The 111,110-nt window shown below is 64.9% G+C and carries 114 protein-coding genes and 1 riboswitch (1 of these 115 running past the window's edge); of the genes, 42 read left to right on the forward strand and 72 right to left on the reverse strand.

From position 1 onward, the window contains the following. Window positions 1-300: 300 nt before the first annotated feature. Both JQ616_RS03270 and JQ616_RS03275 read left to right on the forward strand, forming a co-directional pair. The gene (locus JQ616_RS03270; RefSeq protein ID WP_249136360.1) at window positions 301-684 is read left to right on the forward strand and encodes a hypothetical protein; all 384 of its coding nucleotides are present in this window, start codon (window positions 301-303) and stop codon (window positions 682-684) included. 165 nt (window positions 685-849) lie between these two features. Continuing rightward, window positions 850-1,074 carry a hypothetical protein gene (locus JQ616_RS03275; protein WP_212012192.1) on the forward strand — a complete coding sequence of 75 codons (225 nt, stop codon included), beginning with the start codon at window positions 850-852 and terminating at the stop codon, window positions 1,072-1,074. A gap of 3 nt (window positions 1,075-1,077) precedes the next feature. Here the strand turns inward: JQ616_RS03275 and JQ616_RS03280 are convergent, their stop codons facing one another. Further along, window positions 1,078-1,710 carry a TetR family transcriptional regulator gene (locus JQ616_RS03280; RefSeq protein ID WP_212012194.1) on the reverse strand — a complete coding sequence of 211 codons (633 nt, stop codon included), beginning with the start codon at window positions 1,708-1,710 and terminating at the stop codon, window positions 1,078-1,080. A gap of 103 nt (window positions 1,711-1,813) precedes the next feature. Between JQ616_RS03280 and JQ616_RS03285 the strand changes: the two genes are divergently transcribed. Further along, window positions 1,814-2,479: an O-methyltransferase gene (locus tag JQ616_RS03285; RefSeq protein WP_212012196.1), complete on the forward strand. Its 666-nt coding sequence runs from the start codon at window positions 1,814-1,816 to the stop codon at window positions 2,477-2,479. Between the two features lie 22 nt (window positions 2,480-2,501). Here the strand turns inward: JQ616_RS03285 and JQ616_RS03290 are convergent, their stop codons facing one another. The 3 genes from JQ616_RS03290 to JQ616_RS03300 form a co-directional block, all read right to left on the reverse strand. Further along, a complete protein-coding gene (locus JQ616_RS03290) occupies window positions 2,502-3,842 on the reverse strand; it encodes a TRAFs-binding domain-containing protein (RefSeq protein ID WP_212012198.1) in 1,341 nt (446 codons plus the stop codon). A gap of 12 nt (window positions 3,843-3,854) precedes the next feature. Then, the gene (locus JQ616_RS03295; RefSeq protein WP_212012200.1) at window positions 3,855-4,439 is read right to left on the reverse strand and encodes a hypothetical protein; all 585 of its coding nucleotides are present in this window, start codon (window positions 4,437-4,439) and stop codon (window positions 3,855-3,857) included. A 112-nt stretch (window positions 4,440-4,551) separates the two neighbouring features. Further along, entirely contained in the window at window positions 4,552-5,691 is a 1,140-nt protein-coding gene (locus tag JQ616_RS03300; protein ID WP_212012202.1) for a patatin-like phospholipase family protein, read from the reverse strand. Between the two features lie 382 nt (window positions 5,692-6,073). Between JQ616_RS03300 and JQ616_RS03305 the strand changes: the two genes are divergently transcribed. After that, window positions 6,074-7,498 (forward strand): toll/interleukin-1 receptor domain-containing protein, encoded by a 1,425-nt coding sequence (locus JQ616_RS03305; protein ID WP_212012204.1) that lies wholly within the window; start codon window positions 6,074-6,076, stop codon window positions 7,496-7,498. Window positions 7,499-7,534: 36 nt separating this feature from the next. Here JQ616_RS03305 and JQ616_RS03310 read toward each other — a convergent pair whose 3' ends face one another. The 3 genes from JQ616_RS03310 to JQ616_RS03320 all read right to left on the reverse strand — a co-directional run bounded on the left by JQ616_RS03310 (window position 7,535) and on the right by JQ616_RS03320 (window position 9,716). Next, window positions 7,535-8,272, reverse strand: coding sequence for a hypothetical protein (locus tag JQ616_RS03310; protein WP_212012206.1), 738 nt, complete (start codon window positions 8,270-8,272; stop codon window positions 7,535-7,537). Between the two features lie 109 nt (window positions 8,273-8,381). Further along, a complete protein-coding gene (locus JQ616_RS03315) occupies window positions 8,382-8,624 on the reverse strand; it encodes a hypothetical protein (RefSeq protein ID WP_212012207.1) in 243 nt (80 codons plus the stop codon). A 114-nt stretch (window positions 8,625-8,738) separates the two neighbouring features. Then, the gene (locus tag JQ616_RS03320; protein ID WP_212012209.1) at window positions 8,739-9,716 is read right to left on the reverse strand and encodes an NAD(P)H-dependent flavin oxidoreductase; all 978 of its coding nucleotides are present in this window, start codon (window positions 9,714-9,716) and stop codon (window positions 8,739-8,741) included. 85 nt (window positions 9,717-9,801) lie between these two features. Here JQ616_RS03320 and JQ616_RS03325 point away from each other — a divergent pair, with 85 nt between their 5' ends. Then, on the forward strand, window positions 9,802-11,364 hold the full coding sequence (locus tag JQ616_RS03325) for an AMP-binding protein (protein ID WP_212012211.1): 1,563 nt from the start codon (window positions 9,802-9,804) through the stop codon (window positions 11,362-11,364). 147 nt (window positions 11,365-11,511) lie between these two features. Here the strand turns inward: JQ616_RS03325 and JQ616_RS03330 are convergent, their stop codons facing one another. The 7 genes from JQ616_RS03330 to JQ616_RS03360 form a co-directional block, all read right to left on the reverse strand. Beyond that, on the reverse strand, window positions 11,512-13,638 hold the full coding sequence (locus JQ616_RS03330) for an ATP-binding protein (RefSeq protein ID WP_212012212.1): 2,127 nt from the start codon (window positions 13,636-13,638) through the stop codon (window positions 11,512-11,514). Window positions 13,639-13,929: 291 nt separating this feature from the next. Beyond that, on the reverse strand, window positions 13,930-14,703 hold the full coding sequence (locus JQ616_RS03335) for a thioesterase family protein (RefSeq protein ID WP_212012214.1): 774 nt from the start codon (window positions 14,701-14,703) through the stop codon (window positions 13,930-13,932). Then, on the reverse strand, window positions 14,703-15,671 hold the full coding sequence (locus JQ616_RS03340) for an NAD(P)H-dependent flavin oxidoreductase (protein ID WP_212012215.1): 969 nt from the start codon (window positions 15,669-15,671) through the stop codon (window positions 14,703-14,705). The genes JQ616_RS03335 and JQ616_RS03340 overlap by 1 nt, the downstream gene beginning before the upstream one ends. A 177-nt stretch (window positions 15,672-15,848) precedes the next feature. Further along, the gene (locus tag JQ616_RS03345; protein WP_249136487.1) at window positions 15,849-16,346 is read right to left on the reverse strand and encodes a hypothetical protein; all 498 of its coding nucleotides are present in this window, start codon (window positions 16,344-16,346) and stop codon (window positions 15,849-15,851) included. 124 nt (window positions 16,347-16,470) lie between these two features. Next, window positions 16,471-17,052, reverse strand: a complete 582-nt coding sequence (locus tag JQ616_RS03350) for a YqaA family protein (RefSeq protein WP_212012216.1) — start codon at window positions 17,050-17,052, stop codon at window positions 16,471-16,473. Window positions 17,053-17,115: 63 nt separating this feature from the next. After that, on the reverse strand, window positions 17,116-17,529 hold the full coding sequence (gene hisE, locus JQ616_RS03355; protein WP_212012217.1) for a phosphoribosyl-ATP diphosphatase: 414 nt from the start codon (window positions 17,527-17,529) through the stop codon (window positions 17,116-17,118). Between the two features lie 117 nt (window positions 17,530-17,646). Further along, window positions 17,647-18,087 carry a hypothetical protein gene (locus JQ616_RS03360; RefSeq protein ID WP_212012218.1) on the reverse strand — a complete coding sequence of 147 codons (441 nt, stop codon included), beginning with the start codon at window positions 18,085-18,087 and terminating at the stop codon, window positions 17,647-17,649. Between the two features lie 275 nt (window positions 18,088-18,362). Between JQ616_RS03360 and JQ616_RS03365 the strand changes: the two genes are divergently transcribed. From JQ616_RS03365 to JQ616_RS03390, 6 genes are all read left to right on the forward strand, one after another. Further along, window positions 18,363-19,418, forward strand: a complete 1,056-nt coding sequence (locus tag JQ616_RS03365) for an ABC transporter substrate-binding protein (RefSeq protein ID WP_212012219.1) — start codon at window positions 18,363-18,365, stop codon at window positions 19,416-19,418. A 203-nt stretch (window positions 19,419-19,621) separates the two neighbouring features. After that, window positions 19,622-21,400, forward strand: a complete 1,779-nt coding sequence (locus JQ616_RS03370; protein WP_212012220.1) for a glucan ABC transporter ATP-binding protein/ permease — start codon at window positions 19,622-19,624, stop codon at window positions 21,398-21,400. Between the two features lie 204 nt (window positions 21,401-21,604). Further along, on the forward strand, window positions 21,605-23,038 hold the full coding sequence (locus JQ616_RS03375; RefSeq protein WP_212012221.1) for a D-alanyl-D-alanine carboxypeptidase family protein: 1,434 nt from the start codon (window positions 21,605-21,607) through the stop codon (window positions 23,036-23,038). 180 nt (window positions 23,039-23,218) lie between these two features. Further along, entirely contained in the window at window positions 23,219-24,901 is a 1,683-nt protein-coding gene (locus tag JQ616_RS03380; RefSeq protein WP_212012223.1) for a long-chain fatty acid--CoA ligase, read from the forward strand. An 84-nt stretch (window positions 24,902-24,985) separates the two neighbouring features. Further along, on the forward strand, window positions 24,986-25,543 hold the full coding sequence (locus JQ616_RS03385; protein WP_212012225.1) for a DUF924 family protein: 558 nt from the start codon (window positions 24,986-24,988) through the stop codon (window positions 25,541-25,543). 209 nt (window positions 25,544-25,752) lie between these two features. After that, window positions 25,753-26,238, forward strand: coding sequence for a peroxiredoxin (locus JQ616_RS03390; RefSeq protein ID WP_024579081.1), 486 nt, complete (start codon window positions 25,753-25,755; stop codon window positions 26,236-26,238). Window positions 26,239-26,395: 157 nt separating this feature from the next. On the opposite strand, the gene rnhA is transcribed toward JQ616_RS03390, so the two are convergent. The 3 genes from rnhA to ispH are packed head-to-tail and all read right to left on the reverse strand — an operon-like array spanning window position 26,396 to window position 28,805. Beyond that, window positions 26,396-26,857 (reverse strand): ribonuclease HI, encoded by a 462-nt coding sequence (rnhA, locus tag JQ616_RS03395; protein WP_249136361.1) that lies wholly within the window; start codon window positions 26,855-26,857, stop codon window positions 26,396-26,398. After that, window positions 26,845-27,825 carry a homoserine kinase gene (locus JQ616_RS03400; protein WP_212012229.1) on the reverse strand — a complete coding sequence of 327 codons (981 nt, stop codon included), beginning with the start codon at window positions 27,823-27,825 and terminating at the stop codon, window positions 26,845-26,847. Before JQ616_RS03400 ends, rnhA begins: the two co-directional genes overlap by 13 nt. A gap of 5 nt (window positions 27,826-27,830) precedes the next feature. Continuing rightward, entirely contained in the window at window positions 27,831-28,805 is a 975-nt protein-coding gene (gene ispH / locus JQ616_RS03405) for a 4-hydroxy-3-methylbut-2-enyl diphosphate reductase (RefSeq protein WP_212012230.1), read from the reverse strand. Window positions 28,806-29,069: 264 nt separating this feature from the next. Here ispH and JQ616_RS03410 point away from each other — a divergent pair, with 264 nt between their 5' ends. Then, on the forward strand, window positions 29,070-29,765 hold the full coding sequence (locus tag JQ616_RS03410; protein ID WP_212012232.1) for a DUF1013 domain-containing protein: 696 nt from the start codon (window positions 29,070-29,072) through the stop codon (window positions 29,763-29,765). A 171-nt stretch (window positions 29,766-29,936) separates the two neighbouring features. Here JQ616_RS03410 and JQ616_RS03415 read toward each other — a convergent pair whose 3' ends face one another. The 4 genes from JQ616_RS03415 to JQ616_RS03430 all read right to left on the reverse strand — a co-directional run bounded on the left by JQ616_RS03415 (window position 29,937) and on the right by JQ616_RS03430 (window position 34,559). After that, on the reverse strand, window positions 29,937-31,052 hold the full coding sequence (locus JQ616_RS03415) for an acyltransferase family protein (RefSeq protein ID WP_212012234.1): 1,116 nt from the start codon (window positions 31,050-31,052) through the stop codon (window positions 29,937-29,939). Between the two features lie 65 nt (window positions 31,053-31,117). Then, window positions 31,118-31,390, reverse strand: a complete 273-nt coding sequence (locus tag JQ616_RS03420; RefSeq protein ID WP_097673725.1) for a hypothetical protein — start codon at window positions 31,388-31,390, stop codon at window positions 31,118-31,120. A gap of 371 nt (window positions 31,391-31,761) precedes the next feature. Next, window positions 31,762-33,669, reverse strand: coding sequence for a propionyl-CoA synthetase (locus JQ616_RS03425; RefSeq protein WP_212012236.1), 1,908 nt, complete (start codon window positions 33,667-33,669; stop codon window positions 31,762-31,764). A 119-nt stretch (window positions 33,670-33,788) separates the two neighbouring features. Further along, the gene (locus JQ616_RS03430) at window positions 33,789-34,559 is read right to left on the reverse strand and encodes a tetratricopeptide repeat protein (protein WP_212012238.1); all 771 of its coding nucleotides are present in this window, start codon (window positions 34,557-34,559) and stop codon (window positions 33,789-33,791) included. Between the two features lie 147 nt (window positions 34,560-34,706). Between JQ616_RS03430 and JQ616_RS03435 the strand changes: the two genes are divergently transcribed. Further along, entirely contained in the window at window positions 34,707-36,251 is a 1,545-nt protein-coding gene (locus tag JQ616_RS03435) for a cation:proton antiporter (protein WP_212012240.1), read from the forward strand. Window positions 36,252-36,281: 30 nt separating this feature from the next. On the opposite strand, the gene JQ616_RS03440 is transcribed toward JQ616_RS03435, so the two are convergent. The 4 genes from JQ616_RS03440 to JQ616_RS03455 all read right to left on the reverse strand — a co-directional run bounded on the left by JQ616_RS03440 (window position 36,282) and on the right by JQ616_RS03455 (window position 40,712). Then, entirely contained in the window at window positions 36,282-37,088 is an 807-nt protein-coding gene (locus tag JQ616_RS03440) for an SDR family NAD(P)-dependent oxidoreductase (RefSeq protein ID WP_212012242.1), read from the reverse strand. Window positions 37,089-37,111: 23 nt separating this feature from the next. Continuing rightward, complete coding sequence (locus JQ616_RS03445) at window positions 37,112-37,486, reverse strand: DUF1850 domain-containing protein (protein WP_249136364.1); 375 nt, start codon at window positions 37,484-37,486, stop codon at window positions 37,112-37,114. Next, window positions 37,483-39,591, reverse strand: coding sequence for a TRAP transporter permease (locus tag JQ616_RS03450; protein ID WP_212012246.1), 2,109 nt, complete (start codon window positions 39,589-39,591; stop codon window positions 37,483-37,485). The genes JQ616_RS03445 and JQ616_RS03450 overlap by 4 nt, the downstream gene beginning before the upstream one ends. 173 nt (window positions 39,592-39,764) lie before the next feature. Continuing rightward, window positions 39,765-40,712: a TAXI family TRAP transporter solute-binding subunit gene (locus JQ616_RS03455; protein ID WP_212012248.1), complete on the reverse strand. Its 948-nt coding sequence runs from the start codon at window positions 40,710-40,712 to the stop codon at window positions 39,765-39,767. A gap of 147 nt (window positions 40,713-40,859) precedes the next feature. Here JQ616_RS03455 and JQ616_RS03460 point away from each other — a divergent pair, with 147 nt between their 5' ends. Both JQ616_RS03460 and JQ616_RS03465 read left to right on the forward strand, forming a co-directional pair. Continuing rightward, window positions 40,860-42,146, forward strand: coding sequence for an MFS transporter (locus tag JQ616_RS03460; protein WP_212012250.1), 1,287 nt, complete (start codon window positions 40,860-40,862; stop codon window positions 42,144-42,146). A 364-nt stretch (window positions 42,147-42,510) separates the two neighbouring features. After that, a complete protein-coding gene (locus JQ616_RS03465; protein ID WP_212012252.1) occupies window positions 42,511-43,725 on the forward strand; it encodes an EAL domain-containing response regulator in 1,215 nt (404 codons plus the stop codon). Between the two features lie 14 nt (window positions 43,726-43,739). Here JQ616_RS03465 and JQ616_RS03470 read toward each other — a convergent pair whose 3' ends face one another. Beyond that, on the reverse strand, window positions 43,740-44,642 hold the full coding sequence (locus tag JQ616_RS03470) for an HpcH/HpaI aldolase/citrate lyase family protein (RefSeq protein WP_249136366.1): 903 nt from the start codon (window positions 44,640-44,642) through the stop codon (window positions 43,740-43,742). A 7-nt stretch (window positions 44,643-44,649) separates the two neighbouring features. Further along, window positions 44,650-45,129: a hypothetical protein gene (locus JQ616_RS03475; RefSeq protein WP_212012256.1), complete on the reverse strand. Its 480-nt coding sequence runs from the start codon at window positions 45,127-45,129 to the stop codon at window positions 44,650-44,652. A gap of 204 nt (window positions 45,130-45,333) precedes the next feature. Here JQ616_RS03475 and JQ616_RS03480 point away from each other — a divergent pair, with 204 nt between their 5' ends. Then, window positions 45,334-45,633 carry a hypothetical protein gene (locus JQ616_RS03480; protein ID WP_212012257.1) on the forward strand — a complete coding sequence of 100 codons (300 nt, stop codon included), beginning with the start codon at window positions 45,334-45,336 and terminating at the stop codon, window positions 45,631-45,633. 87 nt (window positions 45,634-45,720) lie between these two features. Here the strand turns inward: JQ616_RS03480 and JQ616_RS03485 are convergent, their stop codons facing one another. Next, a complete protein-coding gene (locus tag JQ616_RS03485; protein WP_212012258.1) occupies window positions 45,721-46,917 on the reverse strand; it encodes a hypothetical protein in 1,197 nt (398 codons plus the stop codon). A gap of 143 nt (window positions 46,918-47,060) precedes the next feature. Then, window positions 47,061-47,690, reverse strand: a complete 630-nt coding sequence (locus tag JQ616_RS03490; RefSeq protein WP_212012259.1) for an NUDIX hydrolase — start codon at window positions 47,688-47,690, stop codon at window positions 47,061-47,063. 92 nt (window positions 47,691-47,782) lie between these two features. Here JQ616_RS03490 and JQ616_RS03495 point away from each other — a divergent pair, with 92 nt between their 5' ends. From JQ616_RS03495 to JQ616_RS03505, 3 genes are all read left to right on the forward strand, one after another. Continuing rightward, window positions 47,783-48,208 carry a PaaI family thioesterase gene (locus JQ616_RS03495; RefSeq protein WP_212012260.1) on the forward strand — a complete coding sequence of 142 codons (426 nt, stop codon included), beginning with the start codon at window positions 47,783-47,785 and terminating at the stop codon, window positions 48,206-48,208. 26 nt (window positions 48,209-48,234) lie between these two features. Then, window positions 48,235-49,245: an aldo/keto reductase gene (locus JQ616_RS03500; protein ID WP_212012261.1), complete on the forward strand. Its 1,011-nt coding sequence runs from the start codon at window positions 48,235-48,237 to the stop codon at window positions 49,243-49,245. 117 nt (window positions 49,246-49,362) lie between these two features. Next, entirely contained in the window at window positions 49,363-49,563 is a 201-nt protein-coding gene (locus tag JQ616_RS03505; protein WP_212012262.1) for a hypothetical protein, read from the forward strand. Window positions 49,564-49,655: 92 nt separating this feature from the next. Here the strand turns inward: JQ616_RS03505 and katG are convergent, their stop codons facing one another. Continuing rightward, window positions 49,656-51,842 (reverse strand): catalase/peroxidase HPI, encoded by a 2,187-nt coding sequence (katG, locus tag JQ616_RS03510; protein WP_212012263.1) that lies wholly within the window; start codon window positions 51,840-51,842, stop codon window positions 49,656-49,658. A gap of 111 nt (window positions 51,843-51,953) precedes the next feature. Between katG and JQ616_RS03515 the strand changes: the two genes are divergently transcribed. Further along, window positions 51,954-52,910, forward strand: a complete 957-nt coding sequence (locus tag JQ616_RS03515) for a LysR substrate-binding domain-containing protein (protein WP_212012265.1) — start codon at window positions 51,954-51,956, stop codon at window positions 52,908-52,910. Window positions 52,911-53,205: 295 nt separating this feature from the next. Here the strand turns inward: JQ616_RS03515 and galU are convergent, their stop codons facing one another. Both galU and JQ616_RS03525 read right to left on the reverse strand, forming a co-directional pair. Continuing rightward, the gene (gene galU, locus JQ616_RS03520) at window positions 53,206-54,081 is read right to left on the reverse strand and encodes a UTP--glucose-1-phosphate uridylyltransferase GalU (protein WP_212012267.1); all 876 of its coding nucleotides are present in this window, start codon (window positions 54,079-54,081) and stop codon (window positions 53,206-53,208) included. Window positions 54,082-54,216: 135 nt separating this feature from the next. Further along, on the reverse strand, window positions 54,217-55,518 hold the full coding sequence (locus tag JQ616_RS03525) for an NADH:flavin oxidoreductase/NADH oxidase family protein (RefSeq protein ID WP_212012269.1): 1,302 nt from the start codon (window positions 55,516-55,518) through the stop codon (window positions 54,217-54,219). A 92-nt stretch (window positions 55,519-55,610) separates the two neighbouring features. Between JQ616_RS03525 and JQ616_RS03530 the strand changes: the two genes are divergently transcribed. The 3 genes from JQ616_RS03530 (at window position 55,611) to JQ616_RS03540 (ending at window position 59,588) form a co-directional block, all read left to right on the forward strand. Beyond that, a complete protein-coding gene (locus JQ616_RS03530; RefSeq protein WP_212012271.1) occupies window positions 55,611-56,030 on the forward strand; it encodes a MerR family transcriptional regulator in 420 nt (139 codons plus the stop codon). Between the two features lie 134 nt (window positions 56,031-56,164). Next, window positions 56,165-57,541, forward strand: coding sequence for a lytic murein transglycosylase (locus JQ616_RS03535; RefSeq protein ID WP_212012273.1), 1,377 nt, complete (start codon window positions 56,165-56,167; stop codon window positions 57,539-57,541). A 325-nt stretch (window positions 57,542-57,866) separates the two neighbouring features. Beyond that, a complete protein-coding gene (locus JQ616_RS03540) occupies window positions 57,867-59,588 on the forward strand; it encodes an SGNH/GDSL hydrolase family protein (RefSeq protein ID WP_212012275.1) in 1,722 nt (573 codons plus the stop codon). A 126-nt stretch (window positions 59,589-59,714) separates the two neighbouring features. Here the strand turns inward: JQ616_RS03540 and JQ616_RS03545 are convergent, their stop codons facing one another. Together JQ616_RS03545 and JQ616_RS03550 are read right to left on the reverse strand one after the other, a co-directional pair. Next, window positions 59,715-60,104 (reverse strand): CsbD family protein, encoded by a 390-nt coding sequence (locus JQ616_RS03545; RefSeq protein ID WP_212012277.1) that lies wholly within the window; start codon window positions 60,102-60,104, stop codon window positions 59,715-59,717. A 59-nt stretch (window positions 60,105-60,163) separates the two neighbouring features. Continuing rightward, window positions 60,164-60,898 (reverse strand): SDR family NAD(P)-dependent oxidoreductase, encoded by a 735-nt coding sequence (locus JQ616_RS03550; protein WP_212012279.1) that lies wholly within the window; start codon window positions 60,896-60,898, stop codon window positions 60,164-60,166. Between the two features lie 180 nt (window positions 60,899-61,078). On the opposite strand from JQ616_RS03550, the gene JQ616_RS03555 reads away from it, so the two are divergent. Both JQ616_RS03555 and JQ616_RS03560 read left to right on the forward strand, forming a co-directional pair. Beyond that, window positions 61,079-61,858 carry an SDR family NAD(P)-dependent oxidoreductase gene (locus JQ616_RS03555; protein ID WP_212012281.1) on the forward strand — a complete coding sequence of 260 codons (780 nt, stop codon included), beginning with the start codon at window positions 61,079-61,081 and terminating at the stop codon, window positions 61,856-61,858. Window positions 61,859-61,961: 103 nt separating this feature from the next. Continuing rightward, window positions 61,962-62,849: a TauD/TfdA dioxygenase family protein gene (locus JQ616_RS03560; protein ID WP_212012283.1), complete on the forward strand. Its 888-nt coding sequence runs from the start codon at window positions 61,962-61,964 to the stop codon at window positions 62,847-62,849. 153 nt (window positions 62,850-63,002) lie between these two features. Here the strand turns inward: JQ616_RS03560 and JQ616_RS03565 are convergent, their stop codons facing one another. Continuing rightward, window positions 63,003-63,674, reverse strand: coding sequence for a YqgE/AlgH family protein (locus JQ616_RS03565; RefSeq protein ID WP_212012285.1), 672 nt, complete (start codon window positions 63,672-63,674; stop codon window positions 63,003-63,005). 136 nt (window positions 63,675-63,810) lie between these two features. Between JQ616_RS03565 and JQ616_RS03570 the strand changes: the two genes are divergently transcribed. From JQ616_RS03570 to JQ616_RS03580, 3 genes are all read left to right on the forward strand, one after another. Next, window positions 63,811-64,647 carry a protein-disulfide reductase DsbD domain-containing protein gene (locus tag JQ616_RS03570; RefSeq protein WP_212012287.1) on the forward strand — a complete coding sequence of 279 codons (837 nt, stop codon included), beginning with the start codon at window positions 63,811-63,813 and terminating at the stop codon, window positions 64,645-64,647. A gap of 253 nt (window positions 64,648-64,900) precedes the next feature. Beyond that, a complete protein-coding gene (locus tag JQ616_RS03575; protein WP_212012289.1) occupies window positions 64,901-66,283 on the forward strand; it encodes an oligosaccharide flippase family protein in 1,383 nt (460 codons plus the stop codon). 32 nt (window positions 66,284-66,315) lie between these two features. Further along, window positions 66,316-66,600: a hypothetical protein gene (locus JQ616_RS03580; protein WP_212012290.1), complete on the forward strand. Its 285-nt coding sequence runs from the start codon at window positions 66,316-66,318 to the stop codon at window positions 66,598-66,600. 94 nt (window positions 66,601-66,694) lie between these two features. On the opposite strand, the gene JQ616_RS03585 is transcribed toward JQ616_RS03580, so the two are convergent. The 12 genes from JQ616_RS03585 to cysG all read right to left on the reverse strand — a co-directional run bounded on the left by JQ616_RS03585 (window position 66,695) and on the right by cysG (window position 78,204). Then, window positions 66,695-67,483: a 3-hydroxybutyrate dehydrogenase gene (locus JQ616_RS03585; RefSeq protein WP_092118875.1), complete on the reverse strand. Its 789-nt coding sequence runs from the start codon at window positions 67,481-67,483 to the stop codon at window positions 66,695-66,697. Then, complete coding sequence (locus JQ616_RS03590; RefSeq protein ID WP_212012291.1) at window positions 67,483-68,664, reverse strand: DUF3734 domain-containing protein; 1,182 nt, start codon at window positions 68,662-68,664, stop codon at window positions 67,483-67,485. Before JQ616_RS03590 ends, JQ616_RS03585 begins: the two co-directional genes overlap by 1 nt. A gap of 105 nt (window positions 68,665-68,769) precedes the next feature. Further along, the gene (locus JQ616_RS03595) at window positions 68,770-69,267 is read right to left on the reverse strand and encodes a CAP domain-containing protein (RefSeq protein ID WP_212012292.1); all 498 of its coding nucleotides are present in this window, start codon (window positions 69,265-69,267) and stop codon (window positions 68,770-68,772) included. A gap of 210 nt (window positions 69,268-69,477) precedes the next feature. After that, window positions 69,478-70,524, reverse strand: a complete 1,047-nt coding sequence (locus tag JQ616_RS03600) for a sulfate/molybdate ABC transporter ATP-binding protein (protein ID WP_212012293.1) — start codon at window positions 70,522-70,524, stop codon at window positions 69,478-69,480. Then, window positions 70,514-71,476: a sulfate ABC transporter permease subunit CysW gene (cysW, locus tag JQ616_RS03605; protein ID WP_212012294.1), complete on the reverse strand. Its 963-nt coding sequence runs from the start codon at window positions 71,474-71,476 to the stop codon at window positions 70,514-70,516. The genes JQ616_RS03600 and cysW overlap by 11 nt, the downstream gene beginning before the upstream one ends. A gap of 9 nt (window positions 71,477-71,485) precedes the next feature. Beyond that, a complete protein-coding gene (cysT, locus tag JQ616_RS03610) occupies window positions 71,486-72,325 on the reverse strand; it encodes a sulfate ABC transporter permease subunit CysT (RefSeq protein WP_212012295.1) in 840 nt (279 codons plus the stop codon). A 12-nt stretch (window positions 72,326-72,337) separates the two neighbouring features. Beyond that, entirely contained in the window at window positions 72,338-73,339 is a 1,002-nt protein-coding gene (locus JQ616_RS03615; protein ID WP_212012296.1) for a sulfate ABC transporter substrate-binding protein, read from the reverse strand. A gap of 186 nt (window positions 73,340-73,525) precedes the next feature. Beyond that, a complete protein-coding gene (locus JQ616_RS03620) occupies window positions 73,526-74,257 on the reverse strand; it encodes a phosphoadenylyl-sulfate reductase (protein WP_212012298.1) in 732 nt (243 codons plus the stop codon). Continuing rightward, complete coding sequence (locus tag JQ616_RS03625) at window positions 74,254-74,769, reverse strand: DUF934 domain-containing protein (RefSeq protein ID WP_212012300.1); 516 nt, start codon at window positions 74,767-74,769, stop codon at window positions 74,254-74,256. Before JQ616_RS03625 ends, JQ616_RS03620 begins: the two co-directional genes overlap by 4 nt. Next, on the reverse strand, window positions 74,756-76,411 hold the full coding sequence (locus tag JQ616_RS03630) for a nitrite/sulfite reductase (protein WP_212012302.1): 1,656 nt from the start codon (window positions 76,409-76,411) through the stop codon (window positions 74,756-74,758). Before JQ616_RS03630 ends, JQ616_RS03625 begins: the two co-directional genes overlap by 14 nt. A 27-nt stretch (window positions 76,412-76,438) precedes the next feature. After that, window positions 76,439-76,756: a DUF2849 domain-containing protein gene (locus tag JQ616_RS03635; RefSeq protein WP_194458265.1), complete on the reverse strand. Its 318-nt coding sequence runs from the start codon at window positions 76,754-76,756 to the stop codon at window positions 76,439-76,441. Continuing rightward, window positions 76,753-78,204, reverse strand: coding sequence for a siroheme synthase CysG (gene cysG, locus JQ616_RS03640; RefSeq protein ID WP_212012304.1), 1,452 nt, complete (start codon window positions 78,202-78,204; stop codon window positions 76,753-76,755). The genes JQ616_RS03635 and cysG overlap by 4 nt, the downstream gene beginning before the upstream one ends. A 247-nt stretch (window positions 78,205-78,451) precedes the next feature. On the opposite strand from cysG, the gene cysD reads away from it, so the two are divergent. After that, complete coding sequence (cysD, locus tag JQ616_RS03645; RefSeq protein WP_212013131.1) at window positions 78,452-79,246, forward strand: sulfate adenylyltransferase subunit CysD; 795 nt, start codon at window positions 78,452-78,454, stop codon at window positions 79,244-79,246. Between the two features lie 49 nt (window positions 79,247-79,295). After that, on the forward strand, window positions 79,296-81,215 hold the full coding sequence (gene cysC / locus JQ616_RS03650) for an adenylyl-sulfate kinase (protein WP_212012306.1): 1,920 nt from the start codon (window positions 79,296-79,298) through the stop codon (window positions 81,213-81,215). A gap of 145 nt (window positions 81,216-81,360) precedes the next feature. Here the strand turns inward: cysC and JQ616_RS03655 are convergent, their stop codons facing one another. After that, window positions 81,361-82,476 (reverse strand): AraC family transcriptional regulator, encoded by a 1,116-nt coding sequence (locus JQ616_RS03655; RefSeq protein ID WP_349629943.1) that lies wholly within the window; start codon window positions 82,474-82,476, stop codon window positions 81,361-81,363. Between JQ616_RS03655 and JQ616_RS03660 the strand changes: the two genes are divergently transcribed. Together JQ616_RS03660 and JQ616_RS03665 are read left to right on the forward strand one after the other, a co-directional pair. Then, window positions 82,456-83,679, forward strand: coding sequence for an MFS transporter (locus tag JQ616_RS03660; RefSeq protein ID WP_349629944.1), 1,224 nt, complete (start codon window positions 82,456-82,458; stop codon window positions 83,677-83,679). The genes JQ616_RS03655 and JQ616_RS03660 overlap by 21 nt on opposite strands. Before the next feature lie 148 nt (window positions 83,680-83,827). Then, entirely contained in the window at window positions 83,828-85,990 is a 2,163-nt protein-coding gene (locus JQ616_RS03665) for a malate synthase G (RefSeq protein WP_212012309.1), read from the forward strand. 205 nt (window positions 85,991-86,195) lie between these two features. Here the strand turns inward: JQ616_RS03665 and JQ616_RS03670 are convergent, their stop codons facing one another. From JQ616_RS03670 to JQ616_RS03680, 3 genes are all read right to left on the reverse strand, one after another. Continuing rightward, the gene (locus tag JQ616_RS03670; RefSeq protein ID WP_021076357.1) at window positions 86,196-86,351 is read right to left on the reverse strand and encodes a Thivi_2564 family membrane protein; all 156 of its coding nucleotides are present in this window, start codon (window positions 86,349-86,351) and stop codon (window positions 86,196-86,198) included. Between the two features lie 113 nt (window positions 86,352-86,464). Further along, entirely contained in the window at window positions 86,465-87,094 is a 630-nt protein-coding gene (locus JQ616_RS03675) for a DUF2865 domain-containing protein (RefSeq protein WP_212012310.1), read from the reverse strand. Between the two features lie 27 nt (window positions 87,095-87,121). After that, window positions 87,122-87,952 carry a L,D-transpeptidase gene (locus JQ616_RS03680; RefSeq protein ID WP_212012311.1) on the reverse strand — a complete coding sequence of 277 codons (831 nt, stop codon included), beginning with the start codon at window positions 87,950-87,952 and terminating at the stop codon, window positions 87,122-87,124. 210 nt (window positions 87,953-88,162) lie between these two features. On the opposite strand from JQ616_RS03680, the gene JQ616_RS03685 reads away from it, so the two are divergent. The 3 genes from JQ616_RS03685 to JQ616_RS03695 all read left to right on the forward strand — a co-directional run bounded on the left by JQ616_RS03685 (window position 88,163) and on the right by JQ616_RS03695 (window position 90,320). Further along, window positions 88,163-89,275, forward strand: coding sequence for an AI-2E family transporter (locus JQ616_RS03685; RefSeq protein ID WP_212012312.1), 1,113 nt, complete (start codon window positions 88,163-88,165; stop codon window positions 89,273-89,275). 76 nt (window positions 89,276-89,351) lie between these two features. After that, window positions 89,352-89,723 carry a DUF883 family protein gene (locus JQ616_RS03690; RefSeq protein ID WP_212012313.1) on the forward strand — a complete coding sequence of 124 codons (372 nt, stop codon included), beginning with the start codon at window positions 89,352-89,354 and terminating at the stop codon, window positions 89,721-89,723. A gap of 150 nt (window positions 89,724-89,873) precedes the next feature. Beyond that, on the forward strand, window positions 89,874-90,320 hold the full coding sequence (locus JQ616_RS03695) for a hypothetical protein (RefSeq protein WP_212012314.1): 447 nt from the start codon (window positions 89,874-89,876) through the stop codon (window positions 90,318-90,320). 133 nt (window positions 90,321-90,453) lie between these two features. Here JQ616_RS03695 and JQ616_RS03700 read toward each other — a convergent pair whose 3' ends face one another. From JQ616_RS03700 to JQ616_RS03725, 6 genes are all read right to left on the reverse strand, one after another. Then, on the reverse strand, window positions 90,454-90,846 hold the full coding sequence (locus JQ616_RS03700; protein ID WP_212012316.1) for a hypothetical protein: 393 nt from the start codon (window positions 90,844-90,846) through the stop codon (window positions 90,454-90,456). Window positions 90,847-91,197: 351 nt separating this feature from the next. Next, entirely contained in the window at window positions 91,198-91,371 is a 174-nt protein-coding gene (locus JQ616_RS03705) for a hypothetical protein (RefSeq protein WP_212012318.1), read from the reverse strand. 136 nt (window positions 91,372-91,507) lie between these two features. Next, complete coding sequence (locus tag JQ616_RS03710) at window positions 91,508-91,684, reverse strand: hypothetical protein (RefSeq protein WP_212012319.1); 177 nt, start codon at window positions 91,682-91,684, stop codon at window positions 91,508-91,510. Between the two features lie 104 nt (window positions 91,685-91,788). Next, window positions 91,789-92,715: a DMT family transporter gene (locus JQ616_RS03715; protein WP_212012320.1), complete on the reverse strand. Its 927-nt coding sequence runs from the start codon at window positions 92,713-92,715 to the stop codon at window positions 91,789-91,791. A 40-nt stretch (window positions 92,716-92,755) separates the two neighbouring features. Next, window positions 92,756-93,436 carry a transglutaminase-like domain-containing protein gene (locus tag JQ616_RS03720; protein WP_212012321.1) on the reverse strand — a complete coding sequence of 227 codons (681 nt, stop codon included), beginning with the start codon at window positions 93,434-93,436 and terminating at the stop codon, window positions 92,756-92,758. A 68-nt stretch (window positions 93,437-93,504) separates the two neighbouring features. Continuing rightward, entirely contained in the window at window positions 93,505-93,726 is a 222-nt protein-coding gene (locus JQ616_RS03725; RefSeq protein ID WP_050628302.1) for a hypothetical protein, read from the reverse strand. 159 nt (window positions 93,727-93,885) lie between these two features. On the opposite strand from JQ616_RS03725, the gene JQ616_RS03730 reads away from it, so the two are divergent. Continuing rightward, on the forward strand, window positions 93,886-94,140 hold the full coding sequence (locus tag JQ616_RS03730) for a hypothetical protein (RefSeq protein ID WP_212012322.1): 255 nt from the start codon (window positions 93,886-93,888) through the stop codon (window positions 94,138-94,140). Between the two features lie 145 nt (window positions 94,141-94,285). Here the strand turns inward: JQ616_RS03730 and crcB are convergent, their stop codons facing one another. The 4 genes from crcB to JQ616_RS03750 form a co-directional block, all read right to left on the reverse strand. Further along, a complete protein-coding gene (gene crcB, locus JQ616_RS03735) occupies window positions 94,286-94,672 on the reverse strand; it encodes a fluoride efflux transporter CrcB (protein ID WP_212012323.1) in 387 nt (128 codons plus the stop codon). After that, a complete protein-coding gene (locus JQ616_RS03740; protein WP_212013172.1) occupies window positions 94,669-94,842 on the reverse strand; it encodes a hypothetical protein in 174 nt (57 codons plus the stop codon). The genes crcB and JQ616_RS03740 overlap by 4 nt, the downstream gene beginning before the upstream one ends. A gap of 73 nt (window positions 94,843-94,915) precedes the next feature. Next, window positions 94,916-94,976: riboswitch (Fluoride riboswitch) on the reverse strand. Window positions 94,977-95,036: 60 nt separating this feature from the next. Then, on the reverse strand, window positions 95,037-95,159 hold the full coding sequence (locus JQ616_RS39615) for a hypothetical protein (RefSeq protein WP_283812601.1): 123 nt from the start codon (window positions 95,157-95,159) through the stop codon (window positions 95,037-95,039). Window positions 95,160-95,196: 37 nt separating this feature from the next. Next, the gene (locus tag JQ616_RS03750; RefSeq protein WP_212012326.1) at window positions 95,197-95,373 is read right to left on the reverse strand and encodes a hypothetical protein; all 177 of its coding nucleotides are present in this window, start codon (window positions 95,371-95,373) and stop codon (window positions 95,197-95,199) included. Window positions 95,374-95,550: 177 nt separating this feature from the next. Between JQ616_RS03750 and JQ616_RS03755 the strand changes: the two genes are divergently transcribed. Beyond that, window positions 95,551-95,796, forward strand: a complete 246-nt coding sequence (locus JQ616_RS03755; protein WP_212012328.1) for a hypothetical protein — start codon at window positions 95,551-95,553, stop codon at window positions 95,794-95,796. A 24-nt stretch (window positions 95,797-95,820) separates the two neighbouring features. On the opposite strand, the gene JQ616_RS03760 is transcribed toward JQ616_RS03755, so the two are convergent. The 3 genes from JQ616_RS03760 to JQ616_RS03770 all read right to left on the reverse strand — a co-directional run bounded on the left by JQ616_RS03760 (window position 95,821) and on the right by JQ616_RS03770 (window position 97,695). Further along, window positions 95,821-95,961 carry a hypothetical protein gene (locus tag JQ616_RS03760; RefSeq protein WP_173643732.1) on the reverse strand — a complete coding sequence of 47 codons (141 nt, stop codon included), beginning with the start codon at window positions 95,959-95,961 and terminating at the stop codon, window positions 95,821-95,823. A gap of 60 nt (window positions 95,962-96,021) precedes the next feature. After that, window positions 96,022-96,903 (reverse strand): DMT family transporter, encoded by an 882-nt coding sequence (locus tag JQ616_RS03765; protein WP_212012330.1) that lies wholly within the window; start codon window positions 96,901-96,903, stop codon window positions 96,022-96,024. 63 nt (window positions 96,904-96,966) lie between these two features. Next, window positions 96,967-97,695: a TetR/AcrR family transcriptional regulator gene (locus JQ616_RS03770; RefSeq protein WP_212012332.1), complete on the reverse strand. Its 729-nt coding sequence runs from the start codon at window positions 97,693-97,695 to the stop codon at window positions 96,967-96,969. 241 nt (window positions 97,696-97,936) lie between these two features. On the opposite strand from JQ616_RS03770, the gene JQ616_RS03775 reads away from it, so the two are divergent. After that, window positions 97,937-99,148 (forward strand): cytochrome P450, encoded by a 1,212-nt coding sequence (locus JQ616_RS03775; RefSeq protein ID WP_212012334.1) that lies wholly within the window; start codon window positions 97,937-97,939, stop codon window positions 99,146-99,148. A 77-nt stretch (window positions 99,149-99,225) separates the two neighbouring features. On the opposite strand, the gene JQ616_RS03780 is transcribed toward JQ616_RS03775, so the two are convergent. Continuing rightward, on the reverse strand, window positions 99,226-100,038 hold the full coding sequence (locus tag JQ616_RS03780) for a response regulator (protein WP_212012335.1): 813 nt from the start codon (window positions 100,036-100,038) through the stop codon (window positions 99,226-99,228). A 266-nt stretch (window positions 100,039-100,304) separates the two neighbouring features. Between JQ616_RS03780 and JQ616_RS03785 the strand changes: the two genes are divergently transcribed. Beyond that, complete coding sequence (locus tag JQ616_RS03785; RefSeq protein ID WP_018269610.1) at window positions 100,305-100,508, forward strand: NepR family anti-sigma factor; 204 nt, start codon at window positions 100,305-100,307, stop codon at window positions 100,506-100,508. After that, window positions 100,508-101,056, forward strand: a complete 549-nt coding sequence (locus JQ616_RS03790; protein ID WP_024581885.1) for a sigma-70 family RNA polymerase sigma factor — start codon at window positions 100,508-100,510, stop codon at window positions 101,054-101,056. Before JQ616_RS03785 ends, JQ616_RS03790 begins: the two co-directional genes overlap by 1 nt. Before the next feature lie 212 nt (window positions 101,057-101,268). On the opposite strand, the gene JQ616_RS03795 is transcribed toward JQ616_RS03790, so the two are convergent. Continuing rightward, window positions 101,269-104,172 carry an EAL domain-containing protein gene (locus tag JQ616_RS03795; protein WP_212012336.1) on the reverse strand — a complete coding sequence of 968 codons (2,904 nt, stop codon included), beginning with the start codon at window positions 104,170-104,172 and terminating at the stop codon, window positions 101,269-101,271. Between the two features lie 213 nt (window positions 104,173-104,385). On the opposite strand from JQ616_RS03795, the gene JQ616_RS03800 reads away from it, so the two are divergent. Beyond that, a complete protein-coding gene (locus JQ616_RS03800; protein WP_212012337.1) occupies window positions 104,386-104,751 on the forward strand; it encodes a methylamine utilization protein in 366 nt (121 codons plus the stop codon). A 14-nt stretch (window positions 104,752-104,765) separates the two neighbouring features. On the opposite strand, the gene JQ616_RS03805 is transcribed toward JQ616_RS03800, so the two are convergent. Next, on the reverse strand, window positions 104,766-105,749 hold the full coding sequence (locus tag JQ616_RS03805; protein WP_212012338.1) for a hypothetical protein: 984 nt from the start codon (window positions 105,747-105,749) through the stop codon (window positions 104,766-104,768). Window positions 105,750-106,059: 310 nt separating this feature from the next. On the opposite strand from JQ616_RS03805, the gene JQ616_RS03810 reads away from it, so the two are divergent. After that, complete coding sequence (locus tag JQ616_RS03810) at window positions 106,060-106,221, forward strand: hypothetical protein (protein ID WP_212012339.1); 162 nt, start codon at window positions 106,060-106,062, stop codon at window positions 106,219-106,221. Window positions 106,222-106,251: 30 nt separating this feature from the next. Here the strand turns inward: JQ616_RS03810 and JQ616_RS03815 are convergent, their stop codons facing one another. The 5 genes from JQ616_RS03815 to JQ616_RS03835 all read right to left on the reverse strand — a co-directional run. Further along, window positions 106,252-107,280, reverse strand: a complete 1,029-nt coding sequence (locus JQ616_RS03815) for a cytochrome-c peroxidase (protein WP_212012340.1) — start codon at window positions 107,278-107,280, stop codon at window positions 106,252-106,254. A 187-nt stretch (window positions 107,281-107,467) separates the two neighbouring features. Next, window positions 107,468-109,129 (reverse strand): CHASE domain-containing protein, encoded by a 1,662-nt coding sequence (locus tag JQ616_RS03820; protein ID WP_212012341.1) that lies wholly within the window; start codon window positions 109,127-109,129, stop codon window positions 107,468-107,470. 413 nt (window positions 109,130-109,542) lie between these two features. Beyond that, a complete protein-coding gene (gene ureG, locus JQ616_RS03825) occupies window positions 109,543-110,202 on the reverse strand; it encodes an urease accessory protein UreG (RefSeq protein ID WP_212012342.1) in 660 nt (219 codons plus the stop codon). A 161-nt stretch (window positions 110,203-110,363) separates the two neighbouring features. Beyond that, on the reverse strand, window positions 110,364-111,101 hold the full coding sequence (locus tag JQ616_RS03830) for an urease accessory protein UreF (protein WP_212013133.1): 738 nt from the start codon (window positions 111,099-111,101) through the stop codon (window positions 110,364-110,366). Next, a protein-coding gene (locus JQ616_RS03835) for an urease accessory protein UreE (protein WP_212012343.1) crosses the window boundary here: on the reverse strand, window positions 111,082-111,110 show its final stretch. It continues 586 nt past the right edge of the window; only the last 29 of its 615 coding nucleotides appear in the window; the start codon falls outside the window, past its right edge; the stop codon is at window positions 111,082-111,084. The genes JQ616_RS03830 and JQ616_RS03835 overlap by 20 nt, the downstream gene beginning before the upstream one ends.

Raw genomic sequence — 111,110 nt, forward strand, 5'->3', positions numbered from 1 at the left:
GCGAAACTGCTCTCTGTGCGTTTGCGATAACCGAGTTCCCGGCGAGGCGGTACCTCAGATATTGCTCTCGGAGCAATTGCGCCGGGCCGAACCGCGCCTGAAGGGTTTCGGCGCGGCCGCCAGACGCAAATCACCGTCATATTTTGGCCATACCCCGTTTCTTAAAGGCCCGGGCGGGCCATGTCCCCGCCTCTGTTTTGCGTCGCTCGACCGATGCGGTCGCTTCGCAACCCAATCGCAGATCATCGCTGCGCTCCTCCCACAATCAGGATGGTCTGCCAACAACAAGAGGACTTTGTAATGCGTAAAACTCTTGCGGCTGTCGCCGTGCTCCTGGCCTTTGCTTCATCTGCTGCCGAAGCCCGCGGCCGTCACCATCATCATCGTCATTATGCCCATTCCGGTCGGCCGGCAGCCTGGTGCGGCTGGTTCATGCGCACGCAAGTCGGCAGCGATCCTGGTCCGCAGTACAATCTGGCGCGATCCTGGGCGCGCTACGGCAGCAATGCCGGCGGCCCTTCGGTCGGCGCGATCGTGGTTTGGCGTCATCACGTCGGCAAGATCGTGGGTCACGAGAACGGCCAGTGGATCGTCACCAGCGGCAACGACGGACACGCCGTGCGCACGCGGCCGCGCTCGCTCGCCGGCGCCATCGCGTTCCGCAACGCTTACGCTTCGTTCTAAGGAACTTTGCTTCAGCGCTGATATTCGAGCGTGCGATGCCGAGCGGTATACGAACCGTTCATCATCGCCGCCTACGCTGCGGCGGGGTTTCGCCCTGAAGCCCTCAGACGGGCGCCGTCACCTGTGTTGACCAGGTGGCGGCGCTTTTTCAAGGAATGCACTCGCTTGCCTCGGAAACCGAAAAAAGTCGCGACTGATTCCAAGACTGCGACTACCAAGACTGCGAGTTCCAAGGCTGCGCCTTCCAAGGCCGATTCCTACGAGACTGTTTCTGACAAGACTGCTTCTTATTGGTCGGCCGCCTATGTCAGCTTCTGCAACGGCATGACTGTGTTCGCCGTGACCAGCGGCGTTCTCGGATTTCTCCTGGTCGCCAAGCGCTATCTGTGAGCGTCAGCGCTTTCCGAGGCTCTTGAGGTAAGCGCAGAACATGTCGGCCATGGCATCGGCATAACTCTCGATCTCGGCCCGGCTTCGCGGACTCTCCGAAAAATCCTTGCCGACCGTGCTCAGGGTCGTCGTGATCAGATCGCCCGCCGTTGCGCGGATCGCGCCGGATGCCTTCGGCAATGCCTCGTGCATGAACACCTCGACGGTGCGTGCGCCCGACGCCCGCGCTTCGCGTGCCTCGGGCGCATCGCGATAGAGCGGCGCGGCGTCGCTGAGCGCGCCGCGCACCGCGGCCTCCTCGCATTCGGAACGGATGAACGCGTGCACCAGCGCTCGCAGCCGCTGCAACGGCGGGCGCCCGGTATCTTCGAGAATCTCGCGCAGCAGGCCGGTGGTCTGCCGCCACTCGTCGCTCTGCAGCCGGAATAGGATCGACGCCTTGTTCGGAAAGTACTGATACAGCGAGCCGACGCTGACGCCGGCCTTCTCGGCCACCCGCGCCGTTGTGAAACGCTGCGCACCCTCCTTCGTCAAAACCTGAACAGCCGCCTCGAGAATCGCCGCAACGAGCTCGGTCGAGCGCGCCTGTTGCGGCTGTTTTCGCGAGGAAACTGAAGAGCTTCGCCGCTTGGTCATGGACGCCTTATGGACACTTTGGTGAATGCGATTAGCGAATGCGAATAATTATTCGTATTTCAGGCGCGGCGCAAGAACGCGCCGCTGACAGACCGGAGACCACATGACCACTCTCGTTTCACCTGAACTCGCGGGCCTGCTCGATCGCCTGTTCGCGCAAGCTTCCGCCGCGGCGGAAGCAACCCAGCTCGCGGTGGCCGACCTTTCCGACGAGGAACGGGCACGCCTGATGAGGAGCAAGACCGACTATCGCGCGCTCTACGGTCGCCTCAACAACGTGCCGCTCGCGGTCTCGCGCGAGACCGGCGCGCTGCTCTACATGCTGGCGCGCGGCGCGCGGGCGCGGACCATTGTCGAGTTCGGCACCTCGTTCGGCATCTCGACCCTGCACCTCGCCGCCGCGCTCCGCGACAACGGCGGCGGGCGGCTGATCACCAGCGAATTCGAACCGTCCAAGGTTGTGCGTGCGCGCGACAACCTCGTCGCCGGCGGGCTTGATGACCTGGTCGAGATCCGCGAGGGCGACGCGCTCACGACGCTGCGCACCGATCTGCCCGATACGATCGACCTCGTGCTGCTCGACGGCGCCAAGGCGCTGTATCCCGACATCCTCGATCTGGTGGAGAGCCGCCTGAAGCCCGGCGCCTTCATCGTCGCCGACAATGCCGACCATAGCCCCGACTATCTGGCGCGGGTGCGCACGCCGGCCAACGGCTACCTGTCAGCGCCGTTCGGCGAAGATGTCGAGCTGTCGATGCGGCTGGGTTGACGCGGATGCCGGCAGAGCGCGCTCAGGCCTTCTTTATCTTGTCGACGATCGCGGACAGCTGCGCGCGCTTTGCGGCATCGGTCACCTGCGCGACGCTGGTTTCGAGGTCCCTTAGCACGGTATCGACCTCCCATTTGGCCTTGCCTTCGGCAATCACATCGTCCGCAAGGTCGTTGGCTTTGTCGGGCTCGCCCAGGTCAAATGCCGCGACAAGCAGCGTCGGGCGGTACCATCTGTCGGCGATCTGCAGCCGCCTGGCGCGCTCACAAGCAGCGATAACTGCACGAAGGGTCGTCTGCGCGCGCTCCTCATCACCCGTCTTTCCGCGCGCACGATAGAGCCGCGGCAGATTGCTGGAGCAATAATAGGCGTTAAGATCAAGGTCCATTCCGTGCTCATAACAATCGATCGCCTTGGCCTGGGCTTGCTTGCGCTCGGACGCGCTGGCCGTGGGAGCATCGGAGAGACGCTTGTAGCGACCACCCATCAGGCCAAAGCGTTCCGGTGTCGGTCCTGCGAGATCAATCAGCGTCTGGATTTCGGCAATGGCCCGAACATCGTCCCCAATCTGGGCAACGGCGAATGCGCGATTTTCCTGCACTTCCGGTTCGTTCATGAAACGCTTGGGGAGCCCGCGGATGTAGTCCAGCACGGCGTTCCAATCAGCCTTGGTATCGACGCAGTCGCGCAACAACAGTAACAACGCGAGGGCCTTCGCGTAGCTCAGGGGTGGATTTCCCTCCGCGGCGATCAGTGCCTGCGCGCGCTTCAAGCGCTCGGCCTCGGGTGCAGCGCGCACCGCCCGGATCTTGGTCTGGAATTCGGCTTGCTCGGCGAGTTGGTCCCGCATGGTTATCGCCTTCTCCGGATCGACCTTGCACGGATAGCCAGGAATCGACTGGTGCATCGGCGAAACTCCGTCACGGCGCGCCTCGATTTGATCCTTGATTGCGCTCTGCACGGCGGTGGCGGTTGCCTCGGTGATCTCTCCCTCAGGCAGCGGGTATCGAATGGTTCGCATCTGCGCGACATCGAACAGCGGCTTGGACCAATCGGCCGCGAGCAGGACGCACCCCGTTTCGTGCGATGCGTGACGAATGCCAACCTCGTAGTACACGTTGCCGTTCGGGATCGTCATGTCCGCCAGCACGAGATCGGCGAAGTAGAGCCGCTCCAGCATCTCGCTGATAATCAACGCGCTGGTATCTTGATCAGCGCGCACCGGCTCGTACTTCAACGCCTTGATGACCGGAACGTAGCATCGATCCCACAGCGCGTTGAAATCAATCTCGGCCGGCCCACGTCCTGGCTCAGCCTGGGTCGGCTTGCGGCCATAAGGCATGATCATGAAACATGACGGCATCTTGCAATTCCTTCATTCCCATAATTTTCTCGTATCCAACCAGTAGATCCACGTCGTCTTGCGGCCGGCCTCTTCCATCAGGTGCTTCGCGCCGCCGGGGCCATCACCGCCCTCGCCGTTCCACAGGCAGATGAAGGCCATTTTCTCGCCGCCGAATCGCGCAGCGCGCTCCAGCATCCATTGATTGTCGCGCTCGTAGGCGTTCTCGCCGGCCGGCAGCGGCCCGAGCTCGTCGGGCATGACATGGAGCGTCGCCTGCGATTTGGCCGCGAAATACCGCGCGCGCCAATCGCCGCCGGCGAAATCCACCGAGCCGGCAAGAAAGGTCGGCTCGTCAAACGGGATGTAGATTTCAAGCTGCATGCGCTTCGCGAGCGCGGCTTCGGCAAACAACAGGTCGCCGCCGCAAGCGCCGCCGCAGATTGCAAGATCGCCTTCACGGACCCCGATCCGCTCGAGCGCGGCAGCAATCGCAACGGCCGCCTTAGGCGCCTTGTCAGGTGGAAAGCGTGGCGTTTTTCGATCCGGCGCATCGACCATGTGACCGCTGAAGAGAACCACCGTGTTCGGTGACTTGGCGTCTTGTTCCGTGGCCATCGCGACACCTCGACTCATGACTGGATCATTGCGTCCAGGTGCCGAACTTAGCTGAAGGCGAAATCCTTGTCGAAGTCGGGATCGGCGTGTCGTGACGCCGCCCCGCGCGGCATCATGTGAGATCGAAGGCCTGCGGGAAATGGCCCGGCTTGACCTGTTCCTGCGCAGCGCGACGTCCGATCGCGGCGAGTTCGTCCATGTTCTTCGGGTCGTCCATCGCCGCGACCTTCGCCAGCGCGTCCGGCGTCCGCTCGATGTCGAGTTCCTTCTGGAGCCAGACGGTCTCCAGCTGCACATTGTAGCGCGCATAGGTCGCGAGTTGCGGCCCGCTCTCACTGTCCGCAATCATATCGGTCACCGCGCGGTCGATCGGCCACGGCGTCAGGCAATTGGTCAGCCATTGCAGCATGCCGTGATTGTGCCGGCTGCAATCGTCCATGAGCGACTGCAGCGAGCGCACGCCCTGCTCCGCCGCCGGCATGTGGACGATCTGCTCCGTCGAATAGGTCGACCGGAATTCGCCCGTACCGGCCGAGATCAAGAGCAGTCTGTCCTTGCCGGTATGCCAGCGAAAGCCGTGGCCATGGAGTGCCGCGAGCATCAAGAGCTGCAGGGCCGGATCGTTGAACGGGCTGACGCCACCGTCGACGAAGGCGCCGCTGACCTTACTGCCGTCGCGCGAGGAGATCGTGATCTCCTGAGGTTTGAAATAGGTTGGCGCCGCGGTCGAGGCGCGAACCACCTCGGTCAGCCGCAACGCGCCGTCCTGCTTGGCAAAGACCGCGTCCGGGTTGTTGTGCAGCGGCCAGGGACTGCCGGTATCGAGCCGCTTGGTCATGATCATCAAGCCGGTGCGGATGCGATCGCCGCCGAGCACGGTGTCGGCGCCGAGCTGCGCATCAAGCGCGTGCTGCAAGGCGTCGGAATTGAATTTCGGCGCCACCAGCCCCCGCCGCCAGAATGATTCCTGGAAAATGTCCGTACCGATCCCGCGATACAGCGTCTTCAAAGCGTCGACGGTCATACCGCAGGCAAGTCCGGCCGCGATGATCGATCCCGTCGAGGTGCCGCCGATCAGATCGAAATAGTCGCACAGCAACAGGTCGTTGTTGTTGTACCGCTTGCGCAGCTGCGCCTCGATCGCGGCCAGATATTCCAGCGTCAGGATGCCGCGAATGCCGCCGCCGTCGAGCGCCAGGATCCGCTTCGGCCCGGCATCGCGATCGAGATGCTGCTGCTTGGTCTTCGGCATGATTGCCCCCGCAGAACAATGAGGTTGGCTGCTTTCGACACGGCCGACCGATCGCGGCCGAAGGCTCAATTGGTTGCGCTTCCGAGCGCGAACGGCACCCGGTCATGACATGAGCGATGCACCAGACCGATACACCGACTTGTTGACGATTTTATCCATTCGACGCCGGAGCACGGCAATTTTCGCGTGCGCGGCTCCCCGCGGCAAACATCATGCACCCCATACACCCTAAGGTATAGTGAGGTAGTTCACTGGCAGGAGACTTTTCTTTTTCTCAGCCAGCGACCGCCAATTTCAAGAGCGGGCTATCATTCAATCCGCAGCGAGACGCGCACGAGACCCGGCCAGCCGTCGCACCAATTCATGCAGATCGGATTTTGCCATGCCAAACGATTTCTCGGTCTTTATCAGCCATCGCGCCGAAGACAGATTTCTAGCTCGCCTGCTGAAGGCGCGACTCGAATATCTCAGCAGCCTGGACGGCCAGCGTCCGGTGGAATGCTTCGTCTGCGAGGAAATCCCCGGCGGCTCGGAATGGCGGCAATGGATGATCGACAATACGGCGAGGGCCGATTGCCTGATCTTCATCCACACCAATGCCGAGCACAATTGGACCTGGTGCGCGTCCGAGATTTCCCAGTTCGACGGCTACAAGCGCGCGCTGAAGCTTACCTCGAAGGTGCTGTGGTTCTCGGTTGACGCATCGCCTTCGTTTCCGATGCTGGCGGAGAACGAGTTCTACGGCATCGGCGAAGACGACGTCCGGCGGTTTCTCGAAGATTTGTTCGTGAAGCCGACCTTCGGCGTCGCCCCGCTCAGGCCACGGCTGAATGCCAACCACGCCCGCGACTTCAACGAGGCGGCGAAGGATCTGCACGCGCAGTTCATGCAGATCACCCGGCCCGAGGAGCTGTTCCGCCTGCGACTGCGCATCGTGTTCAGCGACGAGCTGTCATTCCGGCAGAAGGCCGAGACGCTGATGGCATTGCCCCCTGCGGACCGCGCGCGTGGCTTCCTGAAGGATGCGAAACTCGAGACGGACGCTGCCACCACCACGCTGCTGTCCGGTCCCGATACGGCCGATCTCGACTGGGAGGACCTGCTCAGCGCGCAGAACCGGTACGACAGCGGTGCCTGGCTCGACGAACTGACGAGCTATGTCGCGAACTCGTTCGCCGACGTGGATGTTGCCAGCCGGCGCAGCCGCGAGCAGGTCCTGAGCCCGATCTTCCGCGATCTGAAACTGTATCAGCCGGTCATCGCCCGGCTCGAATATCTCGACAACACACCGTTCTCGGTCGTCATCATCTTCGTGCCGATGCCGCCATTCAGCGAGGATCCAAGGCTGATGGTTGCGCAGAACATGCCGAAGGACATCGTCTTCCTGTCGATCCTGCTGCGGCTGGCGCGGCGCTTCCGATGGTCGTTCCTCGAGCCGTTGTACAACGCCGTCGAGGGGCTGGACGATGACTTCACCGCCAAGCGATGGGACGACCTGCTCGCGCGCTACCACGAATGCCTGGACAACCTGGATTCGATCCTGCGGCAGGGCAACATGCGCGAGCTCGAAACCGTCGGCGACATCAAGTCGACGATCAACATCTCCGACGATGCTCTCCTGAGGGAGATGTTCAAGGATTGGGGGACGTTTCAGGCCCGGCTTGCGCAGGCCATCGAGAAGAAGTCGCCCGGCGATGTCAGGCAGACCCTGGAGCCCTGGCTGAAGCGCAACAAGGATTTCATGAAGCAGCTGCTGGTCGAAACCCAGAGCAAGGTGGAGAAGCTGCGGCCGCTGGAGGCGCGCTGAAGCTCGGCTCGACCGCCGGTCGACCGACCTCTGCGCTCAGATCATCGAGGCGACGCGCTCGAGGCCGATCAGGCGCGCCAGCGAGCGGACCTCGTTCTTCTGGTCCTCGCGCAGCTGGAACAGCAGCGGCATCGCCGCCGATTTCAGCTGCTGGACCTCCTCGGAGTCCGGATCGATCGGCATGGTGCCCGCGGCGGGATCGCCCTGGCGCTTGGCGTGGATCTTGCGGGCGACGGCGCGCAGCGCGGTCTCGACCGCCGGCCAGTAATATTCCTGCGACGACGACAGCTTGAGCCGGTCCTTGATGCCGGCGATCTGCGCATCGCTGAGCAGCGCATAGGTCTTTTGCGGAGCCGGCTTGGCGGCGGCCTTGGGCTTCGGCGGCGCTGCGGGTGCGACCGGCGCGGGCTCGGCGACCTTCGGCTGGACGGCATCGACGGGGTCGTTGAGCTTCGGCAGGCCGATATCGGCGGGCTCGGCCGATGCGTAAGCCTGGCGCACCGTATCGGTCGCGCCCGGAATCGCGGCTTGCGCACGCAGCAGCAGCGGCGACGGGCTGGCGGGAGCTTCAGCCGGCTTAGGCACCTCAAACTTGGGCACTTCAAAGGAGGCAAGTGTCGTGACCGCGAGCTTGTCCTGCTTGCTGGCGCGGTTGGCGACCGGACCGACATCGGCCTGCGCCGCCGGAAGGCTGTCACGGCCCAAAATGGCTGTGATCGCGGCTCCGGCGAGGAGGAAGCAGGTCAGGGCGGCGAGGGTGATGGCTCTGGTCAAAAATTACTCCATTGCCGGCCGGTGTCACCGCAAACTGCGCGCGAAATGCGGCGTTAGCGTGCCGTGACGGCGCCAAATAGGTGAAATCGTCCCGAAACGGCCCGAATAATCAGGCTGCGGCGTCAAGCTCATAGGCTTCCTGGATGTCGGCGACGATCTCATGCGCCGTCCACAGCGCGCCAGGCTGGATCGCATGCATGCTGACCGTCCAGTTGGTGCGGCGGGTACGCGGCGTGCTGACGATGTCGAACTCAACCTGACGGCACAGCGGATGCCGCTGCAGGGCGTAGAACACCCGGGTCCGGAGCTCATCGAGCGAGGCCGGGGTCTTCGAGAGCGCCTCAAAAGCCATGTCGCATTCCCACAACTGCCAGGCGGCCGGCCGTGGCGGCAGACCATCCCGTGACGCATAGTTGGGACTGGCATGGTTAATGCCGCGTTAAGCGGACAGGCGGGACTTGAATGCTCAGGCGAGCCGCACCCGCGCGCTCGCCGCCGCGTACTCCGCGACGGTCTGTGCCACGAGCTCGTCGACGCCGAGCACCCCGGTTACCCCCGAGGTGGAGTGACCGCCGCTCCAGATGTCGCGCCAGCGTTTCGGGCGGCTTTCGCGGGCGCCGATGTCGATGTCCTTGCCGATGTCGATCGCGCCGCGCGCCGGCAGGTCGTCGGGATCAAGTCCCGCGGCCTCGATCGAGGGCCGCAGCATGTTGGTCTGCAGGCCGGTGAACGCCGTCGTCAGCAGGATGTCGTCGGCAGTCGCATCGACCAGCATCTGCTTGTACCTGTTGTCCGCCATGCTCTCACGCGTCGCGATGAACTTGGTGCCCATGTAAGCGAGGTCGCAGCCGAGCGCCTCTGCGGCGCGCAGCGCGTGGCCGTCGCTGATGCCGCCGGCGAGCACGATCGGGCCGTCGAAGAATCCGCGCACCGCGCGGACGAACACGAACGGATTGAGCCAGCCGGTCTGTCCGCCGGCGCCCGCGGTGAGCAGCACGAGCCCGTCGGCGCCCGCCGCGACCGCGCGCTCGGCATGGCGGATCGACGCAACGTCGGCAAACACCCGTGCACCGGCTTCGTGCAGTGGCGCGAGCACCGGCGCCGGCGAGCCGACCGAAGTGATCACGAGCTCGGGCTTGTGCCGCAACAGCACTGCGAGATCCTGCGCCAGTCTCGTGTTGGAGCGATGCACGATCAGGTTCGGGCAGATCGGCGCCGCCGCTTTGCCGCTGGCATCTTCGTGCGCCTGCAAGCGACCCTCGATATCGCCGAGCCATGCATCGAGCTGTTCCGTCTCACGGCAATTCACCGTCGGAAACGAACCGATCACGCCGTTGCGGCAGGCGGCTACCACCAGCTCGACACCCGAGACCAGAAACATCGGCGCCGCAATCAGCGGCAACCGAAGACGATCGCGAAAACGCGCGAGAGGATCAGCGGACAATTGCGTCTTCCCATCATCATTGTGTTAGCTTTGCCGCAACATTGGCACGCGAGCGGCCAAACACAAAGCGGGAGGAGACCACGACATGAGCAATCCGCTCTATGCATTTCCGGCGGTATGCGAACAGACCTTGCGGGCGCTGGCACGTTATCCGTCGCGCACCGCCTTCGCATGGCCGGGCGGATCGCTCAGCTATCAGAGCGCGACCGACCTGATCGGACGGATGCAGAGCGTGTTCATGCGGCTCGGCTTTGCGCCGGGCACCCGCGTCGCGATGCTCACCGCCAACCGCGCCGACACATGGTGCGCCGGCGTCGCCGCGCAATTGTCGCGGCTTGCGATCACCTGGCTGCATCCGCTCGGCTCACTCGACGACCAGCTGTTCCAGATCGAAGACTCCGAAGCCGAGATGCTGATCGTCGACGGCATCACGTTTCGCGACCGCGGCGGCGAGCTCGCGGCGAAGGCGGCGGGCCTGAAGACCGTGTTCACGCTCGGCCCGGCGAGTTACGGCGCCGACCTGTTGCGAGCGGTGGAAGACGCCGGCAGCGCGAGTCCAAGAAGCTTCGCCCGTTACGACGATATCGCCATCCTGAATTACACCGGCGGCACGACGGGCAAATCCAAGGGCGCACTGCGCCATCACCGCGAGAATGCCGGCGCCACCACCGCGATCCTCGCCGACTTCGAGATTCCGGAGACGCCGCGCTACCTCACGGTGGCACCGATCAGCCATGTCGCCGGCACAAAAGTGCTGCCGACGCTGATGCGCGGCGGCACCGTGCACATGCTGAAGGGGTTCGATCCGGAGGCCGTGTTCAAGACCATCGAACGCGAGAAGATCAACTTCACGCTGTTCGTGCCGACGATGATCTATGTGATGCTGGATCATCCCGCGCTACCGAAAACCGATCTCTCCTCGCTCGAGCTGCTGCTTTACGGCGCCTCCGCGATGTCGCCGAGCCGGCTGGTCGAGGGTATCGAGCGGATCGGCCCGGTGTTCTCGCAGCTTTACGGTCAGACCGAATGCTACCCGATCTCGGTGCTGCGCAAGGCCGACCACGATCCGAAGACGCCGGAGCTGTTCGCGTCCTGCGGCTTCCCGATCACGGCCTGCCAGGTCAAGATCCTCGATCACGACGACCAGGAGGTCGCACCCGGCGAGGCTGGCGAGATCTGCGTCCGCGCCAGCCATGTGATGGCCGAATACTGGAAGCGGCCCGACATCACGGCGGAGACGCTGAAGAATGGCTGGCTGCACACCGGCGACATCGCGCGCATGGACGAGCGCGGCTACATGTTCATCCTCGACCGCAAGAAGGACATGATCGTCTCCGGCGGCTTCAACATCTTCCCGCGCGAGGTCGAAGACGTGCTGTCGCAGCACGCCGATGTGGCGATGGTTGCCGTGGTCGGCGTGCCCGACGACAAATGGGGCGAGGCCGTCACGGCCGTCGTGGTGGCGCGCGAGGGCGCGGTGCCCAACGCCGACGAGCTGATCGGCCTGGTGAAGGCCAAGAAGGGATCGGCACACGCGCCGAAACAGATCCAGTTCGTCAAGGAGCTGCCGATGACGGGTGTCGGCAAGGTCGACAAGAAGGTGCTGAAGGCGCGCTTCTGGTCCGGCCGTGACCGCATGGTGGGGTGAGGGCGGCAAGACTTTTAATCCCGTCATCCTGAGGTGCGAGCGCTTGCGAGCCTCGAAGGATGCACGGCCCCGATGCTACGGCAGCCTCGGTCTCAGCTCACGGCGACAGCCGGGCCGTCGCCCTTCGAGGCTCGCTCCGCTCGCACCTCAGGGTGACGGTGAGAGCGTAGAAGGCGGGGCGAGGCTGCTGTCGCCGGCCGCGGCCGCGTGCTGCCTCGCCCCCTGCCCCAACAATTGATCGAGCCGCTCGCGCAGCTGATCCTGGTGATAGGGTTTGGCCAGTCGCGGCAGGTCGAGCTGGATGCCGTCGGGCAATTCGGCATAGCCGGTGGCGAGCAGCACGAGGAGTTGCGGTCGCAGCTTGCGCGCGGCCGCAGCGAGCTCGATGCCGGTCATGCCGGGCATCACGTGATCGGTCATCATCAGGTCGATCTCCTGATCGCTCCTGAGGATATCGAGCGCCTGCGGTCCGGAATGCACGCCGATCACGCGATGACCGAGGTCCTCCAGCATCTCCATGGTCGACATCGCGATCAGCGAATCGTCGTCGACCAGCAGGATCACCGCCGAGCGCTTGACCTGCTGCGGCACGGGCGCCGCGCTCGCGATCGCCGGCGCCGTTGTCGCGACCGGCAGCACCAGCGCAGCGGTGGTGCCCTTGCCGACCGCACTCGACAGCTGCAGCGCGCCGCCGAGCTGCACCGCGAGCCCATGCACCATCGACAGGCCGAGCCCGGTGCCCTTGCCCACCGGCTTCGACGAGAAGAACGGCTCGATCGCCCGCTTCAGAACGTCCGGCGACATGCCGGTGCCGCTGTCGACCACCGACAATTTCAGGTATTTGCCCGGCTGCAGCACGGCATCACCTTTGGCCTGCGAGGCTGCAAGGCGGATCTCGATCACGCCGCCATCCGGCATCGCGTCGCGCGCATTGATCGCCAGGTTGAGGACCGCAAGCTCGAGCTGGTTGGTATCGACGCAGGCCGGCGGCAGTCCTTCGGGGATGTCGAGCCGCAGCACGATGCGCGGTCCGAGCGAACGCTCCAGCAGGTTGCTCATGTCGCGCACCAGCGCGCCGAGATCGACCGGCACCGCGCGCAGATCCTGCTGCCGCGCGAACGCCAGCAGTCGCTGTGTCAGCGAGGCGCCGCGCTCGGCGCCCTGCAGCGCGCCGTCGACCAGCCGGCGCAGCCGCGGATCCTCCGGCATCCGCTTGCGCAGCAGATCGAGATTGCCCATCACCGCCATCAGGAGATTGTTGAAGTCGTGTGCGACGCCGCCGGTGAGCTGGCCGATCGCCTCCATCTTCTGGGCATGGCGGAGCTGCTCCTGCGCCCGCTCGCGGGCGGCGACCTCCTTCATCAGGTCGGCGGTGCGCTGCTCGACCCGCTGCTCCAGCGTCGCGGTGAGTTCGGCCAGCGCGGTGCGCTCGGCGGCGAGCTGCGCCAGCAGCGCCTCGCGCTCGATCTCCGCGGTCTTGCGCGCGGTGATGTCGGAGCAGACCCCGACCAGCGAGCGGATGCTGCCGTCGGGGCGACGCACCGCGCGGGCGCGCACATCGACCCAGTGCTGGGAGCCGTCGGGCCAGATGTTGCGATATTCGATCCGGTAGTCCGCGCCGGTGCGCAGCGTCTGCTCGACGATCTCGTTGCGGCGGGCGCGGTCGTCGGGATGCACCGCATCCAGCAGTTCCTGATAGGTGAAGGGATCGCGGGGATTGCGCCCGAAGAACGTCTTGCACGTCGGCGACGCCTCGAGCACGAAATCCGGCAGATGAAGCTCGAGCGCGCCGAGATGCCCGGCATCGAGCGCGGTCTGCAACAGGCCTTCGCTCTCGGTCAGGTCCTCGAGGATCTGACGGGTCTGGTACTGGCGGCGGCGGCCGCGCACCGAGGCGGCGACCAGGCTCACCAGCGTGGTCGGATGGAACGGCCGCTCGACGAAGGTGACATTGCCGAGCGCACGGCCGAGCCGCGCCGCTTCCGGATTACGCTCGGGAGGCCCGGCCTCGCTCATCAGCACGATTGGGAAATCCGACCATGACGGCTGCGCGTTGAGCCAGCGCGTCAGGCCGGCAAGGTCGGCGGTCCGGATCGCCTCATCGGCAATGATGGCAAGGCCCGCGCCGCTTGCGACCTGGCGCTCGAGCTCGGCGAGATCAGCGCAGATATTGGCGTAGTAACCGGCTTCCTTGATCAGATGGGCGGTCTTGACGGCGTCCCGCTCGCTCGCGGCGAGGATGACCGCGCGTTCCGAGGACGGGCCGGGCTTCATCGCGTCCACCCCTGCGGCGGCCGGGCATCGAGACCGGCCGGCACAGCACGAAGCCGCCGGGCGGCCAATGCCACGATGCCGGCGGCGGGATCGATACGCGTCATGGGGCCCCCTAACCGGAGCGAAACTCGCTGGTGCCGCCAAGCGTTCCCGTGAAGCGAGGTTATTTTTGCCGCAGGGCCAGTCGCTTGGCCGGCTCCCGCCGCCTGAATCGGTGAAACAACCCCATGCACAGTAGACCCGGCCGGCCAAGCGCCCCCCCTTTTCGAGGGGAGGTCGGAGAAGCGCAGGCTAGCGCCGCTCAATCACCAGGCTCTGGACCGCCCGGCCGAAATAGCCGCTGGCGTCGGCAAGGCGCGACATCGCAAGCCCGGCGCCGTCAGGCCCGATCCAGGATTCACCGTCGAGCAGGATCCAGTCGCCGACCGGCTCACGCGAAAGGCTCACGGTGAGATCGGCGTTGATGAAGGTCCATTGGCTGAAATCGAGCGCCGGCGAGGTGCCGTTGGAGAAATCCGAGGCGACCACCGCGCGCATCGCCTGCGACACGGCGGCGCCCGCGATCAGCGGCTGGTTGACGCGGAACCAGATCGCGCCCGGGCCCATCACGCCAAAGCGACCGCGCGCGGCCCGCATCGAGATGCACTTCACGAACGGGCTGTTGGCGAGATTGCCCGGCTCGACCATGCTGTCGTCCGGCCCCGGCAGATCGACCGGAAGGGCGGCGATGTCCGGCGGCAGCTCGGCCGATTGCAGCTTGATCTTGAGCACTGTCGCCGACACCACGAGGACGCCGTCGGCAAGCAGTCGGACGCCGCAGAGCTGGATCTTGCGGCCGTCGCGCAGGATCTCGCTTTGCACCGTCAGCGGCGCCACCGGCACCGGACGCATCAGGTCGATGGTGACCCGCGCGATCCGCATCGGCACCGGCGTCGGGATCGCTTCGGCCGCCCACACCACCAGCGCCGCCGGCGCGGAGCCGTGCTGCATCCGCGGGTCCCACGGACCCGCGGCGTCGGGACTGGTGACGACACGGTCGCCGTCAACCCTGAAGATCGGCTCCATCAAAGCGCCGGATCGACCGCTTCGTCATATTCCTTCTTGAAGCGGCCAATCAGCTCGGCCGCGGGCACCACCTTGGAGATGCTGCCGACGCCCTGGCCGGAGCCCCAGATTTCCTTCCAGGCCTTCGGCTTGGCGCGCTCGCCCGACGAGTCCGTACCGAAGCTCATCTTCGAGGGATCTGACGTCGGCAGGTTTTCCGGATCCATGCCGGCCGCGACGATCGACGGCTTCAAATAATTGCCGTGCACGCCGGTGAACAGATTGGAGTAGACGATGTCCTCGGCCGACGAGTTGGTGATCATGCTCTTGTAGCCCTCGACCGCATTCGCTTCCTGCGTCGCGATGAAGGCGGAGCCGATATAGGCGAAGTCGGCGCCGATGATGCGCGCGGCGCGGATGGCGCGGCCGTTGGCAATTGTGCCCGACAGCGCAATGGGTCCGTCGAACCACTGCCGCGTCTCCGACACGAACGGGAACGGTGACAGCGTGCCGGCATGGCCGCCGGCGCCGGCCGCGACCAGGATCAGGCCATCGGCGCCCTTCTCGATCGCCTTGTGGGCAAACTTCTGATTGATCACGTCGTGGAAGACGATGCCGCCCCAGCCATGGACGGCCTGGTTGAGCTCCTCGCGCGCGCCGAGCGAGGAGATGATCATCGGCACCTTGTGTTTCTCGCAAAGCGCCATGTCGTGATCGAGCCGGTTGTTCGACTTGTGCACGATCTGGTTGACCGCGAACGGCGCCGACGGCCGCTCCGGATGCGCCTTGTCATAGGCGGCGAGCTCTTCCTTGATCCGGTACAGCCATTCGTCGAGCAGTTCCGGCGGCCGCGCGTTCAGCGACGGGAACGAGCCGACCACGCCGGCCTTGCACTGGGCGATGACGAGGTCGGGCACGGAGATGATGAACAGCGGTGCCCCGATCACGGGAAGAGACAGGCGGCCCTTGAACAGAGCAGGCATGGACATAGGCGGCGGATCCTCAGGGTTGGTCGATTGATCTCGAATGCTGGCGATCATACCAACAAGGCAATCTTTCCAGTGTCAAGTATTGCGTTTTGGCGCTGCAATAAGGATGACAAAACCTCATCCTGACACCAGCTTTTCCGCGCGCATCTGGCATCCCAGACGCAATTTTCCGTGTGGCTACTGGCAGACTGCCCGCGTCACGAAATTTTCCGTCTTGCAGTCGTTCGGGCCGCGCTTGTGGCCGGGCAGATAGACCAGCGGCGAGCATTTCTCTGACGCGTCGGTGTCGATGCCCTTGCCTTCCTTGAAGCCTTTGCTCTGGCACAGCCGGTCGGCGCCGGTCTTGCAATCCGGCGCGCCGTTCGAGGCCACCACGCAGACCGCGCGGCCGGTCACCACGGTCGAGGGGCGCGCGATGTTCGTGAGGTCGTTGAAGGTCTCGCCGGGGCTCTTCAGCGGCGGCAGTGCCGTCTTCGACCTTTCGAACAATTTTCCGATTTCGTTGATCAGCCCGGGATTCTCGCGCTCGACCGGCGCGGCCGGCAGCTCGATCTGTTGCGGCTGCTGCTGGACAGGCTGCTGCGCCGGTGACTGGACGCCAAGCGTAGGTGACGCACTCTGCGCCCATCCCCTATCGATCGCAGGCAGCGCCATCGACAGCGCGAGGCCCGCCATCGCAACGCGCGCCTTGGCGGGATTGAGTCTCGCGAGATTCACCGGTCGTCGATTCCATCGGCCATCGCAGCGAGCGTAGTCCGAAGCCGTCCGCAGGCAAAGACGCTGATGACTAGAACTTTGGTCAGATCAGCTTGAATGCGACGACAAAGCCCAGCACCAGCACGATCGCGCCGATCGCGACCCACAGGCCGAGCCGCTTCTCGAGCTCGGCGCGGATGACATCGCCATAGCGGTTGAGCAGCACCGCGACGAAGAAGAAGCGCCCGCCACGCGCGACGATCGAGCACAGGATGAACAGCCAGATGTTGTAGCCGGCAAAGCCCGAGGTGATCGTCACCAGCTTGTAGGGGATCGGCGTCAGTCCCTTCACCAGGATGATGACGGCACCCCACTCGGCGTAGGAGGCGCGGAACGCGTCGACCTTGTCGGTGAGACCGTAGAGATGCATCAGCCATTGCCCGAGCGAGTCGTAGAGCAGCGCGCCGATCGCGTAGCCGAGCACGCCGCCGGCAACGGACGCGACGGTGCAGACGGCCGCGAACCACCAGGCCCGCTTCGGCCGCGCCAGCGACATCGGCAGCAGCATGATGTCGGGAGGGATCGGGAAGAAGGAGCTCTCAGCGAACGCGACGGCCGCGAGAATCCACAGTGCGTAGGGCTTGTCGGCCGCGTCGACGCACCAGTCGTAAATCCGTTTCAACATGGGCGCGATGAACCATCATGGAGCCGATTTGTCCATGCCGGGATTGGGCCGAATTGGGTTGATTTACGGCTGCCGTTTGCGCAGCCGGTTCTCCAGCGCGACAATTCGACGCCGAACCACCGGCACGGGCGCGGTTTTGGAAAGGCTCTTGGAGACCTTGACCGGTGACTTCGGCAGCTTCTCCGCGATCCCGAGCAGCCGCTCGCGCCGCTCCATCTCGCGCCAGACATCGTCCGGCTTCACGCCGGCGGATGCCCAGAGCACCGTGAGATTGTAGAGCAGGTCCGCGCTCTCGCGGACCACGGCATCCGTCTTGCCGCTGATGGCGTCGATCACGACCTCGACCGCTTCCTCGGCAAGCTTCTTGGCCATCTTGGCCGGCCCACGCTGGAACAGCCGTGCCGTGCGCGACGTCGCCGGATCAAGATCCTTGGCCACGATCACCGCTTCGTAAAGCCGCTCGATCGAATCACTCATCCTTCGAGCCTAATCGAAACGCGTCGCCAGCGTGTTAACGGCACAATTGAAAAATCCACCGGCCTTGCAGCCGGTGGATCGATGTTTGTGACAGTTCTGAGAACCGCCGATGCGGCATCAGTACGGCGTATAGGGCAGCGTCGAGCGGCGCCCGTAATAGCCGTGATAACCATAATACGGTCCACCGCCGTAATAGACCGGGCCGCCACCGTAATAGGCGGGACCGCCGTAGTAACCGGGGCCACCGTAGTAGCCGTAGGAGTCGTAATAGTCGCGGCGGTTCTGGGCTGCGGCGATCGCCAGGCCGGTGCCGACGATCCCGGCGAACATGGCCGCAGCGGCCGCGCCACCACCGCCGCCACGATAGTAACGACGGCGCGCACTGATGTCGGTCGCACCGCTCGTACCTTGTGACGTCGTCACGGTGGCCGCCTTGCCCGCTGGAGCTGAGCCTGCGAACGCCATCGTCGGCTCAACGGCCGTCAACGCCACCGCGGCAACCGTTGCCAATGTGGCTGCGCGGCCAATGGACGAAAAAACACCCTTTCGCGCAAACATTGCAGTCATCCTTTGTGGAAGCCGGCCCGACGGGCCTTGGTTAGCCAACCACCACCTCTAGATTAGGTTCCCCAAACCGAATGCAAGCTGAACAACCCTTAAGTGCAAACAGGTCAACCCCTGGCAGTCATCGGGCGTTCACCTTGCCCAGGGCAAAATGCCTGCAAATAGCGCCTGAAATTGACGCTTGAACTGCAGCTTTCGTTGGCGCATGCGATGTCGTGAAACAGGCGCGCAGCCGGCGCGGCACTTTGTCTCGCCTCCCGGATGGCATGATGCAGGTAAGTCGGACCACCGTTCTCCGCTGGATACTGGCCGGCACGATCGGCCTTTCGGGCGGCGTGTGGCCGGCCTTGACGCCGCTGCACGCCGGCGATCCGCCGCAGCCGCTCTCGATCCAGTTCACGCTCGACCGTCCGCTTGATGCTGTCGCCGCACCTTTCGTGATGGCGTCCACCGGCGGCCTGTTCGGCGCCGAGGGCTTAAGCGTCGGCACCAATGTCGCGACCAGCTCGGCGGATGCCATCGCGCGCGTCGCCGACGGTGCGAGCGATTTCGCCCTCGTCGACATCAACGCGCTGATCCGCTTTCGCGACAAGCCTGGTGCCGCGCCCGTCAAGGCGGTGTTCGTGCTGTTCAACCAGGCGCCCTACGCGATCATTGCCCGCAAGAGCCGCGGCATCAACACGCTGACCGACATGGAGGGCAAGAACCTCGGCGTCGCCGAGGGCGACCTCTCGATCCGGCTGTGGCCCGCAGTCGCCAGGCAGAACGGCATCAAGCTTGCGAGCGTCAAGCAGAACACGATCAGCGCCGCGGTACGCGAGCCGATGCTGTCTGCCGGACAGGTCGATGCCGTGACCGGGTTCTCCTATCTCTCCGCGATCAATTTGCGGGATCGCGGCGTGCCCGCCGACGATCTCGCGGTGCTGCGCTTCGCCGATTATGGCTGCGTGGCTTATGGCTTCGCCGTGATCGTGAGCCCGCGGCTTGCGGCGGCGAAGCCGGACGTGGTGAAAGGGTTCGTGCGCGCGGTGATCGGCGGCACCAACCTCGCCGTCAAGGATCCTGCCCGCGCCACGGGCGAGGTGGTGAGCCGGATGGACGGCGGCTCGCGCGACCTGGAGCTCGAGCGCCTGAGCGCCATCATCCGCGACAACATCCTGACCAGCGAAGTGAAGCGCAATGGCCTCGGCGGCATCGAGGTGGAGCGCTTCGAACGCTCGGTCGACCAACTCGCGGAGGACTTCAAATTCCAGAAGCGGCCACACGCCGCCGACATCTTCGACGACCAATTCCTGCCGCCGATCGATGGCCGGCTGGTGAATTGAGAGCATGCGAATGCATGACTGACGAACGGCACCAAATGTTCAGCGTCGTCCTGGCTTTCGCCAGGACGACGGCGTAGGGAGCCGCTCGCCAGAATCACCGTCACCCGAGCATGACGCGCTGTCACCGCTGGCCCTGCATCACGAACCCTGATTAGATCGCATCCCGCCTGATCGGGCGTCCACCGCTTACGAGTCCCGCCGGCATGTCCATGCTCCGCCTCTATACCCGCGTCCTCGAACTGCTCGGCAAGGAGGCACGGCTCGGCTGGATCCTTGCCGTCGCCAACATGCTGCTCGCCGCCGCGCAATTCGCCGAGCCGGTATTGTTCGGCAAGATCGTCGACGTGCTGTCGGGCCGGCCGGTCACCGGGCTGTTCGCGACCTCCTCGGCCTGGCCGCTGCTGGTGGCCTGGGCGGCGTTCGGCCTGTTCACGATCGGCTGCAGCGCGATCGTGGCGCTACAAGCCGACCGGCTGGCGCACCGCCAGCGCCAGGCGGTGCTGACGGGTTATTTCGAGCACATCCTGCAGCTGCCGCTGACCTTCCACTCCGGCACCCATTCCGGACGGCTGATGAAGGTGATGTTGAACGGCACCGACGCGCTGTGGCGGCTCTGGCTCGGCTTCTTCCGCGAGCATTTCGCCGCGATCATGTCGCTGATCGTGCTGCTGCCGCTCGCGCTCTACATCAACTGGCGACTGGCGATCCTGCTGTTCGCGCTCTGCGTCGTGTTCACCGTGCTGACCACGCTGGTGGTGCGCAAGACCTACGGCATGCAGAGCGAGGTCGAGGCCTATTACAGCGATCTCTCGGCGCGCGCCTCCGACGCGCTCGGCAATGTCGCGCTGGTGCAGAGCTTCGTGCGGATCGATTCCGAGGTGCAGGGCCTGCGCTACGTCGCCGACAAGCTGCTCGCGGTGCAGATGCCGGTGCTGTCCTGGTGGGCGCTGGTCACCGTGATCACGCGCGCCTCGACCACGATCACGGTGCTGGCGATCTTCACCGTCGGCATCGCGCTCCATAATGAAGGCCTCACCACGGTCGGCGAGATCGTGATGTTCGTCTCGTTCGCCACCATGCTGATCCAGAAGCTCGAACAGGTGGTGAGCTTCATCAACAACGTCTTCATGGAAGCGCCGCGGCTGCAGGAATTCTTCGACGTGCTCGATGCGGTGCCGGCGGTGCGTGACCGGCCCGGCGCGATCGATCCCGGACGGCTGTCGGGCCTCGTCGAGTTCAACGACGTCTCGTTCTCCTATGACGGCAAGCGGCCGGCGATCGAGGACCTCTCCTTCACCGCATTGCCGGGCCAGACCATCGCGCTGGTCGGCTCGACAGGCGCCGGCAAGTCCACCGCGATCGCGCTGCTGCATCGCGCGTTCGATCCGCAATCCGGCATCATCAAGATCGACGGGATGGACATCCGCGCGATGAAGCTGACGGCGCTGCGGCGGAACATCGGCGTCGTGTTCCAGGAGGCGCTGCTGTTCAACCGTTCGCTCGCTGAGAACCTGCGCGTCGGCAAGCCCGATGCGACCGATGAGGAGCTGCGTACCGCCGCGGCGCGCGCGCAGGCGCTGGATTTCATCGAGCGCAGCGACAAGAAGTTCGAGACCCATGCCGGCGAGCGCGGCCGCATGCTCTCGGGCGGCGAACGTCAGCGGCTGTCGATCGCACGTGCGCTCTTGAAGGATCCGCCGATCCTGATCCTCGACGAGGCGACCAGCGCGCTCGACGCCGTCACCGAGGCCAAGGTGAACGCCGCTCTCGACGAAGTGATGAAGGGTCGCACCACCTTCGTGATCGCGCACCGGCTCTCGACCATCCGCCATGCCACCCGCATCCTGCTGTTCGACCAGGGACGGGTGATCGAAAGCGGAACTTTCGATGAACTGGTGGCAAAAGGCGGGCGTTTTGCCGATCTCGCGCGGGCTCAGTTCATGGTTCAGGAGCAGGCGCGCGCCGGCATCGAGACACCATAATTCTCCCGTTTCCAATTGAGACGGCTGCCGAAATTCAGCCGATTTCGTCCACGATATAATTCCCCGGCCTCTGTTCTCTGCTGGCAAGCCGGTATAGGGTTTGCATCGCCGCAACGCGGCGCCGGACACGCTTGAAACCCGTACGTCGTAATCGCAAGACCTCCTTTGCTTGAAGGCGGGTCTCAAAGGACCGGAACCGGATTCGTGCATTTTCCTCGCCCGCTGCGCCCGTCGTTGAAATGGATCCTGGCCGTCGCGATGCTCGCCATCGCAACGCCGCAGATCGCGCAAGCCGAAGCGCTGCTGGTCATCGAGGCCGATAGCGGAAAGGTGCTGCAGGCCGACAACGCGACAATGCCGTGGTATCCGGCGTCGCTCAGCAAGTTGATGACGGCCTATGTGACGCTGAAGGCGGTCAAGGACGGCCGCGTCTCGCTCGACACGCTGCTCACGGTGTCGCCGAACGCTGCTTCGCAATCGCCCTCGAAGATGGGCCTGCGGCCCGGCACCCAGGTCACCATCGACAACGCGCTGAAGATGATGCTGGTGAAGTCGGCGAACGACATGGCCGTGGTGCTGGCCGAGGGCGTCGGTGGCTCGATCGACGGCTTTGCCGGGATGATGAACCAGACCGCGCAAAAGCTCGGCATGACGCAAACCAGCTACGTCAACCCGAACGGCCTGCCCGCCGATGGCCAGATCACCTCGGCGCGCGACATGGCGATCCTCGCCCGCGCCATCATCCGCGACCTGCCGGAATACGAGTATTTCGTCCACATCCCCTCGATCCGCTTCGGCCGCCGCATTACCCAGAACTTCAACAAGCTGATCGGCCGCTATCCCGGCGCCGACGGCTTCAAGACCGGCTTCATCTGCGCCTCGGGCTACAATCTGGTGGCCTCGGCGACGCGCGACGGCAAGCGGCTGATCGCCGTGGTGCTCGGCGCTTCCTCGGGCCGCATGCGCGCGATCCGCGCCGCGCAGCTGCTGGATCGCGGCTTTGCCAATAACGGGCTGGCGTGGCTGCGGCCCTCGCTCGGCACCGTCGACAATCTGGTGCCGATCGACTCCACGCCGCCGAACCTGCGCGAAGAGATGTGCGGCGCCAAGCACAAGCGGCCCGCCAGCGACGAGGACGGCGAAGACACCGTCGCGAGCTCCGGAAACGCTGGCAATGGCGACGGCAGCGTGAGCTTCTTCGCCTCGGGCCTGCAGGCCGCGGTGCCGACCAAGCCGGCCGACATGCTGGCACAGCCGGCGGCGGCGTCCGACCCGGTCGTGGTCTATACCGGGCCGACCAAGACCGGTGCTGCGTTGATCGCCGCAGTCGAGGCCGACACCGAGAAGCTGCAGACGGCGCCGAAGCGCGGCAAGGGCAAGCACAGCCGCGTCGCCGGCAAGAAGCCCGATGCGGCCGATGACGCGAAGGGCGACGCCAAGAGCGCAGCCAAATCTGACAGCAAGCCCGCAGCCAAGCCCGTGCGTCACGCCAACGCAAAGCCCGATGCCGCAACTGCGAAGCCGGCCGCGGACAAGCCTGCCGCAGCGAAGCCTGCCGGCAAGCCGGCAGCGGCAAAGCCTGCTGCGAAGCCCAAAGCTGCCGACAAGCCGAAGGCCGACGCCAAGCCGGCCGGCTAGCAGGGCGTCACCCCCTCCGATCTCCCAATGCGTCGATAGCGCGCAGCGGCTTGCCATTGGCCGCGGCATCGCTCAATACTGGCTGAAATACCGCGACCAAGAATAATACGACCAAGGGTCGAGCAACCCGGAAACAATCCGGGACATCAGCCAATTTTATAAGAGAGGGGAAAGACCATTATGGAGCGCATCTGGCTCAAGCACTATCCAGCCGGCGTGCCCGCCGATATCGACGTCACGCAATATTCGTCGCTGGTTGAATTGCTGGAAGAGAGCTTCAAGAAATTCGCCGATCGCAAGGCGTTCATCTGCATGGACAAGGCGATCACCTATCGCGAGCTCGACGAGATGTCGACGGCGCTCGGCGCCTATCTGCAGAGCAAGGGCCTGCAAAAGGGCGCGCGGGTCGCGCTGATGATGCCGAACGTGCTGCAATATCCGGTCGCGACCGCGGCCGTCTTGCGCGCCGGCTTTGCCGTGGTCAACGTCAATCCGCTCTACACCCCGCGCGAGCTCGAGCACCAGCTGAAGGATTCCGGCGCCGAAGCGATCGTCGTGCTGGAGAACTTCGCCACGACCGTGCAGAAGGTGCTTCCCAACACCTCGGTCAAGCACGTCATCGTCGGCAGCATGGGCGACCTGCTCGGCTTCAAGGGCGTGATCGTCAACCTGGTGGTGCGCCGGGTGAAGAAGATGGTGCCGGCCTGGTCGATCCCGGGCGCGGTCACGTTCAACGAGGCGCTGTCGGCCGGCCGCGCGGCCAGGCTCAACAAGCCGACACTGACGCTCGATGACGTCGCCTTCCTGCAATATACCGGCGGCACCACCGGCGTCTCCAAGGGCGCCACCCTGCTCCATCGCAACATCCTGGCCAACGTGCTGCAGAACGACGCCTGGCTGCAGCCGGCGCTGGCGAAGCCGCCGATCGTCGAGCAGATGGTCATCGTCTGCGCGCTGCCGCTCTATCACGTCTTCGCGCTCACCGCGTGCTATCTGCTGGGCATGCGGGCCGGCGGCACCAATCTGCTGATTCCGAATCCGCGCGACATGGCGGGCTTCGTCAAGGAACTGTCGAAGTACCAGGTCAGCTTCTTCCCGGCGGTCAACACCCTCTACAATGGCCTGCTGAACACGCCCGGATTCGACAAGCTCGACTTCTCCAAGCTGAAGATCGCCAATGGCGGCGGCATGGCGACGCAGAGGCCGGTCGCCGAGAAATGGTTGAAGGTCACGGGCATCGCGTTGTCGGAAGGCTATGGCCTGTCGGAGACGTCGCCGACCCTGACGTGCAATCCCGCCACGATCGAGGAATTCTCCGGGACGATCGGCCTTCCGGTCCCGTCGACCTGGCTCTCGATCCGCGACGACGACGGCAACGAGCTGCCGCTCGGCGAGGCCGGCGAGATCTGCGCCAAGGGCCCGCAGGTCATGTCCGGCTACTGGAACAGGCCCGACGAAACCGCGCGCGTGATGACGGCGGACGGCTATTTCCGCACCGGCGACATCGGCGTGATGGACGAGAAGGGCTACACCAAGATCGTCGACCGCAAGAAGGACATGATCCTGGTCTCCGGCTTCAACGTCTATCCGAACGAGATCGAGGAAGTGATCGCGAGTCATCCCGGCGTGCTGGAATGCGCCGTGATCGGCGTGCCCGATGCCAAGTCCGGCGAGGCGGTGAAGGCCTTTGTGGTCAAGAAGGACCCGAACGTCACCGCCGAGGACATCATCAAATTCAGCGCCACCCAGCTTACCGGCTACAAGGTGCCGAAGCAGATCGAGTTCAGGACCGACTTGCCGAAGACCAATGTCGGCAAGATCCTGCGCCGCGAGCTGCGCGACGAGAAGAAGGCTGCGGCTTAGAGCATGATCCGGAAAAGTGCGAAGCGGTTTTCCGAATAAGATCATGCTCAAACAAGAGCCAAGTAAGGCGGGCGTTGGACGGATATGACTGACGCCCGCATCGCGACGCCTGCCGAAATCATCGCGTTCTGGCAAGCAGCCGGCCGCGACCGCTGGTACACACGCGACGACACCTTCGACGCCGATATCCGCGGCCGCTTCCTCGCCACCTGGCAGAACGCGGCTGCCGGCGGATTGTCGTCATGGGAGGCGAGCGACGAGGGCGCGCTGGCGTTGACCATCGTGCTCGACCAGTTTCCGCGCAACCTGTTTCGCGGCGACGCCAGGACCTTTTCAAGTGATGCGCTGGCGCGTGACGTGGCAAGGCGCGCCATCGACCGCGGCGTCGATGCGCGGACCGACCCGTTGCTGCGCGAATTCCTCTATCTGCCGTTCGAGCATTCCGAGGACCTCGCCGACCAGCAGCGCTGCGTGACGCTGTTCCGGCAATATGTCTGCCATCCCGACAATCTCAAATATGCCGAGGACCACGCCGACATCATCCGCCGGTTCGGCCGCTTCCCGCACCGGAATGCCGTGCTGGGTCGGGAAATGACCGCCGAGGAGCAGGCTTTCCTCGATGCCGGCGGGTTTTCAGGCTAAGGCGCGATGAGATCAGGCTGAAGCGTCATCGCGCCTTAGATTCTTGTTTAAGCATGATCTTTCCGGAAAACCGCCTCGCACTTTTCCGGATCATGCTCTGATGACGGAACGGTGACCGCCCTCCGGCATTGCCGTTCCTCGGCGAGCCCGTATTGTGCCATTCCGCAGCCGGGTTTAAGACAATTCCGCTTCACCGAGGGAGAACACCGATGACGATCAATGTTGGCGACAAGCTGCCGGAAACCAAGTTTCGCGTGATGACCGCCGAGGGTCCGCAGGTCAAAACCACCGATGATATTTTCAAGGGCAAGAAGGTCGCCCTGTTTGCCGTGCCCGGCGCCTACACCGGCACCTGCCACAAGATGCATCTGCCGAGCATCTTCCTCAACGCCTATGCCATGAAGAACAAGGGCGTCGACACCATCGCGATCGTCTCGGTCAACGATGCCTTCGTGATGAACGCCTGGAAGCGCGACACCGACCAGCGCGACGAGGCGGTCTTCTTGGCCGACGGCAATGCCGACTTCGCCAAGGCGATCGGCATGGAGCTCGACGCCTCCGGCAACGGGCTCGGCATCCGCTCCCACCGCTACTCGATGCTGGTCGAGGACGGCGTGGTGAAGAAGCTCAACAAGGAGCCGGCTCCGGGCAAGGTCGAGGTCTCCGGCGGCGATACGCTGCTCGGGCAGCTCTGAGCGGACACGTCTTCCCTTCTCCCCTTGTGGGAGAAGGTGGCGCGGATGCAATCCGCGCCGGATGAGGGGTTCTCTCCGCGGAGACAGACCCCTCACCCGTCCGCGATGCTACGCATCGCGTCCACCCTCTCCCACAAGGGGAGAGGGTGAGAGGGCCCTACCCCTTCAACCTCGCCATCGCCACGCCTTCGCGCGCCAGCTCGTCGGCGCGTTCGTTCTCGGCGTGGCCGGCATGGCCCTTGATCCAGTGCCAACGCACCTCATGCGGCTTCAGGGCGGCATCGAGGCGCTGCCACAGCTCGACATTCTTGACCGGCTTCTTGTCGGCGGTGCGCCAGCCATTGCGCTTCCAGCCATGGATCCAGCCGGTGATGCCCTGGCGGACATACTGGCTATCGGTGGTGAGGTCGACCACGCAGGGCTTCTTCAAGGCTTCCAGCGCCGAGATCGCCGCCATCAGCTCCATGCGGTTGTTGGTGGTGTGCCCCTCGCCGCCCTTCAGTTCCTTTTCCTTGTCGCCGAACCGGAGGATCGCGCCCCAGCCGCCCGGTCCCGGATTTCCGGAGCAGGCACCATCGGTGAAGACAATCACATGCGGCTTGTCGCTCACGCCGCGCATCCCGCCGACGTGATGCCGTAGTCGTTGAGGCTTGCGACATTCTGCTGGAAGCGCAGCTTGCGGACGTATTCCAGCGGGTCCTTCGGCTGCACCAGTGCGCCTTCGGGCACGTTGAGGAAATCGACCAGCCGCGTCAGCAGGAAGCGCATCGCAGCCCCCCGCGCAAGCAGCGGCAGCGCCGCCTCTTCCGCCGCCGACAACGGCCGCTCGCGGCCATAGGCATTGAGCAGCGCACGCGCCTTGGTGACGTTGAAGGAGTGATCCGGCTCGAAGCACCAGGCGTTGAGGCAGATCGCGACGTCGTAGGCCAGGATATCGTTGCAGGCGAACGGGAAGTCGATCAGGCCCGACAGTCTGTCGCCGAGGAAGAAGACGTTGTCGGGAAACAAATCGGCATGGATCACGCCGACCGGCAGATCGGTCGGCCACGACGCCTCGAGATGATCGAGCTCGCGCGCGATGAAGTCGTGCAATCCGGCCTGTACGCTATCGGCCCGCGCGGCGGAGAGTGCGAACAGCGGCCGCCAGCCGGCGACCGACAGCGGGTTGGTGCGCACCAGCGGAAAGTCGGCACCGGCGAGATGCATCTTCGCCAGCGCCTCGCCGACGCCGGAGCAATGCGCCACGTTCGGCTTGCGCGGCCACACGCCTTCGAGGAAATTGATGATCGCCGCCGGGCGGCCGGCGAGACGGCTCGTGACCTCGCCCTTGCGGTTGCGCGCCGGCTGCGGGCACGACACGCCGCGCGCGGCGAGATGCGCCATCAGCGACAGGAAGTACGGCAGGTCGTCCTCCGCCACGCGCTTCTCATAGAGCGTGAGGATGTAGGCGCCCTGGCTGGTGTGCAGCAGGAAGTTCGAATTCTCGACGCCCTCGGCGATGCCCTTGTAGGAGAGCAATTCGCCGATGTCGTAGCTTTTGAGGAATTCCGCGAGGTCTTCGGCGGCAACGTCGGTGTAGACCGCCATATGGTCTATTCCGCCGCGGCAGCGTCGGGCCGCAGCGAACGCGGCAGCGGGAAGAACTCGTTCTCTTCCGCGGCCGAGACCGTCTCCACGTGCAGTTCGTAACGCTCCGCGAAGGCGCCCATGATCTCCTCGACGATCACCTCCGGGGCAGAAGCACCCGCGGTGATGCCGAGGCTCTTGATGCCTTCGAAGCGCGACCAATCGATGTCGCTGGCCCGCTGCGCAAGAATCGCAATCGGGCAGCCCTCGCGCTCGGCGACCTCGCGCAGGCGCTGCGAGTTCGACGAGTTCGGCGCACCGACCACGATCAGGGCATCGACCACCGGCGCCACCTTCTTCACCGCAAGCTGGCGGTTGGTGGTGGCGTAGCAGATGTCTTCCTTGTGCGGACCGTTGACGTTCGGGAAGCGCTGCTTGAGCAGCGCCACGATCTCCGCGGTGTCGTCGATCGACAGCGTGGTCTGGGTCACGAAGGCGAGGTTGTCGGGGTCCTTCGGGACGAAGGTCTTGGCATCCTCGGCGGTCTCGATCAGGGTCACGGCGCCCTCGGGCAGCTGGCCCAGCGTGCCGACCACCTCGGGGTGATGCGAATGCCCGATCAAGAGGATCTCGCGGCCGCGCTTGAAATGGATCGCCGCCTCGCGGTGGACCTTGGTCACCAGCGGGCAGGTCGCGTCCAGCGAGAAGAAATTGCGCGATTTGGCCTCGGCCGGAACCGATTTCGGAACGCCATGGGCCGAAAACACCACCGGGGCGTTGGTTTCGTCGGGGATTTCGGACAATTCCTCGACGAAAATGGCACCCTTGGTCTTCAGGCTGTCCACCACATACTTGTTATGGACGATCTCGTGCCGGACATAGACCGGGGCACCATAAATGGTGAGGGCACGTTCGACGGTGTCGATGGCGCGGACCACCCCTGCGCAAAAACCGCGGGGGGAACAAAGCACGATTCTGAGATCGGGTTTTTTCACTGACATCGAGCTGGTCTCGGGGCTGTCTTTGGACTGTCATTGGACAGTCTTGGGGCAATTTGGGGACCGAATCACCCCTCGCCAAGCGGGCGGGGAACGGCCTGTTAGAGTAAGGACTTGGGACTGCTTTCGGGCGCTGTCAAGGCGATTTTGCTGGCCCATTGCGCCATTCCCCCCTGAGGGCTTATATAGGCCCTATAATTCCCGTCATCGCCGATGACTACCAGCTTCGCCTCGACAGAGGTGGGCGAAGCACAAAGGAGATTTGCCATGAGCAACGCACCGCTGATGCCGAAGGCGACTGCCGTGTGGTTGGTCGACAATACCGCCCTGACCTTCGACCAGGTGGCCGATTTCACCAAAATGCACCCCCTCGAGGTCCGCGCCATCGCCGACGGCGACGCCGCCCAGGGCATCAAGGGCATGGACCCGATTTCGAACGGCCAGCTGACCCGCGAGGAGATCGAGCGCGGCGAGCGCGACCAGAACTACCGGCTCAGGCTTCAGGAGAGCAAGGTGGTGCTGCCCACCGCCGCCAAGAAGAAGGGCCCGCGCTACACCCCAGTGTCGCGCCGCCATGAGCGGCCGAGCGCGATCCTCTGGCTGGTGCGCAACCACCCCGAGCTGAAGGACGCCCAGATCATGCGCCTGGTCGGCACCACCAAGACCACGATCGCGAGCGTGCGCGACCGCACCCACTGGAACGCCTCGACCCTGACCCCGATGGATCCGGTGACGCTCGGCCTGTGCTCGCAGATCGAGCTCGATTTCGAGGTGCAGCGCGCCGCCAAGGAGAAGCCGACCACGACCGTCTACGGCGGCGCCACGCTGCTGCCGGCCTCCGAGACCACGCGTAAGGACGAGGACGATCAGCCGATCGAACGCCACGACGATCTCAACGTCGACGCTGTGTTCGCCAAGCTGAAGACGATCGGCGGCAAGAAGCCCGAAGACGACGAAGAGTAAGCGCGGACTGCGCGACTCGAAGAGTGGAATACGAAACGCGGCGGGGCAACCTGCCGCGTTTTTGTTTTGGCTAAAGCATGATCCGGAAAAGTGCGAAGCGGTTTTCCGGAAAGATCATGCTCAAACAAGGAACTAAAGCGCGATGACGATTCAACCCAATCTCATCGCGCTTTAGTTGAACGCGAATCGCCGGTGCGCGAAGTCGAGCAGCGGACGCTCGAAATAGCGGTAGCTCAGCGCACACAGCCCGAACGTCAGCGCGAGTGCACCGAAGGTCAGCGAGATGCCGGCGAGGCTCTCGATCGTTCTCGGTCGATGCAGCACGGCGAACAGCAGGTACACCACGACGGGATGGATGAGATACGCCGCGTAGGACGTTCTGGCGAAGAAGTTCGCGACCGAGCTGCGCAGGATCGCAAGTTGCGGCGAGCCGCGATGTTCCAGCACGACGAACAGCAAAGCCCCGAAGAAGATCTCGACCTGGGTGTGCGAGAACGCCACCGACCAGCGCTTCCACCCGAACAGCCACAGCAGCGGCAGCGCCATGGTCGACCATTTGAGAATGCGGACAACAAGGCCGGAGATTTCGGCATCCGGCTTGCGATAGAGGCGCCACCAGGCGATCAGCGCGCCGATCGCCAACGAATCGATCCTAAATTGCGGCAACACGTACCAGCCATAGGCGTCCGGCAGCGCGCTATCGATCAGCCGCCCGATCGGACAGATCAGGATCGGCACCAGCAGGATCGCAAACAACCGCTCGGGCGGGATGTAGCGCACCAGCAGCGGAAACAGCAGATAGAACTGCTCCTCGATCGCAAGCGACCAGGTGACAGCCAGGAAGTAAGCGCCGTCGGTCTGGGCCTTGGCCATACCGAAATTCTGCAAGCCGAACAGATAGAGCCAGCCGGGCACGCCCCTGGTGCCGAACAGATCGGCGCTGAGCGAAAGAGACCAGCCGATCAGCGCGCCGGCGCACATCAGGTAATAGAGCGGCCAGATCCGGAACGCCCGCCGGCCGTAGAAGGCCGAGTAGTATCGCTCGGCCGTGCGGTGCCGCAGCAGGATATCGGTGATGAGATAGCCGGACAGGATGAAGAACAAGTCGACGCCGAAACGGCCAACATGCAGCAGCTTCCACGGCCAGTCCTGCGGCCCGTCCGGCGTGCCGAAATAGTGCCAGATGACGACGATCAGCAGCGCGATCGCGCGCAGCCCGTCGAGCTCCCCGATCCTGTCACGCTGCAACGCGAGCTCGCCTTCCACAAGCACAGGACATGGTCTCATCCAAAAGGGCCGCTCATGATCGCATGGCGGCGAGCCGATAGCTCAGGGGGAATTCGGCCCGGCGCCTAATGCACGTCGGGATGGTTCATCATGTATTCGCCGAGATCGCGTTGCCGGCGGTCGGAGCGGACTTCGGCATTCTGGCGCTGGACGTCGCGGTCCTTGCGGCAGGCGACATATTCGGCCGAACCGACCGCGACCTTGCCGCCGGCCTGGCAGTACTGATCGTCGTCGCCCATGCTCTCCGCGATCGGCGACCGGCCGCGCTCGAGGCAGCCGGCCAGCAGCGGCAATGCGAGCAGCAATGCGAGGGGCGCGCGTGCGGAAATGGATCGCATCCGGTGAGTCCGTATCTCGTGGCAAATGACGTTTCGACGGTCGGGATGACCCGGCAATCCATCAAAATCAAGGCCGTTTTGCTTCGGAGTGCGTTTCGAGGGTGAGCGTCCCGGTTGCGCGGTTCGTGACCTGATCGATCATCTCGCCCCGGGGCCACCCCTCTCCCCACCCTCCCCCGCAAGGGGGAAGGGAGCCTGACCGGCGTGGTCACCTCACGTGGCGTAAGGTCAACAGCACATCGCTCAACTCATCCTGCGTGAGGGAGCCACCGGCGGAAGGGTTCCCTCCCCCCTTGCGGGGGAGAGTTAGGGAGAGGGGTGGCCGCACGGGCGGTTATCCAAAAGTGCGCAAAGCACACCACCACCTACGCCTACGCCTTCCCCTTCAGCGCCTCGCCGATCTCTTCGAGCACCTTCGGGTCCTCGATGGTCGCCGGCATGGTCCAGGGCTCGCCGTCGGCGATCTTCTTGATGGTGCCGCGCAGGATCTTGCCGGAGCGGGTCTTGGGCAGCCGCGCCACCGTGATGGCGAGCTTGAAGGCGGCGACCGGGCCGAGCTTCTCGCGGACCAGCGCCACGACTTCCTTCTCGACCTGATCCGGCGCCTTGGTGACGCCGGCCTTCAACACCAGGAAGCCGCAGGGCACCTCGCCCTTGATCGCATCCTTGACGCCGAGCACGGCGCATTCGGCAACATCGGGATGCGAGGCGAGGATCTCCTCCATGCCGCCGGTGGAGAGCCGGTGGCCGGCGACATTGATGATGTCGTCGGTGCGGCCCATCACCCAGACATAGCCGTCCGCATCCTTGTAGCCGGCGTCCGAGGTCTTGTAGTAGCCCGGGAATTCCGAGAGGTAGGCGTCGCGGAAGCGATCGTCCTGCTGCCACAGCGTCGGCAGGCAGGCCGGCGGCATCGGCAGCTTGATCACGATCGAACCCATGGTGCCGGCCGGCACCGGCTTGGCCGCTTCGTCGACGATGTCGACCTGATAGCCCGGCATCGGCACCGTCGGCGAACCGTGCTTGACCGGCAGCATGCCCAAGCCAACCGGATTGCCGGCGATGCACCAGCCGGTCTCGGTCTGCCACCAGTGATCGATCACGGGCACCTTGAGCTGCTGCTCGGCCCACTCCACCGTCGGCGGGTCGGCGCGCTCGCCGGCGAGGAACAGGGTGCGGAAGCGCGAGAGGTCGTAGCTCCTGAGCAGCTTGCCTTCGGGATCTTCCTTCTTGATCGCGCGGAACGCGGTCGGTGCGGTGAAGAAGGCGACCGCCTTGTGCTCCGAGATCACGCGCCAGAACGCGCCGGCATCGGGCGTGCCGACCGGCTTGCCTTCATACATGATCGTGGTCGCGCCGTGGATCAGCGGGCCGTAGACGATGTAGGAGTGGCCGACCACCCAGCCGATGTCGGAGCCGCACCACCAGATCTCGCCGGGCTTGACGCCGTAGAGATTTTCCATCGACCATTTCAGCGCGACGAGATGCCCGCCATTGTCGCGCACCACGCCCTTCGGGATGCCGGTCGTGCCCGAGGTATAGAGGATGTAGAGCGGATCGGTCGCGGCGACCGGCACGCAGGGCGCGGCCTTGCCGGCGTCGAGCGCGGCGCGGCGCAGCGTCGCCCAGTCGTGGTCGCGGCCGGCGGTCAGCTCGCACGCCTGTTGCGGCCGTTGCAGGACGATGCAGGTCTCGGGCTTGCTGCCAGCGAGGCGGATCGCTTCATCCAGCAGCGGCTTGTATTGCACGATACGGCCAGGCTCGATGCCGCAGCTCGCCGAGAAGATCAGCTTCGGCCTGGCGTCGTCGATCCGGGTCGCGAGCTCCTTGGCGGCAAAGCCGCCGAACACCACGCTGTGCACCGCGCCGATCCGCGCGCAGGCGAGCATCGCAACCACGGCCTCCGGCACCATCGGCATATAGAGGATGACGCGATCACCCTTGGCGACGCCGAAATCCTGCATCACCGCGGCGAGCGCCTGCACTTCGCGCAGCAACTCGGAATAGGTGAATTTGGTGATCGTGTTGGTCAGCGGGGAATCGTGGATCAGCGCGACCTGATCGGCGCGGCCACCGGCGACATGGCGATCCAGCGCGTTATAGCAGGTGTTGACCACGGCGCCGGTGAACCAGCGTCCGTAGGCGCCCATCGCGGGATCGAAGATCTTCTTGGCGGGCTCGATCCAGTCGATCTCGCGTGCTGCCTCGGCCCAAAAGCCCTCGGGGTCCCGAAGCGAGCGGGCATACACCTCATGATACCGGCTCTGCTGGATGTTCATCGCGTTTCTCCCTCGCGCGGTCGCGCGTCATTTGCCGACCATTGTCACGGGAAGCGGCGCCGATTCAAGCCGAAATGACCGCGACCTTCGGCCGGGTCGGCAGGAGTGGCGAGGGTCGGCTAATAGCCGTCGACCCCATTGATCCGCTGCAGGCGTTCGCGCATCGCCTTTTGCAGATCGTAGCCCGGCTTGCCGAACTCGGCATTACGGCGGGCAATGAAATCGTCCTGCGCTCGCTGCAGCTCGCGCGCCTGGCGCGGATCTTTCGCCTCACGCACGGCGCGGAAGGTCGATGCGCCGATCTCGCGATCGAGATCGGCCAGCGCGGGATCGGCGCAGATCGCCCTCTCCACCGGCCGGCGCGCCTTGCGGCAATCGAAGCTCGGCTTGCCGGCGACCGCCATCATGGCGCCGATCCGCTCCAGCTCCAGCGACAGCGATTTGTAGTTGGCCTTGGCGACGGCGTGATCGGGATCGAGCTTGACCGCGGCGCCGAAATCCATGATCGCCTTCGGCCGGTCGCCCTTGCGGCGCCACAGCTCACCGCGCGCATTGTGGGCATCGGCAAGCGACGGATCGAGCTTGAGCACGGTGTCGTAGTCGGCGATCGCACGGTCGATCATCTGCTTGCGGTCATAGGCGCTCGCGCGCGCCGTCAGCGCCTTGACGCGATCGGGCTTCGTCGCCTTCTCATTGTCGATCAGCGCGCCGCAGACGTCGATGATCTTGTCGTCATCGGCTGCCGCGGCGGCGGCATTGCAAGGTCCTGCATTGGCCTGCACATCCTCGCCCGGCTCGCTGCCGGTCGCGTGCGCGACGCCTGATGCGACCGACAGGCATGCACAGATCAGCGCGACAGCCAGATTTGGAGAGTTGCGTCGTATTCCCATCACCGACAAGACATCCCGCGCCTGAACCGCCGGCCTCTGATGTGCGGCAGCAATTGCCGCCAAACCACACGCTGGATTATACGTCAATTGCGACGATCGGCTGCACCTGGTGCGGCACGCCGCGCGCCGCACTTTTGGGGGTTCGCCTTGCTCACGTTTGAATGGATCATCGGCCTGTTGCTCGCAGCGGTGGCGCTGTCGGCGCTGGCGCGGCGGATCAAGGTGCCCTACCCGACCTTCCTGGCGATCGGCGGCGTGCTGTTGACATTGCTGCCGTGGGCCCCGACCTGGGCCTTGGAACCGAAGCTGGCGCTGGCGCTGTTCGTGGCACCGGTGCTGCTCGATGCCGCGTTCGACACCTCGCTGCGCGATCTCCGCAACAACTGGCTGCCGGTCTCGACGCTGGTGGTGGTCGCGGTCGGCGTCACCACGGCGGCGGTCGCCGTGGTCGCGCGCTGGCTGCGCCCGGACATGCCCTGGCCGGTTGCGATCGCGCTCGGCGCCATCGTGGCGCCGCCGGACGCAGCCGCAGCCACCGCGATCCTGCGCCAGGTCAGCCTGCCCTACCGGATCCAGAAGATCCTCGAGGGCGAAAGCCTGCTCAACGATGCCACCTCGCTGTTGATCTACCGCGTCGCGGTCGGCCTGGTCGCCGCCGAGCACATGAAGATCCGCGAGTTCGTGCCGTCGATCGCGGTAGCGCTGATCGGCAGCCTCGCCGCCGGCTATCTGTTCGCGCAGGTCTGGATGATGATCACCCGCCGCATCACCGAGGCGCCGAGCGCGATCATCACCCAGTTCGGCGGCACCTTCATGGTGTGGATCGTCGCCGAGCATCTCGGCCTGTCCGGCATCCTGACCATCATCGCCTATGCGATCACCATCGCCCGCACCGCGCCGGCCCGGACTTCGGCGCGGCTGCGCGTCTCGTCCTACGCGGTGTGGGAAACCGTGGTGTTCGTGCTCAACGTGCTCGCCTTCATGCTGATCGGCCTGCAATTGCGCCCGATCTGGTCCGATCTCGACGCCGAAGTGCGATGGAAATATTGCAGCTTTGCCGCCACGATCCTCGCCGTCGTGATCCTCGCCCGCATCCTCTGGGTGATGCCTTACGGCGCGCTCTTGCGCACGCTGAAGTCGCGCGACTGGCTACCCGCCCATGTGGTGGATGCCGTGCCGACCCTGAAGCGCGGCTTCATCGTGTCGTGGTGCGGCATGCGCGGAATCGTCACGCTGGCCGCCGCGTTTGCACTGCCCGAATGGTTTCCGTATCGCGACCTGATCCTGCTCACGGCGTTCGCCGTGGTGTTGGGCTCACTGGTGATCCAGGGCCTGACCTTGCGGCCGCTGATCCTGGCGTTGAACTTCGCTGACGACGATCCGGTCGGACGCGAGGCGGCCCATGCCCGCAGCATCGCGTTTCGCGCCGCTCTCGACGAGATCGACGCGGACCCGTCGGAAGAGGCCGAAATCCTCCGGCTCGAATACCGTGCCGTGCTGCTGCGCGCCGAGAGTGACACTGATGGCGGCCTATTCTCGCGCGAGTTGCCGGCCGATCCGATACGCCGCCGCGCCATCGCGGCAGCACGTCAGGCGCTGCTCAAACTGCGTCGCACCGAGACCATTGGCGACGACGCATTCCATCTGGTCGAGGAAGAGCTCGACCGCGCCGAGCTCAGCGTCGAGGCCTAGCCTCGTTCACGCGCGCTCACGCACCCGACTTCATGCGCCAGATTTGGAGGTGATGCCGCCGTCGACCACGAGCTCGATGCCGGTGACATATTTCGATTCGTCCGAGGCGAGGAACAGCGCGGCATTGGCGACGTCCCAGGCGTCCCCCATGTGCCCCATCGGCACCTGCGCATCGCGCGCCCGCCACATCGCCTCGACATCGCCCTTGGCGTAGCTCTGCGCCAGCCCGGCCGAATGCGCGACCATCGGCGTCTTCATCAACCCGGGCAGGATCGCGTTGACGCGGACATGCTTGGCGGCGAACTCGACCGCCGTCGAGCGCGTCATCTGGTTCATCGCCGCCTTGCTGGCATTGTAGCTGACATAGGAGATGCCGACATGGCGGATCGAGGCGATCGAGGAGATGTTGATGATCGAGCCGCCGCCCTGCTTGATCATGACCGGAATGACGTGCTTCATCGACAGATAGGCGCTCTTGAGATTGACCGCGAACACGCGGTCCCACTCGGCTTCCGCCACCTCCACCACGCTGCCGACCTCGGCGATGCCGACATTGTTGTCGAGCACGTCGATGCGGCCATAGGCCTTCAGGCAGGCCGCAACCATCGCCTCGACCTCGCTGGCGCGCGAGACGTCGGCGGTGAACGCGACAGCCTTGCCGCCCTCCTCGGTGATGATCTTGACCGTCTCCTCGGCCGCCGCGCCGTTGCGATCGACGCAGAACACGCTGGCGCCCTCGCGCGCGAAGGTCACGGCGGTCGCCTTGCCATTGCCCCAGCCGGGCCCGATCGAGCCCGCGCCGACCACCATCGCGACCTTGCCCTTGAGCCGATCCATCGGTCTTTCTCCCTTGTTGTTTGTTATGGCTCGCAAATACTCATCGTCGTGACATTAGCACCGATCGGATGCCCGAAAATCTCCGATAGCGTCTGGCAGCGTCCCGCGTGGCACAGGTGCCATTCGCCGGCAGCACCGGAATTGCCGAGCACCACTTGCGGCCTCGGAATGGGCGGCGGCGCCCACTGAAACCAGCCATCGACGAGCCGCGCCTCCGGCGGCGGCTCCATGCCGGCGCCGGTGCCCTTGATGCGCGCCTGTTGCAGCACGAGCCCGGCCGGCGTGACCAGCCAGTCTTCCTCCCAAGCGGACTTCTCGATCGAATGCGTCCAGGCCAGCGTGAAAGCCGCGATCGACAGCGCCTTCACGACACCGGCGGATGCCAGGCAGAGGCTCAAGCCGCCGCCACCGCATCGCGCGGACGCTGCCGCCACTGCCACAGCACGACGGCTGCGGCGAGCGTGAAGCCCGCGGTGTCCGAGAACTGGAAATCGCCGAGCAGGCAGAGCGCGGCGCCGAACGCCGCCGCGATCTCGACCAAGGTCAGTCGCGTGAACAGGAAGCCGATGGCGACAATGCCGAACAGGGCGATCGCCACCAGCGCCTTGAAGGTCGCCAGCGCCACCGCGCCGTAGAAGCCGAGCTGGGCCGCCATCGGGTCATTGCCCTGCAGCATCAGCGCCGGCGAATAGACGAAGATGAAGGGAATGACGTAACCGGCCAGCGCGATCCGCATGGCTTCCCAGCCGATCTTGTCCGGATTCTCCTTGGCGATCGGCGCCGCCGCCAGTGCGGCGAGCGCCACCGGCGGCGAGAGGTCGGCCATGATGCCGTAGTAGAACGCGAACATGTGGCTTGCGATCAAGGGCACGCCGAGCTTGGCGAGCGCAGGCGCGGCGAGCGCCGCGGTGATGATGTAGGTCGGGATGGTCGGGATGCCGGTGCCGAGCAGGATCGACAGCAGCATGGTCATGATCAGCGCCAGGAACAGGCTCTTGGCACCGAGCCCGATGATCCAGCTGCCGAAGATGGTGCCGACGCCAGTCTGCGTCATCATGCCGATGATGGTGCCGACGATGGCGCAGGCCATGCCGACGGTCAGCGCCGACTTGGCGCTGTCGGCGAGCGAGTCACGGCACGCCCTCAGCGTGGCGCGGCCGCCGCGCGTGATCGCGGCGATCACGATCAGGCCGGCGACGACGCTGGCGACCGGCACGATCTCGAGCCCGTGGCGCGACACCGCTGCAACCACCAGCGCAAGCCCGATCCAGAAGATGTAGCGCACGATCGTGTTGGAGAAGCCGAGCGTGATGCTGGCGCCGAGGATCAACGCGACCGTCAGCGCGAGCCCCATGCTGCCGGCATAGAGCGGCGTGAAACCTTCGAACAGCATGTAGACCAGTGCCGCGAGCGGCAACACCAGGTACCAGCGCGCCACCAGCGCCTTCCAGGCGCTCGGGATCTCCGAGCGCTTCATGCCGACGAGGCCGTGCTTGCCGGCTTCCAGATGCACCATCCAGAACGCCGAGGCGAAGTACAGGATCGCCGGGATCACCGCGGCCCTGACGATCTCCGAATAGGGAACGCCGAGCGTCTCGGCCATGATGAAGGCGACCGCGCCCATCACCGGCGGCATGATCTGGCCGCCCATCGAAGCGGTGGCCTCGACGCCGGCGGCGAACGCGCGGCGGTAGCCGAACTTGATCATCAGCGGAATCGTGAACTGGCCGACGGTCACGACGTTGGCGACGCCGGAGCCGGAGATCGTGCCCATCATGCCTGAGGCGAACACCGCGACCTTGGCCGGGCCGCCGCGGGTGCGCCCGAACAGGCCGAGCGAGACGTCGGTGAACAGCTGGATCATGCCGGCCCGCTCGAGGAACGAACCGAACAGGATGAACAGGAAGATGTAGGTCGCCGAGACGTAGATCGGCACGCCGTAGAAGCCTTCGGTGCCGAACGACAGATGGGTGACGATCTGGTCGAAGTCATAGCCGCGATGATTGAACGGCGACGGCAGATACTGTCCGAAGAACCAGTAGAGCAGACATGCGCCGCACATCAGCGGCAGCGCCGCTCCCATCAGCCGCCGTGTACCCTCGAAGATCAGGACCGCGAGCAGAGTGCCGACCGCCAGGTCCATGTTGGTCGGATCGCCGTCGCGGGCGATCAGATCGGCATAGAAGATCCACTGGTAGAGCCCGCAGAGGAAGCCCGCGGCGCCGACGAGCCAGCTCACCGCGCGGCCGAAATCGGTCTTCGCGGTGAAATTGCCGATCAGGCCGAAGGTCAAGAGGATCAGGAAGCCGACATGGACGCCGCGCACCACCTGGCTCGGCAGATAGTTGAAGGCCGCGACATAGAGCTGGAACACCGCAAAGGCGAGCCCGATGGCATAGGCCAGGCGCCCCCAGCCGCCCGGGCCGAAACCCTCCGGAAAGCCGTGCTCGAAATTGTCGAATTCAACCTTGATGGGCTGTTCGCCCGCAATCTGCTGCTGCATTGAATCAGTCCCCCGCCGTGCCCGCGGCTCGATAGCACCTGTGTGGTGCCCGGCCGCGCCCCCCGCACGTCATGCGCGGGCTTGCCCCGCGCATCCATCGAAAATCAGAATTTTTAGAAAGATGGATGGCCGGGTCAAGCCCGGCCATGACGCATCTCGAGATGTAACCGGCCCTACTTGATCAGGCCCTTTTCCTTGTAATAGCGGATCGCGCCGGGATGCAGCGGCACCGGGCTGCCGGTCGCGGCGGTCTCGAGCTTGATCTCCTTGCCCGCGGCGTGGGCATTGGCGAGCTCCGGCAGCGATTCATAGACCAGCTTGGTCATCTGATAGGCGAGATCGTCCGACACCGCGCTCGAGGTGACGAGGTAGTTCACGACCGCGGCGGTCGGCACGTCCTTGTCCTGACCGGTATAGGTATTGGCCGGAATGATCACGGAGACGAAGGGCGGACCGATCTTGTCGACGGTCTCCTTCGGCACGGCGACCACGGTGATCTCGCTCGAGGTCGAGAGATCCTTCAGCGAGGCAACGCCGAGGCCGGCCGATTGCAGCGTGGCGCTGAGCTGGCGGTTCTTCATCAGGTCGACCGATTCGGCGAACGGCAGATACTCGACCTTGCCGAGATCCTTGTAGCTCATGCCGGCGGCCGCGAGGATCGCGCGCGAGTTGAGCTCGGTGCCGGACTTCGGCGCGCCGACAGACAGGCTCTTGCCCTTGAGATCGGCCAGCGTCTTGATGCCGCTTTCACCGGTGGCGACGATCTGGATGTAGTTCGGATAGATCGCGCCGATGGTGCGCAGCTTGTCGAGCTTGGTCTTGAAGCCGGCCTCGGTGTCGCCTTCCCAGGCGGCCTTCAGCGAATCGCCGAGCGTGAAGGCGATTTCGCCGCGGCCCTGCTGCAGCAGCACCAGGTTTTCGACCGAGGCCTTGGTCGCCTGCACCTGGGTCTTCACGTCTGGGATCTTGTCGCCGTAGATCTTTCCGATCGCGACACCGAGCGGGTAATACACGCCAGAGGTGCCGCCGGTGAGCACGTTAATGAACTGCTCGGCCTGCGCGACAGGCGCGGACAAAACACCGGCTGCCACGATCGCGGCAGCCATCAACCTTGAATTCATGAGTATTATTCTCCCCTAAGCCGGGCCGGAAATTGGCCGCCTGCCCCCGCCGGGTCAACCCATCCAAATGACGCATGCCGCGCCGAAATCCCTGATGGCAGCACCACTTTACCTGCGCGGGAACTCCGCGGGCACGACCGGGTTGAGATGCGCGATCCCGCCGCGAGGTATCACTTGCAGCCGTCCCGGACGACCGTTGAGCGCGCGCTGGATGCGCTGAACTTCTTCCTCGCCGACGTGCGGGACGGGCTCGGCCCCTATCTTGCGATCTACCTCCTCACCGAACGCAAATGGGACGAAGCCTCGATCGGCTCGGTGATGTCGATCGCGGCGATCGCCGGGATCGTCGCGCAGACGCCGGCCGGCGCCCTGATCGACCGCAGCCGCGCCAAGCGGGGATTGATGATCGCGGCCGCCATTGCTGTCACCGCCGCGTGCCTGCTGTTGCCGCTGCTCGATCGATTCGCGCTGGTCGCCGCGACCCAGGCACTCGCAGCCACGAGCGGCTCGGTGTTCGCGCCGGCGATCGCCGCGGTGACGCTCGGTATCGTCGGACCCAAGGCATTCGCGGCGCGGACCGGCCGCAACGAGGCCTTCAATCACGCCGGCAACGCGGTGGCCGCGGCGATCGCCGGCGGCACCGCCTATTGGTTCGGCCCCGTCGTGGTGTTCTGGTTGCTCGCGGCAATGGCGCTCGCCAGCATCGCCGCGACGCTGTCGATCCCACCCGCCGCGATCGACCATCAAGTCGCGCGCGGGCTCGACGATAGCGCCGAGGAGCACGGCACGCGGCATGACCGGCCATCCGGCTTTCGCGTGCTGCTGACCTGCAAGCCACTGCTGATCTTCGCGGTCTCGACCGTGATCTTTCATTTTGCCAATGCGGCGATGCTGCCGCTGGTCGGACAGAAGCTCGCTTTGGTCAACCGCAACCTCGGCACATCGCTGATGTCGGTCTGCATCATTGCGGCGCAGGTCGTGATGGTGCCGGTCGCGATGCTGGTCGGACGCAAGGCCGACATCCGGGGCCGCAAGCCGATCTTTGCCGTGGCGCTCGCGGTGCTGGCCGTTCGCGGCGCGCTCTATCCGTTGTCGGACAATCCGTACTGGCTGGTGTCGGTGCAATTGCTCGACGGCATCGGCGCCGGGATTTTCGGCGCGCTGTTCCCGCTGGTGGTTGCCGACCTCACGCACGGTACCGGGCATTTCAACATCAGCCAGGGCGCGATCGCCACGGCGACCGGTCTCGGCGGCGCGCTCAGCACGGCCGTCGCCGGATTCATCATTGTCCATGCCGGCTATAGCGCCGCATTCCTGTTCCTTGCAGCCGTCGCTGGCGTCGGGCTGATCGGCTACTGCGCATTGATGCCGGAGACATTGCGAACCGCAACGACCACATCGCGCACGCCTGCATTGTCACCACAGAACGGATGATCCGTGATTCGCAGTTACGACTCGTCATGCCGCTGCACGTGACGCAATCCGATGTCCGACAATGATGCAATTCCACGCCTGCATCGACGCGACAACACAGTCATTAACGCCCGTCTCGCGATGACACACGCGCGCAATGTTTCCGCCGACGCGAAAAGTCTGCCGCGATCACGTTGATGAATGCCAGATGACGCATTTGTTGCGCGTGTAACCGCGGCAAGACGCAGCGATTCCGGCATCATTTAAGTCGAATTGAATCCTTTAAGGTTAGCGAGCCAATCAATGTATGAACCAGAAATTTCCATGATTGCCGCGGCTCTTGGATGTACGAGTCAAGTCGGGGTAATTACGGATAAGGCGGGGCATGAACCACATCAGCCACATCGAACAAGCACGAGCCGGATGGTTCGGACATCGCAAGCTGACCCCACGCGCATGCATTGCGGACAGCAAAAAACACCTTCGGACCTTCCTCGCGGAGGCGTTGGAAGACCTCGGCTTCATCACCAGTGAATGCAGCCAGGCATTGGAACTCGACACCGTGCTGGACGCGGAACGGCCCGATCTTCTGGTACTCGGCGTGTCCGTGGACGGCATCGAAGTCAGTAAAATTCTCGAGACTTTGGTGAGAAAGGACTACAGCGGCAAGGTCCTCGTGATCGGCCAGCCGGACTCGATCATCGTCAAGGCGGTCCGGCAGATCGGCGACGAGTACGGCATCGCGATGCTGCCGGCGCTGTCCACGCCGTTCAGCGCCGGAACCCTGCGCGACAGTCTTGCGTCATTGATGCCGCTCGAGCCCGCGCCGAGCCCGGCCGTTGACGTCCCCGAAGCGCTGAAGGCCGGCTGGCTCGAGCTGTGGTATCAGCAGAAAATCCATCTCCGGACGCTGGTTCCGAGCGGCGCCGAGGCGCTGATCCGGATGCGCCATCCGGCATGGGGCGTGGTGCCGCCGGCCTACTTCATCCCCGATGAAAGCGATCCGCATTTTCATGCGCTGTCCGAATTCGTGATCGCGCGTGCGATCGAGGACTGGCGCTATCTGCTCGAGCAGATTGGCCCGGTCAATCTCTCGATCAACCTGCCGATCTCGTTCCTCGCCGACGACGATGCGGTGCGCGAGCTCTGCTATAGGATTCCGGATCATGCGGCCTTTGCCGGCCTGCTGATCGAGATCGACAGCACCGAGGTGGTCGACAATCTGGATCTCGCGATCGATGTCGCGAGGCGCGTTCGGCTGCACAATATCGGCATCTCGATCGACAATGTCGGCGCCAACTGGCCGTCTTTGCTGGGACTGCCGAATTTTCCATTCGTCCAGCTCAAGGTCGATCATCAATACGTCACCGGCTGCGCCGATCAGCGCCTGAAGCAGACGGTGTGCCGGCGCGTCGTGGAGCTCGCCCACGATGCCGGCGCGCAGGTCGTCGCCCAGGGCGTCGAGACCCGCGCGGACTTTCTTGCCGCACACGAGATGGATTTCGATCAGGTCCAGGGCTACCTGTTCGGCAAGCCGATGGGCGTCAAGAAGTTCGCCCGCTCACGCATGCATTTCTCGGAGAAAGAGCCGGCCTCCTGAGGCACGGCCTCAGGTCAAGCTGGAGCGTCGCGATCGATCGCGCGCAGCGCCTCGCCGCGCGCGATCAAGCGCTTTGCGTTGGAATAGGTCGGGACCTCGAGCAGCGAGCCGTCAAGTTCGACGCGCCCAAAGCCCTGCGTCCGCGCCGCTTCGAACGCTGCGACGATCCTGCCCGCCTGGCGCAGCTCATCGTCGCTTGGCGTGAGGACGCGGTTGACGATTCCAGCATGCGCGGGATCGACCAGGCTCTTTGCGGTGTAACCGAGCCGACGCGCCCAGATCGTGTCGCGCTCGACGCCTGCCGCGTCGCTCCAGGTGTAGGGGCAATCGACCGCAACGACATTGGCGGCGCGACATTCGACGATGAAGCGCTGCCGCGCGTAAGCGAGCTCGAGGCCATCGCTGCCGCGTTCGGCGCCAAGATCGGCGGCGAGGTCCTCGGACGCCATCAGGCAGCCGATCGTGCGCCGGCTCGCGGCTGCGATCGCGCCGGTCTGCACCAGGCCGCGCGCGAACTCGATATTCGGCAGCAGCGACGTCGATCCCTCGGCGATCCCATAGTCGCGCTCGAACCGCGTCACCGCTTCGTCAAGCCGGACGACATGGTGCGGTTCGGCGACCTTGGGCAGCGCGACGATATCAGGACGGCCGCGCATCACCGCAGCGAGATCGTCCATGCCGTCCTGGTCCAGCGGATTGACGCGCACCGCGACCACCACGCCCTGATCCCGCCAGGTCGCGTAGAGCTCGGCCGCCAGCGCCCGCGCCTTCGCCCGCAGCGGCGGCGGCGTGAAGTCCTCGAGCTCGTGGATCAGCACGTCGGCACCGCTGGCGGCCGCGTGCTGCAGGACCTGCTCGTTGGCGCCTTCGAGAAACAGCCAGGAGCGACACAGCGCGGCCGGGCGCAGCTTGCGCATCACGCCGTCACTGAAACGTCATGTCGAGGCATTTCGAGATATCGGAGCCGAGGCCGGACGAGATCGTGATGCAGCCGCGAATCTTCTGGGTATTGGTGTCGCTCGCCCAGATCGCATAGCCGCCCGGACCGAAGAACGAATTGGTGTTCGGCGGCTCGGTCTCGGTGGCATCGAAGGTGTAATTGCCGTCGGTCTCGAAGATGCGCGGCTTCTTGGTGCAGCCGCCGTCGGCCTGGACGTTGATGACCTCCTTGTTGTCCCGCGTCAGCGCCAAAGAGACCTGGCAACGGAAGTATTCCGAGGTCTTGGCGTTGAACAGATAGGCGTAGGACTTGCAGGTCGAGGTGTTGAGCTTGCCGGCGGAGAGGCCGCGGCTGCAGGAGATCCGCTGGTTGTTGGAGAGCTTGAACTCGTCCGCCTGCGCGACTGACGCCAGCGTCATGAACGACAGAGCGACACCGATACCGATCTTCATGACGTGGTTCATCCTGATCATCCCTAGGTAGCGTTTCTGGCAATCGAAGCGTTTGTAAACGGTAACGCGAAAATAGTCGCCAAGCTTGATACGGGAAATCACAAACTCGATGATCTGCGCAGGCAGCCACGCCGATTGTCGTATTGACGCACAAATGGCGTTCGTGATTTGTTCAAAGACGTGGGGACGACGCCGTTTTTCGGCCGGAGGTGGATCATGACGTATTTTTTGACCAAGACCTTTTTTGCGACCGCGGCCCTTGCTGCGATGACGACATGCGCATTCGCGCAGGAGGCCGCGCCCTGGGAGCTGAAGACCGACATGGGCTATGCCTATGACAAGGACGGCAAGACCTGGGCGTACAAGATGGGCACCAACAATGCCGGCACCTTGCTGAAGGGCGCCAAGAAGGTGCCGAAGGGGACACTGTTCTTCATCGGCCACAACGGCCAGCTCTACATGCGCTCCGGGCCCTATCTCGAAGGCGACGGCAAGTTCATGTTCGGCTCGAACTAGCCCGTTTTCGAGCGAAGTGGACGCCGGTTCGCTTGAAGATTCTGATTCGAGCAGAACCGGAATGCCCTGACGGTTTTCGGCGAGACTTCAGAATGCCCCGGCCAATTCCCTTGCGCCGGGCTTGTTGCTGTTGAAGTCCATCCGCTCGTTGGTGACGGCAAGCAGTCTGGCCACGGTGTTGTGGCGGATCGCCACCGGGTTGCGCTCGTAACCCGAGCGCTGGAAGAAATTCGTGGTCGGCACCTGTTCGCGCATCGCCTGCGGCATGGTCACCATGTCGAGCCCGGTGCCGTCGCCGGTCAGGTTCATCATCTCGAGCTCGGCCGCGGTGAGCGGACGGGTGTAGCCCTTGGCGCGGGCGAACAGCACCGAGGTCAGCAGCTTGTGGGTCTGCAGCATCGGGCCGATATCGATGTCGAGCACCATCGCATGGCAGGCCCAGCCCTGCGGCGTATCGGCGAGGCGTTGATGCGCCGACCAGTCGTCGGGCACGGTGCGCGTGAACGCCACCATCTTCTTCAGCACCACGAGCTTGTGCTCCATCGCCTTGCGCGCCGGCCCCTGCGTCCGCGCAACCCGCTCGGTCAGGTCCCGCACGAATTCATGGCCCTGTTCGGCCAGGAGCTCGACGGTGTTGGTGGTGAGCAGCTGGTTATAGCCCATCGCGGTGGAGATCGCGCGCTTGCCGCCGTGCTCGATACCCGCCTGCACGTCGTAATTGCCGGTGCCGCCGGTCTCGAACGAATAGACCCGCACCGCCTGCTCCGGCGTCAGCCCCGCCGCGCGGGCGTAGCGGGCGTAGGCGCGCTTGAACTCGACCTCGCTGGTTGGCCGCTGCGGCGTGAACTGGAATTGCTCGGCGGCCGCCCTGACCAGATCCGAGACCACCGGAATCGTTTTCGGCGGCCGCGGCGGCTTGCCGCCTTCCTCTTCGGGCGCCGGATTGACCGGCCGCTTCGGCCCCTCATAGACCGGTGGCTGCTGCAGCACGTAGTCATCAAGCGTGATCTGCACGCGGTCGCGGCGCTTGGCATTGCGGCCGCGCCGCTTGTCGGCAATCGCGCTCCAATAGGCGCCGGCGTCCTGCTCGAACGCAGCACGCGCCTCCTCGTATTCCTGCAGCTTGCGGCGATAGTCCATGATCGCCTGCGGCGATGCCTGCGCCATCGCATTGGCGACGGACGGCGGCAACGCATCGGCCTCGCCGGCCAAGACGGACGGCGCGCCGGCGGTGAGCGCGAGCGCGACGAGTCCAAGGCAGGGGCGAATCAATTGCGGGCGCATGGCCTCGTTGTAGCAAGCGCGGCCGCGAAGTCAGCCCGGAATTGTCCGGGTCGAAGCGGCCGGATGCCGCGATCGGCTCCAGAATTTTCGCCACAATGCGGTGTTCGCCGCGCAAAGCGGCGAACACGACGGGGTGATGACGGTTACTTCCATGCGAACACCGGTTGTTCCAGATCGGCGACACGGGTGCTGCGCCCGGCCAGCACCTCGCGGAACTGATAGATCAGCGCGGCGGTCGGCGCATGGATCTGCTGGCCGCCGAGACGGAAGCGGATCACGCGCCGCGCGCTCTCGGGAATCATGACGAAGCTGAACGCGTCCTGAAGCTCGATCGCATCGAGGCCGATGCGATGAACGGACGCGACCTCGTCAGGATTCGGCGTGATCACGGCATGCGCACCGGCCCACACCACGACCGGCGTGATCAGATAGCCGGACCGGGTCGGATAGTCGTCGAGCATCCCGAGCACGTCGCGTTCGGACAGCTTGAGCCCAAGCTCCTCGTGCAGTTCGCGCAGCGCGGCCTGAGGCTGCGTTTCGCCGGCATCGCAGCGTCCGCCCGGCAGCGCCCATTGCGCGCTGTGCGCACGCAGCCGCGCACTGCGACGGGTCAGCAGAAACGCCGTGCCGTCGCCGTCATCGGCTTCAGTCAGCGCGATCGCGACCGCCGCGCGCTTCAGCGCCGGTGCAGCGTCCGCCGCGGACTGACGCGCGAATGCGGCGCAGAGCTCTGCGATATTCCGCCGGGTGGCATCGTCAAATGTGCGGGCCATTGAGCTTGACTACAACACATCAGCGTTTGATGAAATGAGCCGAACGACATGCCTCCTGCGATCAATCATCTGCAAGCAAGGGATCCCTCCTCATGACGGCCAAGGCCGCGGACCACCTCAAATCCGACGGCTGGAAGATCGCCGAAACCACGGGATTCCTGACCCTGATCGGCCCGTTGTGGGAACGGTTGAAGGACGGCGCGCTCGAGCTCGCGCTGATCACCGAGGACAAGCACCACAATCGCCGCGGCCTGGTGCAGGGCGGCGTGATCATGACCTTTGCCGACCGCGCCTGCGGCATGGCCGCGCGCTTCGTCTCGGGCAGGCCGACGCTTGCGACGGTGCAGCTCGACACCCATTTCGTCGAGGCCGGCAAGATCGGCGAGATCCTGACGACACGGCCCCGCGTGGTGCGTTCGACTCGCAGCCTGATCTTCATCACCGCCGAGGTGACCGTCGAGAAGCGCTGCATCGCGATGGCCAATGGCGTGTTCAAGATCCTGAAGAACGAGAGTTGATCCCCGTCATTCCGGAGGAACGATCGATGCAATATCGCCAGCTTGGCCGCAGCGGCCTGAAGGTTTCGCCGATCTGCTTGGGCACCATGATGTTCGGCGGACCGACCGACGAGGCGACCTCGTCGCGGATCGTGGCCAAGGCGCGCGAGGCCGGCATCAACTTCATCGACAGCGCCGATGCCTATAATGGCGGCAAGTCCGAGGAGGTCGTCGGCCGCGCGATCGCCAACAGCCGCTCGAACTGGGTGCTCGCGACCAAGCTCGCCAATCCGATCGGCGACGATCCCAACCATGGCGGGTTGTCGCGGCGCTGGGTGTTGCAGGCCGCCGACGAGAGCCTGAAGCGGCTCGGCACCGACTACATCGACGTCTACTATTTGCACAAGGAAGACCACGCGACGCCGCTCGACGAGACGGTGCGTGCGATGGGTGACCTGATCCGCGCCGGCAAGGTGCGCTATTTCGGCGTCTCCAACTACCGCGCCTGGCGCGTCGCCGAGATCTGCAACATCTGCGACCGGCTCGGCATCGACCGCCCGGTCGCGAGCCAGCCCTATTACAATGCGATGAACCGGATGCCCGAGGTCGAGCATTTCCCGGCCTGCGCCTATTACGGCCTCGGCATTGTGTCCTACAGCCCGCTGGCGCGCGGCGTCTTGACCGGCAAATACGCGCCCGACGCGGCGCCGCCGGCGGACACCCGTGCGGGACGCAACGACAAGCGCATGATGCAGACCGAGTGGCGGCCGGAATCGCTCGAGCTCGCGCAGGAGATCAAGCGCCACGCCGAGAGCCGCGGCATCACCGCCGGGCAGTTCGCGGTGTCCTGGGTGCTGAACTCGTCGTTCGTCAGCGCAGTGATCGCAGGCCCGCGCACCGAAGCGCAATGGGACGACTACATCCGCGCGCTCGACTACCGCTTCACCGCCGAGGACGAAGCCCTGATCGACCGCCTCGTCGTGGCCGGCCATCCCTCGACGCCGGGCTTCAACGATCCCGCCTATCCGATCGAAGGGCGCCGGGCACGGACCGGATAGCATCAAGGCCGGCGCTCCACTCGGCTGCGCCGAAGTTACGTTTCGTAGCTTCCGAATTGCGCCGGCGTCGCGCCGGCTGCACCATCGGCACATGACAATGCTGATGCTGGTGCTGCCGTGACGGCATCCAATGCACTGGACTGGATCGTGGCTCTGCTGGTGTGCTGGGCGAGCCTGACCGCCATCTTCGAGCCCTCGCGCGGGGCCTCGCAGTGCGACGTCCCCGCTGTGACCAGCAGCGCGCCGCAGGTCCCGCTCGCGGCGCCGACGCAGGCTGAGCTCGACACGATGATTCGCGACATGAAGCTGCACGACTGACCGGCACAGCGCGAAAGCCGTAATCTCGATCCCCGAAATGAAACAGGGCGGCGCCGAAGCGCCGCCCTGCCCTGATTGCCGTTGCAGGCCGCTTATTTGTGGCCGGCGACCTCGAAGCGGTCGAGGTTCATCACCTTGGTCCAGGCGGCGACGAAGTCCTTGACGAACTTGTCCTTGGCGTCGGCGCTGGCATAGACCTCGGCCAGTGCACGCAACTGCGAGTGCGAGCCGAAGATCAGGTCGGCACGGGTGCCGGTCCATTTGACCTGCTTGGTCTTGCGGTCATGCGCCTCGTAAACTCCTTCGGCGCCGGCGACCGGATCCCACACCGTGCTCATGCTGAGCAAGTTGACGAAGAAGTCGTTGGTCAGCGTGCCCGGCTTGTCGGTGAGCACGCCGTGCTTGGACTTGCCGTGGTTTGCCCCGAGCACCCGCAGGCCGCCGACCAGCACCGTCATTTCCGGAGCGGTGAGCGTCAGGAGCTGCGCGCGATCGACCAGCAGGGCCTCGACCGGCATCGGATGATTGCCGCGGATGTAGTTGCGGAAGCCATCGACGGTCGGCTCAAGCGCGGCAAACGAATGCACGTCGGTCTGCGCCTGCGAGGCGTCGGTGCGGCCCGGCGTGAACGGCACCTTGACGTCATGGCCGCCATCCTTCGCCGCCTTCTCGACCGCAGCGACGCCGCCGAGCACGACGAGGTCGGCGAGCGAGACCTTCTTGCCGTCCTTCTGCGCCGCGTTGAACTCCTTCTGGATGCCTTCCAGCTTGGCGAGCACCTTCGAGAGTTCGGCCGGCTGGTTGACGTCCCAGTCCTTCTGCGGCGCGAGGCGGATGCGGCCGCCATTGGCGCCACCGCGCTTGTCGGAGCCGCGGAACGTCGAGGCCGACGCCCAGGCGGTCGACACCAGCTCGGAGACCGACAGGCCGGACGCCAACAGCTTCGCCTTCAGCGCGGCGATGTCCTGCTCGCTGACCAGCTCATGGCCGATCGCCGGAATCGGATCCTGCCAGAGCAGCTCTTCCTTCGGCACCAGCGGGCCGAGGTAGCGCACGACGGGTCCCATGTCGCGGTGGGTCAGCTTGAACCAGGCGCGGGCAAACGCGTCGGCGAACTGATCCGGATTCTCGTAGAAGCGGCGCGAGATCTTCTCGTAGGCCGGGTCGATCTTCAGCGCGAGGTCGGTGGTCAGCATCGCCGGCGCATGACGCTTCGACGAATCGTGGGCATCCGGCACCGAATTGGCACCGGCGCCGTGCTTCGGCTGCCACTGATGGGCACCGGCCGGGCTCTTGGTCAGCTCCCATTCATAGCCGAACAGGTTCCAGAAGAAGTTGTTGCTCCACTTGGTCGGCGTCGAGGTCCAGGTCACTTCGAGGCCCGACGTGATCGCGTCGCCCGCGATGCCGGTGGCGTATTTGCTCGACCAGCCGAGGCCCTGCTGCTCGATCTGGCCGCCTTCCGGCTCCGGACCGACCAGCGAGGCATCGCCGGCGCCGTGGGTCTTGCCGAAGGTATGGCCGCCAGCGATCAGCGCTACGGTTTCCTCGTCGTTCATCGCCATGCGGGCGAAGGTCTCGCGGATGTCGCGGGCCGCAGCCAGCGGATCCGGCTTGCCGTTCGGGCCTTCCGGATTGACGTAGATCAGGCCCATCTGCACCGCGCCGAGATGACCATGCAGCTCGCGATCACCGGAGTAGCGCTGATCGTCGAGCCACTTGGCCTCGGGACCCCAATTGACGTCCTGCTCGGGCTCCCAGACGTCGGCACGGCCGCCGGCGAAGCCGAAGGTCTTGAAGCCCATCGACTCCAGAGCGACGTTGCCCGCGAGGATCATCAGGTCGGCCCAGGAGATCTTCTTGCCGTACTTCTGCTTGACCGGCCACAGCAGGCGACGCGCCTTGTCGAGGTTGGCGTTGTCGGGCCAGCTGTTGAGCGGCGCAAAGCGCTGTTGACCGGCGCCCGCGCCACCGCGGCCGTCGCCGATGCGATAGGTGCCCGCGCTGTGCCAGGCCATGCGGATGAACAGCGGTCCGTAGTGACCGAAATCCGCCGGCCACCAATCCTGCGAGTCCGTCATCACATGGTGCAGGTCCTTGACCACCGCATTGAGGTCGAGGCTCTTGAACTCCTTGGCGTAGTCGAAGCTCTCGCCCATCGGGTCCGACAGGTTCGACTGCTGATGGAGAATGCTGATGTCGAGCTGGTTAGGCCACCAGTCACGGTTGCTTGGTGCTGATTTCCCGCCTGAGAACGGGCATTTTGCTTCTTCTGACATTACCGGCTCCTTTGGAGGTTGGGGGTCCAACCATTCCGCGTAGAAGCATTCTACTTAGCCGATCCCATCAGGTGAAATTGACTTTGTTGATCGCGACGATAAGTTTATCTGATGATAAATGTCACACTCCGGCAACTGAGGTATTTCGATGCGCTGGCGCAGCACGGCCATTTCGGCCGCGCCGCCGATGCCTGTGCGGTGTCGCAGCCGGCGCTGTCGATGCAGATCCGCGAACTGGAACAGGCCGTCGGCGGCGTGCTGATCGAGCGCAGCGCGCGGCAGGTGACGCTGACGGCGTTCGGCGAGGAACTGCTGCGCCGCGTTCGCGACATCCTGCGCTCGGTCGACGAACTCGGCGACTTCGCGCGCGCCTCGCGCGACAAGCTCGCCGGACGGCTGCGCGTCGGCATGATCCCGACGATCGCGCCATATCTGCTGCCGAAGGTGATCGAGACGCTGGCGCGGCTGCATCCCGAGCTCGACATCCATGTCCGCGAGACACTGACGCCGAAGCTGATCAAGGAGGTCGCCGAGGGCCGGCTCGATACCGCGATCGTGGCGCTGCCGGTGTCGGAACCGTCGCTGACCGAGGTTGCGCTGTTCTCGGAGAATTTCCTGCTGGTGCGGCCGGGCGAGGACGCCAAGACCCCGGTGCCGAGCGCCGAGATGCTGCGCGAGATGCGGCTGCTGCTGCTCGAGGAAGGCCATTGCTTCCGCGACCAGGCGCTGTCGTTCTGCAACATGCAGTCCTCGCCGCCGCGCGAGGTGCTGGATGCGAGCTCGCTGTCGACCCTGGTGCAGATGGTCGGCGCCGGCATCGGCGTCACGCTGATCCCGGAGATGGCGGTGACGGTGGAAACCCGCTCGGCGCCGGTTACGGTCTCCCGCTTCAAGCACCCGCAGCCCTCGCGCACCATCGGCATGGTCTGGCGCAAGACCTCGCCGCTCGCCGCGCAGCTCCAGCAGATCGCCGACGTGGTGAGCCTCGCGGCCCGCGAACTGCGCGCGCCAAAGGGGGATGGGAGCAAGGAGCCGGCGAAGCGCGCGGGGCGACGGAAGGTTGGGTGATCTCGCGCGTTGAGGCGCGATCGTCGTTCGACGCGCGACGCTGACCACACCCACAAGTGTCGTCCCTGCGAAAGCAGGGACCCATACTCCGCGGCGGATGTGGTGAGAGGGACTCGTCGTTGCAGCGGCGCGCAACAATCAACTTCGGTGGTTATGGGTCCCTGCTTTCGCAGGGACGACAGCGAGTGTGTTGCACGGCCGGTGACTCACATATCCGCGGTCTCGCGACATGATTTGTCCGAGCTTTGCAAAACGAGCGCGGCATCACACACGGAGCCGAGGAGCTCCCGCGCCCCTACTTCTCCAGATACTTCTTCATCTCGGCGATCAGGCCGTCGCGCAGTTCGGGGCGCTTGAGGCCGAAGGCGATGTTGGCGCGGAGGAAGCCGGGCTTGGAGCCGCAATCGTGACGCTCGCCCTCGAACTCGACGCCGTAGAATTTCTGCGTCTTGGCAAGCCCGATCATCGCGTCGGTGAGCTGGATCTCGCCGCCGGCGCCGCGCTCCTGCGTCGCCAGGATGTCGAAGATCTCGGGCTGCAGGATGTAGCGGCCGGTGATCGACAGATTCGACGGTGCGGTGCCCTGCGGCGGCTTCTCGACCATGCGGTCGACCTCGAAGATGTTGCCGGTACGTTTGCCGACGCTGCAGATGCCGTATTGATGGGTGAGCTCGTCGGGCACCGCCTCGACCGCGATCAGGTTCGACTTGTCGCCGAGCTTGCTTGCGGCATCGATCATCTGCTTCAGGCAGCCCGGCGTGTTCAGCACCAGTTCATCGGGCAGCACCACCGCGAACGGCTCGTTGCCGACGATGTCGCGCGCGCACCACACCGCGTGGCCGAGCCCGAGCGGCGCCTGCTGCCGCGTGAAGCTCATCGCGCCGGCTTCCGGCTGGTTCTGCGCCAGGATGTCCTGTTCTGTCTTCTTGCCGCGCTGCGCGAGCGTGGTGTCGAGCTCGAACATGCGGTCGAAGTGATCCTCGATGACGCCCTTGTTGCGGCCGGTGACGAACACGAAGTGCTCGATGCCGGCTTCCCTCGCCTCGTCGACCACGTACTGGATCAGGGGCTTGTCGACGATGGTCAACATCTCCTTCGGCATCGCCTTGGTGGCGGGCAGCACACGGGTACCGAGACCGGCGACGGGAAATACGGCTTTGCGGATCTTCATGGGATTATCGGAAGCCTTGCAACGGGTGGGACGGCGACGCGAAATTCAATCGCTTCTTGGTACCCGTTTTGCAGCCGAGAACAAAGGCGGATGTGTGATGTGCACCCATCCGCCTTTTCCACCCAAGCGCTCGACCTACCTGGGCATCCCGACGGCACGTGAGTTCACGTGTGACGAAACCGGCACGCCGCGGGATGCAGCCGAAGCGGTGACAGAGGATGCGATCCAGCGGCGATATTTGCGGGTCAGCAACGCCGTGCGCAATTGGGCGAGAACCAACGCCTTGAGCGGCGAAACGTTCGGATTTGCCTGACGGCCCCGGCTCAACCGCCGCAGCTGGAATTTCACGACCGCCATCGCTGCAAGTGAGGCCAACGGCTTGCTCTTCCAGCGGATCGGCGCGACTTCTGGCCGCAGATCCTCAGCCCTGCGCCACGCACTCGGCAGATCCGGCCGGACCGCAAGCGCGGTGGCGATGCCCGCGATGGCAACGCCGCTGTCGAGCACCTGCTGCACGACGCCGATGCGGCGAATGCCGCCGGTGACCATCACGGGCATTTTGGCGACCGCGGCGATCTCGCGCGCGAAATCGAGGAAATAGGCCTCGCGCGCCAACGTGCGGCCGTCGCGTGCATCGCCCTGCATCGCCGGCGCCTCGTAACTGCCGCCCGACAGTTCCACGAGATCCACCGGCAATTCATTCAACATCTCGACCACTGTCTTCGCATCGCGCGCATCGAAACCGCCGCGCTGGAAATCGGCCGAGTTCAATTTGACCGCAACCGAGAAGCCGGGCGACACCGCCGCGCGGACGGCCTTGACGGTTTCGGTCAACAGACGCGCGCGGTTTTGCAGCGAGCCACCCCAATTGTCAGTGCGCCGGTTGCTCAATGGCGACAGGAACTGGCTGATCAGATAGCCGTGCGCGGCGTGGATCTGCACGCCGGAGAACCCGGCCTGCTCGCCGAGCTTCGCCGCAGTGACGAAGCGCGCGATCACCTCGCTGATGTCCTGCTCGGTCATCGCCTTCGGTGTCGCAAACAGGTTGGAATGCTTGCCGAGATCGAGCGCCACCGCCGATGGCGCAAGGGTTTGCTGGCCCAGATTCTTCATCATCTGGCGGCCGGGATGGCTGAGCTGCAGCCAGATTTGCGCGCCTTTTGCGCGGCCGATCCGCGCCCAGTTGCGGAACGCCTCAAGCGGGGTGCCGTCCTCCAGCACGACGCCGCCCGGCCCGGTCATGGCGTGGCGATCGATCATCACGTTGCCAGTGATGATGAGGCCGGCGCCGCCATCGGCCCAGGCCTGGTAGAGGCGCAACAACTCGGCCGACGGGAGATGCGCCGCGTCAGCCATGTTCTCTTCCATCGCCGCCTTGGCGATGCGGTTGGGAATGCTGCTTCCATTGGGCAAAGTGAGGGAATCGAACGGCGACATGGGGCCAGGTCCTTGGCTTGAGTTCCTTGTTGATCTGGGCGCACCCTAACCTTAAAGTAAACTTTAAGGTCAAGCGGCGAGGAGGACGGCGAGTGAAGATCGGGGAACTGGCACGGGAGTCCGGCCTCGCCCCGTCGCGCATCCGCTTCTACGAGCGCGAGGGCCTGATCGGGTCGATCGACCGCGGTTTGAACGGCTATCGGCAATATTCGCGCGAGACCCGACAGACCCTCGAGATCATCGTGATGGCCCAACAGGCTGGATTTTCTCTCGACGAGATCCGGAACCTGCTGCCGCCCCACGGCAAGGGCGACTGGAGCCGCGACGCGCTGGTGGCCGCGCTCAAGACCAAAGTGGCCGAGATCGAGGCTTTGCGGCACCGATTGGCTGACACCCAGGCCGGGCTCGAGGCCGTGATCGCCCGGATCGAAGCCTCGCCGCCGGGCGGCGACTGTTTTGATAACGCCGAGGGTATTTTGGCCGGCATCAGGGACCAGGCGAAGCCGGGTTGATACCGCCGGCCAATTTGTCCCGGGCCAAACCCATCGCGCGGTTTCGTCACGTCCCAAATGCGGCCTTTTGTTAAGCTATTGGAAACCGTGACGAGGCCTTCTGAGGCGCACGATTTTTGACAGGCATACGACACATGCGCGCGACGGGAACATCGAGGACCAAGCTTTTCAGCGCGAGCCTGATCGCGCTGGCTTTGCTGCTGCCCGGCAGCACGCAAGCCCAGTCGGCCGGCAACGGCCTGACCAACCTGATCGACAGTATCTTTTCGCCGAACGCGACGCCGCCGCAGGCTGCGACCGGACAGGATGGCGCAGCGCCGCCCTGGAGCGGCGAAGACGGCGCTTCCGGCAATCCGTTGATGACTGCCGCCGCGATCCGCCAGGCCGCATCCGACTTCCCGAATTGCGTCGCGGCGATGTGGCCCGACGCCGCGCGGCGCAACATCACGCAGCAGAATTTCGAGCGCTTCACCGCGGGCCTGCAACCCGACCTGCGCATCATGGATCTGCTCGACTCGCAGCCGGAATTCACCAAGGCGATCTGGGACTATCTCGACATCCTGGTCAGCGATGCGCGGCTGGCGAAAGGCCGCGAGATCCTCGCGAAGTACAAGCCGCAATTCGACGCGACCGAGAAAGCCTATGGCGTCGACCGCTACATCATCGCGGCGATCTGGGGCATCGAGTCGAACTACTCGACCCAGATGGGCGATCGCAGCGTGGTGCAGTCGACCGCGACGCTCGCCTGCATCGGCCGCCGCCAGGCCTATTTCAAGGACGAGTTCCTGTCGGCGCTGGAGATCCTCAACCGCGGCGATCTCAGGCCCGAGCAACTGCGCGGCTCCTGGGCCGGCGCGTTCGGCCCGACCCAGTTCATGCCGACCGCGTTCAAGCGCTACGCCGTCGACGGCGATGGCGACGGCCGCCGCGACGTGGTCGACAATCCGAGCGACCTGATCGCCTCCACCGCCAACAATCTGAAGAAGGACGGCTGGCAGACCGGCGCGAGCTGGGGCTACGAGGTCGTACTGCCGCAGGGCCTGAACTACATGCTGGCCGACCGCGCCAAGGTGATGTCGCTGTCGCAATGGGAGCAGCTCGGCATCAAGCGGCCCAACGGGCAGCAATTCCCGCGGCCATCCGACAAGGCCTACCTGCTGGCGCCGGCGGGCGCCGAAGGTCCGGGCTTCCTGATGCTGCAGAACTTCCGCGTCATCATGAAATACAACCCGGCCGAGGCCTATGCGCTCGCGATCGGCCATTTCGCCGATCGGCTGCGCGGCGGCCAACCCTTCGTGCAGCCGTGGCCGCGCCAGGAGCGGGTGCTGTCGCGCGCCGAACGGCTGGAACTGCAACAGCTGCTCGCCCAGCGCGGCTTCTACAAGGGCACGCCCGATGGCCAGTTCGGCGGCCAGACCCGCGAGGCGCTGCGTGGCTTCCAGGTCTCGATCGGCGCGCCGGCCGACGGCTTTGCCACGTCAGAGGTGCTGGACCGGCTGCGCGGGCGATAGCGACAAGCTCAGTCACCTCTCCCGCTTGCGGGGGAGGTCGGACTGCATCGGAGATGCAATCCGGGTGGGGGCTCTCCCCACATAATGACTGGTCCCATCGCGGTGATACCGCCGCCCCGGCCCTCCCCCGTAAGCGGGAGAGGGAGCGCGGTTCCGTCGCGATGACACCCGGGCCCCCTCCTCTCCAAAAGTAACTGTGAAATCCGATATTTGACGCCTGCCTTGACGGCGGCCGGAGGCACCCGATTTATGGTGGAAAAGCTGCCCGCTTGCGGCCCGATTCCGCTAATATGCTCACGTACTTCCAGATCATTGCGACGCCCCGATGCGAGAGCCGAAGTCCTTCCTGCGCCTATTCACCGAAGCCGGCCCGCTGGTCGCGCTGACGGTGGCGCTTGCGCTGTTGATCGGCATTGCCGAGCCCGCCTCGGCGCAGTTCTTCGGCTTCCCCGGCTTCGGTGATGCACCCCGCCGCGCGCCGCCGCCGCGAAGTGGCGGTGGTGGCGGAGGCGGCGGCTGGTTCGGCGGCGATTTCTTCGCGCCGTTCCAGCAGCAGCACCCGCAATCGCAACCCCAGCAGCAGCGGCCCCGCGAGGATTTCTCGCGCGCGCCGGCGCCGGCCAAGCGCGAGGCCACCGCCGAACGCAACGTGCTCGTGATCGGCGACGCGATGGCCGACTGGCTCGCCTATGGCCTCGAGGATGCCTATTCCGATCAGCCCGATATGGGCGTGATCCGCAAGGCAAAGACGGTGTCCGGCCTGATCCGCTATCAGCCCAAGGGCGACCCGGCGGATTGGGCGGCGGCGGCCAAGAGCATACTCGCCACCGAGAACCCGGACGCCATCGTCGTGATGCTCGGCCTCAATGATCGCGCCGCGATCCGCGAACCCGTCGTGGAGAAGAAGGCCGACAAGAAGGACGAGAAGAAGGACGCCCGCGGCAAGCCAGGTGACAAGCCGGATGCGAAGCCGGGCGACAAGCCCGATGCCGCCGCCAAGTCCGATGCCAAACCGGTCGATCCCGAGCTGCCGGCCGATGATGCCGACAACGATGCGCAGGCCGCGCCGGAGAAGACCGCGCGCTCGGCCAACGGGCTCTATGAATTCCGCGACGACCGCTGGGTCGAGCTTTACGGCAAGAAGATCGAGGAACTGATCAACGTGCTGAAGAGCAAGGGCGTGCCGGTGCTGTGGGTCGGCCTGCCTGCGATCCGCGGTCAGAAGGGCACGTCGGACATGCTGTTCCTCGACGCGCTGTATCGCGACGGCGCCGGCAAGGCCGGCATCACCTATGTCGACGTCTGGGACGGCTTTGTCGACGAGGCCGGCCGCTTCATGCCGAAGGGCCCCGACTTCGAGGGCCAGCCGCGCAAGCTGCGCACCGATGACGGCGTGTTCTTCACCAAGGCCGGCGCGCGCAAGCTCGCGCATTATGTCGAGCGCGAGGTGACCCGCCTGCTTGCGGTGCGCTCCGGACCGATCGCGCTGCCGAGCGAGCCGGCAACGCCCGATGCCAGCGCCGAGCCCGGCAAGCCGGCGCCGCGGCCGCTGGCAGGCCCGGTGCTGCCGCTGGTCGCCTCGACCGTCGGCACAGATCAATTGCTCGGCGGACCGGGCTCGCGGCCCGCCGCGGTCGATGCACTCGCCGCGCGCACGCTGGTGAAGGGCGAGGCGCTGGCGCCGCCGGCCGGCCGCGCCGACGATTTCGCCTGGCCGCGCCGCGAGATCGGCCGCGAACAGGCCAAGGGCGACGTGCCGGTTGCCGCGGTGACGCCGACCGCCCCTGCGGGCGGACCGGCAAATCCGCCGCCCTCGACCACGGCGATCGCGCCCGACGGCTCGATCATCACTGCACCGAAGCCGCAACGGCGTGCGTTCCGTCCAGCTCAGGCTCAGCCGCAGCAGCAACAGCAGCCGCAGACCCAGCCCTGGCTGCGCGACCTGTTCGGCTTCGGCGCGCCGCAGCAGCGCCCGCTGGTCGCCCCGCCGCGGCCGCCGCGTGGCGTCGGACAGCGCGCCGCGGGGCCCGGGAATCCCTGGCAGTAAGCGGCGCGTCACGCGCGTTCAAATCATGAAAGAATTGTAGGGCGGGTTAGGCGAAGCCGTGACCCGCTGATATTGCTTGCGCGGTGAGTTAGCGTGTTACGCTCTCGCTTACCCGCCCTGCCGATCTCACCCGTAATAGCGCCAACGCGACGGCGGCGGGCGGCGCGGCTGGCGCGTCATCAACAGCGCGAGCGCAAAGCCGATGCCGCCAGCGATCAAGAGCGATCCCAGCGGATTGTCCTGCACCGCGTGCGCCATCGCCTTTTGTCCGCTGCGAACGGTGTCGCCGCGATGTTCGTACGCGTCCTTGAAAGTATCCTTGGCGTAATTGACCGCGCTGTCGGCGGCGTCGCGGGCTGCATCCTTGGCCTGGCCGTAGAGATCCTGCACCGAGCCGGCGGCTTCTCGCACGCGGCCAGAGGCCTGTGTCTGCGTATCGCCGGTGGCCTCGCCGATTGCGCCTTCGGCCTTGCCCGCGAACTCCTTTGCCGTTCCGAAAATTCGATCCTTGTCCATCGTGACGCTCCCTGAATTGTCAGGGAGCCAACCGCGGAACCACGTGCAAGTTCCTGGAGCTAAAGGATCAGCCCGCCGTCGACCACGAGGGTCTGGCCGACGATGTAGGAGGCGAGCGGCGAGGCCAGGAACAATGCGGCGCCGGCCATGTCGGCGGGCGTGCCGAGCCGCTTCAGCGGAATGCGCTCGAGCGCGCCTTCGAGCCGCTTCGGATTCGCGGTCGTCGCCTTGGTCATCTTGGTGTCGACGAGGCCGGGCGCGATGCCGTTGACGCGGATGCCGTTCTCCGCCCAGGCCTCGCCGAGCGTGCGCGTCAGCCCGACGGCACCGGTCTTCGAGGCGTTGTAAGCCGGATTGCCCATGGTCGAATGATACGCCGCGGTCGAGCTCACGATGATCAGCGAGCCCTTGCTCGCGGTGAGCATTGCGTGGAATTTGGTGGCGCACGCCATCAGGCTCATCAGATTGACTTCGAGCACCTTGCGGAAACCCTCCATCTCAAATTCCCCACGGCGGTAAATCACCGCGCCCTGCGCCAGCACCAGCACATCGAGCCGATCGAACGACGGCGTCAGGCTTGCGATCGCCTGCGGATCGCTGACATCGAGCTGCGCATAACCGAGGCCTTCGAGATGCGAGCCTTCCTCCGCCGAATAATCGCTCGCCTTGGCACGGGTGCCGTACACACTGACGTGCGCGCCCTTGGCGCGGAAGGCCTGCGCGATGCCGTTGCCGATACCGCTGGAGCCGCCGACCACCAGTATCTGCTTGCCGCCGAAATCGAGCTCGTTCATCGCGCGTTCCTCTCTGTTGTTTTATTGATTGAGCATGATCCTTTGCGAAAAGCCAACCGGGAAACTTGCGTTAACGCGCTGCGCGCGCGCCGATAAGAGGTCGCCGGTTTGACGTCTCAGCGGATCGGTGCCAGCGTTGTTGATCGCACAACGCGCAAGAAAATCACCGGGAGGTCCATGATGTCCGAATACAAGCAGCTCAGCCGTTCGGTGAAGGGCCTCACCGTTCTCGTCACCGGTGCCGCCAGCGGCATGGGCCGCGCCACGGCGCGGGTGTTCGCCGATGAAGGCGCCAATGTCGCGGTCACCGACCTGACCGAAGAAGGCACGCAGGCGGTAGCGAAGGAGATCTCGGCGAACGGCGGCACGGCAAAGGCCTGGACGCTCGACGTCGGCGATCGCGACGCGATCACGAAAGTCGTCAACGACGTCGCCGCGCATTTCGGCGGGCTCGACATCATCGTCAACAATGCCGGCATCTCGGTGCGCGTGCCGATCGACGATCCCGGTTACGAGGACGCCTGGGCCAAGGGCATCGCCGTGATGTTGACGGCGCATCCGCGCATCATCCGCGCCGCACTGCCCTACCTGCGCAAATCGCGATCGCCGCGCATCGTCAACATCGCGTCGACCGAAGCGCTGGGTGCGACCGGCCTGCACAGCCCCTACTCCGCGGCCAAGGGCGGCGTCACCAGCCTGACCCGCTCGCTCGCGGTGGAACTGGGGCGCGAAGGCATCACCGTCAACTGCATTTGCCCGGGCCCGATCCGCACCGCCATCACCGACCGGATCTCCGAAGAGCACAAGACGATCTACGCCAAGCGCCGCACCGCGCTGGCGCGCTACGGCGATCCCGAGGAAGTCGCGCACATGACGCTGAGCTTGTGCCTGCCTGCGGCATCATTCCTGACCGGCGCGGTGATTCCGGTCGACGGCGGGTTGATGGCGCGGAATGCCTGACCCGCGTCTCTCCCCGAAGCGTTGACAGCGCGCGCCTCGGGAGTAGCCTTCGCGTCAAACGAAGCGGGACAACCGCCCGCAAGAGCACGGGGAGATACGCGCCATGACGGTCCTGATCCGGCAGCTTCACAAGCATTTCGTCGGCGAGGTCTCCGGCGTCGACCTGCGCAAGCCGCTGACGAAGCAGGAAGCCAACGACATCGAGGCCGGCATGGATAAATACGCCGTGCTCGTCTTCCACGGTCAGGACATCACGGACGATCAGCAGATGGCGTTCGCGCTGAATTTCGGCGAGCGCGAAGATGCGCGCGGCGGCACCATCGCCAAGAAGGAGGACTACCGTCTCTCCGCCGGACTCAACGATGTCTCCAATCTCGGCAAGGACGGCAAGCCGCTGCCGAAGGATCACCGCACCCATCTGTTCAACCTCGGCAACTGCCTGTGGCACTCCGACAGTTCGTTCCGGCCGATCCCGGCGAAATTCTCGCTGCTGTCGGCGCGCGTGGTGAACCCGAAGGGCGGCAACACCGAATTCGCCGACATGCGCGCGGCCTATGACGCGCTCGACGACGAGACCAAGGCCGAGATCGAAGACATGATCTGCGAACACTCGCTGATGTATTCGCGCGGTTCGCTCGGCTTCCTCGACTACACCGACGAGGAAAAGGCGATGTTCAAGCCGGTGCTGCAGCGCCTGGTGCGCACGCATCCGGGGCATGGCCGCAAGTCGCTGTATCTGTCCTCGCATGCCGGCGCCATCCGGGGCATGAGCATGCCGGAGGCGCGGGTACTGCTGCGCGACCTGACCGAGCACGCGACGCAGCCGGAGTTCGTCTACGTACACAAATGGACGGTGCATGACCTCGTGATGTGGGACAACCGCCAGACTGTGCATCGCGTCCGCCGCTACGACCAGGCGCAGCCCCGCGACATGCGCCGCGCGACGGTGGCGGGTACCCAGCCGACAGTGGCGCAGGAAGCGGCGGAGTAGCGGCAAATTATATGCGTCGTCCCGGCGAAGGCCGGGACCCATTACCCCGACTGCTCATGATTGCACGAGGCTGTGGCCCCAGCTCGGCACCACAACGACGCCCTGTGGTTATGGGTCCCGGCCTTCGCCGGGACGACAGTGGTGGGTATGGCGCTACGCGTGGCCGGCGTCGTTCGACAGCATGCCGGCCTCGATGCCGATCTTGCGCAAAGCGCGCGCGTATTTCTCGTCGACATCGGTGCCGAAGATCAGCTCCGGATCGGCGTCGCAATGCAGCCAGCCATTGTGCTGGATCTCGTTCTCGAGCTGGCCCGGCGCCCAGCCGGCATAGCCGAGCGCGAGGATCGCGTGCTTCGGCCCGGAGCCCTTGGCGATCGCCTTCAGGATATCAACGGTCGCGGTGAGCGAAATGCCGTCGTCGATGTTGAGCGTCGCATCCTGGATGTAGAAGTCGCTGGAATGCAGCACGAAGCCGCGGCCGGTGTCGACCGGGCCGCCCTTCATCACCTTCATCATCTCGGCATTCTCGGGCAGCATGATCTGGTCCGACTTCTGGATGATGTCGAGCTGCACCAGAAGGCCGGGGAAATCGATGCTGCCGGCCGGGCGGTTGACGATGATGCCCATCGCGCCCTCGGATGAATGGGCGCACATGTAGATCACCGAGCGCTCGAACCGCGGGTCGTTCATCACAGGCATCGCGATCAGCATCTGGCCATCGAGGTAGCCATCGTCGCCGGCATCGGGACCGACGGCCGGGTTTCGGCTGGCGGCGGTCTTACGAGGCCTGCCTGTTGTCTTGCCTGTTTTGCCTTCAGGGCGCATCCGCAAAGGCCTTTCCTGCTGATTTGGCATCCTGATATTGGGTGGCGGTTCTGTCAATCAACCATCGGCCGCAGTGCGGCGATGCATCACAAGCAATTCAATGGTTTGCACCGAAAGTTGCAGGTAAAGACGTCTCATGATCGTCACAGTTCCCTTGCGGGCCGCATTTGGCATTGCCAGCTTAATATCCGTCGCCTTTGTCGCAACGGAAGTTCGCGCCGACGACGCCTCGCCGTGGCAGCAGGACACCCACTCCGCGGTGCGGCTGCTCGCGGGATCGCGCAGCGGCGCGGTGCTGCTCGGCGGCATCGCCTTCCAATTGCAGGACGGCTGGAAAACCTATTGGCGGACGCCCGGCGATTCCGGCGTGCCGCCGCGGTTCGATTTCTCCAGGTCTGACAATGTCGATGCGGTGACGGTGATGTGGCCGGCCCCACGCCAGTTCGACGACGGCGCCGGCGGCACCTCGCTCGGCTACAAGCACCAGGTCGTGCTGCCGCTCCGCATCGTCGCGAAGAATCCGGACAAGCCGCTGGTGCTGCGCGCCGACATCAACTACGCGGTGTGCGAGAAGCTGTGCGTGCCGGTGGAAGCGAAGGCGGAGCTCGCCTTCGCCAGCGTCGCATCGACCGAGGACGCCGCGCTGTCGGAAGCGCTCAACGCAGTGCCGAAGCCCGCCAATATCGGCGACCCCGCCCCGGTCACGATCCGCGACGTCAAGCGCGACGGCAACAACGTGCTGGTCGATGTCACCGCGCCGGAGGCAAAGGACCTCAGCCTGTTCGTGGAGGGGCCGACGCCCGACTGGGCACTGCCGGTGCCGAAGCTCGTCGAACACGCGCCGCCCGGCGTGAAGCGCTTCTCCTTCGAGCTCGACGGCCTGCCGCCCGGCGCCACCCCAAACGGCGCAGCACTGAAGCTGACGCTGGTCGGCGGCGACAAAAGCTACGAATTCAATATCAATTTGAACTGACGCCTCAGCGTCGTCCCGGCCTGGTGCGCAGTTGCGCACGGGGGCCGGGGCCCATAACCCGCGGCCGCTGTTCGAGGCACGCTGGGGACCAAGTGTGCGTACCAACTGTTCCCGGTGGTTATGGATCCCGGCTTTCGCCGGGATGACGCAAGATGGGAACATCCCGTCACCCAACCCTATCTTAACGTTTCGTTGATAGATCGGAGCCCATTGCCGCCTTGCGGCGCTTTGGGAATTTTCCGCCTTGGCTGTGATGGAGACACAATCAGCAACCTCTGCGCCATCGGGCCCCGCCGCACGCCTGCGCGGCCTCGTTGCGCGGCTGCTCGGCGGCACCAAGGAGGCGTCGGTCACCAAGCGCCTCGCCGGCATGATCTTCGTCATCCGCGTCATCAGCGCCGCCATCGCCTATCTCGCGCAGATCCTGCTGGCGCGCTGGATGAGCGGTTCGGACTACGGCATCTACGTCTATGTCTGGACCTGGGTGCTGCTGCTCGGCAGCACCATGGATTTCGGCATCGCGCCGTCCTCGCAGAAGATCATTCCGGAGTATCGCGCGCGCGGCGACCTCGCCGCATTGCGCGGCTTTCTCTCCGGCGGCCGCTGGGTGGTGCTTGCCGCGTCCAGCACGGTCGCGCTGCTGCTCGCCGGCGTGATCCATATCGCCTCGCCCTGGATCGACCCCAACGCAATCGTGCCGCTCTATATCGGCTGCCTGACCTTGCCGCCTTTCGTGGTCGCCAACACTCAGGACGGCATCTCGCGCGCGCATGACTGGATGCAGCTCGGCCTGATGCCGCAATTCATCGTGCGGCAGGGATTGATCATCGCGCTGACCGCGGGCGCGCTGGCGCTCGGCCTCAATCTCGGCGCCACCGCTGCGATGATCGCGAGCGCCGCGGCGGTGTATATCGCAGCGATCGGCCAGATGATCGTGCTGAACCGCCGCCTTGCCGCCCATCACGGGGTGGGCGAGAAGACCTACGACATCAAAGGCTGGTTCGCGATCTCGCTGCCGATCATGCTGGTCGAGAGCTTCTATCTCTTGCTCGGTTACACCGACGTGCTGATGTTGCAGCAATTCCGCTCCTCCGAGGAAGTCGGCATCTATTTCGCCGTGGTGAAGACGCTGGCGCTGGTGTCGTTCGTGCACTACGCGATGTCGGCGACGACCGCACACCGCTTCGCCGAGTACAACGCGCTCGGCGACAAGGACCGGCTGTCGGCCTATGTCGCGCACGCGATCAGCTGGACGTTCTGGCCCTCGCTGCTCGCCACCATCGCCCTGCTCGCCTTCGGCAAGCCGCTGCTCTGGCTGTTCGGCCCGAAATTCGTCGACGGCTACAGCATCATGTTCGTCGCCGCGATCGGGCTCGTGGTGCGCTCGGCGATCGGCCCGGTGGAGCGGCTCCTGAACATGCTCGGCCACCAGAGCATCTGCGCCACCGCCTATGCGGTGTCGTTCTTCATGAATGTCGGGCTCTGCATCGCACTGGTCCCGCGTTACGGCGGCATGGGCGCCGCGGCTTCGACGTCGCTGTCGCTGACCTTCGAGACCATCCTGCTGTTCGTCGTGGTGCGTTCGCGCCTCGGCCTGCACGTGCTGGCGTTCGGGAAGCGGCGGCCGGCGGCATAGCTTTCGGCCGAACGCGGTATATAATTGCCGCCATGAGCGCCACCGAGCTGAAAGACCTGTTTGATCGCGTGCAGTCCTGGCCGAAGTCGGCGCAGGACGAATTGCTGTCGATGGCTAACACGATCGAGAACGCATTGCGGGGCCACCAGCACGTCGCGTCCGAAGTCGAATTGCAGATCAGTGAAGCCGCGATCACGTCCATCGACGTCAAACCCGACGCCGGCTCCGGCGCGGACGAGGATGACATCCTGGAGAGCATGAAGCGGCTGGTGGCTGGGCAGCGAAAGTCTGAGAAAGAGAGCGGGTCAGATGCCTGACGGCTAGCCCGGCGATCATCACATGGAAAGCAAAAGCCGGCCCTGATCCAATCAGGGCCGGCTTTTTCTTATGCCGACAAATCCGGCGCGCGGATTACTCCGCGGTCCAGCCGCCATCGATCGAGAGATTGGCGCCGGTGATCTGCGCGGCATCGTCGCCGCACAGGAACAGCGCGAGCGCTGCGACCTGCTCCGAGGTCACGAACTCCTTGGTCGGCTGGGCGGCGAGCAGCACGTCCTTGATGACCTGCTCCTTGGTCATGTTGCGCGCCTTCATGGTCTCCGGAATCTGGTGCTCGACCAGCGGCGTCCAGACATAGCCCGGCGAGATGCAGTTGCAGGTGATCTTGAACTGCGCGAGCTCGAGGGCTGCGGTCTTGGTCAGGCCGGCGATGCCGTGCTTGGCCGAGACATAGGCCGACTTGAACGGCGAGGCGACCAGCGAGTGCGCCGAAGCCGTGTTGATGATGCGGCCCCAACCGCGCTTCTTCATGCCGGGCACCGCGGCACGGATGCCGTAGAACGCCGAAGACAAATTGATCGCGATGATCGCTTCCCACTTCTCCGGCGGGAATTCCTCGATCGGCGACACGAACTGGATGCCGGCATTGTTGACGAGAATGTCGACCGAGCCGAAGGTCTTCTCGCCGAGCGCGATCATGTCGGCGATCTCGGCCGGCTTGGTCATGTCGGCCGGCGAATAGGCCGCCTTGACCTTGAAGTCGGTCTCGATGCCGGAGCGTTCCTTCTCGATGTCGGCCGGAACGCCCATGCCGTTGAGAACGATGTTGGCGCCGGCGCCGGCGAAGGCGCGCGCGTAAGCCAATCCGATGCCGCTGGTCGAGCCGGTCACAACGGCGGTCTTGCCTGTCAACGTACCCATTATCGGTCGCTCCTATTTGCTTGCGGGGGAGTGGGTTCATCCCCCGTGAGGTCGTAAGTCACCATGGTTTCCCCGGACTGTGGCCGTTCTAGCCATTCTTTGTGACGCATCGACAAATGCACGTCGCGCACGCCGGCGCCCCAGTGCTCGACCATCGCAACATGGGAGAAGTCGTAGTCCTTCGATGAGCTCTCGTAATTCTTGCTCTTGTAGATCAGGTGAACCACCGTGACGGTGTTCTCCTTCGACGCCTTGCGCAGCAGCTCGACCGACGGATCGTTCTTCAGATAATCCGGCAGCTTGCCGATCAGGTCGCGCACCGCCATGCGCGCGTTGTGGACCTGCTTGTTCTTGTCGGTATTCATCCGCGTCCGGCTGGAATAGCGGATGTCCTTTTCGCGCTCGGCGGCCTCCAGCAGCGTCTCCGGCAACGGTCCGCGGGCGCTGAACAAATCGACCTGGAAGATCAGGAGATCGCGGCTGGTCTCCTCGTCGAGCACGAAGTCGAGCGGAGTGTTGGAGGCGATGCCGCCGTCCCAGTAATGCTCGCCCTCGATCACGACGGCGGGAAAGCCCGGCGGCAGCGCGCCCGAGGCCATGATGTGCTCGGGGCCGATTTTCTTGCCGAGCTTCTTGAACTCATAATTGTCGAAATAGCGGAAATTGCCCGAGGTGACGCCAACCGCGCCGACCGACAGCCGCGTCTTCAGGTCGTTGATGCGATCGAAGTCGACGAGTCGCTCCAGCGTCTTCTTCAAGGGCGCGGTGTCGTAATAGCTCAGCGATTGCGAGCTGCCGGGCGGCCACAGCGGCGCCGGCGGAATCCGCGGCGTGAAGAAGCCCGGCACGCCGAAGGTCGCGATGATGGCGGCAGAGGTCTCGTTGAACAGCGAGCGGGCGCGTTCATGGTTCGAGACCGGATTCCACGGCACCGGCGCCGACACCATCTCCCAGAATTCCTTCAGCTTCGGCACGCGCTTGTCGGGCTCGTTGCCGGCAATGATCGCGGCATTGATGGCGCCGATCGAGATGCCGGCGATCCATTCCGGTTCGAAGCCCGCATGGCAGAGCGCCTGAAAGGCGCCGGCCTGATAGGAGCCGAGCGCACCGCCGCCCTGAAGAACCAGCACACGCTGCGCTTGCGCGGGCGTCGAGGCCGGCGCGGAATCCGAAGTATCCATTCGTAACCGTTCGGTCAGAAATGACGTGAGCCGCACCGTGGCGGCTGTTCGCAGCCGCGTCAATCAGCGAGATGAAGGGGTTAGATCACGCGGAATTTATCGAAATCAGGTTGCCGCCAAAATGAGCGTCCAGAACACCTTGTACTTGGTGTTGGGAGCATAGACGGCCGCGATGCCCATTTTTGTGACACCGCTTTTGAGCATGTTGGCCTTGTGCGGCGGTGAATCGCGCCAGCCCGAAAAGGCTTCCGCCAGCGTGTGATAGCCGGCCGAGATGTTCTCGACCGCGATGGTTGCGGGATAGCCGCCGGCCTCCAGCCGCTTGCCGAGCGGGGCCTTGACGTCATGGTCCATCTTGTTGCGGGCCGCCATCGCCTGCGATTGCTGCTCGGCGAGCCTGGTCAGGTCCGGATCCACCACGACGGTGCCAAGGCCGTTGTTCTGGCGGTATTGCGAGAACATGATCGCGGCGGCCTGGCTGTCCAGCACGGCGCCGGGCTGCGCCATGTTGAGATACATGGCCGGTTCTTCCGGGATTTTGGTGTCCGTGCCGCAGCCGGCAAGCACCAGAAGCCCGAACAGGGCGACCGTCGTCCGTTTCACAGGTGAAAACCCCCAAGGTTGGCCCGCCGTTGTTGCATACCAACCGTGGCTGAATGGTGAACAGGGGCTAACTTTTGGCCAGCAAAGGCCGTCATTCCGGGGCGATGCGGTAGCATCGAACCCGGAATCTCGGGACTCCGGGTCTCGGGATTCCAGGTCTCGTGCTTCCGCAGGATCCCGGAATGACAGTGGTTGAAACCGTAGCCCGACTTATTGCGCGGCAAAGATCCGGTAGCGGCGGGGCTGCAGCGAGACGATTTCGCCGGCCTGCAATTCGCGGTCGCGGGGGGCGTCGATCTCGATCACGGTCTTGCCCTCGCTGCCCGACAGGGCGACCTCGGCGCGCTGGATCGGACCGAACGAGCGGACATGCCGGATGGCACCTTCCAGCGCGCCGGTTCCGGCCGGACCGACCGCCATGTCATGACGGCGGACGAACAACTTGGCCGCGCCGGACGCGGCGCCGAGTGCCGGAATGTTCAGCGGACGGCCGTCCAGCCGCACCGCATCGCCGGCGACATCGACCGGCAGCACGATGGATTCGCCGATGAAGCCGTGCACGAAGGCGGTCGCCGGATTGTCGTAGACATCGCCCGGCGAGCCGATCTGCTCGATCTTGCCCTTGTCCATGACGACGACGCGGTTGGCGACTTCGAGTGCCTCTTCCTGGTCGTGGGTGACGAAGATCGAAGTGACGTGGATCTCGTTGTGCAGCGAGCGCAGCCATTGCCGCAGTTCCTTGCGCACCTTGGCATCGAGCGCGCCGAACGGCTCGTCGAGCAGCAGGATGCGCGGCTCGATCGCCAGCGCGCGCGCCAGCGCGATGCGCTGACGCTGGCCGCCGGACAATTGACTGGGATAGCGGTTGGCGAGCCAATCGAGCTGCACCAGATCGAGCAGGTTCTTGACGCGGGCGCGGATCGTCGCCTCGTCCTTGCGGATCGCGCGCGGCTGCACGCGCAGGCCGAAGGCGACATTCTCGAACACCGTCATGTGGCGGAACAGCGCATAGTGCTGGAACACGAAGCCGACCTGACGCTCGCTGGCGCCGCGCGACAGCGCATTCTCGCCATCGATCGCGACCTCGCCCGAGTCGGGCCAGTCGAGCCCTGCGATGATCCGCAGCAGCGTGGTCTTGCCGGAGCCGGACGGGCCGAGCAACGCGAGCAGCTCGCCGTCGGCGACCTTGAGATCGACATTGTCGAGCGCGGCGAAGCTGCCGAACCGCTTTACGATATTCTTGACTTCAATCGCCATCGGGCACCTCTGCCTCGTCGAGCCGTCGCTCGAGAATGGTTTTCGCCACCAGCGTGATCAGCGCCAGCATCGCGAGCAGCGATGCGATCGCGAACGACGCGACGAACTGGTATTCGTTGTAGAGAATCTCGACCAGCAGCGGCATCGTGTTGGTCTCGCCGCGGATGTGGCCTGACACCACCGACACCGCGCCAAACTCGCCCATCGCGCGCGCATTGCAAAGCAGGACGCCGTAGAGCAGGCCCCATTTGATGTTGGGCAGCGTGACGCGGAAGAAGGTCTGCAAGCCGGAGGCGCCGAGCGAGATCGCGGCCTCCTCCTCCTGGGTGCCCTGCTCCTGCATCAGCGGGATCAGCGCGCGCGCCACGAACGGGAAGGTCACGAAGATCGTCGCCAGCGCGATGCCGGGCACCGCAAACAGGATGTGGACATTATGCGCCTGCAGCCACGGCCCAAAATAGCCCTGCGCACCGAACAAGAGCACGAAGACCAAGCCCGAGATCACGGGCGAGACCGAGAACGGCAAGTCGATCAGCGTGATCAGGAAGGTCTTGCCGGTGAATTCGAACTTAGAGATCGCCCAGGCCGCGATCACGCCGAACACGAGATTGACCGTCACCGAGATCGCTGCGACCAACAGCGTCAGCTTGATCGCGGCGAGCGCCTCGGGCTCGGCCAACGCCGCGAAATAGGCGACGACGCCTTTCGAGAACGCCGACGCGAATACGACGACCAGCGGCAGCACGACGAAGACGCTGAGGAAGGTGATCGCGAGCGCGATGATGACCAGGCGGATCGGGCCCGGCTCCGTGCGCGGATCGCGCCGCGCCGTGACCGGCTCGGCACGCACGATCTCGAGCCGCGGCGCCGGTGCGGCAACGCTGACATCGGTCGTGGGCGCGTAGGTCCGCAGCTGCGGCGTCGAGGTCACCAATCCCGTCTGCATCGACATTCTTGAGCCTCAATGCACGGGAATGCGGGCCTGCGCCCAGCGCTGCAGCCGGTTGATCAGGAAGATGATCAGGAACGAGGCCACCAGCATCACGACCGCGATCGCGGTGGCATCGGCGTAGCGGAATTCGGACAGCCGGATCACGATCAACAGCGGTGCGATCTCGGAGACATTGGGCAGGTTGCCGGCGATGAAGATCACCGAACCGTATTCGCCGATGGCGCGGGCGAAGGCCAACGCAAAGCCGGTGAGCAGCGCCGGAATCAAACTCGGCAGGATGACGCGAAACACTGTGTGCCAGCGGTTGGCGCCGAGGCTCGCCGCGGCTTCCTCGATCTCGGGATCGAGATCGATCAGCACCGGCTGCACCGTGCGCACCACGAAGGGAATGCCGATGAAGATCATCGCGATGAAGATGCCGATCGGCGTGAACGCGACCTTGATGCCGAGCTCGGCGAGCGGCGCGCCGAGCCAACCCTTTTGCGCAAACAGCTGTGTCAGCGCGACGCCGGCGACCGCCGTCGGCAAGGCAAAGGGAATATCGACGATGGCGTCGAACAGCCGCCGGCCCGGAAAGCGATAGCGCACCAGCGCCCAGACGATGATGGTGCCCATCACCAGATTGACGCAGGCGGCCGCAAACGACAGCCCGAACGAAATCTTCAGCGCATTCAGGGTACGGCGGCTGGTGACGATGCCCCAGAACTGATCGAGGCTGAGCTCGAACGTCTTGAGGAACAGCGCGGCCAACGGAATCAGGATGATGACGGAGAGCCATGTCAGGGTCAGTCCCATGGTGAGACCGAACCCCGGCAACGTACTGCGTCGTGCGACCGCTGTGCTCACCATCCCCCCTGTCGATCAGTTCTTGTAGATCTGATCGAAGATGCCGCCCTCGGCGAAGTGCTCCTTCTGCGCCTTGGCCCAACCACCGAAAACGTCATCGATGGTGAAAAGTTCAACCTTGGCGAAGGACTTTTCGTACTCCTTGGCGATCTCGGGATCGCGCGGCCGGTAGGAGTTGCGCGCGGCGATCTCCTGGCCTTCCTTGGTGTACCAATACTTCAGATAGGCTTCGGCGACGGCGCGGGTGCCCTTTTGATCGGCAACCTTGTCGACCACGGCGACCGGCGGCTCGGCGAGGATCGACTGCGGCGGTGCCACGATCTCGAACTTGTCCGCGCCGAATTCACGCAGCGCCAGGAAGGCCTCGTTCTCCCACGCCAGCAGCACGTCGCCGACGCCGCGCTCGACGAAGGTCACGGTCGAGCCGCGCGCGCCGGTGTCGAGCACCGGAACGTTCTGGTAGAGGTCGGCGACGAATTTCTTCGCCTTGTCGGCTGAACCGAACTTCTTCTGCGCGTAGCCCCAGGCCGCGAGGTAATTCCAGCGCGCGCCACCCGAGGTCTTCGGGTTCGGCGTGATCACCGCGACGCCGGGCTTGATCAGATCGTCCCAATCCTTGATGCCCTTCGGATTGCCCTTGCGTACCAGGAACACGATGGTCGAGGTGTAGGGTGAGGAATTGAGCGCAAGGCGCTTCTGCCAGTCCGCGGCAATCAGACCCTTGCCGGCGATCGCGTCGATGTCATAGGCCAGCGCCAGCGTGACGACATCGGCCTGCAATCCGTCGATCACCGAACGCGCCTGCGAGCCCGAACCGCCATGTGACTGCTTGATCTCGACGCTCTTGCCGGTGTCCTTCTGATAGGCCGCCGCGAATGCCTTGTTGAAATCGACATAGAGCTCGCGCGTCGGATCGTAGGACACGTTGAGCAGCGAAATGTCAGCCGCGAAGGCCGAGCTCGCCCACAACAATCCCACGACCAGCGGCAGCAAACGACGGATCATTTCGGTCTCCATTCAACCTGAGAATGTCAGGGAACACGTCAGACATAACTCACGGTGAAGTGGCCTGAAGTCAACGAAACCGGTTTTCTTTGTTTTCAGCGGCGCAGCGCGCTTGTGCTACGAAGCCGCCGCGCCGCGAAGGCTTTGTCACGTCGCCAAATTGCGATGACTATCATCGCGCCTTGGCCGGATCGCGCTCTACGACATCTTCATTGTGTGGATGCCGCACTCCGTCTTCGCGCGGCCACGCCAGCGGCCGTCGCGGGCATCCTCGCCGGCAGCAGCCCGGCTCGAGCAAGGCATACACCCGACCGACTGATATCCCGATGCGACAAGAGGATGCGGCGGCAGCTTGCCGAGCGCGTAGATCGCCTCGATCTCCTCGCGCGAGACATTGGCGAACGGATTGAATTTCAGCCTGGCGCCGTCGTCCTCGACGACGGGAATGTCGGCACGGGCACCGCCCTGGAATCGCTTGCGGCCGTTGATCCAGCCCGCGAACGGCTTCAGTGCGCGCGCCAGCGGCTCGACCTTGCGGATCCGGCAGCAAGCGTCGGGATCGCTGAACCACAATTCGCGATCCGGATCGAGACGCGCCAGCGCCTGTTCGTCGGGCTTGATCGAGCGCACATCGGTGAGTCCGAGCGTCTTGATCAGCGTGTCGCGATAGGCCAGCGTCTCCTCGAACAGCCAGCCGGTGTCGAGGAAGACCACCGGGATCGCTGGATCGACATCCGCCATCACCTTGAGCAGCGCGGCAGATTCAGTGCCGAACGACGACACCAGCGCCAAGCGCTCGCGTCCGACCGCCTCGAGCGCCGCCGCGATCACCTCGGCGGGCGATGCGGTGCGCAGCGCGCGATCAAGCGCATTGGCGGACGGCAATCCGCTTGCCTGCGCAGGCGCGAGCTCTGATGCAAGCGTGCTCACTGGCCGGCACTCTCCGAGTGGCGCAGCTGCATGCGGCGGTTGAGTGCGGTGACGCGGCCGTCGCCGGTCGGCTGGTAGAACACCGAATAGCGCTTCATGGTCGCGGCGAACGCATCGGCGTCGGCATCCTTTTTCACCTCGAAGGCATCGAAGCCTGCGCGGGTCATGAACACGAACTGGTCGCGCAGGATCTGCCCGGTGGCGCGCAGCTCGCCGTCATAGCCGTAGCGCTCGCGCAGCAGGCGCGCCTGGCTGTAGGCGCGGCCGTCGCGGAAGGTCGGAAACACCAGCGCGACCGAGGCGACACGATCGAGATGCGGCACCAGATCGTCGAGATTGCGGTTATTCGGCCAGATCACGCCGACCTTGCCGGTGCGGCGCAGCAGCGCCTCCGGATCGGCGAGAAAGCGCTCAGCCGTGACCAGCACCGCGCCATCGCCCGGCAGCTCGGCGCCGTCGGCGACATGCACGAACAGATCGGTGGTCAGTCTTCCCTGCTTAACGAGTGGCATAGACGCGCTCCCTGATAGGCTCGACGCCCAGACGCTTCACCGTGTCGACGAACAATTCCTCGGGACGGTCGCGCAGCGCGAGATAAGCTTCGACAATGTCTTCGATCACGTCGGCGACTTCCGCATAGGGAACGGCCGGGCCGATCAAGGTGCCCAACTGCGCGTTCTCGTCGGCGCGGCCGCCGATCGTGATCTGGTAGAATTCCTCACCGTTCTTCTCGACGCCGAGAATGCCGATGTGGCCGACATGGTGATGGCCGCAGGCGTTGATGCAGCCGGAAATGTTGATGTGCAGCCGGCCGATCAGGTCGGCGGTGTCGTGGTTGGCGAAGCGGCGCGTCAGCTCCTGCGCGATCGGGATCGAGCGCGCATTGGCGAGCGAGCAGTAGTCGAGCCCCGGGCAGGCGATGATGTCGGTGACCAGGTTGACGTTCGGCGTCGCAAGGCCGAGCCGGTCGAGCGCCTTGAACAGGGCCGGCAGGTCGCGCTTGGCGACGTGCGGCAGCGCCAGGTTCTGCTCGTGACCGACGCGGATCTCGCCGAACGAATATTTGTCGGCGAGATCGGCGACCGCGTCCATCTGCTCGGCGCTGGCGTCGCCGGGCGGGCCACCGACCGGCTTCAGCGACAGCGTCACGATAGAATAGCCCTGCACCTTGTGCGCCGACACCGAGTTCTTGCGCCAGCGCTCGAACAGCGGATCATGCGCGGCCTGCTTCAGCTCGTCCGGCATGTGCGGCAGCTTTTCGTAGGCCGGATAGGAGAAGCGCGAGCGGACCTCCTCGATGGCGGTGTGATCGAGCGTCAGCCCGACATCGCCCATCGCCTTCCACTCCTCGTCGACTTCCTTGGCGAACTTCTCGATGCCGAGCTCGTGTACCAGGATCTTGATGCGCGCCTTGTAGATGTTGTCGCGGCGGCCGTACTGGTTGTAGACCCGCAGGATCGCCTCGATATAGCTGAGGATATCGCGACCGGGCACGAACGGCTTGATTGTCTTGGCGATGAACGGGGTGCGGCCGAGGCCGCCACCGACCAGCACTTCGAAGCCGGTCTCGCCGTCGGCATTCTTGTGCAGCCGCAGCCCGATATCGTGGATCTTGATCGCCGCGCGGTCGTGTTCGGCGGCGGTGATCGCGATCTTGAACTTGCGCGGCAGGAACGAGAATTCCGGGTGCAGCGTGGTGTGCTGGCGGATCAGCTCCGACCAGATCCGCGGATCCTCGATCTCGCCCGGCGCGACGCCGGCCCACTGGTCCGAGGTGACGTTGCGCATGTTGTTGCCGGAGGTCTGCATCGCGTGGATGCCGACCTCGGCGAGATCGGCCAGCGCGTCCGGCAGCTCGGCGAGCTTGATCCAGTTGAACTGGATGTTCTGCCGGGTCGTGAAGTGGCCATAGCCGCGGTCGTAGCGGCGCGCGACATGGGCGAAGCGACGCAGCTGCTTCGACGACAGCGTGCCGTAGGGGATCGCGACGCGGAACATGTAGGCGTGGAGCTGCAAATACACGCCGTTCTGCAAGCGCAGGATCTTGAATTCGTCCTCGGTGAGCTCGCCGGAGAGGCGCCGCTTCACCTGGTCGCGGAATTCCGAAACACGCTCGTTGATCAGCGTGCGGTCGAGTTCGTCATAAGCATACATGTTCGATGAGCCTTACGCCGGCGCGCCTTACGCGGGGACCTGGAGATCGATGGTGACGCCCTTGGCGCGGATATGTTCGCGAAGGTTGCCGGGCTTGACCTTGCCGCCATCCTTGAGCTCGACCGGCGCTATATAGGGGCCGACCGCGCCGACATCGTCGGCGGTGGCTTCGGCCAGCAACGCGCGCGCATCGTCGGAAGTGCTGACGACGGCGGAGTCGGCGAGTTCGGTGGACCAGCCTTGCTTGGCGGTGCGGTAGACGACGGCGCCATCCCAGGTGCGGTTGGCGGTCACCACCGAGGGGCCCGTGATCTTGATTTTCTTCTGTTCGAGCGGAGAGGTCATTCGGCAGCTTTCAGCAGTTCGGAGAACATCTGGTTGGAGAACAGTTGGGTGACGTTGGATCGGCTCCACGGCGCGGAATGCGCGACCACGTCGCCAATGATGAGCACGGCGGGACCGCCATCGACCTGTTTGACGAGCTCGGGCAATCGCGCCAGCGTGCCGACCACAGCCTTGGCGTCCGGCCGGGTCACGCGCGCGAACACGCCAACCGGCGTCTCCGGCGAGCGGCCCGCGGCCAGCATGCCTTCGCGGATCGCGGGCGCAGCCGTCATGCCCATGTAGACGACGACGGTCATCTTCTTGTCTGTGAGCACCGACCAGTCGACCACCTCGGCATCGCGCGCCTTGTGCGCGGTCAGGAAGGTGATGCGCAGCGCCTCGTGGCGGAAGGTCAGCGGCACCTCGAACTGGGCAGCCGCGCCGAGACCGGCCGAGACGCCGGGAATAATGGAGTAAGCGACGCCGGCGTCACGCAGCGCCTCGATCTCCTCGCCGCCGCGGCCGAAGATAAAGGGATCGCCGCCCTTCAGCCGCACCGCACGCTGGCCCGACTGCGCGGCCTCGATCATCAATGCATTGATCGCGTCCTGGCCAATGCCGGGCTTGCCGACGCGGCGGCCGACCGGGATGCGCGCGGCATCGCGGCGGATACGGTCGAGAATTTCTGTCGATACCAATTCGTCATAGAACACCACGTCGGCATCCTGCAGCGCGCGCAGTGCCTTCACGGTGAGCAAATCCGGATCGCCGGGACCGGCGCCGACCAGCGTCACATGACCAACAGCCTTGCCTTCCGCGCTTGCGCCAGCGAAGGCAGCGGGATCGGTGATCGCGTTCAACGCCTGCTCGGCCTCGTCGTTGCGGCCGGCCAGCACCAGCGCGCCGATCGGGCCATCGACGATGCGCTCCCAGAAGCGGCGGCGCAGCGGAAACTCGTCGATGCGCGCATGCATCGATTTACGGAAGCGCCCGATGAAACCGGCGAGATCGCCGATCCGTGCCGGCAGCACCGCCTCGATCTTCTCGCGGATGCGGCGCGCCACCACCGGCGACGTGCCGCCGGTGCCGACCGCGACCACGACATCGCCGCGATCGACGATCGCCGGCATGATGAAGGTGGAGTGCACCAGATCGTCCATCACGTTGACCGGCAGGCCAATCGCCTTGGCACGCACCGACATCGCGACGCCGATGTCACCGGCGCCGGCGCAGAGCACGGCAATGACATCGGAGAGATCGGCTGCGAGCGGATCGCCGTCGGCGCGCTCGATGCGCGCGGCGTCCTCGGCCGCGATGCCGGCAAGCTCATGATCACCGTCGGTCGCGTACCAGCGCACAGCGGCGCCAGCGGCTGCGAGCAGCCGCAATTTCGCGCGCACCAGCTCGCCCGCTCCAACGAGCAGCACCTTGCCGCTTTGCAGATCCAGAAACACCGGCAGATATCGCATCAGACACTCGCTTCCCCAATTTGGGGGTTGACTGAAATTATTTTCTATTTATCTCTCGATCAAGCCCAGCAAAGAGAAAATTATTTCTTCTCTATTGCAGCGCAACTTTAGAATTTTCAACTCCACAGGCCAAGGCCAAGAGATGCATCTTCTCGACAACGAATCCGTCGCCGCCAGGACGCGGTCCGCAGCCCTCAGCAATGCATCTTCCGTGCCGGGGATTCCGGCCAATCAGGCCCCTCCGTCGATGGATCATCTCGACGAGCTGGAGGCCCAGAGCATCTACATCCTGCGCGAGGCGTTCGCCCGGCTGAAGAAGCTCGCGCTGCTGTGGTCGCTCGGCAAAGATTCCAACGTGATGATCTGGCTGGCGCGCAAGGCGTTCTTCGGTCGCGTCCCGTTCCCGGCGCTGCATGTCGACACCGGCAAGAAGTTTCCGGAGATGTACGCGTTCCGCGACCGCTTCGGAAAGGAATGGGACCTCGACCTGCGCGTCGAGCCCTGCCCGCCGATCGACGCGGTTGACCCCACGCTGCCGCCGGCTGCACGTTCGGCCGCCCGCAAGACCGAAGGTTTGAAGTGGGCGCTCAACAAATACGGCTTTGACGGACTGATCGCCGGCATCCGCCGTGACGAAGAGGCGACCCGCGCCAAGGAGCGCGTGTTCTCGCCGCGCGGCACCGAAGGCGGATGGGATGTCCGCGACCAGCCGCCGGAATTCTGGGACCAGTTCAACGCCTCGCCGCCGCAGGGCGCGCATCTGCGCATCCATCCGATCCTGCATTGGACCGAGGCCGACATCTGGGCCTACACCAAGCGCGAAGGCATTCCGATCATCCCGCTCTATCTCGCCAAGGACGGCAAGCGCTACCGCTCGCTGGGCGATCAGGACATTACCAACCCGGTCGCCTCGACCGCCTCCAACATCGACGAGATCCTCGCCGAACTCGACGCCACCAAGATCCCGGAGCGCGCCGGTCGGGCGCTCGACCACGAGACCGAGGATGCGTTCGAGCGGCTGCGTGTCGCCGGCTATCTCTGATCACCACCCGAAGCAAAAGTTGGCTTTCCCACTCGTTGCGAGCGTTCCGATGAACATGATCCTTCCCACCGCCTCGATCTCGGCAACGCCCAACGGCACGACGCGGCCGCAGGTGCGCATCGTCATCGTCGGCCATGTCGATCACGGCAAGTCGACGCTGGTCGGACGCCTGCTGCATGAGACCGGCAGCCTGCCGGACGGCAAGCTGGAGATGCTGAAGGCGGTGAGCGCGCGGCGCGGCATGCCGTTCGAGTGGTCGTTCCTGCTCGACGCGCTGCAGACCGAGCGCGACCAGGGCATTACCATCGACACCACCCAGATCCGCTTCCGCACCCGCTCGCGCGACGTCGTGCTGATCGACGCACCCGGCCACGCCGAGTTCTTGCGCAACATGATCACCGGCGCCTCGCAGGCCGACGGCGCGGTCTTGATCATCGACGCGCTGGAAGGCGTGCGCGACCAGACCCGCCGCCACGGCTATCTCTTGCATCTGCTCGGCGTGAAGCAGGTCGCGATCGTCGTCAACAAGATGGACCGCGTCGATTTCAGCGCCGACCGCTTCAAGGAGATCAGCGACGAGATTTCGGCGCATCTGATCGGCCTCGGCGTGACGCCGACCGCGGTGATCCCGATCTCGGCGCGCGACGGCGATGGCGTTGCCGAGCGCACGCCGCGGATCGACTGGTACAAGGGCGCGACCGTGGTCGAGGCGCTCGATGCGCTGGAGCCGGCCCGCCCGCTGGTGGAGCTGCCGCTGCGGCTGCCGGTGCAGGCGATCTACAAATTCGACGACCGCCGCATCGTGGCGGGCCGCATCGAGTCCGGCAGCCTGAAGGCCGGCGACGAGATCGTCATCATGCCGACCGGCAAGATCGCCAGGATCAAGACGGTCGAGAGCTGGCCGGTGACGCCGCTGCACGGCCCGCACGGCGCCGGGCGCTCGGTCGGCATTACGCTCGACCGCGAATTGTTCCTCGAGCGCGGCGACATCATCGGACACTCCGGGCAGAGCCCGCGCGACACCCGCCGCATCCGCGCGCGGATCTTCTGGCTGCACGACAAGCCGCTGACCAAGGGCGAGCAGATCCTGATCCGGCTCGGCACCAAGGAAAGCCGCGCCACCGTGGTCGCGATCGAAAAGGCGGTCGACCCCGGCGCACTGTCCAACGAAGAGAACAGCGCGATCGCGCGCAACCATGTCGGCGAGATCGACATTTCGCTGGCGCAACCGGTCGCGACCGATCCCTACACCAACAATCCGCGCACCGGCCGCCTGGTGATCGAGGTCAACGGCCGCATCGCCGGCGGCGGCCTCGTGCTGTCGGTCGACGCCGGTCGGCCCGCGGTGCCGGTCGATATCGTGCCGGTGGAATCTGCGCTGCGCCCGGATGAACGCTCGGCGCGCTACCATCACAACGGCGCGGTGATCTGGCTGACCGGCCTGCCCGGCTCGGGCAAGTCGACTTTGGCTCGCGCGCTGGAACGGCGCCTGTTCGGCAATGGCGGCTCGCCGATCCTGCTCGATGGCGACACCGTCCGCGCCGGGCTGAACAGCGATCTCGGCTTCTCGCCGCAGGATCGTGCTGAAAATATCCGCCGCCTCGCCGAGGTCGCGACCCATCTGGCACGCAACGGCCATATCGCGATCGTCGCCGCGGTGTCGCCGTCGGCTGCCGACCGTGCCGCCGCCCGCCGCATCGCCGACAACGCGTTCCGCGAAGTCTATGTCGCGACGCCTGCCGAGGTCTGCGAGACCCGCGATCCCAAGGGCCATTACGCCAAGGCCCGCTCCGGCGGACTGCCGTCCTTCACCGGCATCACCAACGACTACCAGCCGCCGACCGGCAACGAACTGACCATCGACACCTCGAACCGCTCGGTGACTGAAGCCACCGACGAGATCGAGCGGATGCTGACCACCACCGGCATCCTGTTCGACGAGCTGACCGACCTCGCGGCGAATATCTGATCTTGCTCACCTGTCATCGCCCGGCTCCGACCGGGCGATCCGGTATTCCAGAGACAGCAGTTATTGAGCCGATGGGCCGCGGCGTACTGGATGCCCCGCTTGAAGCGGGGCATGACAGCAGAGTCACAACCGGTTCGATTGACGCCTATTCCGCCGCGCGTTGGCTTCCGATCGCGTGCCGCACCATCCCCGGCGATCGCCCGGTGACACGCTTGAACGCGCGGCTGAAGGCTGCCTGCGACGCATAGCCAAGCCGCTGCGCGATCAGGTCGATCGGCTGCCGCTCATGCTCGATCCACTGCGTCGCGAGGCGCATGCGCAGTTCGGCAAGATAGCGCAGCGGCGATTGCCCGGTCATTGACTGGAAGCGTTCGGCAAACAACGAGCGCGAGCAGCCTGCTTCCGCGGCCAATTCGGCCACCGTCCAGTTGCGGCCGGGCGCGCGGTGCAGCGCGCCGATAGCGCGACCGAGCCGCGGATCACGCAACGCCTCGAACCAACCGACGGCATTGTCGCCGCCGCGTTCAACCCAGCCTCGCACGATCGACGCGGCGAGCACATCGGCGAGCCGCGCGGTGACACCGACGGAGCCGGCCCGCGGCGTGCAGGTCTCTCGCTCCATCGCCTTCAGCATCGGTTCGATTTCCGGCTGGCGTGCCAGCAACGTGTCGGCCCGCATCACCTCCGGCATCAGCGCGATGAGCGGGCGCATGCCGCCAAGATCGAAATTCATGCAGGCGCTGAAGATCAGAACCGATTCGTCCTGCGGGCATCCTTCAGGGCAGGCCGATGTCACATCGACATTGCCGCAGAGCGTCTCGGTCTTGAAACGCTCGACGTCGCAACTCGGCTCGTCCGCGGCCGAGACGAGATCATGCGCGCCGCCGCGCGGCAGGAAGATCGCGTCACCGCATCCAAGCGGCAGCAACGTCGCATCGGCGTAGCGCAGCAGCGCCGTGCCATGGGCGACGAAGTGGAATTGTGCGCGGCCGTACGGCGTTTCAAAGCGTAACCCGAAGGGTGCCCTGGTCTGGAGCCGACGGTAGTAAACGCCCTCAAGCCTCATCCCGAGCAACAATTCGCTCACCAGATCGACGGCGGCATCGGTCGGATCGGCGACAGGCGATTTGGACGATCGATCAAACATTGGAGTGTTTGTGGCATAGATTGTCCAAAACCTCCAGCCTATGTCTGCGGCAACGCAGCATAGAAATGGAAGTTTTGGTCGATGGATCAAGAAGTGGACCCTGCTCTGGCGCACACCGATGTGGTTGCGCCGGTGCCGCGCGACGTCGCGCTTGAGCCGCTCCTCGCGAAAGAGCCCGCCTGGGGTGCGGTCGCCGCCATGATGCTGGGTGTCACCGCGCTTCTGACGGCGGAGTTCCTGCCGTCCGGATTGCTGACGCCGATGGCGAGGGATCTCGGCGTGAGTCCGGGGCTCGCCGGTCAGGCGGTGACGACGACCTCTCTCGCCGGCCTGGTGGGCGCGTTGTTCACACCGACACTGACACGCAACTTCAATCGAAAGCCGGTGCTGCTCAGTTTCGCTGTCCTTCTGGCGATCTCCAATCTGTTGGTGGCGCTGGCGCCGAACATCACCTTCCTGCTCACGGCGCGGATCGTGCTCGGGCTTGCCCTCGGCGGCTTTTGGGCGATGGCGGCTGCGACGACGATCAGACTGGTGCCGACGCCGCTGGTCCCACGCGCTCTGTCGATCGTGATGAGCGGCGTTCCTGCCGCCATGATCATTGCCGTGCCGCTTGGCAGCTATCTCGGCGAGGTGATGAGCTGGCGTGCCGTGTTCCTGCTGGCGACGGCATTTGCCGGACTCGTTTTCGTCGTGCAGGCATTGGTCTTGCCGCGTCTGGCTCCAAGGGGAGAAGCCGGGCTCGGCACCTTGATCGAGATCCTGTCACGGCCGGGGATCGGCGCCGGCATCCTGGCGGCAACCCTGGTCTTCACCGGACATTTCGCCTATTTCGGCTACATCCGTCCTTTCCTCGAAAACGTGACCGGGCTTAGCGCAGCCGGCGTCGCCGCGACGTTGCTCGCCTTCGGCGTCGCCAACTATCTCGGCTCCTTCGTGAGCGGCCTGCTGGCTGAGCGCAAACTCAAGCTCACGCTGATCGTAATGCCGCTGGCGATCAGCCTGGTCGGCCTGTTGCTTGCGGCTTACGGGAAGGACGTTGTGCCCGCTCTGGTGCTGGTCGCGCTCTGGGGCTTCGCCTTCAGCGGCGTGCCCGTGGCGACGACGACCTGGATCACCCGCATGGTGCCCGACGAGACTGAAAGCGGAACCGGAATGACCGTGGCGTCGATTTTCCTCGGCATCACCACGGGTGCGGCGGGCGGCGGGCTGGTCCTTGACCTGATGGGCGCTCCGGCCGTGTTCGTGGCGGGTGCAATTCCCCTGTTGCTCGCCGTGCTGCTGATTGCTGCCAAGGTGCGGACCAGGGCGCCCTGACCTCCCCGCCTGAAGGTAACGGGCGGGGCCTTCTCAGAGCCGTGGCTTTAAGGCTAAAAGGGCCGTGAACGCGGCCCTTTGGCGCGTTTTTTGCTGATTTCTTTCGAAAACAGCGCCTAAACGCCCCATTTCTTTGAGAAAGCCCATCATGACTCGTGTCGATGCCCATGGATTGAAGATCGCCCCTGTCCTGTTCGATTTCATCGCCAAGGAGGCGGCGCCGAAAACCGGGATCGCGCCGGACGCGTTCTGGGCAGGACTGGCCGCCATCCTCCAGAAGCTCGGCCCGAAGAACCGCGAACTGCTTGCGGTCCGCGACACCTTGCAGGCCAAGATCGACGACTGGCATCGCGCCAACAAGGGCAAGGCGTTCGACATCAACGCCTACACCGCGTTCCTCAAGGACATCGGCTATTTGCTGCCGGAGCCCGCGACCCACAAGGTCGAGACATCAAACGTCGACGAAGAAATTGGCAAGATTTGTGGCCCGCAGCTGGTGGTGCCGCTGACCAACGCCCGCTACGCGCTGAACGCCGCCAATGCGCGCTGGGGTTCGCTGTACGACGCCTTCTACGGCACCGACGCGATCCCGCATGATCCGAGCGAGAGCGGCAAAGGCTACAACAAGGCGCGCGGCGACAAGGTGATCGCGAAGGCGAAGGCGTTCCTCGATGCGGCCGTGCCGCTCGCGACCGGAAGCCACACCGACGTGACCTCCTACGCCGTGATCGCTGGCCAGCTCTCGGTCAAATTGAAGAGCGGCAATTCGACCGCGCTGAAGAACGGCGCGCAGTTTGCCGGCTATCTGGGCGATGCCGCCCAGCCGACCGCGATCCTGCTGGTCAACAACGGCATGCATGTCGAGGTCAAGATCGACCGCAGCAACGTCATCGGCAAGGACGATCCGGCCGGCGTTGCCGACATGATCCTGGAATCGGCGGTCTCCACCATTCTCGACATGGAAGACTCGGTCGCCGCGGTCGATGCCGAAGACAAGGTGCTGGTCTATCGCAACACGCTCGGCCTGATGAACGGCACGCTGTCGGCCGATTTCGACAAGGGCGGCAAGACGCTGACCCGTTCGCTCAATGCCGACCGCGTCTACAAGAAGCCCGACGGCAGCGAGCTGAAGCTGCACGGCCGCAGCCTGCTGTTGATGCGCAATGTCGGCCACCACATGTTCACCGACGCGGTGCTCGACGCCAAGGGCGAAGAGATCCCGGAAGGCATCCTGGACGCCGCGGTGGCAGGCCTGCTCGCGATCCACGACCTCAAGGGCAACTCCAAGGTCAAGAACAGCCGCACCGGCTCGGCCTATATCGTCAAGCCGAAGATGCACGGCCCCGACGAGGTGACGCTGACCTGCGACCTGTTCGCCGAAGTCGAGAAGATGCTCTCTCTGCCGGAGAACACGCTGAAGGTCGGCATCATGGACGAGGAGCGCCGCACCACGGTCAACCTCAAGGCCTGCATCCAGCGCGCCTCCAAGCGCATCATGTTCATCAACACCGGCTTCCTCGACCGCACCGGCGACGAGATCCACACCTCGATGGAAGCGGGCCCGATGATCCGCAAGAACGACATGAAGGCCCAGCCGTGGATCAAGGCCTATGAGGACTGGAACGTCGACAACGGCCTGATCGACGGCCTGCCCGGCCATGCCCAGATCGGCAAGGGCATGTGGGCCGCGCCCGACAAGATGGCCGACATGCTGGCACAGAAGATCGGCCATCCGCAGGCCGGCGCCACCACCGCCTGGGTGCCGTCACCGACCGCGGCCACGCTGCACGCCCTGCACTATCACCAGGTCAACGTGACAGCCCGGCAGCAGGAGCTCGCCAAGGGCGGACCGCGAGCAAAGCTCTCCGACATCCTCACCATTCCGGTTTCGCAGTCGAACTGGGCGCCGGATGACGTCAAGCAGGAGATCGACAACAACTGCCAGGGCATTCTCGGCTACGTCGTGCGCTGGATCGACCAGGGCGTCGGCTGCTCCAAGGTGCCCGACATCCACGATGTCGGCCTGATGGAAGACCGCGCGACCTTGCGCATCTCGAGCCAGCATCTGGCCAACTGGCTGCATCAGGGCGTCATCAGCAAGGATCAGGTGATGGAGTCGCTGAAGCGCATGGCTGTTGTCGTCGACAAGCAGAACGCCGGCGACTCGCTCTACAAGCCGATGGCGCCGTCATTCGATGGCGTGGCCTTCAAGGCGGCCTGCGACCTCGTGTTCGAGGGCCGCACGCAGCCGAACGGCTACACCGAATACATCCTCACCGCGCGCCGCCGCGAGGCCAAGGCCGCGGGTTGATCCACGAGCGATCGCAGCGACAAGCAAAAGCCCCGGCGACGAGCCGGGGCTTTTTTGTTGGAGGTGCACTGCTGCCAGTCCACGTCATTGCGAGCGGAGCGAAGCAATCCATCTCGCTACTCGCGGAAGCATGGATTGCTTTGTCGCGGAGCCTGTCATCGCGCCGCGCTTGGCGCGGACCCGTTGGCTCCTCGCAATGACCATCTCAGAAGACGGCTAGATACTTCAGCAGCGAGACGATGCCGATGATGATCACGACGACGCGCGCGATCTGCTTGGCGCGGCCGTCGAGCGGCAGCATGTTGATGAGATAAAGAACAAGAATAATGACAAGGAAAGTGACGAGTACGCCGACGAGCATGCGGGGCCCCCTGATGGCATCGGTGAATGTGCTGTTCGCGCGTTGCTAACGTGCGAGCGGGAGACCTGTTCCAGACACCGGAACCGAAAGTGGCCGGCCTCGCGGGCGCAACGCTACTCGCGGGCCAGCACAGGGGCACGCTCATATTTGGCGCGGACCCGCTCCGGCGCAGGCGTGAAATTGAGAGATGCCCCGCGCCGGTCCGGACGGCCGACCGACATCAAGCCATCCTTGCCGGCGACGATGTCGCCCTTGCGCAAGGTCGGATCGTCCTCGATCTTCACCGCTGCCAAGCCAACCGGATCCTTGCCGTTGCAGGTGCAGCCCGAGACGATCGCGTCGCGATAGCGGAATGCGTTCGGTAGTTCGGAATAGGGCCTGCCGTCTTCCGTCGCGGCGTTGTCGATGTTGCCGCCATAGACCACTTCGGTCGCGCTGGCTGGGCAGAAGCTGTTGCAGCTCTCCGCCTTGCTCTGGTTGCCGGTCGCGGCCAGCGGGAAGTAGCGACCGTCGCAAGTCCGCACGCAATAGGCCTGCCCGCCGTCATAGCGCGCGCGACGCTCGGCCCGCGGCACAGGTGCCGGGCCGTCGTCGAACGGCACCCGGATCATCGGTGGACGGCCCTGCATGAGGCCGCCGAACAATTGCGAGAAGAAATCCTGGGCTTGCGCAGGGGGCGCCAGGGACAGGCCGAGCAATGCCGCCGTCCCGAACGCCCACCGCCTCGCGTATCGCTTTGCCATCACCGACCCTCAGTACGACGCCGATCGTCAGTACAACGACGAAGTCGCCGGGATGTTCATCGCCTGACGGCCGGACGGCAGCGTCATGACAGCGGGCCGCGGTTGCACCGGCGCCGGGCGGACCGAGATCTGCGTCGCGACCGGGCCGAGTTCGCGCGCGGCGAGATGCGGCGCGTTCTTCGGCAGCACCACGACCTTGGTACCGACATCGACCCGGCTAAACAGGTCGGAAACGTCCTCATTGGTCAGGCGGATACAACCCGACGACACGAACTTGCCGATCGTCGTGGGATCGTTGGTGCCGTGGATGCGGTACTCGCTGGAGCCGAGATACATCGCGCGCGCGCCGAGCGGGTTGCCCGGGCCGCCGGCCATGAAGCGAGGCAGATAAGGCTGGCGCTTGATCATCTCGGCCGGCGGAAGCCAGTCCGGCCACTCCGCCTTGCGGCTGATCGTCTGGGTGCCGGCCCAGGTGAAACCTTCGCGGCCGACGCCGACGCCATAGCGGATCGCCCGGCCGCCGCCGAGCACGTAATAGAGCGCGGTGTTGCCGGTATCGATGATGATGGTGCCGGGCGCCTCTGAGGTATTGAGCGCGACCGTGGTGCGGCGCAGCCGCTCCGGCAGCGCGCCATCCTCGGTGGCTTCAGTCGAGGGATCGGTCATTGCCTCGTCGGACGGGAATGCGCCCGGCTGCGTCGACGCATAGCCGAGCGCGGCAGAAGACACCTGGGCGCTGGCCGGCGTGGTGACAATGAACGGCGTCACGAGCAGGACGCCGGCGAAAACAAGAGTGCGGGCATGGGTGCGCGCAACGCGCGACGCAAGCCGGCGGCTGGAGAGAGACGGATGTGTCATGTGCTGCCCCTGGACGGGATGCGCATCGTGGTGATGCGATGCCAGGCCAACGCGCATGACCGCCAGACAGTTCCGCCGCGAATCGTCTCGAAACCGCGATTGTCAACCCACCGCATCTCACGAACCCGCGATGGAACCTTTGCTGGGACAACGCCGTTGTCACGCGCAATTTGACACGAAATTCATTTGTCCTCGTGCGGGAGGAATCTGGTGCGCGCCTTTCCGGGTGAACGTCTGCTTGGCAACGCGCCCCAAGGCACGCCCCTCCCGGACAGCAAAGCGGATATGCCGCCGGTGATCAGCCGCGCCGAGGTCGTCGCCTTCGCGCTGGTGGCGCTGCTCGTTATTGTCATCGTCGGCGTGCTCTATCTGGCGCGCGCCTTCTTCCTCCCGATCACCATGGCTTTCATCGTCGGCACCATGCTGTCGCCGGCCGCAGGCCTGCTCGAGCGTTACCGGATTCCACGCGCGCTCGGCGCGGTGCTGATCGTGATCGCGGTCGGCGCCGCCGTCGCCTTCATGGTCGGGCTGTTTGCCTCGCCCGTCATCGAATGGAGCTCGCGGCTACCCGAACTCGGCGCGCTCCTGAAGGAGAAGCTGCACGTATTCGACCGGCCACTCGCACTGTGGCAGGAGCTGCAGAGCATGGTCGGCGGCTCCGATACGCTCGCCAGCATCCAGATGCCGAAATTCGAATGGGTGCAGCCGGCGCTGGAATTCCTGTCGCCGACCTTCGCCGAATTCCTGCTGTTCATCGCCACCCTGATCCTGTTCATCGCAAGCTGGAAGGATCTGCGCCGCGCGCTGGTGATGACCTTCAGCGAACGCGAGGCGCGGCTGCGCACGCTGCGTATCCTCAACGAGCTCGAGGTCCATCTCGGCAACTACCTGCTGACGGTGACCATGATCAATGCCGGCGTCGGCATCGTCACCGGCGTGATCTGCGCAGTGACGGGCATGCCGAATCCGGCCGGGCTCGGCGCGCTCGCCGCGACGCTGAACTTCATTCCGATCATCGGCCCGGTCGCGATGTTCGTGGTGTTGGTGGTGGTCGGCATCATCTCCTCGCCGACGATCGGCGCGGGGCTGATTGCGGCGGCCTGTTTTGCCGTCGTGACCTTCATGGAGGGACATTTCGTGACGCCGACGATCGTCGGCCGCCGCCTGTCGCTGAATGCGCTCGCCGTGTTCCTCGCGCTCGCATTCTGGACCTGGCTGTGGGGGCCGATGGGCGCCTTTCTCTCGTCACCGCTGCTGATCGTAGCGTTGATCGTGAAAGAGCATTTGATGCCGGTCAATTCGCCGCAGCTGCCCGAGGGGTAACCACAGTTTCGCATCTGGAACTTTGCCTGATGCGAGGCGTTTTTCCAGCAACACGCGAATGATGCGGGAGCCTTCGATGTCGAGCACGGACAGCGCATTTGGGATCAAGAACATGACGGACAAAGCGACCTACGAACGCCTGGAAAAGGATGTCACCGCCGTGAAGAACGACATTGCAGCCCTGACCGAGCAGATCACCGACGCGCTGAATTCGTTTGCGAGCAATGCGGGCAAGCAGGCCCGCCGCCGCTACAAGGAAGCGCGCGCCAATGCGGAAGATACGCTCGACGACATGTCGGAGCGCAGCAGCGCGATGATGGGCGCGGCGCAGGACGCCGCCTCCTCGATCGAAGAGACGCTGGAGGACGTCATCACGCAGCGGCCGCTGGCGACCGTCGGCCTCGCGCTCGGCCTCGGCTTTTTGATCGGCCTCACCTGGCGGCGCTAGGCAACCAACCCATCCATCCCTGAGACATGGTGGCGATCATGCGCAAACCACCGTTCTGGACCAGATGGCAGCGCTGGCGCGCTGCCGCCTCGTTTGTCGATGCGCTGTTCAAGGCAAGAAGCAAAACAAGATTCAAAGCAAGGCTGGTCAATGCTTCAGCGGCTGATCGATGACGTCAAGCAATCCACCGGCAACACGCTGCGGCTGACGTCGCTGGCGGCGGCTGCCGCGATCGCGCTGTTCATCACTCTCGCCTTCCTGTGTGCGGCCGCCTTCGTCTATGTGCTGCAGCACTACGGGCCGGTGGAAGCCTGCCTGTCCGGCGCAGCATTGTTCCTGGTCGTCACGTTGATCGCCATTGCCGTGTACATGGCGCGCAAGCGCGAGATGCAGCGGCGTGCGGAGAAAGCGGCCAAGGCCGCGAAATCGGCCGCGGCGACCATGTTCGCCGATCCGGCCTTGATCGCCACCGGATTGCAGATCGTTCGCGCCGTCGGCGTGAAGCGGCTGGTCCCGATCCTCGTGGTCGGCGGCCTCGCGCTCGGCCTGATGGCCAGCCGCGGTGCTGCCGGCAAAGACGAGGCGGAGGAAGAGTAACGTCCTCACCGTCATTCCGGGGCTCGCGAAGCGAGGGCCCGGAATCCATCGGGCCACGCATCTTGCGGCTAAATGGATTCCGGGCTCGCGCCAAGTGGCGCGCCTCGGAATGACGGTGAGATAATTGGTGTCCTCAAGTCACGCAGCGGCCGGGCTGCAGCAGCTTGGCCACTTCGGTCAGGACGCTGACCACGGGCTCGCAGGCCACCTTGCGGGTATCGCCGGGGCGGGCCCGGGCGGGCGCTGCGGGGTGATTGCGGGCCTCTTCCCGTGCCACGGGAACGCGGACCAGAACCGACGTGTCGGGCAGTCGATCGAGCTTCAGCGCCACGGTCCGGCTCGGCAGGGCGGCCGCCGGAACCACGGCACGATCGGTCTTGGCGGCGCGGTTGACGGCGAGCTCCGGCGCCAATGTGGTCGTAACCTGCTGGCCGCCAATGAGATCGTGGCCGGATGCCAGCTGAACCGCGCCGAGCGTCAAGCCAACCGCCAACGCAGCGAAAATTCCCTGTTGAATCTTTGACATGGTGATGTCCCTCGCCCCATGGAAATTCCCGTTGGCGATCACGGACACAACGCGAACGAAACCTGTGGGGTTCTCGCGTCCGGCCATCACTTAACCGTGTACGAAATAATTTCGAATCGCGCGGAACGAGTCCGGGGGGATGCGAGTCATGCAAGGAGCCGGTTATTCCCCCTGCCCCATTGACCGGCGACGTAGGGCGCGACCGTGGTGATGCCGGTCGCGCCCTGCTCTTTTTTGGCGATGCTTTTCTAAGGTTGCCGCGAACCATGCGTCAGCCGGACTGTCACGCACCTGTCGCACCGGGCATCACGCGAAGGAGCAGTCCGCTCGCTGCCGAGAGGACCGCCTGCTTCAGGCGTTGTCGCTTGTCGGGGTGTCCTGGGATCGAACAACCGTCACCTCACGGCATGACGGGCAGCGACCGACGTGAAACTTGATTCCGGTCGTCTGGTCGTCGACGAGCATCAGTTCGCTCAAGGGCTCGCCGCATTTGCACGTGACGGTTTTCTTATCGGCAAAATACATCAGACGTCCTCCATAAGCCTGGAGATTTCATCTCGTCATTGGGGCGAGCCCGATTGCCGTGCTCGCCCCCTCGCTTTCGCTCCTTCTTGGTCTTTCAGGTCCCGGCAATCCGGACGGTGGCTATGGCTCCCGGCGCTTATTTCGCAGCGGCCTTGCGGGATTCCGCGGCTTCGCGCGCCTGCCGCTCGGCCTTGAGGCGCTGGAAATTGTCGTAGAACGCCTTCTCGTTGGCGCGATGCTCTTGCATCGCCTGCGACGCCTCTTGCTGACGCTGCGCGTCACGGACCCTGCGCTGCTGGGGAGTCAAATTCATACGGCACTCCGATAAACTATTGAATCGGCGATGGATTCAACGCACGATCTGGCAAAAAGTTGCACCAGGATTGAGGCTTCCGGCAGCGGGCAGGCTTGCCCGGCCTATTTGCGCAGGCTGGCCCAGACGCCGCCGAGGATCAAAAGACCGCCGATCAGATGGATCAGCTTCGGCGGCTCGCCGAGGATCAGCCAGGACAGCAAGGCGCTCGCGATCGGCGCGACATAGAGCACCAGCGACGTCCGCACCGAGCCGAAGCGTGCGCCGAGCCAGGCAAAGCCGGCATAGGCGGCGAGACCCGGGACCAGGCCCGCGAAGACATAGGCCTCGAATGCCCTGGCGTTGAACACCGCCGCCGGCGTCGCCCACATCTCCTGCAGCGCCGGCGGCAGCGAGCACAGCGCGCCGGCCGCCGAGAACAGGCTGACCCGCGCCAGCAACGAGGCACGCGGCGCGACGCGCGATTGCACCAGCGTGTAGCCGGACCAGCCGAGCATCGCGCCCACCACCAGGAGATCGCCCCAGGCCGCGCTCGACTGCGTCAGCGCTTCCAGATGGCCGCCTGAGACGATCAGCAGCGCGCCGGCGAGCGCGAGCGCCGTGCCGAGCCATTGCAGCGGACCGATATGCTCGATGCCGAGCGCCGCCGAAATCAGCAGCACCATGATCGGCGACAGCGCGAAGATCAGCGCGATATGGATCGCTGTGGTGGTGATCCCGGCGATGTAGACCGGGCCGCCGCACAGGAACATGCCGAGGAAGCCGGCGGCGAGGATCGGCCAGAAATTCTGCGCCAGCGGGATCTTGCCGTCGCGGATCGCCGCGATCGCAAACGGCGCCAGGCCGATGGCGATGATGCTCCAGCGGAAGAAGGCCAGTGAGAACGGCGGCACCGAGCCGGCAAGGCCGCGCGCCAGCACCTGGTTCGACGCCTGCCCGACCGCGACCAGGATGAAGCCGGTCAGCGCGACCGCGTCCTCCCAGCCCGTCGCCGGGCGGCCCGCCTGCACCTTCGGCAGCTCCGCATCCATGACACCGCCCCCTCAGCCGGTGCGCCCTTGCACGCGCGCCCTACTGCTCCGCCGCCTCCCGCTCCATATCGCGGCCGGACATGTCCTCGCCCTGCATGTTGGCATATTCGCGCGCCATCTCGCGCATCAGGAATTTCGCGGGCACGTCGTGATAGGTGCCGTGGTCGTTGACATACTGCATGTAGGCGCGGCCTTCGCCATCGAAGGGATGCAGCAGCGCGTCCGAATGGCCGTCGAAATCGAGCGGCGCAACGCCGAGCTTGGCGCACAGCGTGTCGTTGAAGGTCGGCGTCGCCTTGCGCCAGGCGCCGTCGACGAACACTTCGGTGAAGCCGTGCCAGGTGAACAGGTCCGAGCCCATGCTCTGGCGCAGCTTCTCGGTGGTGAGGTGGTTGCGGACGTCTGCGAAGCCGACCCGGGCCGGGATGCCGTGGACCCGGCAGGCCGCCGCATAGAGCGCCGCCTTGCCGACACAGTAGCCATTGCCGGCGGCGAGCACGCTGGAGGCGCGATAGCTCTCCGGCGAGCGCATGCTGACATAGGGATTGTAGCGGATGCCGTCGCGCACCGCGGTGTAGAGGCGGCTCGCGATCTCGCGCGCGCTGGCGTTGGCCGGCACGGCCGCGCGGGCGAACGCCTCGACGGCGGGGTGGTCGCTGTCGACATATTCGCCGGGGTCGGTGTAGAGGCGGCTGATCGTGTCAGGGAGATGCTCGGTCATGGCGCAAGCTTAGCAAGCCATGGACGCAGTTCAATGCGGCACGCACAGCCGCATTGCAGGGCTGCCGCTCAGTTCTTGAAGTGTTCGTCCAACTGCGGCGGGCGGTAGCTGCGCCGCTTCGCCTTGAAATATTCGCGTGCGAAATGGATGCCGATCCCGATCAGGAACGGCGGGGCAAGCGCGGCAGCGATCATCAGCGCGGTGATCGACTTCGGCGTCAGGATGTCCAGCACCATCGACGCCAGCAGCCACAGCGTGGCAGCAATCACCGCGACGTCGACATGCTTCATTCCCCGCTCTTTCCCTTGGTCGATCCGGGTTCCATCCTACCGGCTGGCCCCGCGCGCGCCAAGGATTCCGGCGGCAAACGATACCTGTGGCCCTTCACTTTTTGGAACGGCGCTCGCGCAGCCCACGTTGGTCAGCAGCGACCAGACGAGGAGGCTACGATGGGCAACTCCAGTGACATCCACAACGGCGTCGACCATCCCGCCAGCCGGAACGGCGTCAACGACCCGGTCGACGGGGTCGACGTGAAGCGGACGTTCGACGACAACCAGACGCCGCACGAACGCGCGCAATGGGCCGCCGATGTCCGTGCCGACGCCTCGCCCCGGAGCGAGGAAGCGTTCCTTCCCGAAGCGCTGCGTCGGCCGCCGACCGCACCGTTGAACCCGCGCACCGGCCGCCATCCCACCGGCTAGCTGGAGCCGCCGCAGGGGCGCCGTCAAAATATCGAAAAACAACCCCATGCAAAGTAGCCGGCGGCGGCCGGCGTTCGAACCAGGCGACTTGACATGTCGGGCAACTCAGAGGCATTCTTCTAATATTCCGAAATATTGAAGACCATCAAGCCGCCAGCGCCCGCACCAGCAAGAGGCCGCCGAACAGCGCCAGGATCGAGAGCGCGACGGAGGCTGCGATATAGGCGCCGGCGGACAACAGCTCGCCCCGTTGCATCAGCACGATCGCATCGAGCGAGAAGGTCGAGAAGGTCGTGAAGCCGCCGCAGATGCCGACGGTGAGAAACACCCGCACCGCCTGGCTGACATTCCAGCTCAGCGCAAACGATTCCGCGAACACGCCGATCAGGAACGAGCCGACGATATTGATCGCCAGCGTGCCCCAGGGAAAATCCGTGCCGACCAGGCGCCCCGCGCCGATCGCCACCAGATAGCGCGCGACCGATCCCAGCGAGCCGCCGATCGCGACCGCCGCCAACAATTGAACGTTCAATTTCTCACCCTTCCTGCTCGCCACTCGGCGATACCGACCAGCATCCCAACAACAAAAGTCGCGGCCACCGGCTCACCCGGCGCGTCGACCAGCAGGGCGACGACACCGACGAGCCAGATCGACCCGACCAGCGACAATGCGATTGAGAGTGAACCAGGAAGACCCGTCATGCTCTGCCCCCTTCTCATTCGCAGGGCACGTGCAGCGGGTCGGCAGTGGCGCATGCTCCTACCGACGCTGTCGCGCCCGGTAGGAGTCATCAGCCTTGCGGCGGTTATCGGGGGACTCCATCCCCATCAACATGGAGATGGTAGGCGAGCGGAACGGCGGGAGCAAGTGGGCGTCCCACCGCTCCGGTGTTGGTTCATGTGCTGGTCGACAGCATCGCGCTGAGCTCGACGGCTGTCTTCAGCTGCTCGATACGCGCGACGATCTGCTCGCGCGCGACGCCGCGCGGCAGCTGCGCGAGCTTGCTTTCGAGCCGCACGCGGTGCTCCTCGAGCCGCTGCTCGAACGTATGGGGCTCAGACCGTTTCCGCCTCTGAATCGTCTTCTGCATCATGCACCTTTGGTGGTTGCAGACCGGGACTATTGGCCCAGCGGTCCAGTTGATCGATGACCCGAGCGTGGCTCGCGCGCCGCGGTTCCGGCGCTCTCGGCTCCTCGGATAGCTTGCGGGGCAGCTTGACCTGGTTAGCCATGGCATCTCTCCCGCAATATAACGGAACAGGCAGCCGACCGTTCCAAATTTTTTATCTAAGTCATTGATTTCATTTGATAATATTACTCATTAGGCGATTTCATCTCAACCTATGGAACCGAATACGAGTTTGTTCGTTTAGCAAATTACTCAATTCACTAAGTCTGGGCATTTGACGATGAACGAGTTGCGTGCCGAACGATTGCAAGTGATGTTGTCGCCCGAGGAACTGGCTGCCCTCGATGATTTCCGCTTCAAGCACCGCATGCCGACCCGCGCTGCGGCGGTCCGCGAGCTGCTCAAGCTCGGCCTGGCCGGCGTCGGCACTGACGCCGCTGCGGGGGTGAAGTCCAGCGATTACGGGGTGTTCAATCGTGGGCCTGAGGGGCACACGCAGGGGGACGACGCGCCGGACGACAAGTAACGGCGCGTTAGCGTTGGTCGCGATTCAGCCGGCGACGAAGAGGTCCACGACCGCCTTCAGGGTGCAGACCACGAGCGCCGACGTGAACATCGCCGTGCCGAGATCTGCGAGGTAAAGCAGCTGCGCCTTCTGCTCGGCATCGAGCCGCGCGATCGCCTTGCGCATGGCCAAGCTCCCTTTTCAGGAGAACGCGTTTCGCGAATGTCGGTTCCGTCGGTCGCCGGCTCAGGTCCGCTGCAGCGCCAGCGTCACGCCGCCGAGCGTCAGCACCATGGCACCGATCTCGCGCAGCCCTAAGGGTTCGCCGAGGATGATTGCGGCCGACACCACGCCGATCACAGGCACCAGCAGCATGCCCGTCGACGCCGATGTCGGCGGCAGGCGGCGCAAGGTCTCGAACCAGGTGAGGTAGCAGATGCCCATCGGCATCAGCGTCATGTAGGCGAAGCAGCCGAGGCCGAGCGGCGTGATCGCGGTATAGTTCGGATGCTCGAACAGAATGCCGAGTAGCAGCATCACGAGACAGCCGATGCCGACCTGCCAGGCGACCACTGCGAGCGGCGGCATCGGCAGCGGCTTGCGGTTCAGCACATTGCCGAGCGCGAACAGGATGGCGCAGGCGAGCGCCAGCGCAATGCCGGTGAGCTTGTCGGCGCTGAACGCAAAGCCACCTCCGCCGAGCAGCAGCGCAACACCGGCGACGCCGAGCAGCAGCGCCGCACAATCCCGCAATGTCGGGCGACTGTGCAGCACCGGCCAGGCGAACAGCATCGCCCAGATCGGCATGGTGTAGGCGAGCAACGCGCCCTCACCGACCGTGACGAATTTCATCGCGATGGTACCAAAACCCATCCAGGCGAAGACATTGGTGAAGGAGGCGAACAACAGCCGGGGGATCGCCTCGCGCGGCACGGCGAGCGACTGCCCGCGGGCCAGCGCCAACGAGCCCAGGATCACTGCCGCGCAGGTGCCGGCCAGCCCGCGGGCGAACAGCGGCGGCCATTGCTGCAGCAGCAGCTTCATCAGCGGCCAGTTCAGCGCCCAGCCGAAGGCTGTCACCACCAGGCAGAGAAAGCCGATCGTTCGGTCGCGTTGCGTCGATTCCATCGGCCGCGCTTAGCAGGCGGCGGCGCGTGATTCCACTTCGCATCACGCATGCGCACCGCCCTGTCAGGCAAAGGTGCCGGTTGTGATCTTTGGCCAGCCCTCGCTTTTCCGCGCGGCGGCAAGTCTGCTGGTCCAGGCATCGACCAGGCTTGCGATCAGAAGGCGGCCGGTGCCGCGCATGTCGGGCAGCTTCATGGTCGGCGTGCCGAGCGTCAGCGCGACCACGCCATGGATCGCCGCCAGCAGCGCGGTTGCCAGCCGCTGCGGCAGGCCCGGCGCCGGCTCGGCGCCATGTGCGGCGAGATACTCCCGCACCGAGATCACGAACAGCTCGTAGCTGCGGCGCGCGATCTCGGTCTCGCCGAAATAGACACCGTCGGGAAAGCGGCGGTCCTCGACCGTACCGGACATCGAGAACAGCGAACGGAAGTGATCGGGATTATCGGCCCAGTAGTCGAGATAGGTCTCCATCACCCGCCGCAGCCGCAGATCGCTGTCGGCGGTCTGCGTGCGGACCCGTTCGAGCCGTTCGGCAACCGCCTCGAGATTCTGCTGCTTCACCGCGAGCAGCAGGAGCAGCTTGGTCGGATAATATTTGAGGACGGTGCCCTTCGAGTAGCCGATCGCGTCGGCGATCTTCTGGATCGAGACGGTCTCGAGCGTGCCGGCGGCGAACTCCTTGCGCGCGGTCTCGAGGATCAACGCCTTCAGCGCCTCCTTGTCAGCCTCCTGACGCGCCCTGCGCTGAAAGCGCCGCCCGCCGCCCTTGCTGGATCGCCCCTCGATCGACATGGCCGTGTCCTAAAGCATGATCCGGAAAAGTGTGAAGCGGTTTTCCCTCGCGACAAACGCGGAACGCGTTTGCGCGGAGATCATGCTCAAACAAGAAAACCTGAAGCGCGACGGGGATCCAACCTGATCTCGTCGCGCTTTAGAGCGTTTTCCGTTCCGATGGAATCGAAACGAGCCCCTCTTGCCATACGCCAGTTAAATGACTATGGTCAATTAACTTATCACAAGACGGGAGGATGAAATGAGCGCGCATGCGAGCCCCCTTGCCGCCGACATTGTCCGCAGCGATTTCGATCCGTTCAGCCCGGCGACGCGGGCCGATCCCTACGGCACCTATGCGGAGCTGCGCGCTGCTGCGCCGGTCGTGCGCCTGACGAAATACGACATCTGGGCGGTGCCGCGCTTTGCCGAGGTCAAGACGATCTTCGGCGACCACAGCAATTTCAGTAACGCCGGCGGCGCCGGGCTTGCCAACCACTTCAAGGACAAGCCGTGGCGGCCACCGAGCATCATCTTGGAAGCCGATCCGCCGCTGCATACGCGGACCCGCGCGGTGCTGGCGCGGGTGCTGTCGCCCGGCGCGATGCGCAAGCTTGCCGATGACTTCAAGGCGACGGCCGTGCGGCTGATCGACGGGCTGGTCGAACGCGGCTCGTTCGATGCCATCAAGGACATCGCGGAGGTGTTTCCGGTCAGCGTGTTTCCCGACGCGCTCGGCATCGACCAGGAGGGCCGCGAGAATTTCCTGACCTACGGCGCGATGGTGTTCGCCGGCTTCGGGCCCGAGAACGACTATTTCCGCGCGTTGATGAAAGAGGCGCCGCGCGTGCTGCCCTGGGTCGCGGCGCGCTGCCAGCGCGATGCGCTGCGCCCGGGCAGCTTCGGCGCGCAGGTCTATGAAGCGGCTGACGCCGGCGAGATCAGTGCGGAGGAAGCGCCGCTCCTGGTGCGTTCGCTGCTCTCGGCCGGGCTCGACACCACGATCAGCGCCATCGGCATGGCGCTGTACACGCTCGCGCGCCATCCGGAGCAGTGGGCATTGCTGGCCGCCGACCCGTCGCTTGCGCGCGCGGCGTTCGACGAGACGCTGCGCTTCGATTCACCGGCGCCATTCGTGTTCCGCACCACGCCGCACGACACCGAGATCGCCGGCGTGACGATCGGCAAGCACGAGAAGGTGCTGCTGCTGCTCGCGTCCGCCAATCGCGACGAGACGCGCTGGGAGCATCCCGACCGGTTCGACATCACGCGGCGGCTGTCCGGGCACCTGGGCTTCGGCGTCGGCGTCCATGGCTGCGTCGGACAGATGGTGGCGCGGCTGGAGGCGGAGGCCGTGATCGCAGCGCTCGCGAGCCGCGTGAAGCGGTTCGACATTGGGGGCCCGACAGCCTTCCGCGACAGCTCGGGCCTGCGCGCGCTCAGCACGCTGCCGGTCCGCGTTACGCCGAAATAGCTTCGCAACTCCTCAAGAAAGAACCGGCGTACCTTTCGGCACGCCGGCTGGATTTTGCCCTCTTGCGTAAGCTCAGATCATGCCGACGCCGCGCGCGGCGTGCGATTGCGCGAGTTGCGCTGGAAGAACAGCGCCTGGCTCGCCACCGCCGACACCATCGCCGGCTGGAACGGCTTTGAGATCAGGAACGCCGGCTCCGGCCGCTCGCCGGTCAGGAAGCGCTCCGGGTAGGCCGTGATGAACACCACCGGCACCTCGAAGGTGCGCAGCAGCTCGTTCACGGCGTCGAGGCCCGACGATCCGTCGGCGAGCTGGATGTCGGCGAGGATCAGGCCGGGCTTCTTGTTCTTGGCGAGCGCCACCGCGTCGGAATGCGTGCGCGCGACGCCGATGACGTTGTGGCCGAGATTCTTCACCAGGCTTTCGAGGTCCATGGCGATGAAGGTCTCGTCCTCGATGATCAGGACGTCGGTGGCGATCTCGGCGGCCATCTCTCGGCCGGCGGCATCGGTCAGCTTGCGCGTCTCGGCGATATCGGTGCCGAGAATGTAGCCGACCTCCTCCTCCGAAAAGCCTTCCAGCGACAGCAGCAGGAAGGCCTGCCGCGGCAGCGGCGTGATGTTGGAGAGCCGGCGCTCCGGCGGCAGCGACAGCGTCGCCACGTCTTCGTTGTCGTTGTTGTTCACCGACACCGAATTCCAGATCTGGGTGAACAGCCGAAACAGGCCGGCGCGCGGGCCGTGCGTCTGGTCCAGCAATGATCCATCCTGCAGCAGGGCCTCGAGCATGGCCCCGACATAGGCGTCCCCCGACGCCTGGTTTCCGGTCAGCGCGCGAGCGTAACGGCGCAACAGCGGAAGGTGTTCGGCAACGATCTGCGATCGGGACATTCCCACTCCATCCTTGTTCGTGAGGCCTTGCGGCCTGAAACCCGTATTCTGGGGCGGCGTACCAATTTGGGGCGACCCCGGTTCCCCTGCATGGCCGACTACGCGCGAGCGCCGAAAAAGTTCCGCGAAATAGTTCCCGGCTTCCGGAACTTTATCCGCAACTTCGCATTAGCTCGTGACCGACGAGGCAACGCGGCCAGCCTCTTATTTCGAGGAAACATCTTGGAAATCAGAGACTTAACTCCCGGGGAAGCGTGGATCAGATCATGAAGGAAGTAAAGAAGCAGGGCGGTCTCAACGCCGAGATTCAGTCGAGAATCGGCCACCAGCTGCGCGCCATGTACGATGACGTGGTGCGGCAGGGGGTGCCCGACCGCTTTGCGGAGCTGATCCGCAAACTCGACGGACCCGAGGCCGCCGCGGCGGCCGTGGCCGGGGGCGATACCGACAAGAACAATGGAGGGGACTAATGCCTCTCACGAATGAACTTCGCGACGATATTCTTGCGTCGGTCCCGAGCCTGCGCGCGTTCGCGATCTCGCTGTCCGGTAATGGTGACCGCGCCGACGATCTGGTGCAGGAGACCCTGCTGCGCGCGATCGCCAATATCGACTCGTTCCAGCCGGGTTCGAACCTGCCCGCGTGGCTGTTCACGATCCTGCGCAACCTGTTTCGCTCCGACTATCGGAAGCGGCGGCGCGAGGTGGAGGACGCCGAGGGCAACTATGCCAAGACGCTGAAGAGCCAGCCGTCGCAGGCGGCGCATCTGGAGTTCGAGGAATTCCGCACTGCGCTCGAAAAGCTGCCGCAGGACCAGCGCGAAGCGTTGATCCTGGTCGGCGCCTCCGGCTTCTCCTACGAGGATGCCGCGGCAATCTGCGGCTGCGCGGTCGGCACCATCAAGAGCCGCGTCAACCGTGCGCGATCGAAGCTCTCCGCGCTGCTCTATGTCGACAGTGCCGAGGATTTCGGCCCCGACAACACCGTGCGCGCCGTGATCGGCGGCAATGGCGGCTAAGCGAACCGCGCCATGAATAAGCGAAAGGCGGCCCCGATCGGGCCGCCTTTTTTGATTGGGAGAGCATGTCACGTTGACGCGATCGCCAGACGCGCTGTCCTTGCGCCCGCTTTAAAGCGCGATGAGATTTGGCTGAATCGTCATCGCGCTTTAGCCCTTTGTTTGAGCATGATCTTTTCGGAAGACCGCTTCGCACTTTTCCGAATCATGCTTTAGCTGGCCATCGCCTTCTCGACGGCGGCCGGCTTGAAGCCGTTTCTCAACTCGAGGATCTTGGCCGCGATTTCGGTCACCGGGACCGGATGACTGAACAGGAATCCCTGCGCCTCGTTGCAGCCCTCGGCCCGCATGTGATCGAGTTGCTCGACGGTCTCGATACCCTCGGCGATCGTGGTCATGCCCAGGCTTCTGCCAAGGCTGATGACGGCACGGACGATCGATTTCGATCCATGGGTCGCGGTCGCGTCGCGCACGAAGGACTTGTCGATCTTGAGCTTGTCGAACGGGAAGCTGCGCAGATAGCTCAGCGAGGAATAGCCGGTCCCGAAATCGTCAAGCGCGATGCGCACCCCCTGCGCCTTCAGCTTGTGCAGCGTTGCCAGCGTCTCGTTGCTGTTCGCGAGGAAGACCGATTCGGTGATTTCGAGCTCCAGCCGGCGCGGCGACAACTTTGACGCCGCGAGCGCGTTGACAACGACGTCGATGAAATCGGGGTCGCGAAACTGGACCGCGGAGACGTTGACCGCGAGCTTCATCTCGCCGGGCCAGGTGACGGCCTGCTCGCAGGCCCGATTGAGCACCCATTCGCCCAGCGGGCCGATCAGGCCGATCTCTTCCGCGATCGGGATGAACTGGTCCGGCGGCACCAGCCCACGCTTGGGATGATGCCAGCGCAGCAGCGCCTCGAAGCCGCAGATGCGGTCGAGGTGGAGATCGTAGAGCGGCTGGTAGAATAGCGAGAACTCGTCCTTGGCCATCGCCTCGCGAAGGTCGAGCTCGATCGCCCGGCGCCGCTGCAGGCTGGCGTCCATCGCAGGCTCGAAGAAGCGCCAGGTGCCGCGGCCCTCCATCTTTGCGCGATACAGGGCGACGTCGGCGTTCTTCAAGAGCTTCTCGCCGGTGGCGCCGTCGCCCGGCGACATCGAGATGCCGACGCTGCATCCGACCACGACGCGGTGCCCGTTCAGCTCGTACGGTGCGCCGACGCATTCCACGATCCGGCGCGCGAGGCGTTCGGCCTCGTCGCCGCCCTGGACGCCGCACTGGATCACCGCGAACTCGTCGCCGCCGAGACGCGCGACGGTGTCGACCTCACGGACGCAGGCGTTGAGCCGGTCCGCAACCGCGCACAGCAGTTCGTCGCCAACCGGATGGCCGAGCGTATCGTTGACCTGCTTGAAATTGTCGAGGTCGAGGCAGAACACCGCAAAGCCGAGTCCGCGGCCGACCTGGGCGACCGCGAGCTCGATCCGTTCGGCCAGCAGGGTCCGGTTAGGCAGCTTGGTCAAGGCATCGTGCCGGGCCATGAACGCGATCTGCGACTCGGCGCGCTGCTGCTCGGTGACGTCCTCGCAGGTGACCAGCCAGCCGCCATCGGTCGTCGGCCGTTGCGCGATGGCAATGATCCGCCCGTCGGTGAGATGCTGTAGATAATTGCCCTCGTGCTGGGCCATCGATCGTTCGCGCTCGGCGAGCAGGTCGGCGACGGTCCGGTCGCCATGATTGCCGGCGGCGATGCTCAGGTCGAGCACGTCCTCCATGGTCATTCCGGGAACGACGAGCTCCGGCGAAATATCGAAGATTTCGCAGAACCGGCGGTTGGCGACCTGTAGCCGCGCCTCGCTGTTGTAGAGGCACAGGCCCTGCGACATATGCGTGAGCGCCGCATCGAGCCGCAGATTGGTTTCATGCAGCTCGGCCTTCTGCTGCTTCAGCGCGGAGATGTCGCTGTAGACCAGGACGACACCGCCCTCCTGGGTCTCGCTGCGGCTGACGCGCAGCCAGCGTCCGTCCGACAGCTGGGCCTCACTCGCAAAGCCGTTGATGTCGCCGTCGGCCGGCGCGAGCCGGGGCGCTTCGACCGACTGCAACAGCTGCGGCGAGAGGCGGATGAACTCGCTGGCGCGCGAATTGGCCAGCGCGATCTGGCCGTCGGCATCGAGCAGCACGACGCCTTCGCGCGATGTTTCCAGCGCATCCGACAACCGCGCCTGCGCCGAGCGGCGTTGCGAGACTTCCTGATCGACCATCCGGCGGATGTTGTCGCGCATGGTTTCCATGGCGGTCAGCAGCGTGCCCAATTCGTCGGTGCCGCCCTTGGGGACGGTCGCATCGAGGTCACCGGCGGCGATGCTGCGCGCGGCCCTGGAGGCGATGGCGACAGGGCCGATGATCCGGCGCGCCAGCAGCCAAGAGAACAGCGCCGACAGGAACAGTGCGACGGTCAGCCCGGCGACATTGAGCTGCAGGTCCCGCTTGATCGTCGAGAGCGCCTTTTGCCGGAATAGAAAGCCGTCGCCGGCCGTATAATTGACCAACAGCTCGACCTGCTGGCTGACGATCTTGGAGTAGCGATCGATGTCGTCGACCATCGTACCCGATGCCTGCGGATCAGCCGCCGGCTGTCCGTCGCGCGAGGACCCGATCGCCCGGCGATGCAGCGCCATCCAGGCGTCGGCGGCCTCCTGGACCTTGGCGGCGGCCTGCGCGGCCCGCGTGGACTGCGAGCGGTCGGCCGCGATCGTCAAATCCTCCGAGAGGGTCTTTGCGAGTTTTTCAATCTGGCTGTCGAGATTGGCGCGGACCTCCGGATCCGCGGTCAGCAACCGCTGCGACGAGGCGACCCTCATCGAGGCGAAGTCTGCGCCGGCGGCGCGGGCGTAATTGATCGACATCAGGGATTCGTCGAACGTCTTCGCCACCAGATCGCCGGCGTGGCGGATGCCGAGGATGGAATATCCGCCGAGCGCGACCGCAATGGCGCTCATCGCAAGGCAAAAAATCAGGATCTGGGTCCGGATCGACCCCGCCGTCAGGGCAAGACGCGAGAGCCGGCCGGTCGCGAACCGGAAAGCCGCACCGCTCTTCACTCTGAGATTGCCAAATAGGCTATCCATGCCCGCGTTTCGCCGTGTGCTCGATACTCAAGCTACGCAGAAACGCGCAGCGCTGCGGAAAAATGACTGTCTGCTCAAAATTGCTTTAGTAGTGACTGCAACTCATGCTGAAATCGTTAAGATCAGCTGGCGATAATCGGCCATACAGGTAATCCGGGACGCACCAATTGCAGCCTAGAGTAAACCGGTATTGGAGTTCCAAGCGGGGGTCTCATGCAGTCAGGCTTGTTGCGCGCCCTGCGCCTCGGTCAGATCGGCCGCGTGCCGATGGTGGTCGCGATGGTCACGGGGGCGCTTGCCGGAGCCGCTCTGGGTGCGGCTCCCCATGTCATTTCGCAGAAGGATCGTGAATTCAAACCCGCGGAGATCTCGATCAAGCGCGGCGAGGTTTTACGGTTCATTAACGATGACGGCGAGCTGCTTCATCACGCTTATTTGAGCAGCGATACGTTCAGTTTCGACTCCGGCGACCAGCAGCCGGGCAGCAAGTTCGACGTCACCTTCTCGGTACCGGGCGACTACACCGTGCTGTGCGGCATTCATCCGAAGATGAAGCTCGCCGTCCACGTCGATAAATAGCGTTTGCGGATGATCTACAGGATCGTCGTCTTGAACAGCGCGGCGTGGCCGAAATAGTAGACGAATAATGTCAGCGTCAGCGCGGCACAGAGTGCGACCGGGGCAAGCCACGGCGCGCGACGATCGCGCAGCAACACCTTGTTGTCGGCGACGATCGCAAGCAGCACGGCGATGATCGCCGAGTGTCCGATCGTGTCGATCTTGCCGAACTCGAAGCACGCACTGATGAACATCCCCGTCAGCACGGCGGCAGCGCAGCGCCGGATCAGCGGCGTCCAGATCAAGGCAAAGGCCAGCGTGAACTCCACCATGCCCGCAGCACGCATGTAGAACTCATTGTCGAAGCCCAGCGTCATCGAGGCGTGCTCGATCAGGAGCGGGAAGCTCCATTCCGGATAGGCCCATTTCTCGATCGAGGCCCACATCAACGTCACCGCCGCGGCGTACCGCATCACGTCGATCGGCCGGATGCCGAACAGATCCTTGTTCAGCCCTATCAGCGCAAAATAGGCGGCAACGCCGAGGAAAATCGGGTAGTCGGCGAGATGGAAGACCCCGTAGCCGCGGACGCCGATCCCGAACAGGATCGCCATCCCCACGGCCGACAGCGGCAGCGTGCGCCGCGACAGCATCCCGGCGGCGATCGCAAGCTGCAGCGCGCCCACATAGGGCGACGACGTCTTCAACTCGGGCGTCAGCAGGATCCCGCCCACGGCCCAGATCGAGATGAAGAAGAACGCGGCCACCGCGCGCATCATCGTTTCGGTGTGCAGCCGCAGTCCCGCGGTGACGCGGTCCAGCGCGCGGATCGTCACATCCCCCAGTGACGTCGGCTCGATCAGGCAGCCTGCGAACAGCCAGAATACGGCGACGCCGAGCAACAGTTCAAAATCAAGGCAAAGGACGTTCTCGAGTCCGCGGGGCTGGCCGGCGACATCGTAAGCGCAGAACCATTTGACATGTGCCTCGGCACTGCGCGCGGCTACGACGCAAAACAAAACCGCTGCAAGGCTCGTGGCGAAAAAGGAGCGTACAGCCGAGCCGGCATTGCGCTCCCGACCACTAAACATTGAACCAACCGCCCACACACACTTAAGGACTTGTTTAACTTATATCAAATTTTACGCTTCCGCCTGCCTGCAACAGCCCTCGGTTGCATTGTGGTTAATCATGGGAGCGCGGGTTCCAGCCTGTTCCCTGGTGCGGCGAATCCGGCTGGTTCGGTCGAATTTTAGCTAATTCCGGCACGGGAGCTCAATTCAACTGTCGTAGTGAAACCCGGACAGATCGGATCGGGAGGCCGGTTAAATGTTCGGAGTGTTGAGTGTCGTCAGTATCGGGGTGGGGTCCGCCCTCGCCTATGTGACGAAATCGTCCCCGTCGCGCACGGAAATGCTCGAGACCTGCGCCGGTGCGTTCCTCATCGTCGGGCTTGGGCTCCTGGGCGCCGCCCTGCCCCATCTCGCCTGACGAGCCCTCTTGGCCGGCCTTCGGCCACGCTCAGCGCGGCAGCTTGGGAATCCCCGCCACCGGCGGGTTCGTGGCGGTCAGGGTTTGCAGGAAGGCGATCAGGTTCTTTTTCTCGTCCGCCGTCAGGGACAGCGGCTTGATATCGGGTGATCGGCTCGGCCGTTCGATCCCGCCTCTGTTGTAGAGCTCGATGACATCTTCCAGCGTCGCGACCGATCCGTCGTGCATGTAGGGCGCCCGGCGCGCGACATCGCGCAAGGTCGGGGTCTTGAACGCATATTTCAGCTTCACCGAAGTCGGAAAGTAGCGGCCGCGGCCGATGTCGTGGCCCTTGGCGGTGCCGATATCCTGGAAGGATCCGTCGGAAAAGGACGGGCCGCTGTGGCAGGACGAACAACGTCCCTTGCCATTGAAGAGCTCGAAGCCCTGCTTGGCAGATGCGCTGATCGCGCTCTCATCACCCTTGATCCAGCGGTCGAACGGCGCCTCGCCGGCCACGATGGAGCGCTCGAAGGTCGCAAGCGACTGCTCGATCCTCGGCCGCGTGATCGCGCCGTCGCCGAACGCGCGGGCAAACGCATCGACATAGCCGGGGATCGCCGACAGACGCGCGATCAATTCCGGCTCGGTCATGTTCAGGTTCATCGGACTGAGGATCGGCCCGAACGCGACGGATTCGAGATCCCTGAACTTGCCGTCCCATCCCAGCGGCTCGAAGAAGGCCACGTCGATCAGCGTCGGCGAGCGGATCGGCAGCCCCTTCGGATCCTCGCCGATGGCGCGCGGAAGACCGTCGGCCCAGGACAGGCTCGGCTTGTGGCAGCTCGCACAGGCGTGCGTCTTCGACCGCGACAGCAGCGGATCGAAGAACAGCATCTGCCCAAGCGCGGATTTCGTCTCCGAATAGGGATTGCTGCTCGGGAAGGGAACGACGTCCGGCCGGCGATAGCTTGCACGAATTGCCGCAGGGTCGCGCGGCTCCGTCGCCGGGGTCAGGGCGAGCGACAGCCCGACCGGCAATATTGCTGCAAGCAAGGTCAGGCTGACCCAAAGCCTCATCGGGGTCCTCAGACGGTATCCTGCTCGGTATATGCCGAAGCATGTTCAACGAAGTTTTAACGGTGCGTTGCGGGTTATTACGGATGTCGCGCCAGGTCCCGGAGCGTTGCCGGCGTATTCCCATCAACGTGATTACGATCAATCCGTGCATCGACGGAGCGGCACAACCTGAGGCGGCCGCGCGCGGCTACTTCTTCGCCGGCCGCAGCGGCGCGGAGAACTGCTCGGTGCGGTCGCGCTCGGTCATGTCGACGACGGTGTCCATCGGCGCGGTCAGCTCGTAGACGTAGGACACGTCGGTGAAGTAGCGCTTCGCGGTGCCGCCGAGCGCTTCCGGCGCGACGCGGTCGAGCAGGATCAGGCCGAAGTCGCTGTCCGCCCGCCGTGTCGCCTGGCTGGTGTTGAACTCTTCCCAGCGGAAATGGAACACCGCCTCCGCATCCTCGCCGACCACCTCCCAATTGGCGACGATATGCGGATGCTTGCCGACCAGCGACAGGCCCTCGTCGGAATGCGAGGCGAGCTCGAAGAACAGCAGCGACAGCGATTGCGCGGCACGGGCGCTGACGGTGATGTCGGGACCGTTCACCGCGATCCGGTCGGCATGCGGGATCGCGCGCGCTTCGAACAGGCCCTTCAGCTTGACGCCCTGCCACTGGCTCTCGCTGAGCAGCGTGACGACGTTCGACATCGCATGGATGCGGCCGATCAGAAGCTCGCGCGCGACGTCGATGTCGGCACCGTGCCGCAGCGTGCGGGTCACGATCGACTGGATCACCGCGAGGATGTTCTTGACCCGGTGGTTGAGCTCGTCGATCACGGCGGTCAGCCGGCGCTCGAAGCCGATCCGAACCTCGATCTCGCGGCTGAGACGCAAATTGTTGTAGGCGACATAGCCGAACAGGCCGCAGACGATGCCGGTCAGCGCGAGGCCGATCGCCGCGACGATGGTCGCGGTCTGCTGCGCCCGCACCGTGGCGTTGCTCTTGGCGTAATAGTCGAGCGACCAGTCACGGCCGCCGAAGGTGACCGTGCGGACCATCGATGGCGTCGGACCGTCCTGGCGCACCGCGCGCGAGGTCACGATGCCCTGCTCATTGGCGGTGAACTCGTCGTTGGAATCGCGCGGATCCTTCAGCGCCACCGCGAACAGCGAGGAATCATCGTTGGTCAGCATCAGCGACGACAGTTCATAGGAGAACGTGATGAAGCCGGCCGGCTCGGACGCCCCCTCCTGGAACACCGGCGCGGCGAGCACGACCCCGACCGGGCCGTTCAGCCGCAGCAGCGGTATCGGGTCCGAGGCCACCGGCTTGGCGTTGGCCATCGCCTTCATCAGCATCGGGCCGACCACGGAATGACGGTCGAAGGCGCGGCCCGGGATGCTCAGGGTCTCCGGATTGCGCGGTTCGACGTCCATCAGCACATTGATCGGCTTGTCGAGCGCCTTGATGTCGAGCGCCTGGTCGTCGAAATCGCGGATCGAGGGATTGGTGAAGCCGGCGGCCTTCAGCTCCGCCTCGGCCGCCGAGAGCTCGTTCGGCTTGAGCCGCGCGATCCAGGCGGCGACGACGAAATCGGTCTTGAAGGCGTAGATCGCCGAGCGCAGCGGCTGCAGCATGTTGGCCTTGACCATCGACGGCGTCCGGAACAGGCCCGAGGCCACCCGCGCCAGCAGCTCGCGCTCGGTCAGGCGGTCCTGCACCAGGCTGGCATGGACGTCGATCGCCCGCGCCAGCGCGATGCCATCGATCGCGAGCTCCTGGTCGTGTACCCGATAGGCAGCAAGACCGGAGAGCAGGACTCCGATCAGCGCAATCAAGGCAACGATGAAGCCCAGTCGAACCACACGCTTACTCGGCAATCAGGGGGTGGCGAAAGGGGACTGAAGACATCTGGCTTCTGCGGGGGCGGCGACAATTCAGGATGCGAAGAACGCCAGCCGCAAAGGAATATGGAATAGCGATCATCGGTACGCAACAGGAGCCGGTCGGCAACATTAACGACGACGCCACCCGGCGGTCTTTGGCGGCGCCAGAGGTTGCTAATCGCCCAAGTTGGAAATTGTTCCGGCGATTGCGCAGCTTTTTTGCGGCGGGCCGACATCCAGCCAAGTGCCTCACCGTCATCCTGAGGAGCGCGCAGCGCGTCTCGAAGGATGAACGGCCCGGCTGGTGGTCGCCGTGCACCCTTCGAGGCTCGCTCCGCTCGCACCTCAGGGTGACGGGGAGACAGCCGGAGGCCCGCCACAATGATTAACGGCTAGCTCGCCTTCGCCCCGGCCTTGCCCGCCTTCCCTGCCGCCGATGGCCGCAGGCCACCCTTGGTCTCGATGAAGCTGATGATACGGTCGAGGCCGTCGCTCTTCTTCAGATTGGTCATCACGAAGGGCCGCTCGCCGCGCATCCGCCTGGCGTCGGTGTCCATCTTCTCGAGCGACGCACCGACATGGGGCGCGAGGTCGATCTTGTTGATCACCAGCAGGTCGGACCGCGTGATGCCGGGGCCGCCCTTGGAGGGAATCTTGTCGCCGGCGGCGACGTCGATGACGTAGATCGTGAGATCCGCCAATTCCGGCGAGAAGGTCGCGGCCAGATTGTCGCCGCCGGATTCGATCAGGACCAGATCGAGATCGGGGAATTTGGCTCGCATGTCGGCGACCGCGGCGAGGTTCATCGAGGCGTCCTCGCGGATCGCGGTGTGCGGGCAACCGCCGGTCTCGACGCCGGCGATGCGGTCCGGCGTCAGCGAGCCGGACCGCACCAGAAACTCGGCGTCCCATTTGGTGTAGATGTCATTGGTGATCGCCGCGATGTCGTAGCGCTCGCGCATCGACTTGCAGAGCAGGTCCATCAGCGCGGTCTTGCCGGAGCCGACCGGACCGCCGACGCCGACCCGCAGCGGGCCGTGAGAAGTGGGCATGTGAGAAGGCCTCTCTTATTGTCGTCCCTGCGAAAGCAGGGACCCATAACCACCGAATTCGATTGTTGCGACGCGCTGGGGCCCCAGCCCCGCATAACCACACAAGCCTGTGGTTATGGGTCCCCGCTTTCGCGGGGACGACAGCTGGGGAGAGCTGCGCCTCATGACCGGAACAGCCGAGTATACTGCGTCTCGTGACGCAGGCTGGCGAGGTCGGCCCGAAACGTCGCGCTGCCGAGATCGTCGAGCGAGGCGGCATTGGCCCGCGCTGCGGTCGCGGCAACGACCGGCTCGAGATCGGCCAGCACGCGCTGGCTGTCGGTCTGCCCGAGCGGGATCAGCCGGCTGCCTGCAGAAATCCAGTTCGAGACCACGGCATGCAGGAAGGCGTGCAGCGACGGCGCCAGGTGGATGCCGTGCGCGGCGCTGACGATGCCGACCGCGACCGGATAGACGATCGGCCCGTCACAGGCCGCGACCATCGCGTCGAGACCGGGTGAATTCCAGGCGGCGCGGGCGATCTCGATGAAGGCGCGCCCCTGCGTCGTGGTCTCGAGCTGGCGCTCTCGTGACGGCACGAAGGCCGCAGCGAGTTCGGCGATCGCCTTCAGCCCGGCAGGATCAGGCTCCGACGCCGCGCGAAAACTCTGCGCCAAAAAGACCGCGTCACAAAATCCGCTGCCGTCGCTGAGCATCGCGGCCAGCCAGCCACGCAAGGATGCGGCATCGGCGATGTCGCCGGCCTCGACCGCCCATTCGATTCCGCTGGAATAGGCGAACGCGCCCACCGGAAAGGACGGCGACAGCCACGTCATCAGCCGGTACAGCGCGGCCGCCTCGTCCTCCGCCATCCCGCCGCGTACCGCGGCGGGATCAGGCTCATTTGTGGTCATGAGCATGGGAGTGGT

This window comes from Bradyrhizobium tropiciagri, assembly GCF_018130545.1.
GTDB classification, from domain to species: Bacteria; Pseudomonadota; Alphaproteobacteria; order Rhizobiales; family Xanthobacteraceae; genus Bradyrhizobium; species Bradyrhizobium tropiciagri_A.

Coding starts and splice junctions, on each gene's coding strand:
- JQ616_RS03635 (WP_194458265.1), bottom strand. CDS start 76,756: ATGACCTCTCCGCTCGAACAGAAGAAAATCAAGATCACGGGCCCCTCG.
- JQ616_RS03440 (WP_212012242.1), bottom strand. CDS start 37,088: ATGGATCGGCTCAAGGGCAAGGTCGCGATGGTGGTCGGCGCGGGCTCG.
- cysT (WP_212012295.1), bottom strand. CDS start 72,325: ATGGTGAGCACAGCGGTCGCACGACGCAGTACGTTGCCGGGGTTCGGT.
- JQ616_RS03295 (WP_212012200.1), bottom strand. CDS start 4,439: ATGGCCACGGAACAAGACGCCAAGTCACCGAACACGGTGGTTCTCTTC.
- JQ616_RS03280 (WP_212012194.1), bottom strand. CDS start 1,710: ATGACCAAGCGGCGAAGCTCTTCAGTTTCCTCGCGAAAACAGCCGCAA.
- katG (WP_212012263.1), bottom strand. CDS start 51,842: ATGTCAGAAGAAGCAAAATGCCCGTTCTCAGGCGGGAAATCAGCACCA.
- cysG (WP_212012304.1), bottom strand. CDS start 78,204: ATGCGATATCTGCCGGTGTTTCTGGATCTGCAAAGCGGCAAGGTGCTG.
- JQ616_RS03370 (WP_212012220.1), top strand. CDS start 19,622: ATGTCCATGCTCCGCCTCTATACCCGCGTCCTCGAACTGCTCGGCAAG.
- JQ616_RS03385 (WP_212012225.1), top strand. CDS start 24,986: ATGACTGACGCCCGCATCGCGACGCCTGCCGAAATCATCGCGTTCTGG.
- JQ616_RS03525 (WP_212012269.1), bottom strand. CDS start 55,518: ATGTCGCCGTTCGATTCCCTCACTTTGCCCAATGGAAGCAGCATTCCC.
- JQ616_RS03690 (WP_212012313.1), top strand. CDS start 89,352: ATGTCGAGCACGGACAGCGCATTTGGGATCAAGAACATGACGGACAAA.
- JQ616_RS03550 (WP_212012279.1), bottom strand. CDS start 60,898: ATGAACGAGCTCGATTTCGGCGGCAAGCAGATACTGGTGGTCGGCGGC.
- JQ616_RS03515 (WP_212012265.1), top strand. CDS start 51,954: ATGATAAATGTCACACTCCGGCAACTGAGGTATTTCGATGCGCTGGCG.
- JQ616_RS03425 (WP_212012236.1), bottom strand. CDS start 33,669: ATGAACATCCAGCAGAGCCGGTATCATGAGGTGTATGCCCGCTCGCTT.
- JQ616_RS03600 (WP_212012293.1), bottom strand. CDS start 70,524: ATGGCGATTGAAGTCAAGAATATCGTAAAGCGGTTCGGCAGCTTCGCC.
- cysW (WP_212012294.1), bottom strand. CDS start 71,476: ATGTCGATGCAGACGGGATTGGTGACCTCGACGCCGCAGCTGCGGACC.
- JQ616_RS03560 (WP_212012283.1), top strand. CDS start 61,962: ATGACGGTCCTGATCCGGCAGCTTCACAAGCATTTCGTCGGCGAGGTC.
- JQ616_RS03815 (WP_212012340.1), bottom strand. CDS start 107,280: ATGAGGCTTTGGGTCAGCCTGACCTTGCTTGCAGCAATATTGCCGGTC.
- JQ616_RS03465 (WP_212012252.1), top strand. CDS start 42,511: ATGAACCACATCAGCCACATCGAACAAGCACGAGCCGGATGGTTCGGA.
- JQ616_RS03670 (WP_021076357.1), bottom strand. CDS start 86,351: ATGCTCGTCGGCGTACTCGTCACTTTCCTTGTCATTATTCTTGTTCTT.
- JQ616_RS03785 (WP_018269610.1), top strand. CDS start 100,305: ATGAAGGAAGTAAAGAAGCAGGGCGGTCTCAACGCCGAGATTCAGTCG.
- JQ616_RS03455 (WP_212012248.1), bottom strand. CDS start 40,712: ATGAATTCAAGGTTGATGGCTGCCGCGATCGTGGCAGCCGGTGTTTTG.
- JQ616_RS03830 (WP_212013133.1), bottom strand. CDS start 111,101: ATGCTCATGACCACAAATGAGCCTGATCCCGCCGCGGTACGCGGCGGG.
- JQ616_RS03780 (WP_212012335.1), bottom strand. CDS start 100,038: ATGTCCCGATCGCAGATCGTTGCCGAACACCTTCCGCTGTTGCGCCGT.
- JQ616_RS03500 (WP_212012261.1), top strand. CDS start 48,235: ATGCAATATCGCCAGCTTGGCCGCAGCGGCCTGAAGGTTTCGCCGATC.
- JQ616_RS03410 (WP_212012232.1), top strand. CDS start 29,070: ATGAGCAACGCACCGCTGATGCCGAAGGCGACTGCCGTGTGGTTGGTC.
- ispH (WP_212012230.1), bottom strand. CDS start 28,805: ATGTCAGTGAAAAAACCCGATCTCAGAATCGTGCTTTGTTCCCCCCGC.
- ureG (WP_212012342.1), bottom strand. CDS start 110,202: ATGCCCACTTCTCACGGCCCGCTGCGGGTCGGCGTCGGCGGTCCGGTC.
- JQ616_RS03790 (WP_024581885.1), top strand. CDS start 100,508: ATGCCTCTCACGAATGAACTTCGCGACGATATTCTTGCGTCGGTCCCG.
- JQ616_RS03720 (WP_212012321.1), bottom strand. CDS start 93,436: ATGACCGAGCATCTCCCTGACACGATCAGCCGCCTCTACACCGACCCC.
- JQ616_RS03570 (WP_212012287.1), top strand. CDS start 63,811: ATGATCGTCACAGTTCCCTTGCGGGCCGCATTTGGCATTGCCAGCTTA.
- hisE (WP_212012217.1), bottom strand. CDS start 17,529: ATGAGTGATTCGATCGAGCGGCTTTACGAAGCGGTGATCGTGGCCAAG.
- rnhA (WP_249136361.1), bottom strand. CDS start 26,857: ATGCGCGGCGTGAGCGACAAGCCGCATGTGATTGTCTTCACCGATGGT.
- JQ616_RS03420 (WP_097673725.1), bottom strand. CDS start 31,390: ATGCGATCCATTTCCGCACGCGCGCCCCTCGCATTGCTGCTCGCATTG.
- JQ616_RS03730 (WP_212012322.1), top strand. CDS start 93,886: ATGGGCAACTCCAGTGACATCCACAACGGCGTCGACCATCCCGCCAGC.
- JQ616_RS03710 (WP_212012319.1), bottom strand. CDS start 91,684: ATGAATTTGACTCCCCAGCAGCGCAGGGTCCGTGACGCGCAGCGTCAG.
- JQ616_RS03400 (WP_212012229.1), bottom strand. CDS start 27,825: ATGGCGGTCTACACCGACGTTGCCGCCGAAGACCTCGCGGAATTCCTC.
- JQ616_RS03380 (WP_212012223.1), top strand. CDS start 23,219: ATGGAGCGCATCTGGCTCAAGCACTATCCAGCCGGCGTGCCCGCCGAT.
- JQ616_RS03585 (WP_092118875.1), bottom strand. CDS start 67,483: ATGGGTACGTTGACAGGCAAGACCGCCGTTGTGACCGGCTCGACCAGC.
- JQ616_RS03390 (WP_024579081.1), top strand. CDS start 25,753: ATGACGATCAATGTTGGCGACAAGCTGCCGGAAACCAAGTTTCGCGTG.
- JQ616_RS03630 (WP_212012302.1), bottom strand. CDS start 76,411: ATGTATGCTTATGACGAACTCGACCGCACGCTGATCAACGAGCGTGTT.
- JQ616_RS03545 (WP_212012277.1), bottom strand. CDS start 60,104: ATGGACAAGGATCGAATTTTCGGAACGGCAAAGGAGTTCGCGGGCAAG.
- JQ616_RS03475 (WP_212012256.1), bottom strand. CDS start 45,129: ATGAACCACGTCATGAAGATCGGTATCGGTGTCGCTCTGTCGTTCATG.
- JQ616_RS03480 (WP_212012257.1), top strand. CDS start 45,334: ATGACGTATTTTTTGACCAAGACCTTTTTTGCGACCGCGGCCCTTGCT.
- JQ616_RS03800 (WP_212012337.1), top strand. CDS start 104,386: ATGCAGTCAGGCTTGTTGCGCGCCCTGCGCCTCGGTCAGATCGGCCGC.
- JQ616_RS03615 (WP_212012296.1), bottom strand. CDS start 73,339: ATGGAGACCGAAATGATCCGTCGTTTGCTGCCGCTGGTCGTGGGATTG.
- JQ616_RS03680 (WP_212012311.1), bottom strand. CDS start 87,952: ATGACACATCCGTCTCTCTCCAGCCGCCGGCTTGCGTCGCGCGTTGCG.
- JQ616_RS03565 (WP_212012285.1), bottom strand. CDS start 63,674: ATGCGCCCTGAAGGCAAAACAGGCAAGACAACAGGCAGGCCTCGTAAG.
- JQ616_RS03430 (WP_212012238.1), bottom strand. CDS start 34,559: ATGGGAATACGACGCAACTCTCCAAATCTGGCTGTCGCGCTGATCTGT.
- JQ616_RS03325 (WP_212012211.1), top strand. CDS start 9,802: ATGAGCAATCCGCTCTATGCATTTCCGGCGGTATGCGAACAGACCTTG.
- JQ616_RS03415 (WP_212012234.1), bottom strand. CDS start 31,052: ATGAGACCATGTCCTGTGCTTGTGGAAGGCGAGCTCGCGTTGCAGCGT.
- JQ616_RS03470 (WP_249136366.1), bottom strand. CDS start 44,642: ATGCGCAAGCTGCGCCCGGCCGCGCTGTGTCGCTCCTGGCTGTTTCTC.
- JQ616_RS03335 (WP_212012214.1), bottom strand. CDS start 14,703: ATGGAGCCGATCTTCAGGGTTGACGGCGACCGTGTCGTCACCAGTCCC.
- JQ616_RS03330 (WP_212012212.1), bottom strand. CDS start 13,638: ATGAAGCCCGGCCCGTCCTCGGAACGCGCGGTCATCCTCGCCGCGAGC.
- galU (WP_212012267.1), bottom strand. CDS start 54,081: ATGAAGATCCGCAAAGCCGTATTTCCCGTCGCCGGTCTCGGTACCCGT.
- JQ616_RS03290 (WP_212012198.1), bottom strand. CDS start 3,842: ATGCCGTCATGTTTCATGATCATGCCTTATGGCCGCAAGCCGACCCAG.
- cysC (WP_212012306.1), top strand. CDS start 79,296: ATGAACATGATCCTTCCCACCGCCTCGATCTCGGCAACGCCCAACGGC.
- JQ616_RS03460 (WP_212012250.1), top strand. CDS start 40,860: ATGCGCGATCCCGCCGCGAGGTATCACTTGCAGCCGTCCCGGACGACC.
- JQ616_RS03810 (WP_212012339.1), top strand. CDS start 106,060: ATGTTCGGAGTGTTGAGTGTCGTCAGTATCGGGGTGGGGTCCGCCCTC.
- JQ616_RS03765 (WP_212012330.1), bottom strand. CDS start 96,903: ATGGAATCGACGCAACGCGACCGAACGATCGGCTTTCTCTGCCTGGTG.
- JQ616_RS03350 (WP_212012216.1), bottom strand. CDS start 17,052: ATGTTGAAACGGATTTACGACTGGTGCGTCGACGCGGCCGACAAGCCC.
- JQ616_RS03675 (WP_212012310.1), bottom strand. CDS start 87,094: ATGGCAAAGCGATACGCGAGGCGGTGGGCGTTCGGGACGGCGGCATTG.
- JQ616_RS03770 (WP_212012332.1), bottom strand. CDS start 97,695: ATGTCGATCGAGGGGCGATCCAGCAAGGGCGGCGGGCGGCGCTTTCAG.
- cysD (WP_212013131.1), top strand. CDS start 78,452: ATGGATCATCTCGACGAGCTGGAGGCCCAGAGCATCTACATCCTGCGC.
- JQ616_RS03540 (WP_212012275.1), top strand. CDS start 57,867: ATGCGAGAGCCGAAGTCCTTCCTGCGCCTATTCACCGAAGCCGGCCCG.
- JQ616_RS03485 (WP_212012258.1), bottom strand. CDS start 46,917: ATGCGCCCGCAATTGATTCGCCCCTGCCTTGGACTCGTCGCGCTCGCG.
- JQ616_RS03755 (WP_212012328.1), top strand. CDS start 95,551: ATGAACGAGTTGCGTGCCGAACGATTGCAAGTGATGTTGTCGCCCGAG.
- JQ616_RS03740 (WP_212013172.1), bottom strand. CDS start 94,842: ATGACGGGTCTTCCTGGTTCACTCTCAATCGCATTGTCGCTGGTCGGG.
- JQ616_RS03795 (WP_212012336.1), bottom strand. CDS start 104,172: ATGGATAGCCTATTTGGCAATCTCAGAGTGAAGAGCGGTGCGGCTTTC.
- JQ616_RS03760 (WP_173643732.1), bottom strand. CDS start 95,961: ATGCGCAAGGCGATCGCGCGGCTCGATGCCGAGCAGAAGGCGCAGCTG.
- JQ616_RS03705 (WP_212012318.1), bottom strand. CDS start 91,371: ATGTATTTTGCCGATAAGAAAACCGTCACGTGCAAATGCGGCGAGCCC.
- JQ616_RS03340 (WP_212012215.1), bottom strand. CDS start 15,671: ATGTCCATGCCTGCTCTGTTCAAGGGCCGCCTGTCTCTTCCCGTGATC.
- JQ616_RS03535 (WP_212012273.1), top strand. CDS start 56,165: ATGCGCGCGACGGGAACATCGAGGACCAAGCTTTTCAGCGCGAGCCTG.
- JQ616_RS03305 (WP_212012204.1), top strand. CDS start 6,074: ATGCCAAACGATTTCTCGGTCTTTATCAGCCATCGCGCCGAAGACAGA.
- JQ616_RS03665 (WP_212012309.1), top strand. CDS start 83,828: ATGACTCGTGTCGATGCCCATGGATTGAAGATCGCCCCTGTCCTGTTC.
- JQ616_RS03715 (WP_212012320.1), bottom strand. CDS start 92,715: ATGGATGCGGAGCTGCCGAAGGTGCAGGCGGGCCGCCCGGCGACGGGC.
- JQ616_RS03450 (WP_212012246.1), bottom strand. CDS start 39,591: ATGCAGCAGCAGATTGCGGGCGAACAGCCCATCAAGGTTGAATTCGAC.
- JQ616_RS03575 (WP_212012289.1), top strand. CDS start 64,901: ATGGAGACACAATCAGCAACCTCTGCGCCATCGGGCCCCGCCGCACGC.
- JQ616_RS03580 (WP_212012290.1), top strand. CDS start 66,316: ATGAGCGCCACCGAGCTGAAAGACCTGTTTGATCGCGTGCAGTCCTGG.
- JQ616_RS03365 (WP_212012219.1), top strand. CDS start 18,363: ATGCAGGTAAGTCGGACCACCGTTCTCCGCTGGATACTGGCCGGCACG.
- JQ616_RS03775 (WP_212012334.1), top strand. CDS start 97,937: ATGAGCGCGCATGCGAGCCCCCTTGCCGCCGACATTGTCCGCAGCGAT.
- JQ616_RS03725 (WP_050628302.1), bottom strand. CDS start 93,726: ATGAAGCATGTCGACGTCGCGGTGATTGCTGCCACGCTGTGGCTGCTG.
- JQ616_RS03360 (WP_212012218.1), bottom strand. CDS start 18,087: ATGTTTGCGCGAAAGGGTGTTTTTTCGTCCATTGGCCGCGCAGCCACA.
- JQ616_RS03345 (WP_249136487.1), bottom strand. CDS start 16,346: ATGGCGGGCCTCGCGCTGTCGATGGCGCTGCCTGCGATCGATAGGGGA.
- JQ616_RS03750 (WP_212012326.1), bottom strand. CDS start 95,373: ATGGCTAACCAGGTCAAGCTGCCCCGCAAGCTATCCGAGGAGCCGAGA.
- JQ616_RS03300 (WP_212012202.1), bottom strand. CDS start 5,691: ATGCCGAAGACCAAGCAGCAGCATCTCGATCGCGATGCCGGGCCGAAG.
- JQ616_RS03695 (WP_212012314.1), top strand. CDS start 89,874: ATGCTTCAGCGGCTGATCGATGACGTCAAGCAATCCACCGGCAACACG.
- JQ616_RS03555 (WP_212012281.1), top strand. CDS start 61,079: ATGTCCGAATACAAGCAGCTCAGCCGTTCGGTGAAGGGCCTCACCGTT.
- JQ616_RS03315 (WP_212012207.1), bottom strand. CDS start 8,624: ATGGCTTTTGAGGCGCTCTCGAAGACCCCGGCCTCGCTCGATGAGCTC.
- JQ616_RS03490 (WP_212012259.1), bottom strand. CDS start 47,690: ATGGCCCGCACATTTGACGATGCCACCCGGCGGAATATCGCAGAGCTC.
- JQ616_RS03700 (WP_212012316.1), bottom strand. CDS start 90,846: ATGTCAAAGATTCAACAGGGAATTTTCGCTGCGTTGGCGGTTGGCTTG.
- JQ616_RS03285 (WP_212012196.1), top strand. CDS start 1,814: ATGACCACTCTCGTTTCACCTGAACTCGCGGGCCTGCTCGATCGCCTG.
- JQ616_RS03590 (WP_212012291.1), bottom strand. CDS start 68,664: ATGGATACTTCGGATTCCGCGCCGGCCTCGACGCCCGCGCAAGCGCAG.
- JQ616_RS03495 (WP_212012260.1), top strand. CDS start 47,783: ATGACGGCCAAGGCCGCGGACCACCTCAAATCCGACGGCTGGAAGATC.
- JQ616_RS03270 (WP_249136360.1), top strand. CDS start 301: ATGCGTAAAACTCTTGCGGCTGTCGCCGTGCTCCTGGCCTTTGCTTCA.
- JQ616_RS03625 (WP_212012300.1), bottom strand. CDS start 74,769: ATGCCACTCGTTAAGCAGGGAAGACTGACCACCGATCTGTTCGTGCAT.